Annotated in this window: 111 protein-coding genes and 3 pseudogenes (2 of these 114 cut by a window edge); 72 read left to right on the top strand and 42 right to left on the bottom strand. The window is 40.9% G+C overall.

Annotation, left to right across the window (positions count from 1 at the left end; translation table 11 throughout):
* On the bottom strand, positions 1 to 293 hold the beginning of the coding sequence (locus FNT16_RS06315) for an LPP20 family lipoprotein (RefSeq protein WP_143870742.1). The gene continues 622 nt to the left of window position 1, outside the view; only the first 293 of its 915 coding nucleotides appear in the window; the start codon lies at positions 291 to 293; its stop codon lies off the left edge, out of view.
* Positions 294 to 517: 224 nt separating this feature from the next.
* On the opposite strand from FNT16_RS06315, the gene FNT16_RS06310 reads away from it, so the two are divergent.
* Positions 518 to 1,096 carry an LPP20 family lipoprotein gene (locus FNT16_RS06310; RefSeq protein ID WP_143870741.1) on the top strand — a complete coding sequence of 193 codons (579 nt, stop codon included), beginning with the start codon at positions 518 to 520 and terminating at the stop codon, positions 1,094 to 1,096.
* A 114-nt stretch (positions 1,097 to 1,210) separates the two neighbouring features.
* Here FNT16_RS06310 and FNT16_RS06305 read toward each other — a convergent pair whose 3' ends face one another.
* On the bottom strand, positions 1,211 to 2,827 hold the full coding sequence (locus FNT16_RS06305; protein ID WP_185976709.1) for a BCCT family transporter: 1,617 nt from the start codon (positions 2,825 to 2,827) through the stop codon (positions 1,211 to 1,213).
* Positions 2,828 to 2,960: 133 nt separating this feature from the next.
* Positions 2,961 to 4,040: a porin gene (locus FNT16_RS06300; protein ID WP_143870739.1), complete on the bottom strand. Its 1,080-nt coding sequence runs from the start codon at positions 4,038 to 4,040 to the stop codon at positions 2,961 to 2,963.
* A 233-nt stretch (positions 4,041 to 4,273) separates the two neighbouring features.
* Here FNT16_RS06300 and glmU point away from each other — a divergent pair, with 233 nt between their 5' ends.
* The 3 genes from glmU to FNT16_RS06285 all read left to right on the top strand — a co-directional run bounded on the left by glmU (position 4,274) and on the right by FNT16_RS06285 (position 7,406).
* Positions 4,274 to 5,650 carry a bifunctional UDP-N-acetylglucosamine diphosphorylase/glucosamine-1-phosphate N-acetyltransferase GlmU gene (gene glmU, locus FNT16_RS06295; RefSeq protein ID WP_143870738.1) on the top strand — a complete coding sequence of 459 codons (1,377 nt, stop codon included), beginning with the start codon at positions 4,274 to 4,276 and terminating at the stop codon, positions 5,648 to 5,650.
* 257 nt (positions 5,651 to 5,907) lie between these two features.
* Positions 5,908 to 6,480, top strand: coding sequence for a peroxiredoxin-like family protein (locus tag FNT16_RS06290; RefSeq protein ID WP_143870736.1), 573 nt, complete (start codon positions 5,908 to 5,910; stop codon positions 6,478 to 6,480).
* Positions 6,481 to 6,680: 200 nt separating this feature from the next.
* Complete coding sequence (locus FNT16_RS06285) at positions 6,681 to 7,406, top strand: class I SAM-dependent methyltransferase (protein WP_143870735.1); 726 nt, start codon at positions 6,681 to 6,683, stop codon at positions 7,404 to 7,406.
* 30 nt (positions 7,407 to 7,436) lie between these two features.
* Here the strand turns inward: FNT16_RS06285 and FNT16_RS06280 are convergent, their stop codons facing one another.
* The 5 genes from FNT16_RS06280 to FNT16_RS06260 form a co-directional block, all read right to left on the bottom strand.
* A complete protein-coding gene (locus tag FNT16_RS06280; RefSeq protein WP_143870734.1) occupies positions 7,437 to 8,036 on the bottom strand; it encodes an MlaC/ttg2D family ABC transporter substrate-binding protein in 600 nt (199 codons plus the stop codon).
* A 653-nt stretch (positions 8,037 to 8,689) separates the two neighbouring features.
* A complete protein-coding gene (locus tag FNT16_RS06275; RefSeq protein WP_143870733.1) occupies positions 8,690 to 9,694 on the bottom strand; it encodes a zinc-binding dehydrogenase in 1,005 nt (334 codons plus the stop codon).
* 17 nt (positions 9,695 to 9,711) lie between these two features.
* Positions 9,712 to 11,112, bottom strand: a complete 1,401-nt coding sequence (locus tag FNT16_RS06270) for an efflux transporter outer membrane subunit (RefSeq protein WP_185976708.1) — start codon at positions 11,110 to 11,112, stop codon at positions 9,712 to 9,714.
* On the bottom strand, positions 11,102 to 14,296 hold the full coding sequence (locus tag FNT16_RS06265) for an efflux RND transporter permease subunit (RefSeq protein ID WP_143870730.1): 3,195 nt from the start codon (positions 14,294 to 14,296) through the stop codon (positions 11,102 to 11,104). Before FNT16_RS06265 ends, FNT16_RS06270 begins: the two co-directional genes overlap by 11 nt.
* A 19-nt stretch (positions 14,297 to 14,315) precedes the next feature.
* Entirely contained in the window at positions 14,316 to 15,500 is a 1,185-nt protein-coding gene (locus tag FNT16_RS06260) for an efflux RND transporter periplasmic adaptor subunit (protein WP_143870728.1), read from the bottom strand.
* A gap of 117 nt (positions 15,501 to 15,617) precedes the next feature.
* On the opposite strand from FNT16_RS06260, the gene FNT16_RS06255 reads away from it, so the two are divergent.
* Complete coding sequence (locus FNT16_RS06255; RefSeq protein WP_143870727.1) at positions 15,618 to 16,568, top strand: LysR family transcriptional regulator; 951 nt, start codon at positions 15,618 to 15,620, stop codon at positions 16,566 to 16,568.
* Here FNT16_RS06255 and FNT16_RS06250 read toward each other — a convergent pair.
* Complete coding sequence (locus FNT16_RS06250; protein ID WP_143870725.1) at positions 16,565 to 17,137, bottom strand: ZIP family metal transporter; 573 nt, start codon at positions 17,135 to 17,137, stop codon at positions 16,565 to 16,567. The two genes, FNT16_RS06255 and FNT16_RS06250, sit on opposite strands and share 4 nt — an antisense overlap.
* Positions 17,138 to 17,378: 241 nt before the next feature.
* Here FNT16_RS06250 and FNT16_RS06245 point away from each other — a divergent pair, with 241 nt between their 5' ends.
* Positions 17,379 to 17,570: a hypothetical protein gene (locus FNT16_RS06245; protein ID WP_143870724.1), complete on the top strand. Its 192-nt coding sequence runs from the start codon at positions 17,379 to 17,381 to the stop codon at positions 17,568 to 17,570.
* A gap of 120 nt (positions 17,571 to 17,690) precedes the next feature.
* Here FNT16_RS06245 and FNT16_RS06240 read toward each other — a convergent pair whose 3' ends face one another.
* Positions 17,691 to 18,707 carry a DUF4097 family beta strand repeat-containing protein gene (locus FNT16_RS06240; protein ID WP_143870723.1) on the bottom strand — a complete coding sequence of 339 codons (1,017 nt, stop codon included), beginning with the start codon at positions 18,705 to 18,707 and terminating at the stop codon, positions 17,691 to 17,693.
* Between the two features lie 280 nt (positions 18,708 to 18,987).
* On the opposite strand from FNT16_RS06240, the gene FNT16_RS06235 reads away from it, so the two are divergent.
* The 3 genes from FNT16_RS06235 (at position 18,988) to FNT16_RS06225 (ending at position 21,401) form a co-directional block, all read left to right on the top strand.
* Entirely contained in the window at positions 18,988 to 19,881 is an 894-nt protein-coding gene (locus FNT16_RS06235; protein WP_143870721.1) for a class I SAM-dependent methyltransferase, read from the top strand.
* A gap of 90 nt (positions 19,882 to 19,971) precedes the next feature.
* The gene (locus tag FNT16_RS06230) at positions 19,972 to 20,895 is read left to right on the top strand and encodes a tRNA-dihydrouridine synthase (RefSeq protein WP_143872893.1); all 924 of its coding nucleotides are present in this window, start codon (positions 19,972 to 19,974) and stop codon (positions 20,893 to 20,895) included.
* A 74-nt stretch (positions 20,896 to 20,969) separates the two neighbouring features.
* Positions 20,970 to 21,401 carry a DUF2214 family protein gene (locus tag FNT16_RS06225; RefSeq protein ID WP_143870720.1) on the top strand — a complete coding sequence of 144 codons (432 nt, stop codon included), beginning with the start codon at positions 20,970 to 20,972 and terminating at the stop codon, positions 21,399 to 21,401.
* Here FNT16_RS06225 and FNT16_RS06220 read toward each other — a convergent pair.
* Genes FNT16_RS06220 through FNT16_RS06210 form a run of 3 tightly spaced genes read right to left on the bottom strand, consistent with a single transcriptional unit; the run spans position 21,398 to position 23,711 of the window.
* Positions 21,398 to 22,270: a DMT family transporter gene (locus FNT16_RS06220; protein ID WP_143870718.1), complete on the bottom strand. Its 873-nt coding sequence runs from the start codon at positions 22,268 to 22,270 to the stop codon at positions 21,398 to 21,400. The two genes, FNT16_RS06225 and FNT16_RS06220, sit on opposite strands and share 4 nt — an antisense overlap.
* A gap of 55 nt (positions 22,271 to 22,325) precedes the next feature.
* Entirely contained in the window at positions 22,326 to 23,129 is an 804-nt protein-coding gene (locus tag FNT16_RS06215) for an ion transporter (RefSeq protein WP_143870717.1), read from the bottom strand.
* The gene (locus FNT16_RS06210) at positions 23,130 to 23,711 is read right to left on the bottom strand and encodes a hypothetical protein (RefSeq protein ID WP_143870716.1); all 582 of its coding nucleotides are present in this window, start codon (positions 23,709 to 23,711) and stop codon (positions 23,130 to 23,132) included.
* Between the two features lie 142 nt (positions 23,712 to 23,853).
* Here FNT16_RS06210 and FNT16_RS06205 point away from each other — a divergent pair, with 142 nt between their 5' ends.
* The 5 genes from FNT16_RS06205 to ahpF all read left to right on the top strand — a co-directional run bounded on the left by FNT16_RS06205 (position 23,854) and on the right by ahpF (position 28,574).
* Positions 23,854 to 24,345, top strand: a complete 492-nt coding sequence (locus FNT16_RS06205) for a peroxiredoxin family protein (protein WP_246072398.1) — start codon at positions 23,854 to 23,856, stop codon at positions 24,343 to 24,345.
* Positions 24,346 to 24,412: 67 nt separating this feature from the next.
* Positions 24,413 to 25,306, top strand: coding sequence for an FAD:protein FMN transferase (locus FNT16_RS06200; protein ID WP_143870714.1), 894 nt, complete (start codon positions 24,413 to 24,415; stop codon positions 25,304 to 25,306).
* Positions 25,307 to 25,378: 72 nt separating this feature from the next.
* Complete coding sequence (locus FNT16_RS06195; protein ID WP_185976707.1) at positions 25,379 to 26,236, top strand: substrate-binding periplasmic protein; 858 nt, start codon at positions 25,379 to 25,381, stop codon at positions 26,234 to 26,236.
* A 102-nt stretch (positions 26,237 to 26,338) separates the two neighbouring features.
* Positions 26,339 to 26,908, top strand: coding sequence for an alkyl hydroperoxide reductase subunit C (gene ahpC, locus FNT16_RS06190; RefSeq protein WP_143870711.1), 570 nt, complete (start codon positions 26,339 to 26,341; stop codon positions 26,906 to 26,908).
* A gap of 85 nt (positions 26,909 to 26,993) precedes the next feature.
* Positions 26,994 to 28,574, top strand: coding sequence for an alkyl hydroperoxide reductase subunit F (gene ahpF / locus FNT16_RS06185; RefSeq protein WP_143870710.1), 1,581 nt, complete (start codon positions 26,994 to 26,996; stop codon positions 28,572 to 28,574).
* A gap of 44 nt (positions 28,575 to 28,618) precedes the next feature.
* Here the strand turns inward: ahpF and FNT16_RS06180 are convergent, their stop codons facing one another.
* Both FNT16_RS06180 and FNT16_RS06175 read right to left on the bottom strand, forming a co-directional pair.
* A complete protein-coding gene (locus tag FNT16_RS06180; RefSeq protein WP_143870708.1) occupies positions 28,619 to 29,830 on the bottom strand; it encodes a GAF domain-containing sensor histidine kinase in 1,212 nt (403 codons plus the stop codon).
* A 68-nt stretch (positions 29,831 to 29,898) separates the two neighbouring features.
* Complete coding sequence (locus FNT16_RS06175; RefSeq protein ID WP_143870707.1) at positions 29,899 to 30,801, bottom strand: type 2 periplasmic-binding domain-containing protein; 903 nt, start codon at positions 30,799 to 30,801, stop codon at positions 29,899 to 29,901.
* A gap of 115 nt (positions 30,802 to 30,916) precedes the next feature.
* On the opposite strand from FNT16_RS06175, the gene FNT16_RS06170 reads away from it, so the two are divergent.
* Both FNT16_RS06170 and dsbD read left to right on the top strand, forming a co-directional pair.
* Entirely contained in the window at positions 30,917 to 31,339 is a 423-nt protein-coding gene (locus FNT16_RS06170; protein WP_143870705.1) for a hypothetical protein, read from the top strand.
* 121 nt (positions 31,340 to 31,460) lie between these two features.
* Entirely contained in the window at positions 31,461 to 33,197 is a 1,737-nt protein-coding gene (dsbD, locus tag FNT16_RS06165) for a protein-disulfide reductase DsbD (protein WP_246072396.1), read from the top strand.
* Between the two features lie 283 nt (positions 33,198 to 33,480).
* Here the strand turns inward: dsbD and FNT16_RS06160 are convergent, their stop codons facing one another.
* Positions 33,481 to 33,978 carry a DUF3087 domain-containing protein gene (locus FNT16_RS06160; protein WP_143872890.1) on the bottom strand — a complete coding sequence of 166 codons (498 nt, stop codon included), beginning with the start codon at positions 33,976 to 33,978 and terminating at the stop codon, positions 33,481 to 33,483.
* 76 nt (positions 33,979 to 34,054) lie between these two features.
* Positions 34,055 to 34,876, bottom strand: coding sequence for a peptidylprolyl isomerase (locus tag FNT16_RS06155; protein WP_143870704.1), 822 nt, complete (start codon positions 34,874 to 34,876; stop codon positions 34,055 to 34,057).
* 186 nt (positions 34,877 to 35,062) lie between these two features.
* Between FNT16_RS06155 and ubiE the strand changes: the two genes are divergently transcribed.
* From ubiE to FNT16_RS06105, 10 genes are all read left to right on the top strand, one after another.
* Positions 35,063 to 35,818 carry a bifunctional demethylmenaquinone methyltransferase/2-methoxy-6-polyprenyl-1,4-benzoquinol methylase UbiE gene (ubiE, locus tag FNT16_RS06150; RefSeq protein WP_143870702.1) on the top strand — a complete coding sequence of 252 codons (756 nt, stop codon included), beginning with the start codon at positions 35,063 to 35,065 and terminating at the stop codon, positions 35,816 to 35,818.
* Entirely contained in the window at positions 35,818 to 36,453 is a 636-nt protein-coding gene (locus tag FNT16_RS06145; RefSeq protein ID WP_143870701.1) for a ubiquinone biosynthesis accessory factor UbiJ, read from the top strand. Before ubiE ends, FNT16_RS06145 begins: the two co-directional genes overlap by 1 nt.
* Positions 36,450 to 38,075 carry a ubiquinone biosynthesis regulatory protein kinase UbiB gene (ubiB, locus tag FNT16_RS06140; protein WP_143870700.1) on the top strand — a complete coding sequence of 542 codons (1,626 nt, stop codon included), beginning with the start codon at positions 36,450 to 36,452 and terminating at the stop codon, positions 38,073 to 38,075. Before FNT16_RS06145 ends, ubiB begins: the two co-directional genes overlap by 4 nt.
* 53 nt (positions 38,076 to 38,128) lie before the next feature.
* A complete protein-coding gene (locus tag FNT16_RS06135) occupies positions 38,129 to 38,998 on the top strand; it encodes a YicC/YloC family endoribonuclease (protein WP_143870699.1) in 870 nt (289 codons plus the stop codon).
* A gap of 196 nt (positions 38,999 to 39,194) precedes the next feature.
* A complete protein-coding gene (locus FNT16_RS06130) occupies positions 39,195 to 39,470 on the top strand; it encodes an Arm DNA-binding domain-containing protein (protein WP_143870698.1) in 276 nt (91 codons plus the stop codon).
* Between the two features lie 242 nt (positions 39,471 to 39,712).
* Entirely contained in the window at positions 39,713 to 42,286 is a 2,574-nt protein-coding gene (locus FNT16_RS06125; RefSeq protein ID WP_143870697.1) for a metallophosphoesterase family protein, read from the top strand.
* 62 nt (positions 42,287 to 42,348) lie between these two features.
* Positions 42,349 to 42,657, top strand: coding sequence for an IS66 family insertion sequence element accessory protein TnpA (gene tnpA, locus FNT16_RS06120; RefSeq protein ID WP_143869686.1), 309 nt, complete (start codon positions 42,349 to 42,351; stop codon positions 42,655 to 42,657).
* On the top strand, positions 42,654 to 43,019 hold the full coding sequence (gene tnpB, locus FNT16_RS06115) for an IS66 family insertion sequence element accessory protein TnpB (protein WP_143869685.1): 366 nt from the start codon (positions 42,654 to 42,656) through the stop codon (positions 43,017 to 43,019). The genes tnpA and tnpB overlap by 4 nt, the downstream gene beginning before the upstream one ends.
* Positions 43,020 to 43,054: 35 nt before the next feature.
* Positions 43,055 to 44,626 (top strand): IS66 family transposase, encoded by a 1,572-nt coding sequence (gene tnpC / locus FNT16_RS06110; protein ID WP_143869684.1) that lies wholly within the window; start codon positions 43,055 to 43,057, stop codon positions 44,624 to 44,626.
* A 153-nt stretch (positions 44,627 to 44,779) separates the two neighbouring features.
* On the top strand, positions 44,780 to 45,010 hold the full coding sequence (locus FNT16_RS06105; protein WP_143870696.1) for a hypothetical protein: 231 nt from the start codon (positions 44,780 to 44,782) through the stop codon (positions 45,008 to 45,010).
* Here the strand turns inward: FNT16_RS06105 and FNT16_RS06100 are convergent.
* Positions 44,960 to 46,119 (bottom strand): IS3 family transposase gene (locus FNT16_RS06100; protein ID WP_143870695.1). Its coding sequence is split into 2 segments (ribosomal slippage): positions 44,960 to 45,873 and positions 45,873 to 46,119, totalling 1,161 coding nucleotides; the frame shifts between segments, so codons are not numbered across the junction. The genes FNT16_RS06105 and FNT16_RS06100 overlap by 51 nt on opposite strands.
* A gap of 17 nt (positions 46,120 to 46,136) precedes the next feature.
* Here FNT16_RS06100 and FNT16_RS06095 point away from each other — a divergent pair.
* The 5 genes from FNT16_RS06095 (at position 46,137) to FNT16_RS06075 (ending at position 49,130) form a co-directional block, all read left to right on the top strand.
* A complete protein-coding gene (locus tag FNT16_RS06095; RefSeq protein ID WP_143870694.1) occupies positions 46,137 to 46,445 on the top strand; it encodes a helix-turn-helix transcriptional regulator in 309 nt (102 codons plus the stop codon).
* 73 nt (positions 46,446 to 46,518) lie between these two features.
* The gene (locus FNT16_RS06090) at positions 46,519 to 46,758 is read left to right on the top strand and encodes a hypothetical protein (RefSeq protein ID WP_143870693.1); all 240 of its coding nucleotides are present in this window, start codon (positions 46,519 to 46,521) and stop codon (positions 46,756 to 46,758) included.
* Positions 46,758 to 47,069 (top strand): type II toxin-antitoxin system RelE/ParE family toxin, encoded by a 312-nt coding sequence (locus FNT16_RS06085; protein WP_143870692.1) that lies wholly within the window; start codon positions 46,758 to 46,760, stop codon positions 47,067 to 47,069. The genes FNT16_RS06090 and FNT16_RS06085 overlap by 1 nt, the downstream gene beginning before the upstream one ends.
* A 433-nt stretch (positions 47,070 to 47,502) precedes the next feature.
* Complete coding sequence (locus tag FNT16_RS06080) at positions 47,503 to 47,772, top strand: helix-turn-helix domain-containing protein (RefSeq protein WP_185976706.1); 270 nt, start codon at positions 47,503 to 47,505, stop codon at positions 47,770 to 47,772.
* Positions 47,766 to 49,130, top strand: a complete 1,365-nt coding sequence (locus FNT16_RS06075) for a type II toxin-antitoxin system HipA family toxin (RefSeq protein ID WP_185976705.1) — start codon at positions 47,766 to 47,768, stop codon at positions 49,128 to 49,130. Before FNT16_RS06080 ends, FNT16_RS06075 begins: the two co-directional genes overlap by 7 nt.
* Positions 49,131 to 49,243: 113 nt before the next feature.
* On the opposite strand, the pseudogene FNT16_RS06070 reads toward FNT16_RS06075, so the two are convergent.
* The 8 genes and pseudogenes from FNT16_RS06070 to FNT16_RS06030 form a co-directional block, all read right to left on the bottom strand.
* Positions 49,244 to 50,207, bottom strand: a pseudogene (locus FNT16_RS06070) (hypothetical protein).
* Positions 50,208 to 50,217: 10 nt separating this feature from the next.
* A complete protein-coding gene (locus FNT16_RS06065) occupies positions 50,218 to 51,222 on the bottom strand; it encodes a YecA family protein (protein ID WP_143870690.1) in 1,005 nt (334 codons plus the stop codon).
* Between the two features lie 18 nt (positions 51,223 to 51,240).
* Positions 51,241 to 52,590 carry a type II toxin-antitoxin system HipA family toxin gene (locus tag FNT16_RS06060; RefSeq protein ID WP_143870689.1) on the bottom strand — a complete coding sequence of 450 codons (1,350 nt, stop codon included), beginning with the start codon at positions 52,588 to 52,590 and terminating at the stop codon, positions 51,241 to 51,243.
* Entirely contained in the window at positions 52,580 to 52,870 is a 291-nt protein-coding gene (locus tag FNT16_RS06055; RefSeq protein WP_143870688.1) for a helix-turn-helix domain-containing protein, read from the bottom strand. The genes FNT16_RS06060 and FNT16_RS06055 overlap by 11 nt, the downstream gene beginning before the upstream one ends.
* A 524-nt stretch (positions 52,871 to 53,394) precedes the next feature.
* Positions 53,395 to 54,627: a type II toxin-antitoxin system HipA family toxin gene (locus FNT16_RS06045; protein ID WP_425456693.1), complete on the bottom strand. Its 1,233-nt coding sequence runs from the start codon at positions 54,625 to 54,627 to the stop codon at positions 53,395 to 53,397.
* The gene (locus tag FNT16_RS06040) at positions 54,617 to 54,955 is read right to left on the bottom strand and encodes a helix-turn-helix domain-containing protein (protein ID WP_143870687.1); all 339 of its coding nucleotides are present in this window, start codon (positions 54,953 to 54,955) and stop codon (positions 54,617 to 54,619) included. Before FNT16_RS06040 ends, FNT16_RS06045 begins: the two co-directional genes overlap by 11 nt.
* 359 nt (positions 54,956 to 55,314) lie before the next feature.
* Positions 55,315 to 56,517, bottom strand: a complete 1,203-nt coding sequence (locus FNT16_RS06035) for a type II toxin-antitoxin system HipA family toxin (protein ID WP_143870686.1) — start codon at positions 56,515 to 56,517, stop codon at positions 55,315 to 55,317.
* Positions 56,507 to 56,797 (bottom strand): helix-turn-helix domain-containing protein, encoded by a 291-nt coding sequence (locus tag FNT16_RS06030; RefSeq protein WP_143870685.1) that lies wholly within the window; start codon positions 56,795 to 56,797, stop codon positions 56,507 to 56,509. Before FNT16_RS06030 ends, FNT16_RS06035 begins: the two co-directional genes overlap by 11 nt.
* 116 nt (positions 56,798 to 56,913) lie before the next feature.
* On the opposite strand from FNT16_RS06030, the pseudogene FNT16_RS06025 reads away from it, so the two are divergent.
* Positions 56,914 to 57,228, top strand: a pseudogene (locus FNT16_RS06025) (DUF4143 domain-containing protein); the annotation flags it as partial.
* Between the two features lie 65 nt (positions 57,229 to 57,293).
* Here the strand turns inward: FNT16_RS06025 and FNT16_RS06020 are convergent.
* Both FNT16_RS06020 and FNT16_RS06015 read right to left on the bottom strand, forming a co-directional pair.
* On the bottom strand, positions 57,294 to 57,575 hold the full coding sequence (locus FNT16_RS06020; RefSeq protein WP_246072391.1) for a helix-turn-helix transcriptional regulator: 282 nt from the start codon (positions 57,573 to 57,575) through the stop codon (positions 57,294 to 57,296).
* On the bottom strand, positions 57,565 to 58,902 hold the full coding sequence (locus FNT16_RS06015; protein WP_143870684.1) for a HipA domain-containing protein: 1,338 nt from the start codon (positions 58,900 to 58,902) through the stop codon (positions 57,565 to 57,567). The genes FNT16_RS06020 and FNT16_RS06015 overlap by 11 nt, the downstream gene beginning before the upstream one ends.
* Before the next feature lie 585 nt (positions 58,903 to 59,487).
* Here FNT16_RS06015 and FNT16_RS06010 point away from each other — a divergent pair.
* From FNT16_RS06010 to FNT16_RS06000, 3 genes are all read left to right on the top strand, one after another.
* Complete coding sequence (locus FNT16_RS06010) at positions 59,488 to 60,189, top strand: tetratricopeptide repeat protein (protein WP_143870683.1); 702 nt, start codon at positions 59,488 to 59,490, stop codon at positions 60,187 to 60,189.
* 92 nt (positions 60,190 to 60,281) lie between these two features.
* Positions 60,282 to 61,385, top strand: coding sequence for a sensor histidine kinase (locus FNT16_RS06005; protein ID WP_143870682.1), 1,104 nt, complete (start codon positions 60,282 to 60,284; stop codon positions 61,383 to 61,385).
* Positions 61,382 to 61,984 carry a response regulator transcription factor gene (locus FNT16_RS06000; protein ID WP_143870681.1) on the top strand — a complete coding sequence of 201 codons (603 nt, stop codon included), beginning with the start codon at positions 61,382 to 61,384 and terminating at the stop codon, positions 61,982 to 61,984. Before FNT16_RS06005 ends, FNT16_RS06000 begins: the two co-directional genes overlap by 4 nt.
* 209 nt (positions 61,985 to 62,193) lie before the next feature.
* Here FNT16_RS06000 and FNT16_RS20730 read toward each other — a convergent pair whose 3' ends face one another.
* Positions 62,194 to 66,375 carry a pectate lyase family protein gene (locus tag FNT16_RS20730; protein ID WP_143870680.1) on the bottom strand — a complete coding sequence of 1,394 codons (4,182 nt, stop codon included), beginning with the start codon at positions 66,373 to 66,375 and terminating at the stop codon, positions 62,194 to 62,196.
* A gap of 540 nt (positions 66,376 to 66,915) precedes the next feature.
* On the opposite strand from FNT16_RS20730, the gene FNT16_RS05990 reads away from it, so the two are divergent.
* Entirely contained in the window at positions 66,916 to 68,130 is a 1,215-nt protein-coding gene (locus FNT16_RS05990) for a hypothetical protein (RefSeq protein WP_143870679.1), read from the top strand.
* A gap of 123 nt (positions 68,131 to 68,253) precedes the next feature.
* Here the strand turns inward: FNT16_RS05990 and FNT16_RS05985 are convergent, their stop codons facing one another.
* Positions 68,254 to 69,210 (bottom strand): sugar-binding transcriptional regulator, encoded by a 957-nt coding sequence (locus FNT16_RS05985; RefSeq protein ID WP_143870678.1) that lies wholly within the window; start codon positions 69,208 to 69,210, stop codon positions 68,254 to 68,256.
* Between the two features lie 12 nt (positions 69,211 to 69,222).
* Positions 69,223 to 69,888, bottom strand: a complete 666-nt coding sequence (locus FNT16_RS05980) for an HAD family hydrolase (protein ID WP_143872886.1) — start codon at positions 69,886 to 69,888, stop codon at positions 69,223 to 69,225.
* Between the two features lie 428 nt (positions 69,889 to 70,316).
* Here FNT16_RS05980 and FNT16_RS05975 point away from each other — a divergent pair, with 428 nt between their 5' ends.
* The 13 genes from FNT16_RS05975 to FNT16_RS20350 all read left to right on the top strand — a co-directional run bounded on the left by FNT16_RS05975 (position 70,317) and on the right by FNT16_RS20350 (position 83,173).
* Positions 70,317 to 71,693 carry a hypothetical protein gene (locus tag FNT16_RS05975; RefSeq protein WP_143870677.1) on the top strand — a complete coding sequence of 459 codons (1,377 nt, stop codon included), beginning with the start codon at positions 70,317 to 70,319 and terminating at the stop codon, positions 71,691 to 71,693.
* A 12-nt stretch (positions 71,694 to 71,705) separates the two neighbouring features.
* Positions 71,706 to 73,013: an ABC transporter substrate-binding protein gene (locus tag FNT16_RS05970; RefSeq protein WP_143870676.1), complete on the top strand. Its 1,308-nt coding sequence runs from the start codon at positions 71,706 to 71,708 to the stop codon at positions 73,011 to 73,013.
* 82 nt (positions 73,014 to 73,095) lie between these two features.
* Positions 73,096 to 73,968 carry a carbohydrate ABC transporter permease gene (locus FNT16_RS05965; protein WP_143870675.1) on the top strand — a complete coding sequence of 291 codons (873 nt, stop codon included), beginning with the start codon at positions 73,096 to 73,098 and terminating at the stop codon, positions 73,966 to 73,968.
* Positions 73,969 to 73,973: 5 nt separating this feature from the next.
* Positions 73,974 to 74,798 carry a carbohydrate ABC transporter permease gene (locus tag FNT16_RS05960; protein ID WP_143870674.1) on the top strand — a complete coding sequence of 275 codons (825 nt, stop codon included), beginning with the start codon at positions 73,974 to 73,976 and terminating at the stop codon, positions 74,796 to 74,798.
* Positions 74,799 to 74,809: 11 nt separating this feature from the next.
* Positions 74,810 to 75,850 carry an ABC transporter ATP-binding protein gene (locus FNT16_RS05955; protein WP_143870673.1) on the top strand — a complete coding sequence of 347 codons (1,041 nt, stop codon included), beginning with the start codon at positions 74,810 to 74,812 and terminating at the stop codon, positions 75,848 to 75,850.
* Between the two features lie 135 nt (positions 75,851 to 75,985).
* Positions 75,986 to 77,020 carry a DUF1570 domain-containing protein gene (locus FNT16_RS05950; RefSeq protein WP_143870672.1) on the top strand — a complete coding sequence of 345 codons (1,035 nt, stop codon included), beginning with the start codon at positions 75,986 to 75,988 and terminating at the stop codon, positions 77,018 to 77,020.
* A 176-nt stretch (positions 77,021 to 77,196) separates the two neighbouring features.
* Positions 77,197 to 77,973 carry a DeoR/GlpR family DNA-binding transcription regulator gene (locus FNT16_RS05945; RefSeq protein ID WP_143870671.1) on the top strand — a complete coding sequence of 259 codons (777 nt, stop codon included), beginning with the start codon at positions 77,197 to 77,199 and terminating at the stop codon, positions 77,971 to 77,973.
* An 11-nt stretch (positions 77,974 to 77,984) separates the two neighbouring features.
* Entirely contained in the window at positions 77,985 to 79,814 is a 1,830-nt protein-coding gene (gene glmS, locus FNT16_RS05940; protein WP_143870670.1) for a glutamine--fructose-6-phosphate transaminase (isomerizing), read from the top strand.
* A 254-nt stretch (positions 79,815 to 80,068) separates the two neighbouring features.
* Positions 80,069 to 80,599 (top strand): hypothetical protein, encoded by a 531-nt coding sequence (locus FNT16_RS05935; protein ID WP_143870669.1) that lies wholly within the window; start codon positions 80,069 to 80,071, stop codon positions 80,597 to 80,599.
* Positions 80,600 to 81,535: 936 nt separating this feature from the next.
* Positions 81,536 to 81,868, top strand: coding sequence for a hypothetical protein (locus tag FNT16_RS05925; RefSeq protein ID WP_143870667.1), 333 nt, complete (start codon positions 81,536 to 81,538; stop codon positions 81,866 to 81,868).
* Positions 81,858 to 82,532: a hypothetical protein gene (locus FNT16_RS05920; protein WP_143870666.1), complete on the top strand. Its 675-nt coding sequence runs from the start codon at positions 81,858 to 81,860 to the stop codon at positions 82,530 to 82,532. The genes FNT16_RS05925 and FNT16_RS05920 overlap by 11 nt, the downstream gene beginning before the upstream one ends.
* A 355-nt stretch (positions 82,533 to 82,887) precedes the next feature.
* Complete coding sequence (locus FNT16_RS20355) at positions 82,888 to 83,031, top strand: hypothetical protein (protein ID WP_185976704.1); 144 nt, start codon at positions 82,888 to 82,890, stop codon at positions 83,029 to 83,031.
* 1 nt (position 83,032) lies between these two features.
* Positions 83,033 to 83,173: a hypothetical protein gene (locus FNT16_RS20350; RefSeq protein ID WP_185976703.1), complete on the top strand. Its 141-nt coding sequence runs from the start codon at positions 83,033 to 83,035 to the stop codon at positions 83,171 to 83,173.
* Positions 83,174 to 83,357: 184 nt separating this feature from the next.
* Here FNT16_RS20350 and FNT16_RS05910 read toward each other — a convergent pair.
* Both FNT16_RS05910 and FNT16_RS05905 read right to left on the bottom strand, forming a co-directional pair.
* Positions 83,358 to 83,519, bottom strand: a pseudogene (locus FNT16_RS05910) (endonuclease III); the annotation flags it as partial.
* 132 nt (positions 83,520 to 83,651) lie between these two features.
* On the bottom strand, positions 83,652 to 84,167 hold the full coding sequence (locus FNT16_RS05905) for an outer membrane beta-barrel protein (RefSeq protein WP_143870664.1): 516 nt from the start codon (positions 84,165 to 84,167) through the stop codon (positions 83,652 to 83,654).
* A 259-nt stretch (positions 84,168 to 84,426) separates the two neighbouring features.
* Here FNT16_RS05905 and FNT16_RS05900 point away from each other — a divergent pair, with 259 nt between their 5' ends.
* The 18 genes from FNT16_RS05900 (at position 84,427) to FNT16_RS05815 (ending at position 100,743) form a co-directional block, all read left to right on the top strand.
* Positions 84,427 to 85,263, top strand: coding sequence for a DUF350 domain-containing protein (locus tag FNT16_RS05900; protein ID WP_143870663.1), 837 nt, complete (start codon positions 84,427 to 84,429; stop codon positions 85,261 to 85,263).
* Positions 85,264 to 85,275: 12 nt separating this feature from the next.
* Positions 85,276 to 86,091: a hypothetical protein gene (locus FNT16_RS05895; RefSeq protein WP_143870662.1), complete on the top strand. Its 816-nt coding sequence runs from the start codon at positions 85,276 to 85,278 to the stop codon at positions 86,089 to 86,091.
* The gene (locus FNT16_RS05890) at positions 86,091 to 87,605 is read left to right on the top strand and encodes a polyamine aminopropyltransferase (protein WP_143870661.1); all 1,515 of its coding nucleotides are present in this window, start codon (positions 86,091 to 86,093) and stop codon (positions 87,603 to 87,605) included. Before FNT16_RS05895 ends, FNT16_RS05890 begins: the two co-directional genes overlap by 1 nt.
* A 118-nt stretch (positions 87,606 to 87,723) precedes the next feature.
* Positions 87,724 to 88,134 carry a DUF2721 domain-containing protein gene (locus FNT16_RS05885; RefSeq protein ID WP_143870660.1) on the top strand — a complete coding sequence of 137 codons (411 nt, stop codon included), beginning with the start codon at positions 87,724 to 87,726 and terminating at the stop codon, positions 88,132 to 88,134.
* 218 nt (positions 88,135 to 88,352) lie between these two features.
* Positions 88,353 to 89,297, top strand: coding sequence for an outer membrane beta-barrel protein (locus FNT16_RS05880; protein ID WP_143870659.1), 945 nt, complete (start codon positions 88,353 to 88,355; stop codon positions 89,295 to 89,297).
* Positions 89,298 to 89,326: 29 nt separating this feature from the next.
* A complete protein-coding gene (urtA, locus tag FNT16_RS05875) occupies positions 89,327 to 90,610 on the top strand; it encodes an urea ABC transporter substrate-binding protein (RefSeq protein WP_143870658.1) in 1,284 nt (427 codons plus the stop codon).
* 124 nt (positions 90,611 to 90,734) lie between these two features.
* Positions 90,735 to 92,363, top strand: coding sequence for an urea ABC transporter permease subunit UrtB (urtB, locus tag FNT16_RS05870; RefSeq protein ID WP_143870657.1), 1,629 nt, complete (start codon positions 90,735 to 90,737; stop codon positions 92,361 to 92,363).
* A complete protein-coding gene (gene urtC, locus FNT16_RS05865) occupies positions 92,360 to 93,514 on the top strand; it encodes an urea ABC transporter permease subunit UrtC (protein WP_246072387.1) in 1,155 nt (384 codons plus the stop codon). Before urtB ends, urtC begins: the two co-directional genes overlap by 4 nt.
* Positions 93,511 to 94,323, top strand: coding sequence for an urea ABC transporter ATP-binding protein UrtD (urtD, locus tag FNT16_RS05860; RefSeq protein WP_143870656.1), 813 nt, complete (start codon positions 93,511 to 93,513; stop codon positions 94,321 to 94,323). The genes urtC and urtD overlap by 4 nt, the downstream gene beginning before the upstream one ends.
* A complete protein-coding gene (urtE, locus tag FNT16_RS05855) occupies positions 94,320 to 95,015 on the top strand; it encodes an urea ABC transporter ATP-binding subunit UrtE (protein WP_143870655.1) in 696 nt (231 codons plus the stop codon). The genes urtD and urtE overlap by 4 nt, the downstream gene beginning before the upstream one ends.
* A gap of 1 nt (position 95,016) precedes the next feature.
* The gene (locus tag FNT16_RS05850) at positions 95,017 to 95,964 is read left to right on the top strand and encodes an urease accessory protein UreD (RefSeq protein WP_143870654.1); all 948 of its coding nucleotides are present in this window, start codon (positions 95,017 to 95,019) and stop codon (positions 95,962 to 95,964) included.
* Positions 95,965 to 95,989: 25 nt separating this feature from the next.
* Entirely contained in the window at positions 95,990 to 96,292 is a 303-nt protein-coding gene (locus FNT16_RS05845; RefSeq protein WP_143870653.1) for an urease subunit gamma, read from the top strand.
* A gap of 9 nt (positions 96,293 to 96,301) precedes the next feature.
* Positions 96,302 to 96,610, top strand: coding sequence for an urease subunit beta (locus tag FNT16_RS05840; protein ID WP_143870652.1), 309 nt, complete (start codon positions 96,302 to 96,304; stop codon positions 96,608 to 96,610).
* Entirely contained in the window at positions 96,610 to 98,313 is a 1,704-nt protein-coding gene (gene ureC, locus FNT16_RS05835) for an urease subunit alpha (RefSeq protein ID WP_143870651.1), read from the top strand. Before FNT16_RS05840 ends, ureC begins: the two co-directional genes overlap by 1 nt.
* Positions 98,314 to 98,349: 36 nt before the next feature.
* Positions 98,350 to 98,799 (top strand): urease accessory protein UreE, encoded by a 450-nt coding sequence (gene ureE, locus FNT16_RS05830; RefSeq protein ID WP_143870650.1) that lies wholly within the window; start codon positions 98,350 to 98,352, stop codon positions 98,797 to 98,799.
* A complete protein-coding gene (locus FNT16_RS05825) occupies positions 98,765 to 99,475 on the top strand; it encodes an urease accessory protein UreF (RefSeq protein ID WP_143870649.1) in 711 nt (236 codons plus the stop codon). Before ureE ends, FNT16_RS05825 begins: the two co-directional genes overlap by 35 nt.
* Positions 99,476 to 99,817: 342 nt before the next feature.
* Positions 99,818 to 100,441: an urease accessory protein UreG gene (gene ureG / locus FNT16_RS05820; protein ID WP_143870648.1), complete on the top strand. Its 624-nt coding sequence runs from the start codon at positions 99,818 to 99,820 to the stop codon at positions 100,439 to 100,441.
* A gap of 101 nt (positions 100,442 to 100,542) precedes the next feature.
* The gene (locus FNT16_RS05815; protein WP_143870647.1) at positions 100,543 to 100,743 is read left to right on the top strand and encodes a hypothetical protein; all 201 of its coding nucleotides are present in this window, start codon (positions 100,543 to 100,545) and stop codon (positions 100,741 to 100,743) included.
* Positions 100,744 to 100,817: 74 nt separating this feature from the next.
* Here FNT16_RS05815 and ccoG read toward each other — a convergent pair whose 3' ends face one another.
* Entirely contained in the window at positions 100,818 to 102,248 is a 1,431-nt protein-coding gene (gene ccoG / locus FNT16_RS05810; protein WP_143870646.1) for a cytochrome c oxidase accessory protein CcoG, read from the bottom strand.
* A gap of 121 nt (positions 102,249 to 102,369) precedes the next feature.
* On the opposite strand from ccoG, the gene FNT16_RS05805 reads away from it, so the two are divergent.
* Both FNT16_RS05805 and FNT16_RS05800 read left to right on the top strand, forming a co-directional pair.
* Positions 102,370 to 102,741, top strand: a complete 372-nt coding sequence (locus FNT16_RS05805) for a hypothetical protein (RefSeq protein WP_143870645.1) — start codon at positions 102,370 to 102,372, stop codon at positions 102,739 to 102,741.
* A gap of 77 nt (positions 102,742 to 102,818) precedes the next feature.
* Positions 102,819 to 104,072 (top strand): hypothetical protein, encoded by a 1,254-nt coding sequence (locus tag FNT16_RS05800; RefSeq protein WP_143870644.1) that lies wholly within the window; start codon positions 102,819 to 102,821, stop codon positions 104,070 to 104,072.
* A gap of 43 nt (positions 104,073 to 104,115) precedes the next feature.
* On the opposite strand, the gene FNT16_RS05795 is transcribed toward FNT16_RS05800, so the two are convergent.
* From FNT16_RS05795 to FNT16_RS05770, 6 genes are all read right to left on the bottom strand, one after another.
* Complete coding sequence (locus FNT16_RS05795) at positions 104,116 to 104,727, bottom strand: YjaG family protein (RefSeq protein WP_143870643.1); 612 nt, start codon at positions 104,725 to 104,727, stop codon at positions 104,116 to 104,118.
* A gap of 5 nt (positions 104,728 to 104,732) precedes the next feature.
* The gene (locus FNT16_RS05790; RefSeq protein ID WP_143870642.1) at positions 104,733 to 105,056 is read right to left on the bottom strand and encodes a putative signal transducing protein; all 324 of its coding nucleotides are present in this window, start codon (positions 105,054 to 105,056) and stop codon (positions 104,733 to 104,735) included.
* The gene (locus FNT16_RS05785; protein ID WP_143870641.1) at positions 105,046 to 106,662 is read right to left on the bottom strand and encodes a hypothetical protein; all 1,617 of its coding nucleotides are present in this window, start codon (positions 106,660 to 106,662) and stop codon (positions 105,046 to 105,048) included. Before FNT16_RS05785 ends, FNT16_RS05790 begins: the two co-directional genes overlap by 11 nt.
* 72 nt (positions 106,663 to 106,734) lie before the next feature.
* Positions 106,735 to 107,193 (bottom strand): DUF2489 domain-containing protein, encoded by a 459-nt coding sequence (locus FNT16_RS05780; RefSeq protein WP_143870640.1) that lies wholly within the window; start codon positions 107,191 to 107,193, stop codon positions 106,735 to 106,737.
* 6 nt (positions 107,194 to 107,199) lie between these two features.
* A complete protein-coding gene (gene yihI / locus FNT16_RS05775) occupies positions 107,200 to 107,724 on the bottom strand; it encodes a Der GTPase-activating protein YihI (RefSeq protein ID WP_143870639.1) in 525 nt (174 codons plus the stop codon).
* 753 nt (positions 107,725 to 108,477) lie between these two features.
* Positions 108,478 to 109,110, bottom strand: coding sequence for a c-type cytochrome (locus FNT16_RS05770; protein ID WP_143870638.1), 633 nt, complete (start codon positions 109,108 to 109,110; stop codon positions 108,478 to 108,480).
* Positions 109,111 to 109,317: 207 nt separating this feature from the next.
* Between FNT16_RS05770 and FNT16_RS05765 the strand changes: the two genes are divergently transcribed.
* Positions 109,318 to 112,101 carry a response regulator gene (locus FNT16_RS05765; RefSeq protein ID WP_143870637.1) on the top strand — a complete coding sequence of 928 codons (2,784 nt, stop codon included), beginning with the start codon at positions 109,318 to 109,320 and terminating at the stop codon, positions 112,099 to 112,101.
* Here FNT16_RS05765 and FNT16_RS05760 read toward each other — a convergent pair.
* Both FNT16_RS05760 and FNT16_RS05755 read right to left on the bottom strand, forming a co-directional pair.
* Positions 112,098 to 112,997 carry a cation diffusion facilitator family transporter gene (locus FNT16_RS05760; RefSeq protein ID WP_143870636.1) on the bottom strand — a complete coding sequence of 300 codons (900 nt, stop codon included), beginning with the start codon at positions 112,995 to 112,997 and terminating at the stop codon, positions 112,098 to 112,100. The two genes, FNT16_RS05765 and FNT16_RS05760, sit on opposite strands and share 4 nt — an antisense overlap.
* Before the next feature lie 40 nt (positions 112,998 to 113,037).
* Positions 113,038 to 113,436 (bottom strand): diacylglycerol kinase, encoded by a 399-nt coding sequence (locus FNT16_RS05755; RefSeq protein WP_143870635.1) that lies wholly within the window; start codon positions 113,434 to 113,436, stop codon positions 113,038 to 113,040.
* 104 nt (positions 113,437 to 113,540) lie between these two features.
* Between FNT16_RS05755 and FNT16_RS05750 the strand changes: the two genes are divergently transcribed.
* On the top strand, positions 113,541 to 114,155 hold the full coding sequence (locus FNT16_RS05750) for a YigZ family protein (RefSeq protein ID WP_143870634.1): 615 nt from the start codon (positions 113,541 to 113,543) through the stop codon (positions 114,153 to 114,155).
* A gap of 7 nt (positions 114,156 to 114,162) precedes the next feature.
* Positions 114,163 to 115,343: the 5' portion of a TrkH family potassium uptake protein gene (locus tag FNT16_RS05745; RefSeq protein ID WP_143870633.1), read on the top strand. The gene runs 271 nt beyond the window's last position; 1,181 of the gene's 1,452 nt are visible here — the first part of the coding sequence; its start codon is at positions 114,163 to 114,165; its stop codon lies beyond the right edge, outside the window.

Genomic DNA, 115,343 nt, shown 5'->3' with positions numbered 1-115,343 from the left:
GGCCGGGCGAGTTGATGTGTTTGTTGGTATAACGCACTTTGTGTTTCGCTTTTATATTCATCTCGTTGAGTATTTATCATGCTATGCACACTGGCTTCAATATCTGAGCTTAATCGTAAACTCAAACGAGATAATGCATCTTCCATTGCTGCATTTTTATTGTCACCAATCCCTACTGTGTATAAATAAACTTGTGTATCTGCCGGTGGTTGCCTAAAAAAGGTCGGTAACGTGGCACAGGCCGTTATTGGCATCAGTATACTCAAGCTTATCCACAGCACAAAAAATCGCATCCCGGTTGCCTCATGTTTCAGTTCAAAAGTGAAATATCACCAAAGACTCTATTAAAAATGATAAATGACGCACAGACAAGTGTATATCTGTATATTTATTACTTTACTATAGCGTAATTATTAGACATTCTTGTTGAAGTTGCACTGAATTGTCAATTTTCTGTGTATAATTTAATTTAACGAGGATCTCCTCAATGTTAGCTGGTAATGGTTAAGGACTATATATGAACCCAACTAAATTAATATTAATCAGTGGTGTGGTAAGTGTTTTAGCTGCCTGTGGTTCCACTCAATCTGGCAACTCTTCTCCAGTTGCTTCTAACATTCCTGATTGGGTACTCAACCCGTATGCAGAAGACGGTATTGCTGCAACTGATTGTGTGCGATTTACTGGGAATTTATCAGTCGATTCAAAAATGGCAGCGGCGAATAGTCGTGTTGCATTAGCGCAACAAATTGAAACGCGAGTCGAAGCGTTAGATAAAACGTACAGCAACCGAACTGATTCAAATGATGAGTCTACTGTAGGTACAACGTTTAGCTCAGTCTCTAAACAGGTGAGTAAACAAACGTTAAACGGTGCACGTGTTGTGAAAACCGATATTGTTAATATTGCCGGTAAAGATCACGTTTGCTCAAAAATGGAATTAAATCCGGGCGCGACACAGCAATTACTTGAAACTTTGATTACTAAGAGTGAACGCAAAATTAATCCCCAAGATCAAAAATTCTTATATCAGGAATTTAAAGCGTATAAAGCAGAGCAAGATCTTGCTGCTGAAATTGAGCGTTTAACCAACTAGGCACTAGGATTGACGTCACATCATGATGATGTGACGCTATACACTGATGTTGCCATCTTGCTTATAATAATTCCAAGTCCAAGCTGATCGTTCGCCTAATTAAAGCGCAAGCAATTATGCTTGCTCTTTAATTTTTATCTCTTTTTTGACCTTATTTACAGAAAGTTCATGCTTTAGCCCTTTATATAGGCTCACACACATTAAAAGTAAAATGATGGTAAAAGGTAAACCCGTAGAAATCGCACCAGCTTGAAGTGCACTTAATGCTGCTTTACCACCTCCCCATAATAATGTGATTGCAATTAAACCTTCCAATATTGCCCAAAATATACGTTGTGGAACTGGCGCATCGATTTTTCCGCCTGAGGTAATGCTGTCAATAACCAGTGAACCAGAATCTGATGAGGTTACAAAAAACACTAATATTAAGACAATTGCTAAAAACGAGGTTAAATGAGCAAATGGTAACTGTTCTAACATCTGAAATAAGGTTAAGGATACCGATGAAATGCCAGCACCTAATTCACCAATATTATCCTTTGCTTGTTGTATAGCTGAGCCACCAAATGTACCCATCCAAATGATGGTGATGATCATGGGTACCAGTAACACGGCAATCATAAACTCGCGTATTGTTCTACCTTTAGAAATTCTGGCGATAAACATTCCGACAAAAGGTGACCAAGAAATCCACCATGCCCAGTAGAATACCGTCCAACCGTGCAACCATTCTTGGTCGGCGCGATCTACCCAATTGCTCAGTGGCACTATGTTTTCTATATAACTACCGGTTGTGGTAACCATCCAACCAAACAATTCTAAAGTTGGACCCGCCAGTAAGACAAACAGCAATAACAGCAATGCGAGTAGCATATTGGTATTGCTGAGTACTTTAACACCACCGTCTAATCCTCTTACCACAGATATTACTGCAACCATAGTTACGCCTGTAATTATGGCGATTTGTGTGTTTAAACCAGCGGATATATCAAACAGAAAATTAAAACCGCTGGCCGCTTGTTTGGCGCCTAAACCTAATGAGGTTGCAAGCCCAAATATTGTTGCCAGCACGGCTAATGTATCAATTAAATGTCCAGGCCAGCCCCAAATTTTCTCACCGAGCAACGGATAAAAAGTTGAGCGAATAGTCAGTGGCAGCCCTTTGCTATAGGTAAAAAACGCCAGTGAGAGTGCAACTATGCCGTAGATTGCCCAAGGATGTATCCCCCAATGATACATGGTTGCGCCCATTGCCATTTTTTCAGCAGCGACAGTATTCGCCGTTACATTTAAAGGTGTGCCATACCAGTTTGTGTAGTAGGCCAGTGGTTCTGAGACACTCCAAAACATCAGACCGATACCCATGCCGGCAGCAAACAGCATTGCCAACCAAGATAAGGTGCTAAATTCAGGTTTGGCCTGTTCTCCGCCCAGTTTGATTTTTCCAACAGGTAATATGATTAGTGCCAAGCCAAACAATACAAAAATATTGCCTCCAGCCATAAAGAGCCAATCAAAATGTGTGATGCACCAGTTTTTAGTATCGGTTAAGAGTGTGTTGGCTTGCTCTGGAAACAATAAGGTTGAGCCAATAAAAGTTAAAATCAGCAGGGCGCTGACAAAAAACACAGGGTTGTGAATATCAAGACCCAAGATCTCGATATTATCTTGACCAAGCTCAAAGTCAGTTTCATATTCTTTACGCAGTTCGCGTAAGGTTGCACGGTTCATTAAATTTCTCCGTTTGTTCAAGCGAATATCGCTTGGGTAATGCATAGCGCCTATCGGTATCGGTAAGCGCTTTTTGCTTAGCGAATAAAGCCGCTAATACATATGTGTTTGTTAAATGATGGTGTTGCAATTATTAAAAATAATAATCAACCGACGCATACAGTGCACTAAAATCGCCTTTGCCAATGTCACCATGAGCATCTACATAACCGTTTTGCGAGAGATACTCTAAATAAAACCAACCCGGTCCATAGTTATAGCTGACCCCAGGTGCAAAGGCACTTACTGAGCCGATATCATTGCCAACTGTTTTTGATTTGGCCCAACTTGCATTGAGGTACATAAACCATTTTTTGTAAGTGTAACCCAACTCAAGTGCTGCTCGTTGAGTCTTAGTTTCTGCGGGTATTGACGCGCTCATTTGGTATGCATGAGGCAAAGTTCTTTGTGTCGTAAAGATCTGCATTTTGGCATAGAATTTATCGAAAGTAGCGCGATAGTATAAAGCAATGGCGTTGTGTTTTCCGGTGACTGAATCGTTTGCCTGCACTTGTGCGCTTAAATCTTGTAATTTGCCCGATTGAACGGAAAGTCCAATGGTATGCGGCTTTGACATTTGGTAGCTAATATCACCGACTAAAGTTTTAATTTTGCGATAAGTGGTAGAAGAGCCCCAGTGTCCATTATCGTCCACTGTATCTGTGCTCGTTTCACCCCAGTCGTCTGCATGGTAGTAGGCGAGGTTGTAATTGAATGCAGCTTGTTGTGCGCTGTATTTTATCCCGACATCCATTTGGTCGCCATAACCACCGTGCAGCATATCCCCGGGCCAAAAGTTAACTGTTTTCCAGCCAAATGGTACTTGGCTTTTGCCTAAGTACAAAGCGCCTTTTTCGTTGAACTGATACTTAATCCAAGCTTTGTGTAAGGTGAAGTTATCACCGGTAGAGTTATTTGTTTTATCGGTAAATGATCCCGGACCTATTCGGAGCTCAGCAGAAGCTGACCAAGGTCTGTTTTCTTGTTGGTCATCAACATACAGAATTAGAGCTTCATCGCTTAAGTCGCCTAACGTATCTTTGTCTCGTTCTGTTGCGCTCTCGCTCCCATCGTGAACATAACGGTAATTAAACCAAATGCCTCCGGATAAGCTTGTTGAAGCCAAGGTATTGCCGGATATTAGAAATATCAGTAAAAAATGCCAATGTCGCATTGTGATTTTCCTCTAATTTTTAATTTAGTCCTCTTAGCAAGTACGTTGCTTTAATGAGTCTAGCTCAATTTACGGTTTAATGTTGTTTATAAAAGTAGAGCGGGATGTGTTTTTAAACGTCAGTCGAGGCAAATAATCTCTAGTTTGTACTTCACTCTTAATCTCGCCTTAGTTATGCTAGTCGCAATTAATTATATCTATTTAACTTTAATAAATTTTACAGGGAAGAGCTTATGTCTCAACCATTAACAAGTGTTATTCTCGCGGCAGGTAAAGGCACGCGAATGAAATCTGCATTACCTAAAGTGCTGCATAAAATTGGCGCTAAAGCTATGGTTCAGCATGTTATTGATGCCAGTCGTCAACTAACCGCTTGTCAAAAGATAATTATGATTTATGGTCACGGCGGTGACAAACTACAATCTGCGTTAAATAACGAATCATTAATCTGGGTAGAACAAGCTGAACAACTGGGTACTGGTCATGCTGTACAGCAAGTTACCCCACATATTAATGATGATGAGCAGGTGCTCATTTTATATGGTGATGTACCGCTTATCGGTGCGCAAACCTTAGAGCAGCTTATTGCTGTTGCACCAGCCAAGGGAATTGGTTTGTTGACGGTTAATTTACCAGACCCAAAAGGTTATGGGCGTATTATTCGAGATAGCGAAGGCAATGTAACTGCAATTGTTGAAGAAAAAGATGCAGATACCCAACAAAGATTGATCAATGAAGTGAATACAGGGATCTTAACAGCACCGGCTGGCTTGTTAAAAAACTGGCTATCAGATCTGGATAATAATAATGCGCAAGGTGAGTATTATTTAACAGATATCATTGCCATGTGTTCGCAGCAGGGTTATCCAATAGCGACTGCTCAACCAGCTGAAAGTTATGAAGTCGAAGGTGTTAATAACCGTCTGCAACAAGCTACTTTAGAGCGAATTTACCAGCAAAAACAGGTCGAAGCTTTAATGGTTGAGGGGGTTACGTTTCGCGACCCTGCACGCGTTGATATTCGTGGCACCGTTAGTGTAGGACAAGATGTTGCAATTGATATTAATGCCGTTTTTGAAGGTGAAGTCGAATTAGGCTCAGGTGTACATATTGAGCCAAACTGCATATTGCGTAATTGCCGCATTGGTGACAATACTCTGATCAAAGCCAATACAGTGATTGAAGATGCGGTTATCAAAAATGATTGCTTTATTGGTCCATTTGCGCGGATCCGTCCTGGTTCTGAGTTTTCAGAAGGGGTGCATATTGGTAATTTTGTTGAAACAAAAAATACTAAGATTGCCAGAGGATCTAAAGCGAATCATTTAACTTATTTAGGTGATAGTGAGGTTGGCGCAAACGTTAATATCGGAGCCGGTACGATTACCTGTAACTATGACGGTGCCAATAAGTTTAAAACTATAATCGGAGACAAGGTTTTTGTTGGCTCTAACGCTTCGCTTGTCGCGCCGCTGAATATATCAGCCGGTTCAACTATTGGTGCGGGTTCAACAATCACTAAAGATACAGGGGAAGATGAGTTGGTGATTGCGCGCAGTAAACAGCGTCATATTTCTGGTTGGCAGCGACCGGTAAAAGAGAAAAAATAAACTAACCGACAGGGGTGGCAATTGTCTTAAATAGGGTGGTTGCCATCGATCCAAATCAGCACCTTTCTCTCTCCTTTCTCTCTCCTTTCTCTCTCCTTGGCTTTGTTATCACAGCGCACTCGGAGCATTCGTACATTTCAACAACCATTGTCTGCTTATGTGGTAAGCATAAAATGATGCTAACCTGAAAGAAAAGGCTTCTTTTCACTGTCTAGTGATTTACAGCTAGTTGTTTTAAATAAATAAAGGATTTTAAGATGAAAAATAAATTTTTATGGGCAATGGCGCTTTCTTTTGTTGTCAGTGCTTGCAGTGTAGCCTCTATAGAAGATCGGTATTTAACAAAAGATGTGTACAACGACGTGAACGATTTTACTTTGCAGCAGGGCGACAATATTCCTTCGGTAGCCTTGGCTGACAGTCAAGGCGCAAAGCATAATTTACGTACATTGGCGGGTGAACAAAACTTATTGATAGTTTTTTATCGTGGTGACTGGTGTCCGTTTTGTATTAATCAATTAGAGTCATTTGAAGCGGTTTTGCCAGAGTTAGACAAGCACAACACGCAACTTGTTGCTATTAGCCCAGACTCTGTCGCAACAAACAAAAACACCCAGCGCCAGTTTGGTCAAAATTATTTATTTTTAAGTGACGAAAATCTTGCTGTTATCGATATGTTTGGTCTTAAAAAAGATGAAACTACACCGCACCCAGCGACCTTGTTAGTGAAAAAAGGCGGTGAAGTTGTATGGTTCTATGTGAGCAAAGACTACAAAACCCGCCCGGCCGGAACACAAATGAAGCAGGTATTAACACGTTATCTTAAATAGCAATCTACGGTTTTACCTTTATAGAGCCAGTCCATAATTAATTACCACTGGTATTCGCTGATCATGCTCATCTACTATTGCCCAATTCGTTGGTTAATAGTAGACGTACTCTAGTTCTGGTTGAATCTGCTTTTGTCTTGTTTTTGTAACATTTTACTGTTATTACATATAGTTACAGATAATTTGATGCAGAAGGATTTATGGAAGAAACAGCGCTACGGGAAAGAGTATACGCAACCGTGTATGGCAAAATTAACGTTACAGAATTGTTTGTTACCGCTTTTATTGATGCTGATTTATACCCAACCGTTGAACTTACAGGTTTGGATGTTAACGCGAGAAAACAAGATCCTCACAGGTATGTGTTAATGGCTGCATTAGCTTGCGGTTATGCTCAGCCGGCCACGATGCTTAAAAATAAAAAAGTATTGGATGTGGGTTGCGGTAGTGGTTTAATTTCTGATTGTATGGCAAAACAGGCTAACGCTGTGTGGTTAGTGGACCCAGATTTTCGCAAACCTAATAATCCCGTAGATAATATGATTAGCTCGAGATTTATCATTGACGATAAAATTCAAAATATCGAGTGTAATATGCCTGAACTCATAAATTCTTTTGATTTGGTCACCTCATTTGCGCCACATCCATTTCCGTTATCCGCATCCCGCTTGGGGAAAAATCGATTCAGTGAGTCATTGGCATACTTTAAAAGTATGGTAAATATGACGCGCGCTGGTGGCGATCTACTTATTATGCCTATTTATGAGTATGATTTAGGCTTAGAGAAGGGCATTGAAACTTTATTAGAGCTTTTGTCTGAATCGTTCAATCAGGTTTTTATGCGTAAAGTAACGCTAGATAAGCCGAAAGACTATCCGTATTTCGCGGTATTTGTAATAGGGCGTGGGAAAAAGCAGGGCATTTAATTGTAAACGCCCCGAAGAGGTATGAAAGGGTTATTGGCCTAGTTCTGAGATAACTTTGTCTAAACCTACTTCTGAAATACGACGCGCGATTTCTGTCTGTTTTGCACCTAATAGCGAAATACCTTCAGCAACCATATCGTAAACTTTCCAGTCACCTTGTTTGTCTTGTCGTAATTTAAACTGCAAATCAATCGCCGGTGCTTTGTCGTCGACGATTCGGGTTTTTACCGTGGCGTATTTACCGTCAACTTGTGATGCGCCTTCATCAAAAATGACTTTTTGTCCGTTGTAGTTCATTAATGCATTGGCATAAGTTGTTGTTAAATGATGTTCTACCGCTTTAATAAAAGCGTCAGCCTGTGTTCTATTTATTTTGCGGACATGTTTACCCAATAACTTAAAAGAGACGTATTGTACGTCAATATGTGGCATTAAGTGATTGCTGACAATTTTTTTCATCTGTTGCTTTTTTTCATTTACATCCAGATTGAGCTGACCAATTTGGCTAAATAAGTTATTGCCAACCGTGTTTAGCAGTTTATTAGGATTTTGCTCTGCGTTAGTGGCCGCACTGGTAAACGCGCTAAAAAGCAGAATGATTGGTAATATTAAGTTTTTGAATGTCGTCATGAGTTTAATCTCGTCCGTTTGAATATGACAGTTATTTTACCTCAAGATTGCGGGTTTATTGATATAAAAATTAGCAAATTATTAATGCAAAAATGGCAACAATCATGTTTGAGCTACGAGCTACGAGCTACGAGCTTCGAGCTTCGAGCTTCGAGCTTCGAGCTAATGTAGGTCGCGGCTTTAGCCCGACAAAAGATGCAAATGACAAGTTACAAGTTGCAAGCTATAAGCTTCGAGCTTCGAGCTAATGTAGGTCGCGGCTTTAGCCCGACAAAAGATGCAAATGACAAGTTACAAGTTACAAGCTACAAGCTTCGAGCTAATGTAGGTCGCGGCTTTAGCCCGACAAAAGATGCAAACGACAAGTTGCAACTTGCAAGTTACAAGCTTATAAGTTACAGGCTTCTAGCTATGAGCTGATAAGATAGGTAGGTCGTTCCTTTAGGGCGACATTTTATACTTCAATATTTGTGTATTCTGCTTTGTCGGCGTAAACACCGACCTACATTAGCTCATAGCTCATAGCTCGAAGCTCGAAGCTCGAAGCTCGAAGCTCGAAGCTCGAAGCTCATAGCTCAAAGCTCAAAGCTCAAAGCTCAAAGCTCAAAGCTCAAAGCTCAAAGCTCATAGCTCATAGCTCAAAGCTCAAAGCTTTATCTCGCTACTTTGACAATTTGTTTGCCAAAAATTCCGCCGTCTAATTGTTTATGCAAAGCTTGTGTAACAGCTTGTGCGTCAAATTCTATCGGGATGATTTTCGGGGCTTTTATTACGCCATTATTCACACTGTCCATTAATAGGTTACCCATAAAACTCATGCGCTGTTGCGCGCAGAGGCTGCGGGTTAACCAAGCGCCACCTAAAGATACAATATTAATCACCGGCGCTTTGCGAAATAAAAGTTCATTTGGCAGTTCAGGGATGCCATTTAAGCAAGCAATGCGACCACAAAACCTAAGTAATTCAAGGTTTCGAATGGTGTTCTCGCCGCCAATTGAATCTATAACGGCGTCAAATTGGCCATTGCATAAAGCCACTTTGAATTTTTTTAAAAGGTTTTTGTCGTGATAGTCAAAGGTTTCGTCAGCCCCGATTTTTTTCAAATAGGTATGGTGTTTTTTGCTGGCGGTTGTGACTACGGTTGCACCTCGTTGTTTGGCAAACTGAATGGCAAATTGCCCCACAGCGCCAGCGCCCGCTTCAATCAGCAACATGTCACCTTCTTGAATTTGCAATTTATCAAGAGCAAATAAAGCGGTCATGCCTGCACATGGCAGGCTGGCAGCAGTCGCAGCATCTAAATCTTGTGGCATTTGTGATACCGCAAAATTAGGTACAGCTACATACTCAGATAACATGCCTTGCTGTGACAGGTCAGCATGCCACATCACTCTGTCACCAATGTTAGGGAATACACCAACGGGTGCATCGACAACCGTTCCGACAGCATCTAATCCGGGGATATGTGGGTATTGCCATTCCGGAAAGCCTTTTTTAGCAAGCTTACCGTCAACCGGGTTTAACCCAACATATTCAACACGTATCAATAATTGACATTCTTTACGTTCTGGCACGGCTATTTCATGCATCTTGAATGTAAAGTTATCTTCTGCTTTTTCCAGCATGATAGCTTTCATAGTGCTGGGAAACTGTGTCATGTCATTCACCTTTATATTTACTGAAAGAGTGTACGGCTCCATCCTCCACTAAATGCCTTGTAGGTTGCAATTTTAGCCAGCGTATATGAAATTTTGGCGTCTACAGCATCCTGTTGCGCTATTAAAGCATCTTGTCTGGCGGCTAACAAATCTAAATATGGTACTTGTCCTTCTTCGTACATTGCCTTTGCTTGCATGTTGGCTTGCTGTGCGTGATGTAATCTTTTATCTGCAAATTCAATTAAGGTTTTAGATTTTTGCATGTTAACCAAAGCAAATTGTGATTCGGCAACTGCACTGACAACGGTATTTTCATAGTCAGCTAATGCGGCTTGTGCCAGTGAATCTTGCGCATTTGCCTGTGCTTTTAATGCTGGCAGACTGAGTATTGACCAATTTATTTGTGGGGTCACAGACCATGCATCATTGCTAGTGGATAACGAACTGCCTGTTGGGTTTAACAAGCCGACAAAACCACTGATTGAAATGTCCGGATACAAAGCAGCATCCGCTGCTTCTTTTAACGCTTGCTGTTGTGTCAAACGATGCAATGCAATATGGATATCTGATCGTGCTTGAATTGCCTTTTCCGGTTGTGCGAGCGCGATCGGTTGTAACAAATTTTGGCTAAATATTTGTTGTTCAGTTTGCAGCGTGAAAGTGTCAGCTGTCGTCCCTAATAATACTGCTAAAGTCGTTTTAATCTGATACATTTCACTTTCAATCATAGGCAACAGAGATTTTTGTTGATTAAGCTGGGCATACGTCCGGTTAACATCCAAATTAGATGCAAATCCTTCTTCAACTCTAGCTTCAAGCACTTCAATACTTTCATTCAACGCGGCAATTTGCTGCTGCACAATTTGTAATTTCAGTTGTTTGCCTTGCCATTCGAAATAACTGCGGACAATGCCGGATACAACTTCAGTTAACAGTCGAATTTGCTGCTCTTGAGCCTGTAAATTATTGGCTAATGCTGCATCGGTCAAAGCTGATATTCGGCCAAATAAATCTATTTTCCAGAGTGCTGAAGCGCCAAATTGAGCATTAGTAGATAATTGATCTTGCACTGACTGACGCGTCGCTTGCAATTGCACGCCACCTTGCGGCCAGTGTTGTGCTTCTTCATAGCCTAATTGTTGTAGCGCTGCAGTGTATCTGTTTTGCGCCGCTCGTAAATTATGGTTAGCCGAGATACCTTGAGCAACCAGATTATTAAGTTGTTCACTTTGATAGGCTAACCACCATTTATTTTCTGTTGCTTGTTGTTGGCTTGTTAATTCTGCCGCGTAAGTTTTACCTGAAAAATAATTCATTTGCTCAACGTCCATATTATTTTTTTCCTGTGTCGTGGCGCAGCTGCTAATAGCCAGCGCCACTAAAGTCGTACATAAACTGAGGCGTAATTTATGATGCATGATGATTGTCCTCGATACGGTTCGGCTCTGATCCGATGTTATTGTCAATTTCTTTTTTTGCATCTTGTTTCGCGACCAAGGCGTAAAACACAGGGGTGAATAATAGGCCAAATAAAGTGACACCAATCATGCCCGAGAAAACGGCTATGCCCATTGCCTGACGCATTTCTGAGCCCGCGCCTGAAGCTAACACGAGTGGGACTACACCTGCAGTAAATGCAATAGAAGTCATTAATATTGGACGTAGTCGCATTTTTCCTGATTCAACTATTGCTTGTAGGCGAGTGAGTCCGGCTTCTTGCTGTTCTTTAGCAAACTCGACCATCAAAATGGCGTTTTTACAGGCCAGCGCGACCAATACAATCAGCGCGATTTGGGTAAATATATTGTTGTCACCACCGACCAGCCAAACACCAAATAATGCTGAGAATATCGTCATAGGCACAATCAGGATGATTGCCAGTGGTAAGCGCAAGCTTTCATATTGAGCAGCCAAAACCATAAAGACCAATAGCACGACTAACGGAAAAACATACACCATAGTATTGCCAGCAATTTCCTGCTGGAAAGTCACTTCTGTCCACTCAAACGCCATACCGTCGGTTAAATTATTGGCCAGTACCTCTTCAATTGCCTGCTGCGCTTGATCTGAACTGTAGCCCATCGCCGGACTGCCGTTTAATTCGGCACTTGGATAGCCGTTGTAATGCATCACTCTATCCGGGCCGGTTGTTGGTGTTGCTTTTAATACCGCACCTAAAGGCACCATATCACCCTGACGGTTGCGCACTTTTAAATTCAGTATTTGTTTGGCATCTAATCTAAACTCAGCATCAGCCTGTGCGTTGACCTGATAAGTACGACCAAACATATTGAAGTCGTTCACATATAAAGAGCCTAAATAGATTTGTAATGCATCAAATACTTCACTCAAAGGAATGCCTTGTAACATGGCTTGTTCACGATCAATTTCAATATCCATTTGTGGTACCTGAATTCTAAAGCTTGAATACAAACCCATTAATTCAGGACGTTGCCGCGCTTCACCAATTACCTTTTGTAAGGTGTTAAATAGCGCTTCAAATCCTTGATTGGAGCGATCTTCTATCTGGAGTTTAAAACCACCCGTGGTACCTAAACCTAAAATCGGCGGTGGTGGGAAAACCGCGACAAAAGCTTCATCAATGACGGAATATCTTTTGTTTAATTCGGCGGCAATCGCGCCAGCAGATTGTTCAGCACTCTGGCGTTTTGAAAAATCTTCCAACGGAGTAAATATAACTGCACTATTGGGGCTGTTAGTAAAGCCATTGATAGACAAACCCGGAAAAGCAACAGAGTTCGCCACGCCCGGTACCGCTTTGGCAATTTCAGACATTTCACGGACAACCGCTTCGGTGCGGTCTAAACTTGAGGCATCTGGCAATTGAGCCACAGAAACCAGATATTGTTTGTCTTGTGCTGGGATAAAACCACCCGGTACCGCGTTAAATAATCCGGCAGTACTGCCGATGAGTGCGATATACACAACACCTACAATTACACTGAACCGAACCAGTTTTTTAATGGAGGTTTGATAGGCTATTGAGCCTTTCTCAAATAAACGATTAAATGGTTTAAACAAAATTTTGCCGAATACTTTGTTTAATAACTGGGTTAACCAATCCGGTTTGGCATTGTGCGGCTTGAGCAACAAGGCGGATAATGCCGGCGACAAAGTTAACGAGTTTATTGCCGATATAATGGTAGAAATGGTAATGGTTAACGCAAACTGTTTGTAAAACTGGCCGGTTAAACCTGTGATAAATGCAGTTGGAATAAATACCGCACACAATACCAGAGCAATTGCAATAATAGGGCCGGTAACCTCTGTCATCGCCACGCGGGTGGCTTCGTATGGAGATAACCCTTTTTCAATATTCCGTTCGACGTTTTCGACAACGACAATCGCATCATCTACAACAATACCGATAGCCAATACTAAACCAAACAGCGATAAGGTATTGATGCTGACGCCGAGCCATTGCATGACCGCAAAGGTACCAATTAAAGACACAGGTACGGCAATTAACGGGATGATTGACGCTCGCCAGGTTTGTAAAAATACAATCACCACTATCACAACCAATGCGATAGCTTCTAATAAAGTTTTAATAACGGCTTCAATTGAACCACGCACAAAAACAGTGGGATCGTAGACAATGTCGTAATCCATGCCTGCCGGAAAATCTTTCGCCAGTGTTTTCATCGTGGCTCTAACTTGATCCGACAACTCTATCGCATTCGAACCCGGACGTTGAAATATCGGCATCGCGACCGCTGGTTGGCCATTCAATAATGAACGCAGTGCATAGGTATTCTGGCCAATTTCTACACGCGCGACATCTTTAAGTCGGGTGATCGCGCCTTGTTCGCCCACTTTGATGATGACATTTTCAAATTCTTCAACACTGCCAAGACGGCCTTTTACATTTAATAAAACCTGAAACTGTGCGTCATTTGGCGCAGGTTGAGCGCCCAGTGAGCCCGCGGCTACCTGTTGATTTTGTTCTCTTAGTGCGCTGACAACTTCGCTTGCTGTTAATTGACGAGCCGCTAGTGCATCTGGGTTTAACCAGACACGCATTGAATATTTACCACCGCCAAATAAGCGGACTTCACCGACACCACTAATACGTGCAATCTGATCTTTTACATTTAGATCTGCATAGTTCGACAGGTATTCAGTTTCACGTGTTTTTTCAGGTGAATACAGGTGCACAACCATAGTTAAGTTGGGTGAAGACTTTTGTGCAACGACACCTAATCTTTGTACTTCTTGCGGTAAGCGAGGCAGTGCACTGTTGACTCTGTTTTGCACACGAACTTGCGCTCTATCGAGATCAGTGCCTAGAGCAAAGGTAACGGTTAGGGTCATGCGACCATCACTGGTCGCTTGAGAAAACATGTACAACATATTCTCTACACCGTTAATTTCTTGCTCAAGTGGCGTAGCGACCGTTTCAGCAATTACTTTTGGATTTGCACCCGGATAATTTGCAGTTACGACGACCGTCGGGGGGACAACTTCCGGATATTCGCTGATCGGAAGCTGAAACAAAGATATTGCGCCACCAATCAGTATTATCAGTGATAAAACAGACGCAAAAATGGGTCTTTTAATAAAAAAGTGAGAAAAGTTCATAGCGTTATCTGCTTGTCCATTATTGTTTTGCAGTTAGCAAAGCAGGTTCGGCCTGATCTTTTAAGGTCAGGGCGACACTGGATGCATCTAAATCTGTTTTGCGCGGCGCAACTGGCATGCCCGGGCCTACTTTGGCTGGGCCATTGACAGCTATAATGTCGTTATTTGTCAAACCGGATGTTATCGCTCTGAACTCACCGTATTTGTCACCCAATGAAACAGCTCTGTATTGCAATGTATTGTGCTCATCTAAAACCAATACGAAGCGATTTTTTAAATCAGTTCCTATCGCTTTTTCTGGAATTAAGACTTGTTGTGCTGCTTCTTGGCTGGCTAGGCGAATACGCGCAAAAGCACCAGCCCGCAATATTTCTGCACGTGCAGGAAAAGTTGCTCTGACGCGCAAAGTACCGGTTGATGGGTTGATTTGATTATCAATAAAATCAACATTGCCCTGATGACTATACTTTTTATTACCTAAAAGCTGCATTACAACAGGTAATTGGTCTTCGGCGCTGGCATCAGAAAAGTGTTGATTCCAAGTACGTTCATCTATATCAAAATAGGCATACATTTTTTCGTTAGATACAATACTGGTTAATACACTTTGATTAGCCGTAACAGTATTGCCTTTGGTGATTTCTGCACGTGAAATTGTGCCATTTATCGGTGCCCGAATTTGCGTGAAGTCTAAGTCTAGTTGTGCGGCTGCTAGTTGTGCATTTAAGGCTGCTAATTGAGCTTGCGCCTGTGCCACTGCCGTTGCTCTTGACTCTGCTTCTTCTGCCGAAATAGCATCACGTTTGCGTAATCTTTGCGCTCGCTGAGCTTCACTTTCCGCTTGTTTAAATGCCGCTTTGGCACTTTCTACCTGAGCTTTTAAGCGAGACACTTGCGCTGCATATGGGCGAGGATCAAGACGAAACAATAAATCACCTTCATTGACTTTTTGTCCTTCAGTAAATTCAATCGATTCAATGACACCAGATACCCGTGGTTTTAATGCGACTTGTTGTGGTGCTTGTAGTCGGGTGGTGTAGGTAAACCAAGCTTGTACGGGTTTTGCAATCACTTGTGCTACATCGATCTGAGTTTTAGCTGGTTGCGGTTGAGATTGTGCTTGTGAGTTATCTTCACCACAAGCAGTCAGTAAAATTATAAAAGTTCCAATAGCTGTGAGTTTGTGTAATTTAAATCTTAGCATTGCCAATTCTCCCAAATTAATTGGCACCATAGTAAAGAATAGTTTTTTGGTAAAAAACCATCGATTTACAAATTCATTAATGCCAAAATGGCAACAATCTTGATTGGGAGTAAAACTGTGGATACCACCAGCCGCTTATTAATGTTTTTAGAAATTGTTGAAAGGGGTTCGTTTGCAAAGGTCGCCGAACTCAGAAATATCGACAGATCGGTTGTCTCAAAACAAATGAATAAGTTAGAAGAAGATCTGGGGGTACGTTTATTAAATCGTTCCACGCGCTCATTTTCACTGACGGCAGCGGGCGCCGAAATGGTGAAGAAATCTAAACAAATTAGAGATTTATTAACAGAAACGGTGCAAATCGCAGAGAACTACCACACAGAGCCTCGGGGGTTATTAAGAATAACCAGCTCTGCGATATTGGGCCGTCGTTATCTGCAACCCGTTATTAATGATTTTCAAAAGCGTTTTCCACAAGTAGAAGTCGAGCTGCGCCTAGAAGACAGGTTAGTTGATATTGTCGGTGAGGGTTTTGATTTAGCGTTTCGGGTGGGCGATCCCAAAGACTCAAACTTAATATCACGTCAGATTACCCGTAACCGTTTGTTAATTCTCGCGACACCAGACTTTTTAAAAGCATACGGTGAACCTCAAACAATACATGAATTGGCTAAATTACCCGCAGCTACTTATTCAAGTAACAGTTTGCGGTTTGAACATTTGAATTATATTGATGAAAATGGCCAAGACGCGTCTGTTCAGATTAATAGTTGTTTTCGCTCTAACGATGGTGAGGTTTTGATGTTGAAAGCATTGTCGGGCAGTGCTTATTTTGTTGCGCCGGCTTTTTTGATAGCGGATGAAATTAAACAAGGTTTGTTAAAACCTATATTAACTCAAGTTAAACTGCCTGAGTTCAGGAAAATACATGCCGTTTATCCACACAGAGGCTTACCAGTGCGCACGCAGCTTTTTTTCGACGCTGCGCGCGAGTACATCGGCAAAGAAAAACCAATATGGGAAGATAATATTCCGGGTTTTGACAAAATGTATGGCTTTTCTGATTAACCTAAGGTGGTATCTAAAACCTTCATGATGGCAAAGCCAATCATTAAACCAATAGTCGCCGATGTCTGATGTCCATTTCTGTGTGTTTCGGGTATCACCTCGTGCGAAACAACAAATAGCATAGCGCCTGCTGCTAAACCTAATCCGGCAGGATAGGCCAGCGCCATGCCGCTGGATAAGCCGACACCCGCGCCTAAACCCGCATGATTTGTGATCGCTTCGCCGGCCTCTATACCGGGTAACAACAGAGAAAATGCACTCGCTGCCAACATCATTCCCGCCGCCATGCCAAGCATAATATCTTCCATTTTTCGTGGAATTGAAGACAAAAATAACGCAGGTAAAGCACCTAACGAGGTTGTGATAAAACCTGCCATTCCACCTAATAAAGCGTACGCGATAGCTTGTGTAAATTCACCCGTGCTTACTTTTATACTACTTTGAATCAATAAGGTAACGACTACCAATAACGCAAAGCTTAATCCAGCCGCGGCTAAAGGCTGTTGTTTCGTGTGTGCTTTTATTTCTGCAATTAAACTTGTTTGTAACTTGTCAGATGATGCTTGCATATATCCTCCAGTAAGAATATGTTGATAGTTAGATTGCATGCAAGTTGTGAAAATTGGCTGATAGCTTTTCTATTTGCTTTAATCGTATTTAGCTTTATGACTTATAGTCATATGATTCACGTGAAACACTGCTATTATCCTAACAACAGGCCTAACAACAGGCCTAACAACAGCCTTAATAACAGGCATAACAACAGGCTGGGGTTTAATTTTTCAGTAATTGTCGAACTAGGTGAGCGGTATGTCTGATAAAAAAAAGAATCAGCAAGCAAAAAATAACAGTGCGTTGCACAAGTTATACGCTCGCCAGCAGCCCAAAACGGGTCAGTCTGAACGCGTCGGTGAAGTGCTGAAAACATTTGCCGAAGATGATTATAAACGCATCGCTTTGGTGATTAAAAAATGGTTACGGGACAAAAATACAACTCATTAGAGTGCAAGCATGGCGCTGAGGGATGAGTCTTTATGTAACCATCCCCCAGGTTATCAAAGCGTAATACATGATGCTATTGACGTTTAGGCAACGACATTATTGCTAAAAGATCTTCAGACGCTAAAAGGTTGTCACTTTACTCACACCATGTGAAATATCAAAACTGATACTGTTTTTGCTTAAACCGCTTTCGGCTTGGTTATATTGGGTACCTTTTGGAATTTCTACCACAACATTGCCGTGCGACGCTTTACTTTGAATCGCAAAGTTTTGATTAGATGTCTGTTTTAAATAGGTGGCACCATGCGCGTTTGAACTATAGATATTTTCAGCAGAGCCAATAAATTCAATATGGCCATGTTTATTTTGCAGTTTAACTTTCTGCATTTGTTCTACATGCGTTGCTAAATGACTATGTCTGCCATCTATATTCAGCTTATGACCCGTATGTTGTTTAAATTCGATTTTTGCATGCGCACTGTCAATATCCGTTTTTTCAAATTGACTGCGGTTAAATACTAATGTGCCATGATTCCATTCACTTTCTATATTTTCTCCCTGAATTACACCAATTTCTAATTGGCCATGTCCACCTTCAATTTCAACTTGATTTGCATTCACCGCATTGATTGTGCCTTTACCATGATGAAAATCAAAATCTAATGATTCAGCCAAAAGCATATTTAAATCCACTTGACTGTGATGGAAATTTACCTCTAACGCTTTTGCCTGCAAGCTATCCACTTTAACGACTGCATGATGGTTGCTTAAATTAAGCGATAAAAGGTCTGATTTGCCGATTTTTACCTTGATGGTTTTTTCGACGGAACAATTGTTAAACCAGCTAAAAGATTGTGTATCTGTTGATAGCTTTAAACGGTCAGAAGATTTACTAACTTTTATTTTATGTAAGCACTTTTCTGCTTGGCCGCGCTTTAATGTTTGATTTAGCTCGATGTGTAGCTGATTATCTGTTGAGTTGGTTATTTCGATTTGAGCATGGTTAAAATCTAGTTCTAGATGCTGAATGTCTGTTAGATCAAAGCTTTCCACATCGACTGTATCTTGGCTATACACACTCAATGTTGTGACGGCTAAGCAAGCCGCTGTTAATATGCTCGGGATTAACTTTTTCATTTTCTGTTCCTTTAAAAATTAATTTGAATCACTATCGCTTGGGTTTTGGCTAATGGTGTCTTTGCACAAACTAAACCATTTTTGTTAGGGTATTGATATTGTTAGTTAAATTTAACTTTGCTTGCTTTTAATATGAGATCTTCATTATTTTAGGTGGTCAAAATAACCAACTATTCGTATTTTTTTAACCTAGTTTGTACATCATGCTGTTTACAATAAAGCTGGATGTATAAAGATGCGGTATAATCAATTTTTTTTCTGTTTGTATTAAGGCCTAGCTGTGCTTCAACATATTAAAATTCCTCATAATTTAGAATGTCAGCGTTTATTTCATGGCAGAGGGCATGCTCATCCCGGATATGAACATATCTGTATAGACTGGTTTGCGCCTGTCATTTTGATTACGGCTTACAAATCAATTGAAAGCGACTTGTTGGCGCGCCTAATTGAATTTTTGCACACCCAGATTGACCTTTGTCAGTCAATTCAACTACAACACAGGTATTTGCCTAAAGCGCCAATTGATTGTATTTGGGGAGATGAACTTGACGTTGTCATTGCCGAAGAATCAGGGCTGAAATATCACATCAGTTTAGGGCAGAACCAAAATCATGGGCTGTTTTTAGATATGAAAAATGGCCGCGATTGGGTTAAAGAAAATAGCGCCGGTAAGGTTGTCCTCAACTTATTTGCTTACACCTGTGCTTTTTCTGTTGCTGCGATAGCCGGTGGTGCGGATAAGGTTGTTAATCTCGATATGAGCAAATCGGCTTTACGTAAAGGGCGCGAAAACCATATATTAAATGAGCAGGCGATCGCTGAATATGCAGTTCGGTATGAGGCCGTTGATTTGTTTAAATCATTTGGTCGGGTTAAAAAACACGGCCCGTACGATTTAGTGATTTGCGATCCACCTGCTTTTCAAAAAGGTAGTGTTAATATTGAGCGTGATTACAAAAAAATTATTCGTCGCTTGCCCGAGTTTGTAAACGATCATACGCAAGTTTTATTGTGTTTAAACTCTCCTGATTTAGACGTGGATTTTTTAACCAATACGGTTGCTGAATATTGTCCTCAGTTGACTTATCAAGACACAATATTACCGCCTGCTGTATTTAAAGAGGCTTATGCAGGCAAAGGGCTAAAAGTTCTACGTTTTGAATTTAATGACTAAACAACATCGAATATACGACTGAGTAAATCATAATTGAATGACGAATTAGATAGAGTGGAAAACAAAGTTACATCATTAACCTTAGCGCCAATGGAGGGGGTGGTCGATCATGCAGTGCGCGCGTTAATTACCCAGTTTGGTGGTTTTGATTTATGTGTTACTGAGTTTTTAAGAGTCAGCCAGACGCTGTTACCTGAACGCTCGTTTTACCGTTTGGCGCCCGAACTTAACTGGAATCATGGTAAAACAGCCAGCGGCACGCCAGTACGGGTTCAATTATTGGGTAATGCCGCACCTTGGTTGGCTGAAAATGCACACAGAGCAATTGAACTTGGGTCACATGGGATCGATCTGAATTTTGGTTGCCCAGCAAAAACAGTGAATAACTCAAAAGGGGGGGCTGCTTTATTGCAAGAACCAGAAACCCTTTATTCAATTGTTCGCGCCGTGCGATCGGCGGTTGATTCGCAGCATATTGTCAGCGCAAAAATTCGTTTAGGATTTAACGATATCAGTTTGTTATCTGAAAATATTCAGGCGATTTACGAAGCCGGCGCCAGTGAATTGGCCATTCATGCCAGGAGTAAAAAAGATGGATATAAACCCCCTGCATATTGGCCTAAAATTAAACCCTACATATCGCAGTACGATATGCCCATTATCGCAAATGGCGAAATATGGACACCGCAAGATGCCAGTTTGTGTATCCAGCAAAGTGGCAGTAAGCGCTTGATGTTAGGAAGAGGCGCGTTAGCGATGCCAAATTTAGCCAATATGGTAAAGCATCAACAATCTGCTTTCACATGGCCGCAGGTCATTAAGCTCCTGTTGCAATACTCAGAGTTTGAAATAGAGGGCGATCGTGGCTTGTATTATGGCAATCGAATTAAACAATGGTTGCGCTATCTAAAAATTCATTTTCCGCAAGTTACATCTTTGGCACAAGAAATCAGACAATTGCATAAAAAATCTGAAATCGTCGCTATATTGCAAAGCAAACTTGAGGCTGCTTAAGAAGTTTTTACAAAGCTTTATTTGTCCGCTCAATGTGTTAATTTAACCCTTATTCAAATAATTAGGGAAACATTATGGAAGAAGTCATCGTACGTTATTTTCATTTTATTGGTATTTTATTATTAGCCTCAACTTTGGTGTTAGAACACCTGCTTATAGAAAAAGAAATGAGCAAAAAAGCATTTAAAAAGTTAGTCATTGTGGATGGTATTTATGGGGTGTCGGCGCTCGTTGTGCTTGCGACCGGGTTGTTACTGTTACTCGCAGTGGGTAAGCCTAAAGAGTTTTATACCGAAAACTTTGTTTTTCACATTAAAATGACTGGCTTTGTGTTGATGGCTGTGTTGTCTATTGTGCCAACGGTCTTCTTTATCAAAAATCGTAACTTTTCCGGTGAAAGTATCACTTTACCTAGGCATCTTATTGGCATTGTTAGAGCAGAGAAAGCTGTGCTGCTGATTATGCCTTTGCTTGCGGTGTTTATGTCACGCGGAATAGGTCTCTAGCTTGCATTTTTTTGCAGTAATAGGGTGGCTGTACATGAAATCAGAATGCCCGGTATAATAATCGGGTTTAAACTCACATCGTTTATTAAGTAGCCCAGCCCTGCGACTATCGCTGGGCTTAAATAAACATAAGCCATCACCTTTTTGGGGCCGAGTGCAACTGTTGCCGTTTGATACAGGTAAACAGTCACTATCGTGGTACCAATCACTAAATAAGCCATGTGGTAATAAGCGGGTAAATCAAGTTGTTGCCAATCCAGTGGTTTTCCCATAATCATTAAAGCGACGAACATCCATATGGCACCGCTCAACAAGGTGCAAAAAACCAAAAGCCATTTATTATCGTTTCTATACAATAGTTTCATGGCCATTGAATAGCAGCACATCGAAAGACAGGCTTGTAAAAATAATATGTCTCCGGTATTTAATCGGAAGCTTTTTATCAGTTGTATATCACCTTGAAATACCACCCAGCAGGTTGCTAAAGCGCCCATCAGATAAATGGCCGATACTTGGAGTGTCATTTTTTGTTTGAAAACACAAATACACAACAAACCCGTAATAAAGGGAATTAGAGTGTAAAGCGTACTGACATTCAGCGAGCTGGTGGTTTTTAACGCTTCGAACATCAATATAAAAAATAATGAATAAAACAGGCTTATAATACTGGCACGCGGCAATGTTTTTATAAATTGTGCACGGTCTTCTTTTTTATACAAAGCAAATGGCGCGAGGAGCGCTGCGGCCAAAATAAACCGCAATAAGGTTAAAGCTATTGGATTACTATACGGAGCCAGAAATTCAGCTGATATAAACGATCCGGCAACTAAAACGGTGGCCAATAAAACTTGTAAATGATGCTTTAACATAGTGTGGTGAGTTAAGGTGTATTGGACGAACAAAAAAACTTAAAATGAATATAAGTCATTCGGAGGTTTTTTTGACCGAATCGGTTAATTTTTCAATTTGTTTTTGCAGTTGTGCTATTTGGATTTTCATTACTTCATTTTGTTGTGCTTGGGTTTGCATCATAGCTTTAGCCCAATCCGGAACCGTTTCTTCGATATTTTCCTGTACATTAGAATGTGAAAAACTTGAAGCGATATAACCGGATATCACACCAAATAAGCTGACACCACTGATAATTAATAAACTACTAATGACTCTTCCCATCGTCGTTACAGGGTAATAATCACCATAGCCTACAGTCGAAATGGTGATTAAACCCCACCACAAAGCGTCTTCTGCTGTTTTTATATTAGACTGCGGGACTTCACTTTCTATGATAAAAATCGCGACTGCGCTGCCAGCAACTATCACCACCATAAAAACCAATAAACCCGCCATGGTTGTTTGAATACGTTGTTTCAGCATGGGCAGCAATACACTACGGGCAAGCCGGATCATGCGGATAACACGGAATATTTGTAGAAAACGCAAAAATCGTAAAGGTTCAATTAGTGGAATACTGGCAACCAGCTCTAACCAATGGCGCTGTACATAGCGTTTTTTATTAGATGCGCCGGCTAGATTGAAAAAAAAGTGCAGAATAAAAACAATGCAGATCATGGTATCAATCGACGTTAATAAACGTTTGGTTTCAGCTTCAAGAGGTAAAACCAGAATCGCTAATATGACCAGCATAGCAATGGCCGATAACATCATCATTGCAATATCAAATGGTCCGGGGATTTCCTCGTCTTTTTGATGTAATTGTTCTAACAACATTTAATCACCGAATTGACTTAACATTTTTTCAACTTGCTGAGCGTAAGGCTTAATTGCTTGTATATTTTTATCCTCTGATGGTAGGTTTGAACTATTTGTTACCTGTTCTAACTGTCCCATTATTTGCAGCATTTGCTGTTTCAACATTTGTTTTTGGTCTGCACTGAGTCCGTCTGTAGCGTCAATTTCAGCTAAAGACTGCCGGAGCTTTTGCTGCGCATCATCTGGAATGTTAGCTGCTTGCATTGTCATAGCAATGAAGGATTGCACGACTTGTGTTTGTACTTTGAAAAAAGATTCAACGCCGCTATAACCTTGCTGTTTAACCATGCGATTAAACTCATCATACAGGTTGAGTTTCTTTAGTGCGGTTTGTGCTTGTGATGCAACAACATCAGGGCTGGATTTGGCAAAATCAATATCGCCCGATTGGTGCAATTGTTCATTATGTTGTTTAACCCAAGCGGCTACTGTTGGTGCGGCCTTTAACCATTTTTCGATTTGTTGGCTGCTGAGTTCGTTGGCGTTAGCACAGATACTAAATAACAGGGTCGCCAGAAAAAATAATTTGTTAAAACCCATTGTTCCATCCCTTTTTGGTTACCAGAATGAATAGTTTACCCTTTTATTGGTAAATTAATGTAATTTATCACCCATATTTTAGGTCATAGGTAAACTTATACCTAAATCTTTACGTAGATATTTAAAACATAAAACAGGAATCATGATGCGTCCACTGATAAAACTTATTTGCACTTTATTACTTCTGACGGTTAGCCAATTTACCGCTGCCACCCCATCCTTGCCAGCGCCGGACTTTGAACTAAACGTAGTTGATTTACCTAAAAAATTAAGTGATTTAAAGGGTCAGGTTGTGTATTTAGATTTTTGGGCATCTTGGTGCGCCCCTTGTCGTAAATCATTTCCGTGGATGAATGACATGCAAAATAAGTATCAAGACAAAGGGTTTACTGTTATTGCGGTTACGGTTGATGCAGATAAAACCTTAGCAGAGCAATTTTTACAGGAAGTGCCCGCTAATTTTCCAATTGTATATGATACCGAAAGTCAAATAGCGCAAAGTTACCAGTTAAAGGGGATGCCAAGTAGCTATTTAATAGATAAAAATGGACAGCTAAGATATGTGCATGTTGGCTTTTTAACGGCCAAAAAGAAGCAGTATGAAGACGAAATTAAAGGCTTGTTAAAAGAATAGTTGGTCTAACTGTTTTTTTATAATAACCTGAATAATAACCAGAAAAGAAATCGAGCTTGCAGATATTATGCGTCCAGACTACAAAATTCATTTCTACAATGAACATGCTTGTATTCGTTTTAAAGCTATGGCAGGGCAGTGTGAAGTATTGGTCGATTCTTTAGAGCCTGCAACGGTCGAGCAAATTGCCGCATTGGCATATCATCAAGCTTTGCGTGTTGATAATAAATTTAGTCGTTATCGCAATGATAATATTTGTCATCAAATTAATACTGCGCGTGGTGAAAGCACCCCAATAGACGAAGAAACTTATCGTCTGTTGAGCTTTGCCGATCAATGTTATCAATCTTCTAAAGGTTTGTTTGATCTAACTTCTGGGATATTACGGCGAGCTTGGCCATTTGATGGGAATAATCGACAACCCAATCAGCAGCAAATTGACGCTCTTTTATGTTTGATTGGCTGGGAAAAAGTGTTATTTGATAACAAACAAGTGACCTTGCCGGCAGGTATGGAAATTGATTTAGGCGCCATTGCCAAGGAATATGCCGTGGGTTTGGTTGCGCAGGCGTGCACTCAATTAGCCCCCCGCGCTTCTGTTTTAGTCAATTTTTCAGGTGACATTCAAGTTAGCAAAGCAAGGCGCGATGGGCTTCATTGGAAAGTGAATCTAGACTTACCCGAGCATTATGATGAGCAACATAGTCTGCTTGAAATTAAACAGGGCGCAATGGCCACCTGTAGTCAATATCATCGAGAAGCTGTTGTAAATGGCAAAAGGTTTGGCCACATTTTAAACCCGTCTACAGGTTGGCCGGTAGACGGCGCGCCGGCATCGGTTACTGTTTTTGCAAAAAACTGTGTTCAGGCCGGTAGTTTAGCCACACTAGGGATGTTGCAAGGTGATAACGCCGAAGCTTATCTACAATCTCGTCAGGTAGAGTATAAAATAGTTCGTTAATTTATTTTTTATACCTGACATTTGCCCTGCCAATGACTATGCTTTTTTTATCATCGCAAAATGCTTTGGATTATGGATAAGTCACTTCTATTTTTAGTTTTATGTTGCGTGCTACAATTCAACACCGCACAAGCAGAAAACATATATTACCCACCACCTTTATCTGAATGGGATAAGCGGCAAAATTACCCTATTCGTTTGTTAGGTCGTGCTTTAGCGCTAAGTGATCCATCGTTAAAGTTGACTCAGTTTGCAGAGCAAGTTGGTCAGGATAAAGCCTTAAATATGCTTAACTCCGGACAAATTGACGTTGTTTGGACGATGACCAATAAACAACGAGAAGCCTTGTATCTTCCAATACGTATTCCGATTGTAAAAGGGTTAAGTGGTTGGCGCTTATTATTAATAAAAGATGAGCACCAACGTATTTTTGATACTATCGGTTCGGTCAATCAATTGAGTCTATTTAAAGCTGTGCAGGGTGAAAGTTGGCCTGATACGCAAATTTTAAGAGCCAACCAATTAAGAGTTATTAGCTATGAAGGCTATGATCAATTATTTGAAATTTTAATAAATGGCGAAGCGCAATACTTTCCACGCAGTGTCTTTGAAATTTGGGAGGAAGCATTGACGTACTCAAAGCAAGGTATTGCGATAGAAAAAAATTTAGTTTTGCAGTACCCAACGGCTTTATATTTTTTCGTGAATAGCCGTGAAGATGTATTAGCGAAAAAAATAGAGCAAGGACTCAATATGATGCGAGAGAATGGTGAGTTTGATGATTTGTTTATGCACACCTTTGGGCCTGCCATTCTTAAAGCCAACTTGTTGCAGCGCACCGTAATTCGCCTAGAAAACCCAAGCTTACCAAAGGAAACCCCGCTACAAGACAAAACTTTATGGTACCAGCCAAATATGGATAGATGGTAGATAATCGAAAAAACCGAACGTTACAATCGAAACAGCCCGTTATACGAAAAAGCATTAAATATTTACTATGTTTCCTGTCCAAACAACTAAGGAGACAAGTAAATGACTCAATCAATTATCAACACTAAACTTAAAGAATTTAAAGCAACAGCATTTCACAAAGGTGAATTTGTCGAGGTGTCTGACCAAGACTTAGCGGGTAAATGGTCTGTGGTATTTTTCTACCCAGCTGACTTTACTTTTGTATGTCCAACTGAATTAGGCGATCTGGCTGACTATTACGAGCAACTACAAGGCATGGGTGTTGAAGTGTATTCAGTATCGACAGACACGCACTTCACGCACAAAGCATGGCACGATTCATCAGATACCATTAACAAAATTCAATTCCCCATGATTGGCGATCCAACTGGCCGCATTTCACGCAACTTTGGTGTAATGATTGAAGAAGATGGTTTAGCACTGCGTGGTACTTTTGTGATTAACCCAGAAGGCGAGATTAAAGTTGCTGAAGTACATGATTTAGGTATTGGCCGAAGCGCTAAAGAGCTTGTCCGTAAAATTCAGGCAGCTCAGTATGTTGCAGAGCATGACGGCGAAGTCTGTCCGGCAGCTTGGCAGCCAGGTGAAGAGACCTTAGCACCTTCTTTAGACTTGGTAGGCAAAATCTAAAGTGCTTTTCTTTGCTGGTTTCCCTGAAGCTGCTTAGGCAGCTTCAAACTCAGAGCAATCATAATTTTTTTATCTTGGAGTTGTTATGTTAGACGCCAAAATCAAACAACAATTGAAACAACATTTTTCCGCCATTAAGCAGCCTGTTGAATTGGTTCTGTCGCTGGATGACAGCAACAAGGCAAAAGAATTGAAAGCGTTAAGTGATGATTTAGCATCCGTTAGTGAATTAATCGAAATTCGTCAAGCCAATGACGTAAATGAACGTAAGCCGATGATGTGGGTGCGTGATAAAACGCATGCTACTCAAGCTGGTTTTGCTGGTGTACCCATGGGGCATGAATTTACCTCTTTGATATTGGCTGTTTTGCAGGCGGGTGGTCATCCGGTAAAACAAAGCGCCGATGTGATCGAGCAAATTCGTAACTTGCCCGGCGAATATCATTTTGAAACCTATATTTCATTGAGTTGCCAGAACTGCCCCGAAGTTGTACAGGCATTAAACCTCATGGCATTGATTAATCCAAACATCACGCATGTGATGATAGATGGTGGGGTGTTCAGCGAAGAAGTTGCACAGCGAAAAGTAATGGCAGTCCCCTCTGTTTATCTCAATGGCGAAATATTTTCACAAGGCCGTATTGCCTTGGGTGAGATATTAAAGCGTATTGATACGGGTGCTGCGGCTAAAGAAGTTGAACAACTTCAACAAAAAGACCCATTTGATGTGTTGGTTGTGGGGGGCGGTCCTGCCGGCGCTGCAGCTGCTATTTATGCTGCCAGAAAAGGCTTGCGCACGGGTATTGTCGCAGAGCGTTTTGGCGGACAAGTAATGGATACAGTGGGGATTGAAAATTTTATCTCGGTGAAAAAAACAGAAGGGCCCAAGTTGGTCGCTGGATTAGAGGAGCATGTTAAAGATTATGCGGTTGATATTATGCAACAGCAAAGAGCGAGCTCTATTTCACGCAGTACGCTTGTTGAGGTTGGCTTAGAGAGTGGAGCGACTCTACAGAGTAAATCTGTCATCGTTGCAACCGGTGCGCGCTGGCGTAAAATGAATGTACCCGGTGAGCAAGAATACAGTGGTAAAGGTGTTGCATATTGCCCTCATTGTGACGGACCTTTGTTTAAAGGTAAAAAAGTTGCAGTAATTGGTGGTGGAAACTCAGGTATTGAAGCGGCAATTGATTTAGCCGGTATTGTAGAGCATGTCACTGTATTAGAATTCGACAGTAAATTGCGAGCTGATGAGGTGTTGCAGCGTAAAGCTGAATCAATGGGCAACATAGATATCATCACTCAAGCGCTGACAACTGAGGTCAACGGGGATGGACAAAGCGTAACGGGCTTAACCTATACAGACAGACGTGATAATTCGTCGCACGAAATTGCGCTTGCCGGAATCTTTGTGCAGATTGGTTTAGTGCCTAATAGTGAATTTGTCGATGGTGATATTGATTTGACGAAACGAGGGGAGATAATCATCAATGAGAGAGGTGAAACATCAATGGAAGGCGTTTTTGCTGCAGGCGATGTGACCACTACACCTTATAAACAAATTATTATTGCAATGGGCGGCGGAGCGACCGCATCACTCAGTGCATTTGATTATTTGATTCGTCAGCAACCTGCAAGCCATGCTGAAGCAGAAAGAGCGGCCTGATTTAGCCGCTTCTCTAAACAAGTTGCGTGGCTCTAATTGTTTGGCTAATTATTTGATAGAGGCAGGCTAATGGTTATTTCGGTGCCATTATTAACAGCCGAATGTACTTCAATTTCACCCTGGTGTTCGCGCACATAGTCTCGAATGATTTGTGCGCCTAAACCCGAGCCTTGTTCTCCCGCCGTACCTTTTTTAGCTGTGACGCCGCTGCCAAATAATAACGCACAATCTTCTTTACTCATGCCAATGCCTTGATCAGCCACTGTGATAATGAGTTTACCATCCAATTCATTTGCTAAGAGCCAGATGTCTTTGCCTTCAGGGGAAAATTTAATTGCATTATGTAGAAGGTTTTGAATGACAGAACGAAATAAATTTTCCTGACTATAAAAAATAGCATCTTGTTTAAAATCTGTTTTGACGGTCAGGCTTTTATTTTTCGCATTGGTTGCCAGATAGTTGATTGCTTCCATCATAATCGCACGTACGTTCAACGGCTTTTTGTGAAGTAACTGCTCACTATCAGTAATTAGGCTCCAACTTAGTAGGTTTTCTAACAAGCTTAAACCGAGTTTTGATGAGCGCAGAATCAAGCTCAAAAAGTGTTGGGTATTGTAATTATGCTTTGTTTTTTGTTGTTGTTCTTTTTCAATTAACTGTAGCATATCAGCCAAGTTGATAATGTTACCAAACGCGCTGCGTAAATCATGTGACAGAATTTGCAAAAGTTTATTTTTTTGTTTGTTGGCGATATCTAGTTTGCGGTTATTTAACCTTAATTCGAGTTGGCTTACGGTTTGCCGGGCTAATGCGGACAACGCCTCTTTCTGTGCTGCACTCAGTTTAGCGGGTTTTCTATCAATAACACATAAAGTGCCTAATGCATAACCTTGTTTGGTGATTAGTGGTGCACCAGCATAAAAGCGAATTTTAGGCTCACTTGTAACCAGAGGATTATCAAAAAAACGCTCATCTTCTAGCGTATCTGGGACTTCTAAAATATCATCCTGCAAAATAGCGTGTGAGCAAAAAGCAATATTTTTGCTGGTGTGGGTTGCATCTAAGCCTACCTTAGCTTTAAACCATTGGCGCTTTGCATCAATTAAACTGATGAGTGCGATGGGTTTATCACAAATGTGTGATGCTAGACTTACAAGGTCGTCGTATGCAGATTCGGCTGGCGTATCTAGTACATCGTAACTGAACAGTGTCGCTAAACGCGCATCTTCATTGCCGCAGGGCGGGGCAACTATCATAAATAACTCTGAGATTAATTTGCTAGCTATCTTTTGAGGATAGTTCAAGCTTTGTAACTGGCAAGTTTTTAATCTATGGGTTTGCAGCCAATTGTTTTCCAGTTTTTAACTTTTTGATTGTGCATTCCGTGTTTCTGATATGCTTTTTTTATGATGCCTTGATTGTGAAGCTTTTTTAAACCGTTTTGCAATGCGGCAAACAGGCTTGCGCCCGCTGGGTGTGATTTGCTCACAAAAAAGTGCAAGGAATCGGGAAATTTAATTTTATAGCCCGGTACCGGTATAAGTTTAATACCGTGGTGAACTTGACTGAGATCTTCTGTATTTGAAAAGCTGGTAATAAGATAATCGGCGCGGCCAAGGTTAACCATTTTAAACATTTGCGGAAAACTAGTAACGGATAACTTTTTGCTGCCAATACAGCTTATTTCTGACCAGTCTAAGTGCCAGGTGCGATGACTAACGGCCTTAAAGTTTTTAAGTGCTTCTACCGTTTGTATATTTAACAGCTTGCGATTATCAGTTGTGGTATATAAACCTTTTTCATATGTGTATTTATCTAACAAAGCGATGGATTTGTAATAATGTTGTTTGCTGTATGAATTACTCCAAAATGCAAATCCGGCTGCCAATGCCCGCTCTTTTTTCATTTCTAGCAATAATCTTTCTTGCAATGGGTAGGGGGTAAATCTAATTTTTACTGGGTACCCGCCGGCGACTAGCGCCTGACAAAAGATAATTGCCTCCATCATTATTTGATTGTTGTTTTGATAGTAGTCAGTTATCTCATCACATGAGGCGTTTTGAAAAAGCTTTCTGGCGGCTGCGATATGTTCTTTATACATACCCAACTCAATTTCGGGTAATTGTTTGTTGGCTGAAACGAGCTCACTATCAGCCATTACGTACGAGTTAGACGTAATGGTCAATAAAAAAATACCTATATAACTTAAGATTCGTTTAAACTTCATTAAATGATTGTTGGCCTATATCTTGTGCTTGTATCTCGTGCTTGGTTGAATGGTACATGCATCTATTGTAAATGATAGTTGAGTTTTAACAGAAACGTATAAAAAGGATAAGGATATGAATGAGACAGAATTAAACCATTTAAAAACAGCAGCAGAGCCTTTAATACAGCAGTTACCTGAAGAGCTGGAGTGGCTGCCAGATAACCGCTTTAATGCTCTAATGGCAGAGGTGCCCAAACCGCTGTTTGAATTTATCCTGCCATGGTTAGAAAGTGAATTTGGACACAAGTGGGATCGCTCTGACATTCGCAAAGCGCCCGCTGAGGTTAAAGACGGTGCGGGCATGTTTGCTAAAATGGAAAATCGCCAATATTTATATTCATACCTGCCAGGTAGCAATAACCGATTAATGGTTGCCTGGTGGCCTTGGGGACCCGGCGCGCCGGCTTCACTGCGCATTTTTCTGGCTGCGGAAGTTGATGAGCAACAATCAGGCGGGATCTTTGCTAAAATCCTATCTGTTTTTAAAGGTAAGTGATAAGCATATTATTAATAATAAAAAATTTGAAACCAAATCAGTTGTTTTCGGGTCTTGGTTTACATTGATTGTGTAAAGCTAATTGTTCGCTCAATTTGTTGTTGTGCTTTAGGAGTTTATTTTGCTGCGTTTAACGCTTCGATTACTGGTTTTTCTCTCCGTTTCTTTTTCTGCAATGCTGCATGCATTGGATTTTTCGTCACTGAATTCAGAACCCGATTTTTTGCCTGTCGAACAGGCATTTCAATTTGATTTTCAGCAAATGGGTGATGAATTAAAACTGAGTTGGACGATTGCTGATGGTTATTATTTATATAAAGATAAAACCCGCGCTAAATCCAGTGTAGGCTCAGGTGGTGCAGAAATTCCGCTCACTTTTAAACAATCCGGCAAAGAAAAGCATGACGAGTATTTTGGCTTAGTCACCGTTTTTCGGCAGCAACTAGATGTAACACTTGATGTCGCCCAAGTTAACAAGGATAAGTTGTTGGTGACTTATCAAGGGTGTGCAGACGCCGGGTTATGTTACCCGCCTGTATTAGTTGAAGTGCCCCTGTTAGATAAACCCAATGCAGGCCTAAGCACTGATAGTCAAGTTAATTCAGCTACTTCAGCCATTTCATCTGTTTCGACTGAGTTGTTTGACGATAAAAGTTTTATTTTAACCTTGCTAGGCTTTTTGCTGCTGGGTATTGGTTTGTCTTTGACGCCCTGTGTTTTACCCATGGTGCCTATTTTGAGCACGATAATCAGTTCGCAAAAATCAACTCTGGTGCGCAGCAGTTTATTATTATCTGTTGCTTATGTATTGGGGATGGCAACCTTTTATACGCTCAGTGGTATTTTGGTTGGTTATTTTGGTGCCAGCTTTAATTTACAGCTGTATTTGCAAGAGCCTTGGTTAGTGGTTGTATTTACCGCTATATTTGTTGCTTTAGCATTTGCGATGTTTGGCTTTTACGAATTGCAACTGCCGCAAAAATGGCAAGATAAACTGCAACAAGGTCAGGGTAAAAGTAAAGGCTTGCTTGCAACCTATGTAGCCGGTGGTATATCGGCTTTCGCTTTATCGCCTTGTGTTTCGGCACCGCTTGCGAGCGCTTTGGTGTATATTTCAACCACAGGTGATGCAGTGTTAGGTGGCTCAGCATTATTTGCACTGAGTATCGGGATGGGCTTACCGCTGATTCTAGTGGGGGCCGGTTTAGGGACTGCATTGCCAAAATCAGGCAGTTGGATGATTGTTGTTAAACAATTATTTGGTGTGCTGATGTTAGCAATGGCAGTATGGATGTTTGCCCGTTTATTATCTCCTTTGTATGCCGCCGCTTTATGGAGCACGCTGGCAATCTGGTTAGCCGCACACTTAGGGTTGTTTAACTCAGTTGCGACTGCATTTGATAAAAATAAACAAGCGTTGGCTTGGATATTGTTAATAGGCTCGGTTTTTTGGTTTTACCATCATTACCACATGGCTTATCCATCAGCGACAAGTTCACTTGCGCAAGCTGCAAAACCAGCGCTGGTTAAACGAGTGGATAATGTAGCAGAACTTAATGCATTGATAGCTTCTTCTGGCAAACGCACTGTTGTGGATTTATATGCCGACTGGTGTGCCAGTTGTCAGGTGATAGAGCATGAAGTATTTGCCAAAGTGGATGCGGCGGATTATCCCAATTATCAGTTTTTGCAGTTAGATTTAACCGATATGACAACTGCCAAACAGTCGTTTTTAAGCATGCATAATTTATTTGGACCACCTGCATTATTAATTTTTCCTGCCGGTGAAACGGAACAAGCAGAATTTATTTATCAAGCTGAATTTGGATTAGAACAGTTTTTAGATTGGTTGCAGTAACTTAGCTTCGAGCTTCGAGCTTCGAGCTACGAGTGTAGGTCTGCCCTTTAGGGCGACAAAGCAGCAATAGTTAAAAGCTACAAGCTACAAGCTTCGAGCTTCGAGCAAAAAGCGATGTAGGTCGGTGTTTACGCCGACAAAGTGTAGGTTGGCCTTTAGGCCAACAATGAAGGATACACTATTGCCGCATTCAGATTGTCGCCCTAAAAGAGCGAGCTACACTTGTTGTGAAACTTGAAACTTGAAACTTGAAACTTGAAACTCGTAGCTCGTAGCTCGTAGCTTACAGCTCCCCGCCATCAAACTCATCTTTATTTAATTTAACATTGTATTTGCGGGCGAATCCTTCGAGCTCTTTTTGCCATATACTCAACTCTTCCATTGTGATGGTATTGTCATCCAACTGCCAAAGTTTTCGCAGACCCTGATAATAAAAATGCAATATTTGCATTGACTGACTATTACCTTCCGCCGCTTGTTTTTTTAATGTGCTTTGTTTGCGGTTGATTAGGTTAAGGTGTTGTTTTAAGCGCCAGACATAATAAACCTCATACATAAAAGGTTTATTTTTGATTTTGTTTAGCGTGACGGCGATAACAATGCAGGCAAAAATGACGCCGGATAAATTCCAATGAAAATGGCTACCATCTGAATCGGGAAATAAATAAATCAGCAATTGCGCACTGCCGAGACTGAGCCCGGTTAACACCACAATGGCGGCAATAATGACTTTGTTTAAATGGTTGCGGTAACGGGATTTATCAATCGGCTCAAATTTAATCATAAGGTGCAACAATAGATCTAAAATTAGATATAAAAAGAGCCGAGATAATACAGTGCTAAAGGCTAACTGACAATTAACAAGCGGTTCTACGACGCCCTTTCGCTCTGCGGCTTATCGACAACAAAGATAATAATCCCAATGCAATTGCCGGAAATGACCCCCCAGACGAACCAGAAGTGCCATTGTTATTATCAGGCCTCTCTGGATTGTCAGGCGTTGACGTTTCATCACGCGTGGTTTCTGTCGGGCTAAGGTCGGCAGCCGTATCTACATTTGCATTCACCACCACAATTTCTTCTATATAGACAAAATTATCATTCGTGACGGTCACTTGATTTTCTGCATCTGTGGTCGTGTAATCACGCAGCGGCACTTGACTGAAAGAGCTACTGAAATAATATACGGGCAATGCACCAATGGCTTCTAATATTTCCATACCATTGCCGGTGACTTCACCAAAAACAGTAAACCCCCCGTTTTGACTATCCAAGTTACCGGTATTGTCCGCCATATTAAAAAACCACTGGCTGGTTGCTGAGTTTTCATCGCCACCTAATTTTGCCATTGCTATCGTGCCTTTTATATTGGCATAAACAGGTTCATTAATGACAGGATCCGATGTCTCAACGCCTTCTAATTGGTCATTTTCATTAATAAAAAAACCGCCGCCCTGTATCACAAAGTTGGTTGGTGCTCTGTGAATAAGTGTATTGGTGTAAGTTCCGTTTGTTACGTAAGACAAGAAATTTTCGACCGTTTTGGGGGTGGTTTCATCGTATAAGTTGACTTCAAAGTCACCTAGGCTGGTTTTAAACAACACAATAGTTGCAAATGAAGGTGAACTAAATACGCATAAAACACATATTAAAAGCTGAGATAAATTAATTTTTGGCATTATATTTCAATCATTATTACGAATTTATCCAGTGTACTGATTATCAGGCGAAATTAAACACTTTGATTACAATTAACAACAAAATACTAAATAGCGCCAGATCGCAAAAACTTCGTTCAAAAACTTGCGTAAAATCAGGTACACTAAGCGCATTAATTTTTACCACTATTTACCTGCGGAATCGGCATGACAGAAAATAAGGACAACACCACCCATTTTGGTTTTCAAACAGTAGATAAAACCGAAAAAGTCCATAAAGTTGCTGAAGTATTTCATTCAGTAGCAGCTAAATACGATGTAATGAACGACCTGATGTCAATGGGGATTCATCGCATATGGAAGCGCCACACTATTGCTTGCAGTGGGGTTAGAAGTGGGCAAAAAATATTAGATTTAGCAGGTGGTACCGGTGATTTAACCGCTAAATTTTCACGTATTGTAGGCCCTGAAGGGCAAGTTGTACTGGCCGATATTAACGAATCTATGTTGAACGTAGGGCGCAGCAAATTACGAGATATCGGCATTGTTGGTAACGTTGAGTATGTGCAGGCTAATGCGGAGTGTTTGCCTTTTGCTGATAACCAATTTGATGTAGTTACCATCGCTTTTGGCTTACGCAATGTGACAGATAAAGACGCAGCCCTTGCTTCTATTTTTCGCGTGTTAAAACCCGGTGGTAGATTATTGGTATTGGAATTTTCTAAACCCGAGCAAGAAGCCTTATCGAAAGTCTACGACTGGTACTCGTTTAACATTTTGCCGCAAATGGGCAAAATGATTACCAATGATGCAGAGAGTTATCAGTATTTAGCTGAGTCAATTCGTATGCACCCAGATCAAGAAACATTAAAAGACATGATGCACACCGCTGGTTTTGAAGAAGTCAGTTATCAAAACCTAACGGGTGGCATTGTCGCGCTGCACAAAGGATTTAAATTTTAATGCCAACGGCCAGTTTAGTCTCAGGTTTAATTGAACATAGTATCAACTACTGGTTGCAACAAAGTGGTTGTGATAAACAAGTGCCGGGTAAACTCGCCGGTAAACAGTTTGTTTTGCAGATAACGGACTTGTCGATAGCTTTGCAAATGCATATTCAGCACAACGGAAAAGTGAGTGTTTGGTCGCCGGTGAGTGAAGATGCAGACTGTTCAATTATCACCAGTTTATCGGGTTTAATAAAGCTGCAGCAGCCGGAACAAATTACCCGCCTGATAAAAGCCGGTGAGGTAGACATTGAAGGTGATGTGCAGCTTGCTCAAGCTTATGCGGATTGGTTAAAAGGCAGTTTAATCTATTGGCAGGATGTGTTGGCGAGTCTAACAAGTGGGCCTGTTGCACATAAACTGACTGACATCACGCAGAATTTAAATGCTCAAGGGCAGTTGTTTAAAAAAAATAGTGAACGGGCTTTTTGTAATATTGTTTGGGATGAGAAAAAATTAGCGCCGCATCCACTAGAGATGGCTGAATTTAATCAGGCTGTTAAAACGCTCAGGCAAGATTGCGATCGTGCACAAGCCCGTATTCAGCAACTTAATTTGCACTTTAAACCACAGGTAGAAAACAAGCAGTGAGTATCTGGCGCTTTTATATCATTTTAAAAACCTTATTAACTTATGGTTTAGACGATTTAATTCCAGAACGTTTTCAGCGCTGGCATTTTAAACTGGCGCGCAGTTGCGCTTTTTGGCTGAAGAACAAACACCCAAATGAACCTGTCGAAGTGCGCCTGAGACTTGCATTGCAATCGCTCGGCCCGGTTTTTGTTAAATTTGGCCAAATGTTATCGACCCGCCGTGACTTATTATCCCCTGAATTTGCCAATGAACTAAAACTGCTACAAGATCAGGTGAGCCCATTTGATGGCGAACAAGCTAAAAAGTTGATTGAACAAGCGTGGAAAATTGAATCGCTGGACACCTACTTAGCAACCTTTGAAACCGAACCTTTAGCCTCAGCTTCTATTGCGCAGGTACATGCTGCTACTTTGCACGAAGATTGCCCCTTTCCGCATACCGATATCGTGATTAAAGTAATTCGTCCAGGTATTGCCGAAACGATGCGAGCCGATGTCGAGCTCATGAAAGCAATGGCTGGCATACTGGCTAAAATATTACCGGACGGTCGGCGCTTGCGCCCGGTAGAAGTGGTTAAAGAATACGAAAAAACCCTGTTTGATGAATTAGATTTAATGCGTGAAGCTGCAAACAGCATTCAACTAAAACGAAATTTTGCCGATTCAAATACCTTATATATTCCGACTGTTTATTCTGATCTATGCCGCACTAACATCATGGTTATGGAACGTATTTACGGCATACCGGTTGGTGACATTGCTGCATTACAAGCGCAAGGCACAGATATGAAGTTACTGGCCGAACGAGGTGTTGAGATATTTTTCACGCAAGTATTTCGCGATAGTTTTTTTCATGCAGATATGCACCCCGGTAATATCTTTGTCTCTCGTGAACACCCAGATAACCCAATGTACATCGGTATAGACTGTGGCATTGTCGGCACGCTCAATAAAAACGACAAACGCTATTTAGCAGATAACTTTATCGCATTTTTTAACCGTGATTATCGCAAGGTGGCTGAGTTGCACGTAGATTCAGGCTGGGTACCTAGAGATACCAATGTTGAAGATTTTGAATTTGCAATTCGCACAGTCTGTGAGCCTATTTTTGAAAAACCATTGGCCGAAATTTCTTTTGGTAATGTGTTGTTAAACCTGTTTAATACGGCGCGACGTTTTCAAATGGAAGTTCAGCCGCAGTTGGTATTGTTGCAAAAAACCTTGCTATATATTGAAGGTTTAGGCCGCCAGCTTTATCCACAATTAGACTTGTGGAAAACGGCAAAACCTTTTCTAGAAAATTGGGTGCGCCAGCAAGTAGGCGTGGGTGCAATTTTACGCTCGGTTAAAGAAAATGCGCCATACTGGGGTGAAAAGCTTCCCGAATTACCCGATTTAGTTTATGACGCTTTGCATAGCCACAGAGAAATGCAGCACCAGCAAGAATTAATAATCAAAGCATTAGAAACCAACAATCATAAGCCCAGTTTATTACCCCAAATAGGCCATGTAGCAGCGATTTCAGCGGTTATGGTCTATTGTTTTAAAGAACAAGTTTGGCTGGCCGGTGGTTTGATATTTGCCGCAGTTATTTGTTGGCTGGTGAGTCGGCGAGATTAAAACAGGTTTTATATCGTTACATAACAAACAGAATTTGAACAACAAGGCAAACAATGGCAATTCATAGCATGACGGCGTTTGCACGCCGCGAAAAAAAATCAGAGTGGGGCACTTTTGCCTGGGAAATTCGTTCTGTAAACCAAAGGTATTTAGAAACTTATTTTAGATTGCCCGAGCAGTTTCGCGGTTTAGAGCCCGTGCTGCGCGATAAAACGCGTAAATCAATGCAGCGCGGTAAGGTTGAAATAAACCTGCGCATTAGTGATACAGATAAAGCCGTTGGCAACCTGACGTTGAATCAAAACTTGGTTGAGCAGTTATGCCAGCATGCGCAGCAAATTCAGCAAAAATTACCCGAATCTAATATAAACCCGCTCGACATTATGCGCTGGCCCGGTGCGATGCAAGCTGAAGAACAAGATGTTGATGCCCAACAAGCTGAATTGTTAGCCGAATTTGAATTGACCATCAAAGACTTTTTAGCCGCTCGTGCCGGTGAAGGTGAAAACTTAAAAACTCTAATCGAACAACGTTTAGCCAGTATTCAACAAAATGTAGATGTTGTGCGCAGCGAAATGCCAAAAGTTTTAGAGTGGCAACGTGAACGTTTGCAAACACGTTTAGCAGAGCTCATAGAGCAGGTAGATGAAAGCCGGGTAGAGCAAGAACTGGTGATGTTGGCTCAGCGTGTAGATGTGGCAGAAGAGCTAGATCGCTTAGAATCTCATATTAAAGAAACCCGTGATAAAATTTTGAAAAAAGGTGGAGCATGCGGCCGCCGTTTAGATTTTATGATGCAAGAATTCAACCGTGAAGCAAACACCTTAGCTTCTAAATCAATTAATACCACAGTGACCAATGCAGCGGTCGATGTGAAGGTGTTGATAGAGCAGATGCGTGAACAAATTCAGAATATTGAGTGATGTTTCAGGGCGTTTCAGGAAGTTTTAATTTTAAAATAAATCATAGAGTTATAAAAAATCACTGTTTCACGATCATCCATCAAACACCATAGTATTTGAACAAATTGATGGCAGAAATGATGGCAGATTTAGGCTATATTTTAGTCAACTGCCATTTTTTAAAAATCTGCCATCATTTTTAATGTAAGGTTTTGATATGAAAGTCAAAATCAGTGACTCTTCTTTGAAGAAAATTATTCGTGAAGGAAAAGTGGGTTATCACGCTATTGGTAACAACCTATATATCCGAATCAGTAAAGAACGTTCGGGTTTCTGGGTTTTTCGCTACACGTTCAACGAAAAAAGAAAAGAAATTAGTTTCGGCTCTTATCCTGAAATACCTTTAGCAGAAGCCAGACTGCGCGCGTCTAAATTTAAAATTGATGTGCAGAATGGAATTAATTTGGAGGCAGAAAAAAAGCCGTCAAAATAAGCAAGTCTTTGTAACTATTGAAGATTTGGCTCAAGATTGGCTTTCCGAAGTAGAAAGACGTATTCAGAATTCACACATTCAGCTAATGGTGACTTGTCACCAATTGAGTTTGAAAATTCTAAACAAAATGTGTCCGATATTGCTTGACCAGTACATGGTTGAGTCTAAATATAACATGTAATATCAAAATTAATTGATTTCACAATCTAATTTACTAAAGCTCAAGTAATGGAGTACCAATAATGAAAAAAATATTGCATATTTCTGATTTGCATCTATCCGATGTAAACAACGGCTATCCCGTCGCTGATAGCGCAAATTTAATCGAAATGTTATTGCTTGATGTGCTCAATGTGACTACAAAAATAGACAGCATATTTTTCACTGGAGACATTACTTTTAATGGGAGTTCAGAACAATTTAGCGCTTTCAATGAATGTATTTTAATCCCATTATTAAAACATTTTGAGTTAACGTTTGATGATTTCTTTTTTGTGCCTGGTAACCATGATATACAAAGAAGTGAAGTTAGTTTTGTTGAGAAATCTGTTAGAAAAACGATAAGTTTTGATGAAGTTAATAAGCTGTCTAATGACGTCAACAATGGAATAGAAAAATGGAATCGCATCGCTAATTTTAATCAGTTTAAAAGTTCAATTTTAAGTGAAGTCAACAACTTAATATATGATAAAGAATTGATAACAATTCGAAATTTAACAGAACATGTAGTTGTGATCTGTTTGAATTCAGCTTGGTTTGCTCAAGATGAAGAAGATTTTCAGAATTTACGAATATTTAAACAATTTAAAATAGCGCTGGAAACGGTGTCTTCCAAGAAAAAAGTATTCTGTTTAATGCATCATCCTTTGGGGTGGTTTCACCCTGATGAAATTAAAGAGATTTCTAGTCTTATTGAAAAAAGAGTCGATGCTTTATTTTTTGGGCATATGCATGAATTCAACCAATCGTTAGAAGTGACCTTCGGTGAAGACATTACACTAAGGCTTCAGGCTGGAACTTTGGATACCCGAAATAGTCGTTCTGGGTTTTCAATAATTGAATTTGACAGTTCCTCAGATCTTACTGATGGACGAATTCATTTTAGAAAATATTGTAATGAATCGCAGGGATTTAAGCCTTGGAGTGAAAGATGTAGCGAAGGTACTTCTTCGTTTTCTCTCAGTAACGCGTATACGTTTGATAGTGTTGGCTTTATGAACATATCAGAGCAAGTGAAAGAGCAAGTTGAACTTAATCATATTTCAAACGTTGGTAGACTTGATTCTGATAAAATAAAGCTTAGTGATATTTTTGTACCACCATCTTTTACAAAAACAAGCGCCTCGGATGATATTATTAAGGTAAAAAATTTATCGAATATGGATGCTTTATTTAGTTCTACTGGAATAAATATAATCACAGGGAGTGAAAGAGAAGGAAAATCATTTTTATTAAAATTTATTTACTTAAATTATCTTAAAAAGCAAGCTATCGGTGATTTCACGAATATTGTGCTGTATGCAAATGCTAGAGCACAGGAATTCAATAATGATAATCAGTTACTTCGCTGTTTAATGGATGATTATTGCTCAAAAGATCAGATGACATCTTTTGAAGCTAAAATTAAACGCGCTGTTATAAATGGTAATGCCATAATTATTTTAGATAACATTGATTTTGCGAATGCCAAGTCTCAAAAAGTTATTTCGATTTTTATTAATAAATATCAAAACAATACATATTACTTTTCTTCAGATGAAAGTAATTTTTGTGATTTACCTTCAATGTATAGTAATTTTTGCGACATTTCTTTAGCTAAGGCCACTCTAGGTGCTGTAGGACGAAGTGACATACGGAGATACATTGCTCTTCGTCCAAGTTTAGAGAAGTATGGATCTCAACAGGAAATTTTCAATAACATCATTGGAGTAGTGAATAATTCACAACTGCCACATAATCACTTTATTTATACTATATTGTTAGTGATTTATGAAAACCGAAAAGAAGTAATTGGTATATTGAATGAAGCTGACATTATTGAGAATTATATTGAAATTCTTTTGCACAAACACAAATTCGATCCAAACCCAAATAAGCCCCAGTATAAAAATTTGATTCATTTTTTAGGCCATTTGGCGCACGAAATGCTCAAGAGAAAGACTTTAAAAATTAATGTCAACGACGCATATAAAGTAGCTATTCAATATGATGACGAATTGGTAAATGGGTTTAAGGTTGAAACGTATTTTACGCCATTAGTTTCTAGTGGGATCTTGATCGAATGTAACGGAGCGTATGAATTCTCTTATGATTGTTTTTGGTCTTATTTTCTTGCTTATTACATGACGGTTAATTCAACATTAAAAGGTAAAATTCTAACTAGCCAGTCATTCTTAAAATTTGATAAGGTAATAGAGTATTACAGTTCTATGGAATCATCTAGTGATGAAGTTATTAAATTTCTAATCAAGGAAGTTAAAAACACAAGAAATCTAATTAATGATAAAGTATTGAAATCCCAAAATGTAGATGTTGAAGAAATTGAATTGGGTCAAAACAATAATATATCCGTTCTTGATTTGGCCAGCCAACAAAAAGAATTTGAACAAAAAATAAAGGCATTTACTTTAGATCTTGAAAAAAGAGATCGAGAATTAGATGAAGTAGAACCTTTAAATAATCGGCCAACTAGATCAATTGATATAGCTGATGATCGAGAAGATGATGATATTGATGAAAACGACAATTCTAGTCTGATACCAGATTCGATTAGTTATAAAAGGCAGCTTACATTATGTAAGCGCCTAATGAACTAACGTTCTTACTTTCGAGATCTCAGAGCCGCATAATTTCCTCATCATTCACGCGAGGAAATAACATGCTCACCGCTAAACAAGAATACTGGCAAACACATATCGAACAATGGCAAGCATCAGGGCTTACTCAAGCGGCTTATTGTCGTCAGCATAATTTATGTCAAAACGGCTTAAGCTATCATAAGCATAAATTGGCTAACTTACCCAGCCATGTTAATTCCGTGACCAACGGATTTGCTCGTGTCCAAGTCATGGAAAGCTATACAACCAGTCAACCACTGAGCGTTCATCTGAATAACGGCCTCAAGGTCAGTGGTATTACACACCAAAACCTTGAGCTGGTTAAACAGTTGGCCCAGGTGTTGTCATGAACCAAGTGATGCGCCCCAACATCTCACTGACACAAGTCTACCTTTATTGTCAGCCCGTTGATTTTAGAAAATCCTTTCGCGGGTTATCTGCCATTATTGAATGTGAGCTTGGCCACAATCCATTTGAAGGTCACTTATACGCCTTCACCAATCGCCAGCGTAATAAAATAAAGTGCCTCTTTTGGGAAAACAACGGTTTCGTGCTCTATTACAAGAGTTTAGCCGAAGAAAAATTCCAGTGGCCACGCAACAATGAAGAGATGATAACTTTAACCGGACAGCAGATAAATTGGTTACTCGATGGCTATGATATTAGTGCTATGCAAGGCCATAAAAAACTTCATTATGAGGCTGTTTTTTAGGGCTTTTTGACGCTCACTTTGCTATAATACCCGCCATGAAAATGTCGCCCAAAGCTCAATCAAATCAAGCTTCTACATCTGTCGAAACTACGACTGAGATGGCAGCCTTGCTGTCTGAAAAAGACGACATTATCGACAAAAAATCAGAAGTGATTGCTTGGCAACAACAGCGTATCGCTTTGTTAGAAGAATACCTCAACCTTGCTAACCAAAAACGTTTTGGGTCTAGCAGTGAACAAACCACAGCTGAGCAAGGTAACTTGTTTAACGAAGCTGAAATCACCGCAGAGCCAGAGCAAGAAGAACTGCTTTTACCTGATACCGCTTCAAAAACCAAAACAGGGCGTAAACCTTTCTCTGATAAATTACCACGCGAACAAGTATTCGCTTATTTATCTGAAAAAGACAAAGCCGGTGCCATTGATACCTTCTTTGTAAAAGTCCGAGAAGAGCTAGACATCATCCCTGCTCAAGTGCGTGTGCTGGAATACATGCAAGAAAAAGCCGTGTTTAAAGATGAACAAGACAAGCGCATTATCAAAGCCGCTGAAGTCACATTACACCCTGTAGCCAAAGCGATGGGCAGTGTGAACTTAATGACCTACGTGATTGTGTCGAAATACGCGGATGGTATGCCACTGTATCGTTTAGAAAATATCATCCGCCGTTATGGTGGTGATATCTCAAGGGCGACCTTAGCGAATTGGGTTATCGCGTTGGCAAGGCAAGTTCAACCACTTATTCATTTACTCCGTGAGTATCAACATAACGGCCCACTGATAATGGCGGATGAAACTCGCATTCAGGTACTCAAAGAACCAGGCGCTTCCCCAACGGGTGATAAATACATGTGGGTCACTCTAGGCGGAGAGCCTAATCGACAATCAGTGCTGTTTGAATATGATCCTTCGCGTAGTCAGGAGGTACCCTTGCGCCTGCTGGATGGATTCACGGGAGGTTACCTGCAATCTGATGGATATGCTGGATATAATGCGGTCTGCAAAGAATATAAACTGACCTCATTAGGGTGTTGGGATCATGCAAGGCGTAAATTTAAAGAAGCTCAGATCGTGCAACCGAAAAGTAAAAAGACCAAAGTCAGTAAAGCGGATATGGCACTCAGCTATATCAACAAGTTGTATGTGATAGAGCGTAATATAAAATCATTGAGTGCTGATGGGAAATACCAAGCGCGTCAAGCGCAAAGCGTGCCTGTTCTGAACAAGTTGAAAAAGTGGTTAGACGTGCAGCGCCCCAAAGTAGTCAAAGACAGTTTAACGGGCACAGCAATGACTTACTTACACAACCAATGGGACAAATTAACGGTTTACTGTAAAGATGGCCGATTAAATATCAGCAATATCCTAGCAGAAAATGCGATCCGCCCGTTTGCTGTTGGCAGAAAAGCTTGGTTATTTGCAGATAGTCCCGCTGGTGCGCATGCGAGTGGAATACACTATAGCTTGATAGAAACGGCTAAGCTTAATGGACTTGAGCCGTATCACTATTTAAATGCGGTATTCAAAGCCTTACCATACGCAGATACGGTTGAAAAGTTAGAAAGGCTCCTGCCATGGAATTTTAAAGCCGAAAATAAAGAAAGCTAGCCCCGTAGGTTCATTGAGCGCTTACCTTTGATCCACGGAATCTAATTTTTCGATAATTTTAGGGTACAAAATTAGCACCATTGGTGACTTGCTGTTATTTTTAATAATGATAACAACTGGCAAATAAATCAAGTAAAGAGATACGAAGAATTCATGGAACAACCTTTTAGTGATGACGTTGCTAAAATTGCTGATGGTATGGGGGTTAACTTATACCAACAATTTAGCGTTGCTGAGGCGGCTTTGTTTTTACGAATTCCAATATCCGATTTAGAAACTTTGCAAAGAAAGCGTAAAATAAGCTATATCCAGTTAACCAAATCAATGTACTGGTCAAGCAATATCGGACACATTTTGTTTAGAATTTTCAAACTCAATTGGTGACAAGTCACCGTTAGCTGAATGCAGCCTTTCTAAGTTGTAATATTTAATGTAAACAGTAACATCCTGCTTTATAAACGCCCTTGTCGGTTGGTTGATCTTTAATATCCAATCATGCTTCAAACTACCGAAGAATCGCTCAACCACTGCATTATCCCAACACGCACCCACATCTCCCATGCTGGCCCGCATCCCATAACGCCTCAACAATTTTTGATAGTCGTTGCTCGTGTATTGCGAGCCTCTATCACTATGAAAAATCACTCCTTTGGGTGGTTGACGTAAGTTATGCGCTTTCTTCAAGGCTTTAGACACTAGATCAACGGTCATACGTTTGTCTATGTGCCAGCCGACAATTCGTCGTGAATATAAGTCCATAACGACAGCTAAATACATCCAGCCTTCACCGGTTTTTAAATAGCTCACATCTCCAGCCCACACCTGGTTCGCAGCTGTTGGATTGAAATTCATGTTCAAAAGGTTATCAGCGACTGTATCAGTATGTTTGCGTTTGGTTGTAACCTTATAAGCAACTCTCTGGGTCACCTTAAGGCGCAAACGGTGCATAATTTTTCGCACAAAATACCGACCAACTTTATAGCCTTCTTTACGTAATCGCTTTACCGTTTCCCGGTTGCCTAAGCTTCCTCGGCTTTTTTTAAACAAGTCCCGGACACGCCGGTAAAGCTTCAATGTGTTGATATCTATCAGCTTTGCAGGCCGATTCAGCCAGTCGTAATAACCGGATTTACTTACTTCCATAACACGGCAAAGTAAAACCACAGGGTACTGACCAGCTTGTTTCTTAATGAAACGATATCTTACTTCATTTCTTTTGCAAAGAAGGCGCTGGCCTTTTTTAAGATCTCCTTCTCCATACGTAAGGTCTTGTTTTCTTTACGCAAACGTTTTAATTCTTCACGCTCTGATTCTTCTAATGAGATACCTTGTTGTTGCGCATCATACTTATCTTTCCATTTGTACAAAAGGCTTGTACCTATACCTAGCGATTTTGCAGCCTCTGAAACACTATAGCCTTGCTCAGTAACCATTAGGACCGCTTCATCTTTAAATTCCTGCGGGTAACTTTTATGTGATTTTTTTAAGCTCATAACGACCTCTTAATTTTATGATTGTATTATCTCAAATTAAGTGTCCGTTATCATTAGACCAGAACACAAATACTTCATTTTTTGGTTATCAGTTAGTTGAATATCTAGTTGAGCAGGTGCAAGCCATAGAAGCGCCAAACAAAGCTTATGAATCTAACCCTGAAAGGATTATAGATACTAACATGGTGCAAGAGCTAACAGGGTTATCACGTTCAACGCTCTGGCGTTTAGAAACTCGTGGCGAGTTTCCCCGCAGGGTGGCACTTTCTACAGCCCGCGTAGGCTGGCGATATCATGAAGTTATTGATTGGTTAAACAGTCGATGATTGTTCAAGTTTTAATCTATTGACTTTTAGGATAAACTAATAGAATAGAAGTGTTAATTTTTAAGGTTTTATTATGAGTGCATTAACACAGTCATTAAACACATTTATTGATGATCAAATTAAAACAGGATCTGTTTCTTCTGAAGTAGAAGCAGAGCAGTTAATTCAAACGGCTGTTTTTGAAAGGGTACTTGATCGTAAATTAGCACGTGCTGAAGAACAAGTTAAACAAGGTCAATATTTTGAAGCTGATGAAAATTTTATTAGTGATGTTTTAACTGAAGCTAAAACACGTATTAAAACAAATAATTAATGTCAAAATATAAAATTATTTTTGCACTTGAAGCAAAACAAGATTTAATTGAGATACAAAATTATATTTATGAAGATAGCCAAAGCTTGGCAATTGCTGATAATTTTGTATTAGATTTATTTCAAACCTTAACGGGTTCATTGCCCAGCTTCCCTTTCAAGCACCCTGTTTACAAAAGAAATATCAGAAAATTTGTTTTTCCAGAACATACGCACTATTGCGCGTATTTTAAAGTTGATGAAGTACAAAGTCAGATTATTGTGCTTGCAATCACTAACACTAGCCAATATACACGTTATCGTGATTTGTAGCCTTTAGTTTTAGCTAGAGCTATAAACAGTAAAGTTTGTTGTGTTGTTATGAGTGCAACCTCAAATGATGTCATTTAGGTGAAAATTTAAAGTGATGGCAGATTTGATGGCAGATTGTGATTTTGGTTTTGTATATAGCCTATTAGTTTATTGTTTTATCAGTAAAAATTAATTCTATTCTATGAACAGATCCAGAATATTGAGTGATGTTTCAACCTGTTTCACACCGTTAAAACTTATAATAAAAACCGCTATTTAGGCGGTTTTGTTTTTTCAGACTGTTAGTGGTTATACGCTATTGTTTTAAAATAGTGGTGACTAAATGGTGGCATAAGCTTAAAAACGTAATAACAACCTATAAGTTGTTATTTTGAAATACAGCTTATATACTGTTTTTAGATAAAACAGCCTATACATTGTTTTGGTGGTTAGCGTGAATTACACAATTAATACTCTTGATCAAATTAAACCGATTCTTGTTGGGTTTAGAAAAACTAATGGGCTTTCGCAAAAAGCGTTAGCCGAAAAACTGGGTATTAGCCAACAAAGTTATCAAGCACTTGAAAGCGCACCACAAAAGGTAACGATAGAACGCATGTTTAAGGTGCTTTCTATTTTGGATATAAAGCTACAATTTGTAGAAAAAAATAAACCGCTAGAGAGTAGCCTATCCAGTAGCGAACTCGCGCAGGATGAATGGTAATAGCAAAACGTAAAGTAAGCGCATTAGCTATTTGGATGAACGCAGAGTTTGTTGGTACTTGGCGAATAAAATCAGGTGTTGATGAATTGCAATACGCGGATGAATGGCTAGCAAGCGCACGAGGTCGCCCTTTATCTTTATCACTACCATTTACTCCAGGAAACCAACCAATTAAAGGCGATGTGGTTTCATTTTACTTTGATAATTTACTGCCTGATAGTAGAGATATACGTGAACGATTAGCAAGGCGGTTTATTACGGCAAGCACCAAGGTATTTGATTTACTCGTTGAGCTAGGTCGTGATTGTGTGGGGGCAATTCAATTGCTACCAGAAGGCGATAAGCCGCAGAATATTAAACAAATTCAGTATAAACCGCTAAATGAACAGCAAGTTGCGGGAATACTAAATAAAGCTGTTGATACCTATCCACTAGGTCGTTTAGACGACGATGATTCCTTAAGAATTTCACTTGCTGGTGCTCAAGAAAAGACTGCGCATCTGTGGTACAATAACCAATGGTGTGAACCTTTAGGGGAAACGCCAACTACACACATATTTAAGCTGCCAATGGGGTTAGTTGGCAATATGAAAGTAGACATGGAAGCCTCTGTTGAAAATGAATGGTTATGCTCGAAGATAATCGCCGAATTTGATATTCCGATTGCGCATTGTGACATGGGATCTTTTGCGGGTAAAAAAGCACTTATTGTTGAGCGCTTTGATCGTAAATTATCAAGTGATGGCTCATGGATTATTCGATTGCCTCAAGAAGATTTTTGTCAAGCAACTGGTTTGTCATCATTACTCAAATATCAAAGCGATGGCGGTTTGAGCGTCGAAGATTGTATGAAGCTACTTTCCAGTAGTGAAAATGCAGCTGTTGATAAACAAAACTTTTTTAAAGCGCAAATAGCTTTCTATTTACTTGCAGCAACCGATGGCCATGCAAAAAACTTTAGCATTACTCATTTGCCAGACAATAAATACAAACTCACACCGCTATATGATGTACTTTCTATTCACCCGCTTATTGGTAATAAGGCGAATCAAATTGCTAAACAGAAAGTAAAAATGGCAATGGCTCTGCGTTGTACAAAAAAGACTGGTAGCAAAAATTACTATCAATTACAGAAAATACAATATCGTCATTTCATTCAACAAGGCAAAGAAGTGGGGTTTACCGAGGCAGAAGTATCTGAGCTTATTAACTCAGTGGTTAACGTTGTTGATACTGTTATCGAAAATGTCAGTACAATCCTCCCTAAAGACTTTCCAGCAGATATATCGGATAAGATCTTTGCAGGAATGAAAGCGCAAGCAAACAAGCTAAGCGTGCATACTTACACCAAGTGGTGACATAAAGCTTACCCCCTGCGTAAACGATGAGTTCTGAGTGGGTAATTATCTAGATGGATTGGTTTCAATCAGTTTTTTGCGAACGTTATTAGGCTGGCTCATAGCCTCATCAATTAAAGCAAATCATGCAATCGTTTTAACAGCGCTTTACGGCTAGTATTCGCCACAACAAAGCGCTTAAAGCGTTGTTCAAACGCCGCTTCATCCGCTTTGAACTGATAGGCCTCAAACAGCTGATGCAGATAGCGTGATGCCGCATTGTAACCACTGGCGCAAGTTCGATCCGCTTGCTCTTGTGATTGCTGCCAGTAGTGCTCACGCCGATTGTAAACATCCGTCAACGCTTTTTCTTTTTCCGCTTTTTCTAGGGCTATTTTTTTTGCGAGCGCTGCGGCTTGCTCTTGCTGTAATTGGCTTTGCGCTTGCTCGATGAAAGGGGAAATTACCTCGGGGGTTAACGAGTATTGAAAGATTTTGTCTGGGTTGTTCGTTCAGCACCATGGCGAGTGCCTTAACCAATGCTAAAGGAATATCATAAAGTGTCGCGAAAGCCTGCACCTCTTCACTGAGGTGCTCAAAATCGAATTGAATTAATGGCACTCGTTCAACTTCATCATTAAAATCGCACTCTTTGAGCCACATAAAGTACACAAGGCGCCAATCCCCTTGCATTAACCCGCTGCGTAAAGCAGCTAAATGCTGGAAAAAATCGTCAGCATGTTCATCGTCAAAATACTCGTCATACTCCTCAAGGGAAAAAATCAGCAACTGCCACTCATCGCTTTGATGCACATAAAGCCCATCGCTTGAAAAGCCGAGTAACGGATCGGGAAGCGTTCCGGCTGGTAGCTTGATGTAAGCATCAATTGAGCCCCAATCGGCATAGTAAAAACCGATATCGAAGTATTTTAACATCAGCTCAGAAGGCTCTGCTTTTAGATCACTGTAGGAGTAATACACCTGAAAGGACGTAGCGCTGATCTCGGCACGGCTTGAAATGGCTCTCAGCGCTTGACGTGCTTTAGCATCTAAATACCCATCCAGACGCTCAAATTTATAGTATTGATATTCGCTCACGATGACCTTGCTATGTATTTATTGTGAATTGAAAAGTTTGTTTTAATAAAGACTGTACCTGAACCACTCTGGCGACGGGTTCAGCGTCTATATAACGCCTTGGGTCAATGGTCACAAATCCCCAAAACTGCAAAAATCGCTCAATAAATCGTGACTCGATGAGCATGCTTAAGTTTCTTTCTGGCGACAAGTAATCATCCGCAGGGAATGCCAGCAATAGATCAGGAAACGCTGTCATCACTTCTTCAACCAGTTGATCCACCCTGTTGTGGCTTTGAATACGCCACAACATAAACAACCAAAAAGTGCGCAAGTCGACATCGTATTCAAAACCGTCCAAATAGCTCCAGTTATATTTGCTGATGGCGGCCTCTAACATAGGTTTGAAAAAGGTCTGTATGCCTAGCGCTTGATACTGTTTTTGCGCTGATTTTTTTACATGGTAGCGACCACTGCGCCGATAAATAATGCCACTAATTTCGGCTAGCACTCGGGTGTAGTGCAAGGCATTGAATTTGTCTTCGTTGCTGCCCGCAAACTCACTGATACTTATATCACGTTCGAATTGAGCAACGGCAAACTCAGGCAATAACTCACTGGCCTGTTTGACTAATTTAGCCGGTAAGTTACCTTTACTGGTGGCTTTGAATGAGCCTTCTTGGGCCATGGCCTCATCAAGAATGAGCGCTAAATAGCGCATCACTGGGCTGGCTGAGAGAGTGTTGGGTGTGCTGATTGTCACCCACTGTAATTCAGCAAAAGGCGCATATAGCCAATTGGCCATTTGCGTTGGCGTCACACCACAAAAATCGGGATGAGGTTGATTATTGCGATCCTGAACTTTGTGTTGTAAAGCAGCGTTAAGTTCATCAAGGCTCAAATTTGGGTTCATTGCCAGCATGGTTTCAACATCATCGAAGACTTGGGCATGTTGCTTGGAAACGCTGCTCATACAACAACGTTTAAATTTTTTACCACTGCCACAATGGCAAGGATCGTTTCGGCCGAGCTTCATTGCTGTCCCTCCTTATTGTTATAGAAAAAGCGCTGCATTTTCTTGTTTGCGCTGATCCAATGTCTTAGCAATCGCAGACACTGTCGTTTTACTGATCCCTTGCTGCCGTGCAAGGTGAGTAAATTGGCTGATGGCTTCTGCAACTTCTTCAATGACTTGCCTTGCCTCATGCCAATTCGCAAAGCCAGCACTGGTAGCAAGTTTTTGCATCACCTTAAGCGGTGGCGCTTTGCCATAACCTCCGAACACAGTGGCGTGTTCGTTAAATGGATGTGGGCTGTAAGTAACATCGTAAAAAGGTGCAGGATCCCATTGACCGTCATCCGCTTGCAAAAACGCCCAGTTTTTACTGTGGTCGTCTTGATTAGACGACAGCAGGTTAAATACGGCACGGCGAAATTGCAGCTGTCCAGCCGCTGGCGATTTGCACAACTGACGGCTGGCTTTAATTAAATCAATGTAATCTAAACTTGGCGTTCTAAAGTCTGCATCCAGCAGCCCGCAAGCGCTGTGCATATGCAAGCGCCCCGCATTACGCTTGCTGCCCAAACCGGCCTGTTGAGTGACATAATCAAAACGCTTGAGCGCTAACCAGGCAGACGCACCGCTTGTACTGGGTGCTTCAATGAGTTGCCATAGCGGTGGTTGACACTTAGCTTGCTCAGCCATTTGTAAATAGACCGCTTCGCACAAACCTTCTTCATGCCCGAGCGCGAGATTTTTCGAGGTAAACTTAACTAACCATGCTTCATCCCCTGGCTGAGCAAAGATTCGACAATGCTGAGTTTCCCCAGCAGGCATATAAATCTGCGCCTTGGGCCTTGCTCCACCCGAACTACCACCGGCGACTAAGGCGGCCAACACCTGTTGAGTATGCCCATCTGACTCTTCGTGATTATCATCCATATAATCTGACATTGATGCATCGAACAGCATTTGCGCTTCCAAACCCAAGGTGGCTAATTCAATATCCACGTGCGTTGTGGTTGAAAACTCCGACACCGGAGAAAAAGACAATGCTCCCATGCCTTTACCACCAACAAAGGCCAGCCTATCCATTGCCGTTAATTGATTAGGCAGGATGCCCTTTTGCCTGAAAATACGATCTTGTAACAGCATTCCCCAACCATCGGGCAAACAATCTCCAAATACGCCATGTACACCTTGATGTGGCGCTTTAGGTGCGGCTTGAACTTGTGTGCTCGCTTGCAAGGTAAAAGGTGATAAATTGCCAAACTGCTGCAAATAGCTGTCTGCATACTGGAAAAAAACGCCTTGCCGATTCTGCGCCAAGACCCCGGCAGCGAGCTGCTCGCCTGAGCTTAACGTACGAGTTACCATGAGTTTTTGAATGGGTTTAAAACTCATCTTTTAGCACCTCATCAATACTCGTGGGTATAGCAGAGCGTTCTTTGCTAGGTTGTGTGAGCTCGTACAAACGCCCAAGCGAATCGAGGGTCTGCCAAAGCAACAATAATTGGCGAAATGAAATTTGCCCAGTTAGCTCAAACTTCTTAATGGTGGCCGCAGGTACGCAGCTTCGCTCAGCCAACGCAGCGCGTGACAACTTTGCCTGCTTTCGTAACTCACGTAAATAAGCCGCATAAGCTTGGCTTACATCGGTATCATCAAGTAAGGTAAAATTCATCCGCAACATTCAAATGGATACAGTTATATCCATTGTAGCGAAATAAAGCAGGAAGTGAATACTATTGTATCCACAAACAAGTAGGGTGTTGAAAAATCACTCGATAAAGCCCTTCAAAACAGCTATTTTTAAATCCTAGCAGCAGCAAAAAAACGGCACTGTTTTTCCGTAGTCATAGCCAAGAAGCACCACTAAGATTTAGTAAAAGCCATAGGCAAGTGGTGAGCAATTTGGTGGGCAGCCATTGTTGCCCCCTCCATTATTTCAGCAACTATGGAGTAAACATGGGAAACTCACAGCAAAACAGGTTATTGCATATAGCAAAGCCGACCCCAAAAAATATTCAGATGGTGAAAGGCTATACTTTTGCGTCCGCAAACAGGGCTCGCCTGACTGGATGATCCGCTACACCACGGCCAAAGGATGACGAGAAGCAACCTTGGGACAATTTCCTTTAATGTCGTTGGCAGACGCTAGAATTGCCGCTGCTTATTTTCGAAAAGAAGTACGCGATGCTTCGTATTTTAGCGTAGCGATATGCTTCGTAAGTGTGTTTCAATTGCTTTAATCATCGACTTGGTAAGCGGTAAATGCGTCTTTTCTTTCGCCCAGATTTCATGAAAGCCTGCCACGGTTTGCTTGGCGGTATCTAACACCAATTTTTCTGGCAACATGGCTTTAGCCGCTAAGTGTGACAGCTCATCCAGCGTGAAATCACTGAATTTCTTGCTACGGCTAACCTTTAACGATGCACTATCATCGGGGATATATGGAATGGTCGAAACAAAGTCATAAGCCGGCGCAATGGATGCAGTGCGCTTGTCTTTGTAGATCACAGACCAATTTTTCAAATGCATATCTGCATTGCCAATTAGGGTATTGAACACCAATCTGCGAGTAAATTCTGCGATGTCTTCATCTTGGCCTTCGATGCCGATAACCTGAGCAATATTGCGCATACTGGCTTTTTTGTACTTATCTTGAGGATAGACACCAAACACTTGCGCAAAATCTTCAATGTGTACGGCTTGATCACCTGCACGATCAAAGCGCTTGATCACAAAGGCCTGAGCGTTTTCAAATGAGTCACCAAACTTTCCAATCCCTTGTGGGATATTAGCAATCTGACTAATGGGAAGTAGCTGAGTCTCCGGCACATCCATTCCCAACATGCGAGCCAGTTCCATCATCGAATATTCATTCTCTGGCACAGCGTCAAATCGAGACGACGGCAATTTCACAATCCAAGAGCCACCTTTACCGGTTGCTGGAATAGTCAAACCGCCGTTAGCCTGTTGCACCGCTGAAAACTTCAACTGCACACCCGCTAATGAAAAACGCATTGGCGCTTCAATTTTCGTCTCATCGTCAATGTCTTGATGCACGTTAGGCGGCAGCGCTTCGCCATCAGCCGGTTCGACCGTGATCGCACCGGCTAAATCCTGTCCTAACACCCACAATAGAAAAAATTCCCGCGCTGGGTTCACTCCGGCACGCTCTGCCAAGTAATGACGCATCGTTTCTTCTGGCAAAAGGTTAGAGAAAAACGGGATTAACTTAGTTTGGGTCGGTTTGAAGTTGGTCAGTAAACCTCCCAGTGCATCTTTAAAACCCAGCCCTAACACAGGCCGTGATTCGTCATTAATGTACGAATCCATAAAGGCAAAAAGCGTTCTGTCATTGCCCACGTGGGTGATCGTTGCGATGGGTTCACCGTAGAGCAACACGTTGAGCGTAGAGACATTGTTAGTCATCATCGTCTTCCTCTAACTGATATGCGGGTGACATTTGCTCAGCTTCATCGTTGATGCCATTATTGCTAGGGCTGTTGAGAGCACCTTGGCCACTTCGAATAATCGACTTGATGGCAGGCACGGACTTTTTAGGCGCAACCAATAGCTCTAGGTCAAGTACACGGGCAAGTGCAATTAAACTGGATATTCTTAAATCTACGCCGCCAGACTCGATTTTCGAAATATGGCTTTGAGGCACCCCCGAACGCGCGCTCAGCTCTCTTTGGCTAAACCCCTTACGTACTCGAGCTTCTCGAAGACTTTCTAGTATCTGCTCTGTTACATAGCTCATTTCGATATGCCTTAATGCATCAATTAAGAATAATTATATACAAAAACATATCACCCTAATCCCGCAAACACAAGAATGATTAGCTATTATGTATCACCATGCGCTTTTGATGTGTAATTATAGATAAACCGTAACACGCGCGCTCACTGATCTGATCCAATACTTTTGGACACCACGCTAAGTGAGTAAAATGACTTAACGAGGTGAATATGACAACTAAAAAGATCCGCAAGACTTACACCGCTCTGGGATCTGTCAAAAATAGTATAACGAGGTTAAAGAACGAAATGGCTAGTGGCTACAGCTAGTCTTAAACTTTCATTAACCTGTGCTTAGATGGTTTGCTTTTATTCCGGTATTTATTCCGGTATTACGGCTTTCAATATTTCGATATCCGCATCTGAAACACCGCTACTGCTAAAATAGGCTGGCCATTGTGACGTTAGTTCGATAACGGTTTTTGCAATTGTTTCTGCCTTTCTGCTATTCAGACCAAATCGCTTTGCCTGCGACATGGCATTTTCAATACTACCTAATCTACCTTGTTGACCAATGCCAATACCATGTTGCCTAGTATTATTAATTGGTAACACGTCATACGCTTTGGATAAGCGCCAATGCCTATTCTTGAAAGAGTATAAAAATGCATGGTTTCGTGAATGGTCGTCAGTATTGCCCATACAAATATTAAAAACCATGCGAGCAAACAGCTCATGAGCGTCTAACGGCTCGGCACCATACTTCATGTTAAATTCAGCTAGCGCGCCGTAGCTATAAGTTGTTGTAGTCGATTGCTCTGTGACCTTCATTTTATTAATGAGTGAATTTGCACTTAAAAAATGATGAGACGGTTGGTAGTTTGCACAGTCAAAACGCTCTACGAGCAAAATATCTTCATCGTGATTTTCAAGCAGCTTAGTATTGGCGACTCGCACATGCAGCTCTTTTAACTCTGACAGCATATTCATACAAGCATGTTCAACACGACAGACGTTAAAGAGGTCGTCATTACGGTTAAACTTAGCTAGGTAACTAATGCCGCCGTCTTCAACAATGGTTTTGGGTCTCGCCCCGCCCATACTAGATCCGAATTGAAATGCCTTCTTTACCGCATTGGATATGGCTTGGTCGGCCAATATCGCTTGTTTACCTTTCAATAACATTGGGATATCGCCAATGGTATTTTTGTTGCGCTTAGGTTTGCTGGCCGTTCTCGATAAACTAAACGTGAGTGCTCCTACCCCCATGCCAGAACCAGCCAACACCAGCTCTAAGTCGTCTTTGGGTTTTGTAGTATGTAACGAATATATTAACTTTTTACCCCAACTGTCGGCTCCTGCATCTAAAATAGTGCCAAACATACCGTTGTTTACCCGAGTAACAAGCTGTTCGCTAACAAGGGGTAAATGTAAAGGATCCAGTGGGAAGGCATCATCACGCTGCAAATAAGATTTACCGTAACGAAACTTGCCTACTTTGGCGGCTGGGTCTAGCTCGACAATGGCACAAATGACTGGCGAATCTTCTAGCCCTTCAATAAATACATACGCACTAGAAGTCATTCGGCAACTCCTTTGCAACTTTAGAGGTACTGCGTTGCGGATTATTTTTAACTAACTCGTATTGCTGTTCGACGGTTTCTAAAATTGGATCAAGCAAATCTAAATGATCTAAAACCAAGAACAAGGTATCAACATTGACCCCTTTGCCAAGCTCTAAACGGCTAATGGTATTTTTACTCGCCCCCGTTCTAAGCGCCAATTCATGCTGATCCATGCTCATAGCTCGGGTTTGTTTAATGAGTTGCCCAAGTAATACTTTTGTATGCTCTACCTTGTTCATAAAACACCATTAATGAGTAATTAACATCTAATAACTAAATTATAGTGAATTAACTTAAAACTGAAAGTAAAAAACCATATTTTATTAATTAATGCCTAAATACCAAAATTGGATGGTTTAATTTTAAAGGATATGTGGCAGAAAACTTTGTGCAACAAGAGCTCACCGCTATTGGTGTTGACCCAAGTTATTCATGGAATGATGCCCGCGCCGAAATCGAATTTATTTTGGCAACCGATGAAGGCGATATCGTTCCTGTTGAAGTCAAAAGTGGTAAACGTACAAGAGCAAAATCATTGGCATCCTACGTTGAAAAATGTGCACTAATTACAACCTTTAAGCTAACTGGCACACAAGGCTCTTCAGCGTTAGAACAAACTAATATCGTGATGCCTTTGTATTTCACGCAGTATTTACCTCAGAGGTGGTAAACACGCCCTAGGTCTACAAAAAGTGAAGTAAGATTTAGTGGCTAGAGCCTGAACTACGCGAGAAATTAAATATCGCGCCGAACCGCGCGCGCTGACAGCTGAAAGCCCCCTGGCGCTAAAATTTTATTCAGTACTGAGACTCTAGGGTCTGTATTGCCTTTTTCAATATCTCTTAGGGTTTTGTCAGACACCTTAATAAATTTTGCGTATTGAGTTTGCGTCATGCCGTACAGCTGCGTACGAACCTGTTTGACTAACTCACCAATGGTAATAACATTATTGGCCAGATCGCTTTCTAGCTTCGCAAGAATTTCTTTTCGTTGTTCACCAGACAAGCTAGCCATCATAAACCCCCATCTCTACTAATTTATTTTTTACATTGCTAAAACCAATCGCGGGAAAATTTAATATTTCATCTGGGCAATTTAATCTTGCCAGTCGTTCAGGCAAGTCGATTAATTTCTCTGCCAGATGATTCAAAAATAAAATCAGTTCGTCCGGCTCACAAAAATCGGAAAGCTGTTTAGCGACGTTTGAAAAATTAACTTGCCCCCCCGCTTCACAACTTCGTCCCCATTTGAATAAACGGGTTATACCTTCTTCATCTGCTTTCATCGGAGCAAAATCATAAATGGGTGCAAAACCAATATCGCCATCATATTTTAAAAACGAAATATTTCGGCCGTGATTATCTGAATTGCCAAAAACAATGTTTAAAAAATCTCTAACAACATATTGCTTTGCAAATTCCTTTTGTGTCATTTGAGTTGCAGAGTTTATTCTGCGCCAAACAGTCTCCATCACATAAAAATGATCTTGATAACTGCCTGGCTCTGCATTTATGATTGAATAGATACTCTCCAAACCAATTCTTGTGGCTGCGCCGTTTTCAAACCCGACGTCAAAGCGTGGCAACCACAAACTGACTTGACCGCTCTGTTCATCTTCTAATATTTTTAGCTTGTTCACATTGATGGTTTGAACGTTGGTATCTTTGAGAATCTCAGCAAGAGCCTGATAATAAACACCTTCAGCTTTGAGGATATTATTGTCTCGAGCTGTACGTTTATTTCGCGCGAACTTTGTTAAATACGGTGTGGCCGTCAATGGTTTGCCAGCAAAGTCACCGTCAATAAAAACTTTGTCATCTTCAAGCATCAGCAAAAGCTTTGGTGCAACACCACCAGCCCCTGTTGCACCTCCTACTGCAGCCCCTTGTTCATTGGCATACTCTAAGAAGTCATACTGCAATGAAATCACGTCTTTAATTGGAAAGCGACGTGTGTCGATATTAGCTGTCGCTGGCACAGACTCTTTTATTCGTAAGTTGCCAACGGGTGACATACAAGCATGTGTCAGCAACGCGTAGTTTTGCTGAAACTCGTTAGCGCGACTGACATTAAGGTACTTGAGCCACCAATCTCGAGATTTACCGGCTGGCAAAATATCATCTAGTAGCGCAGGCCAATTGGGGTAGTCTTGCGGAACAGCACTAATGGGCGCATTAACCGTGCATGCCCAACAATCCTTGACCTCGTAATTGGCTACCATTGCAATATACTCAGGTTCATAATAAAGCAAACAACTGGCACTTAGCCGCTCATCGGAGAAACTCAACGTAGCGGCGTCCCACCATTGGCCTTGATTAAATAATTGTAGCGTGACGGCTTGCATTACCCACCCAGTAGTTTGTTACCGTTTCATTGTCGATATTAACAGCTTTTCGGTAGAAGTCTACCTCTGTAATAACGGATAGAAAAGTATTGCGGGAATAAACTACCGACTCAAAGTCGGTAAATAACTTGGTCCAGAACTTTGTTACCGTTTGTGAATTGAATGTCCTAAATTTTTATAAGAGATTTAGCCATAGAACTGAAAGGGCGTAGTGCTCATCTTGAATTGAATAAATTGATTTAACTTCATTGGAAAAGCACTATATTTTTTCGCGGTAAACTTAATCAGCTAGGCTTCATCTCCGGGCTACTTTGAGTTTCTGAATAGCTTTAAAATTAACATGTTCAATAGATCTCTCCTGTATTTATTACAGCAGCCGCAAGCGGCGGCTTAACACTCAAATAATGCAAAACTCGCCTAGATAACCGTGACGAACGAGCGCGATTGGCGCCGATCATACGCATGACATTTGTCATATTAATTGATGACAAACCGCTCTAATAAAAAAAATACGCTTTGGCATACTTAATTCTGTCGGGAGCGCTGCTCTCAAATTTAAACAAAACACTTGTTAAGGATATTAAGATGAAAAAAGTTATTTTTGCAGTTGCACTTTCAATAAGCTTAAATGTTTTTGCAGAACAGAGCACGATAGACAATATTACGCTCGCGGCAAACAATATGCAGGTTGAAAACCTTACGGAATTGGCCGCGCACACCAGTGGCTATGATCAGGCTTTTGCTCACTACAAATTAGGCGCGGCTTATCTGGTACAGCAAAATTTCGCAAAATTGACTCAACATTTAACCTTGTCAGCTGATATTTTAAATCAACAACTTAAGCACAATCCTAAAGACGTTGAAAGCATGATTTTATTGGCACAAGTACTTGGATTGCACTCAGGTTTTGCACCCGAAAAAGCGAAAGAGTTTGGCCCCAAAACGTATGAATTGTTAAACAAGGCAGGCCAATTAGCGCCGAAAAACCCACGGCTAAAACTGGTACATGGCATTATTAAATACCATACACCAGCTGCATATGGTGGTAATAAACAAGTAGCCGTTGCTATGTTTAATCAGGCAATAAATAACTATCCGGATGATGTCCATTCAGGTTATCACTGGGGATATGACGAAGCCTATATCTGGCACGGTTTAGCTAAAGTAGAGCAAGGCGATACCAAAGGTGCATTGCTCGATTTTAACCAAGCGGTTGAGATAAATCCAAATAGCAACTGGGCTAAGGGTCTTATTGCACAAAATGAGCAAAACATCAGCTCGCTATAAATCGCAATAAAATTAAACTAAAAACATAAATGGTGTGGTCAAATGTCTGCACCATTTTCTTGAAATCAGCGACAAAATAAACTGAGCAAGTTATGAATCAAAGTTACCAAGCTGCACCTCTGTTTAGCGGATACAAAAACTTCTTTTTGTGGGTTCCCTTATTATTCACCGGGTTTTATTTTTTCCCGCTTAGTATGATTTGGCATCAATTAACTGAGCTTGAAATTGTCGTCAGTTTTATCGCCTATTTTGCATTTATTGCCGGTTATATTCAGGCGCAAAAATGTACCCAGCACAATATCCATTATTATTTATTTGGCTTAACGGTAATCAGTGTGGCGGCTACCACCTTAAACCCGGGTACTTGTGCCTTGTTCCCCTATATTGCATTTTTAGTCGGCTATTATTATTCGTATAAACGAGGGGCGCCTTGGCTTTTGTTTATATTAGTCGCTATCGGTTTTAGTGCTTGGGCGTTTAATTTAATTGAGCTGTATTTTTTATTACCTGCCTACATTGCAACTATACCTAATTACTTTTTTGGCACGATGACGCGTTCTACATTGCAGCAAGAGCACGCCAAAGAACAAAGCCAGCAACACAACAAACAACTCGCGACGATTGCCGAACGAGAGCGCATCGCTCGCGACTTACATGATTTGCTTGGGCATACTTTGTCATCTATTGTGTTAAAAGCTGAATTGGCAAATAAATTAGGTAAAGCTGGACAAATCGACGCCGCATTAGATGAAATAGAGCAAGTTGCCGATATTACACGCACGACATTGTCTGAAGTTCGCGCTGCCGTATCAGGGTACAAAACCAAAGACATAAATGCAGAGTTACTTAAAATGCATAATTTGCTTATCGATAAAGGTTTTAATGTTGAAGGCGCATTAACATTTAAAGGATTAACAGCCAAAGCAGAATCAACCATATTGCTGATAATAAAAGAAGCCACAACCAACATTATCAGGCATAGCCAAGGTAAAAATGTGCAGCTTTATGTTGCGCAGCAAGCTGATAAATTAACCCTTAAAATAGCGAATGACGGACCGCTATCAAAAGCAACTTCCGGTAATGGATTAACCGGTATAGAAGAGCGTGTCAGTGAATTGGGTGGTCAGTTTCAACTGCAGCGAGAACAGGGTTTTGCGCTAGAATTAGAATTTGATAAAAGGATATTTCAGTTATGATAAAAGTGCTTATTGCTGAAGACCAAGCTCTCGTACGGGGTGCATTAGTTGCATTACTCAACTTAGAATTTGATGTTGAAGTTGTTGCACAAGCAGCAAATGGACGTGAGGCAATCGATTTAGTTAAAACGCACGAGATAGACGTATTATTAACCGACATAGAAATGCCTATGATGACGGGCTTAGAATTAATCGAAGAAGCAAAAAAACATAAGCCTGATGTTAAAACGGTTGTTATCACCACTTTTGCGCGTGCAGGTTATATAAAACGGGCATTAGTCGCGGGTGTTCGGGGGTTTTTATTAAAAGATTGCCCGTCAGAACAATTAGCCGCTGCGCTAAGGCAAATCATGCAGGGCAAAAAAGTGATTGATCCAGAACTTGCCATTCAAGCATTAGATGATGCTGACCCTTTATCAGATAAAGAGCGTAAGTCGTTACGCCTAGCAGGCGAAGGTAAAAAAACAGCGGAAATAGCCACCGAATTGTTTTTATCTGAAGGTACAGTGCGTAATTATTTATCAGAAGCTATCGCAAAACTAAACGCCACTAACCGCATTGATGCCGCACGAATCGCCCGACAAAAAGGTTGGTTGTAGTGACTGTTGGTTGTGCAAAGTTAAGCTGACCGTTAATTTATAGGCCATAGACTAGAAGCCTTCCGAGAAGGGCAATCAAAGCATTGATAAAAAATCCCTCAATTTTCATCGAGGGATTTGTGTTAGAAAAACAACCTAGTAGGAAGTCTTTGTTAGCGAATGTGCAAGTTAACAGCTAAACGCAGTTAATGCACGGTCGAGTTTGGTATCTATTGGCAACTTGCAGCAGCAGATGCTACCAATGCATTTACACCTTCAGAATAACTCGATACCCAAGGTGCTTTACCACCTTTACCGGCAGAAGCCATAACATAGTTGCGTAACTCCGCATTCGCAGACATACGGTTGGCGTTAATCGTATCCTGTGAAATACCGTTGTAGTCAGCAAACATGTTTGGTGTTGAGCCATCTTGCACGTCTAGTGATGCAGATGCGCCAGAGGTGGTACAATTTGCGTCAGATTCGTATACATAGCTGTTACTTACTTCTAAGTTGCCGTCACGTACCGCACCGTCAAACAAGTTTAGCGTCCAATCGGCTAAGTCATCACCTTTTGAGTTATCAGCCGGGTTCATAAATAAGTTATCTTCAACTAATGCACTACCGCCAACACGAATACTCATAATGTCTTTTCTATAACCATAAAATACATTATTGAACATATGCGTTTGACCTCGGCGCAACAATGGAACTCGGCGCATTGTGTTATATGAGCTAGCGCCAAAATTATCATCTGTCGTCACAAACAAGTTATTGTGAATGGTAGTCGTAATTTGCGAGTTAATGCTTCGACTGTCACTTGAACCATGTAACGCGGCTCGTTTAACGTTAACTAATTTATTGAAAGAGACAGTGATATTATACGCGCCCACTTTTACGTCAAATGCTGAATCACCCGTTGTATCAAAGGTATTTTGATGGATCCAGATATCGTGTGATTCACCTGTTGAGCGGATCATATCTGGGTCTAAGTTATGGTCTTCGGTATGACCTACACCGACAAATTTATTGTTGGTGATAATCACATTTTCAGACATATGCGTAGAAGCTCCACTGCTATCAGCGCCAATTTTAAAACCATTGAAAGTAAAGGTTGCTTTAGCACCACGACCGTCAATGGTTGTATTGCTATCAATTAGATAGTTGCGGATAGGTAAACTTTTATCATTCAATTCGTCATTGAAGAAAGTTAGCAGACAATTCGAGCTTGATACGCCTTTTGCTGAACACCAGGCATATGGGTCACGGCAGGTTGCCTCGTCTACACCTAATGCTGATTGTAAAGCTGGATCAGCACAATATGGGCGGTACATCATTAACGCTGTTTCGTTAGCAAAATCATTTTTATCAAATACAATCCAGTTGTGCTCAGGTGAAGAGATAGCGGCTAATATTTGATCTTCAGGACGGTCACTAGTAATAACAACTAACTTACTACTGCCTGCTGGATCATAACCCCCAGTTGCGTTTTCACCGTAACCAACTGGTTTACCTAATGAAGCAGATAAACATTCAATAATTTCTTGGTCACTTTGTAGTGAAGATTCACGCCAGTTAATATTGTCGTTGTTGATTAATTCAGCACAATTTGCATCGGGGTAAACCACTTCAGTGCCACCACCGGATGTTGGTGGGGTAGATGGATCGGTAGGCTCTTCGGGATCTGTCGGCTCTACGGGGTCGGTTGGTTGTTCACTTTCACCACCATTGTTCTCTAGGCTGATGTAGTAAAGGTTCATAGTGTCAATTTTAGAAATTGAGTGGCTTCCTGCGACTAGTTGTAAAGTAAGGACACCATTAGACACATCGTAACTGGTGCCATCGATGCGAATGCGGCCGTTTTCGCCTCCATTGAACACAAGGATTAATTCGCCATCGGCAACCGAAGTAAAAGTAATAGCAGTACTAGACTCAATTTTTAGCGCTTGAGTTAAGGTTAAACCATTGTAATTTACAGTGCCTTTTGAAGAAGACAAGTTGCCAGAGATGTTGTAGAAGTCACTTGAGATACCCGATTCGGTAATGTTTAACACTTCACTTTGTGTTTCTGGCGTCGGCTCAGGATCAGGGGTTGGTTCTGGATCTGGCGTCGGTTCAGGATCAGGGGTTGGCTCAGGATCTGTTGTCGGCGCACCATCACCAACTTGGCCATTACAGTCACCAGGCTCAGGGTTTGCACCTGATAGCGTTAAGCTGTCAATATTGGCTAAACCAGCTGAGCCAGTTGCATGTAGACGAACAAAATTTAATCCAGCTGTTAAGTTAACCGGCATTTGGCTTGATAGCGCATAGTTACCCCAGGCACCAGTACTTGGTAATGCCAAGTTGCCTTGTAAAATGTCGTTTACTATGACTGCCGCTGGACGATCGGTTGAGCCATTTGCATAACGTGCACTCAGTTGGTACTCGCCAGAGGCTGGTACTGAAATTGCGTAGTCTATACCCGTGCCAGTCGCATTATCTGTATTGGCAAATCCGACACCTGTATAGCCGCTGTGGTTGCTATCAATACTGCCTTCAACAGCGCAGAAACCGTTTGAGTTTTCTTCAATGGTTAAGTCTGTTGCTGCAGTCTGTACATCTGCTCTAACTGCTTCAGAATTGTATGTTTGGCCGTCGTTTCCGATAATTTTTACTGAATAATAATAGCGACCATCAGCAACATTTGTATCGGTATAACTATTGCCAGAAATACCAGAAACGATACGAACTCGGCCTTCAAGTGTGGCGTCGGTGTCTCGATAAATCTGTTGGCCTGTAATATTGTTAATATTGGCTGTTGACCATGTTAACGTCACATTATTTGCATCGACAGATGTAGCAGCTGATACACTACCAGTGTCTGGCGTTGGCTCAGGCTCTGTTGGTTGCTCTGGTTCTTCAGCATTGTTACCTAGGCTGATGTAGTACAAGTTCATTGTGTCTACTTTCGAAATAGCGTGATTGCCGGCTGCTAATGGTATAGTAAGCACACCATTGCTAACCGTATGTGTATTTCCATCTACACTAATGCGTCCACTTTCTCCCTCATTGAACACTAATACCAATTCACCGTCTGCGTTAGACGTGAAGTTTATAGCAGTACTTGATTCAATTTTAAGTGCTTGAGTTAAGGTTAAACCGTTGTAATTTACCGTACCTTTAGAGGAAGATAGATTGCCTGAAATATCAAAGAAATCACTTGATATACCCGATTCAGTAATATTTAAAACTTGACTACCTGTTCCGGGTGTTGGTGTTGGATCTTCCGGGTTCGGGTCAGTTGGAGTAGGCGTTGGCGTCGGGGTTGGTGTAGGTGTAGGAGAAGGGGTGACTGTACAGCTACCGTCTGATACAGCTAAACCCGTACTTGCACCTGCTGTGGCTAATACTATATTTGGTACGCAGTTTGCGCTATCTAAATCGTAATCGTAAGGGATTGAAATATAAGTGGTTGAGGTTGGGTTTGGCCCAGCAGGATGAATTTTATCTTCTGCTGCTGACCAAGTAATATTGTCCCAGATATTGCCACTGACTTCCCAATAACCCATGTCGTTGGTGTAAAACGTACCTAACGGATCTTTAGAGTCCGCGAAGTAGTTGTTCTCTGCTTTCATTTCACCGCCAATACGCGGATTCATACCTGACGATTGCAGACCTGTGTAATAGTTGTTGTATGCATGGGCCGTTGCATGGCGTAATAATGGTGTACGCGAAGTGATATTTTCGTACATATTATGGTGGAATGTAACCGGACCATTTTGGTCGTCACTATCGCTTGAACCAACTAACCCTCCACGGCCTGAGTTGCGTAAAATACTGTAAGATAAAGTCACGTATTTGGTGTTTGCTTTCATATCAAATAAAGCATCGTAGCCTTCACTTTCGCCACCGCTTGCTTCTAACGTGACATGGTCAACCCAAACATTAGATACATCACTTTCCATGCCAATCGCATCCCCACCATTAGAAATCGGAGAGCCTGATTTTTTAACGTTACGTACATGCACGTTTTGAATGATGATGTTGGACGCTTTACGAATATGTATACCTAATTCATCAAACAATGCACCACTGCCAACGCCAATCAAAGACACGTTGCTAATTTCTTTGAGTTCTATAACGCCATCTGCTGTATTACAGCTGTCTCCTGAAACTTTAAATGTATTGCTGTGGTTAATAGTGCCTTCAACATGAATGATGATAGGCGTATCGCTGGAAGGGCGATTACAAAGCGCCTCATGAATTTGTGTGCCTGTGGTTGCATAAACTACGTTACCACCTTGCCCCCCGGTTGTACCGCCGTTTTCCTCAGCGAAACCGCCAATTGCGGCATAGCTCTGGCTAGCCGAGATTGCTGATATTACAAAGGCAACGGCTTTACTCAATTGCCTAATAGTATTATTTTTCATATAATCCACCATGTGATTGATAGTTCATCATCGCCTGGCAGGGGGCTACAGGTACCAGCTGTAGCCATTAGTACCTGCCAGTATTAAACTTCAACAGCGATTCAACATTGAATAACCTTTGTCGTTTAATGTGCGAGTTGTGTGTTGCTTTGCCACTGTTATTTGGGTAAAGCTAAGTCACTGATTTAAAGTATTGTATCTATCAATGGCTTCATTATCCGTAATGCTACCGGTGGCAAAGCAAGGTTATAATAATCACCTTATTTTTACTTGTAAACTAAATGTTTAAATGTTGTTTTAAACTTAAAGCATTAAGGCGGCATAAACACTAGTGATCATTTTTTTTATTAATTTTAATGAGTTGAGTTCAGTTATTTTACGAATGCTATTTTGACATTGAGTTAGATTTTGCGCTTTTTACTCCATTATTCCACCCGGCATTTTTATAAAGCTATAACATATATATTTTTCGTGTTTTCATCTTTTAAAAATTAGGTAGCATAGGCACTTTAACAAGGTTAATTTTGACTCAGGTTTATTATGATACTCGCCAACACTAATATTCAGACTAATGAGAGCAATCACTCACACGAAGCGTTTAATAAGTTGAATAAAGTGTGGCGCAGGGTTGAAAAGAAACAGGCCCGTAACGCAAAACTAAAAAGCGAAATAGAAGATTTTTATAACGATTTTTCAAAAGTCGCGGGTGAAAAAGAAGCCCGTTTTACGCAAGCTTCAGCACAGTTAGTTGAGCATTTAACGCAATTTATTAGCCGCAAGTCTTTATCTGAAGCCCGCAGAATGTGTTTGATAGGCTGGATTGAATCAGAAATCGAAGATATCGAGTCAAACCCCTTTAGTGGCGATATTAATACCCACGAGCTGCGTTTAAATGTGCATGATCAAATAGCAGCCCTCGTAAATAATGATGAGATAGACAGCGACGAAGTAATTTACCCTGAGGGTGTTCGTGACTTGTTAGAGAACATGCTAGAAATGGAGATTGATTTATCTGACGACGAACTGGTCGAAATGGCATCAAACCCAGGTGCAATGCAAGATTATATCGAGAGCAAGCTGTCAGATATCGAACAAGAAGCTTTCGCAGAAGAAGATCTATTTGATGACGAAGATATATTTGGCTCAGATGATCCATTCACTGGCAGCCAATATCAACAGCATAATTTCGAAAGCGAATCTACATTAGGTAATCATTACAACAATCTGTTTAAACGTAGCCAAACCAATAAAATGTATAAAAAGCTTGCGCAAATTTTACATCCAGACAAAGAGCAAGACGAAGACAAAAAACTTGAAAAACAAACGTTAATGCAGCAGCTTTCAACAGCAAAAAAACAAAATGACGTCTTTACTATTTTTACTTTGTATAGTCAGTTTGTGCCGGATGCTGAGATAAATTTAGATGATGAATCAATCTCTGCATTAACTCTATTGTTATATCGAAAATTGGATGACCTAGACGACGAACGCGAAGACATGACGTATGAAGACACGCCGCAAAATTTAGTTTGGCGGCGTTTTGCAAACGGCTCGAAAAAACAAATTAAAGCGACCATAAAATCTCACGTTGAAATGTTAACAGTGGGGCAAATTCAAATGCTTGAAATCATCAACGAATGTACAAACCTAAAAGTATTAAATCGCTTATTAGCAGAAAGACAAGCGCAGCAAAAAATTGAAGAGCAGAAAATGTTAGACGAATTAGCTGAAGAGTATTTTTTTGAAGATTATTAAATCAAAAAACTCAATTCTATTTGTCTTATATTTATCTTATATTTGTCTTATCGCTGAGTTTGGCTATCACTTGGATAGCCAAAAAAAGCTTAACCGAAGCAAAATTCTCACGGCTTTTTTATATTAATCCGCCAATAATTGCTTTGCAGTATATTCGTTGGTGATCAGTGAATTGATTAAACGACCGTTTAATGCAGCGCGAATGGCGGATACTTTATGCGAGCCGGCGGCAATACCATAAACAGGTTTGTCAGTTTCGGGATGCAGCGGCGCGCTGACTACGCGTTCAATAATGGCGTTATCTAATATTTGGCCATTTTGATTGTATATCCAGCTGATTATTTCGCCCGCCGCGCCGTCTTGTTTGGCTTGTTGTAACTCTTCTTCCTGAATAAAACCATCCACCAATAAGGGCGGATTATCGGTAATATGGCCGACACCTACAAAAGTCGCATCAGCCTGTTCAATTAACTTAAAGATACTTTTAACCGAAAATAAGCTGTGCAAAATCAACTTTTCTTGTTCTGAGCTGGCGATCACTGGCAGTGGCATCGGGTAATGTTTTGCATTGATTCGATTCGCCATACTCACCACAATATCAAACGCAGAAGCCGAGCCATCTTTCATCATATTGCCGACAAGTGAAACAATTTTATGCTGTGCACATTGCATTGTTGGCAGCTCATCAACCATCGCTTTTAATGCGCGGCCGGTACCAAATGCCAAAGTACGAGGTTGGTCTGATCTTAAATAACGCTCAAGAATATGTGCTGAAGCTTGTGCCAAACCGGTATTATCATCGGGTGCACTTGGGTCGGTTGGGACAATTTCACATTCTATTAAATTGTATTTTTTTTTCAGTTGTGCGGCTAAATCCATACATGCGCAGATGGGATGATCAAGGCGAACCTTGATCAAACCTTCGTTAACCGCCAGCGCAACTAAACGCTGGGCTGATTGGCGAGATACGTCTAATTTTTGTGCAATTTCATCTTGGGTATTTTTTGCAACATAATATAGCCAAGCGGCTCTTGCTGCGTCTTCTAGGCGTTTTAGCTCTGAGGACGATTTACTTGTCATAATACTTTCCAATTATTTAAATAAATGTGGATATAAACTGATTAATTCTTTCCAGTGACTGATTACTTGTACACTTGGCTCAAGCTTTGTCGGCGATGATTTAGCTAAATGCGCGCCGCCCCGGTAATGAATCACTGTCATATTGGCGGCTAATCCGGCTTGTATCCCAGGTGGGCTATCTTCAATAACCAAGCAATTTTCCGGGCTAGTGCCCATTGTTTTTGCTGCGTGTAAAAACAAATCGGGGGCCGGTTTACCTTGTTTTACTTCACTTGCTGTAAACACATTTTGGCCAAAATCATCCGTTAAATTCAGTTGACTTAATGAACCGGAAACCCGTTTTGGGCTGCTGCTGGTGGCAATACATTTTTTAATTTTAAGTGCCGACAACATAGCCGAAAAACCGTTGGTTTCGTGCAGCTCCGTTTGAAAGCGTGCCAATAATGTATTTCGGTAGTCTGCTTCAAAACCATCACTTAGGCGAATTGAGAAAGTATCTTCAATTAGTTTACGAACGGTTGGAAAACTGCGCCCTAAAAAATGAGACAGTACATAATTTAAATCAACTTTTACGTCACAGGCGTTCAGTTTTTCAACAAGCACGCTGGCACTGATGATTTCGCTGTCAATTACCACGCCGTCACAATCAAAAATAATGAGCTCATAGTTTCTTTGCACTGGATACCTCTGGCGGTCATTCGATACATGCCGAGCATACGCTCTATAATTGAGCATGTTCCTATTATGTTGTCTTTTTGTCAATTATACATCGGCCTAGATTTGGGGGTTTTGCGTGTTTTGCTTCGACTATAAAGTGAATTTTGGGTGTGTAAATAATCTTTTTGTGGGCATTAGCTCTGGTGTGTTGTTTTTTGTTTAAAAAATGTAATTTAATTTTACGTGCTTAACTTATTGTATTTAATGGTTTTTGTTGTTTTTATGTAAATAAATGATATTTATTTTATTTAAACTTTGTTGACATTGATTTTGTTATTTGGTCATATAATCATAACGTGGGCATATGATCGATAGGTGTGGTGCGATAATATGCTCAGCTTAGTTTTAACAAAATACAAAAAACCGTCGATTAACGAAGAGGATTTCCCATGCTAAATACAGTAACTGGCAAATTAAAAAACACGCGTTCTAACCCATGGCAGTCAAAATTAAGCTTGCTGGCATCTGCGATTATTGCAGCATCAGCTTCAGCATATGCACAGGCTGCAGAAGCCAATGAATTTTTAGATGGGCGAGTGCATGTAAATTTTTTGGCAATGCAAAACTATCAATCGATACAAGCAAAAGAAGGTGCTTTTCGGCCAGAAGATGAAGAACAAGCCGGTGGGTTTGGTCGTCTTCGCGTTAATTTACAGTTTAAATTTAAGATCACCGAACACATCACCGCCGATGTAGATATTGCAGAAGAACCGAATGACTTTGGCAATAATGGCGATCGTGACTTTTCGTTCCACCAGGATTTTGCCGGCATTGAGTTTGACCTTTTAGGGTTAAGTGAAACCACGAAAAACAATAACGACTTAACGCTTCGTATCGGCAATATTGGTGCTGCACCATTTCAGTTTAAAGGTTTTCAAGATGGGGCAGACAACCAAGGTAATGCACTGATCGGTAATGGCATTACAGATTACGCAACAGCCGAAAACGGAATTCAGTTAAGCTATAGCCAGTCGTATGACAACGGTTTTATTCGCGCGTACAACGTGGCAGGGCATATGACCACCTCAAGCTTTGGAGAAGCGTTTCAACAAGATCGTGGTTACAACTATCGACTGCAAGGGACGTTAGAATTTGCAGGCGGATTTAAAGCTGGCCTAAACTTATTTAAAGCGAATCAAGGCGACCAACTGACTTTTGAAAATGGCATGGCAAGCCTGAGCGGTGTCACAACCACCAACTATCGTTTTGGTGACGGCGAAAACTACAACTTCTCAGCGTCTGCATCCAGTGAGCGTGACACGCATGTTGGTGCATTGCCGGGCCTTAATCAATCCATTGTACAACTGAACTTAGCGTATCAACCTACTGAGCAAACCAGTGTGATCTTTATGCTCGGAAAATCTGCCGACGACTATACTTTTGCAGATACAGCAGGTAATGCCGTTGCAGGTATTACTTATTTTGGCAGCAATGGTGTTGCTGATCCAGAAGGTACTACTTTTGATTCAAACAACGTGATCAAAGGGGATAGTTCTGTTGATTATTGGGTGCTGGAAGCGCAGCAGTATTTGCTTCCCAACAAATTTTATTTAGCGGCGCGTTACTCTGCAGCTGAAAACTCATCTGATTTAATTGAACAATCAGATAACGAAGTCACTCGTTTACAGGTTGGCGCGGGTTATTGGTTAAACGAGCGCACATTGTGGAAGTTTGAATATGTTGACCAGGATGAAGGTGTTAACTCTGGTGGTCAAATTGGCCAAGGTTTTAGCGGCGTTACATCTGAACTATCAGTTAAATTTTAGTGGGGTTCCAAAATGTTTAAAAAACTATCTATGATGTTGTGCGGTGCGCTTGCTTTAAGCACGACCGTCAATGCAGAAACCATCACCATTGCGACCGTTAATAATGGTGACATGATCACCATGAAAGAACTCAGCAGTGATTTTGAAAAGAAACACCCGAATATCAACTTAAAGTGGGTAACACTGGAAGAAAATATTCTGCGTCAGCGCGTTACAACCGATGTTGCGACCCGAGGTGGTCAATATGATGTTATGACAATTGGCACATATGAAGTGCCGATTTGGGGAAAACAAGGTTGGCTAAAATCGTTGGATAATCTAGGTCCGTCATATGATTTGGACGATCTGTTACCTGCGATCAGAAGTGGATTAACAGCAGAAGGCAAACTATACGCAGCTCCATTTTACGGTGAAAGTTCAATGGTGATGTACCGCACTGATCTAATGGAAAAAGCCGGATTAGAAATGCCAAAAGCGCCAAGCTGGGATTTTATCCGCAAAGCAGCGGCCGCGATGACAGATAAAGAGGCAGGCGTTTATGGTATTTGCCTGCGCGGTAAAGCTGGGTGGGGTGAAAATATTGCTTTGATTACCTCTATGTCTAACTCATTTGGCGCTCGTTGGTTTGATGAAAACTGGCGACCCCAATTCAACACACCAGAGTGGAAAAATACCCTCAATTACTATGTTGATTTAATGAAAAAGTATGGACCGCCCGGTTCGTCCGCAAATGGCTTTAATGAAAATCTTGCTTTATTCCAAACCGGAAAATGTGGGATCTGGATTGATGCAACCGTCGCAGGCGCATTTGTAACAAATGAAAAAGACTCGCAAGTTGCTAACCAAGTCGGTTTTGCATTGGCGCCCGATAATGGCCTTGGCAAGCGAGGTAACTGGTTGTGGGCTTGGTCTTTGGCGATCCCTTCAAGCAGTAAAAAATCAGACGCAGCAATGAAATTTATCAGCTGGGCGACGTCAAAAGAGTACTTAGCATTAGTAGCCAGCCAAAAAGGCTGGGCTAAGGTGCCGCCGGGTACGCGTATCTCTTTATACAATAATCCTGACTATTTAAAAGCTGCGCCTTTTGCGCAAATTACACTGGACTCAATACAATCGGCCGATCCGGTTAACCCAACCGTTAAGCCCGTACCGTATGTCGGTATGCAATTTGTCGCAATCCCCGAATTTCAGGGCATGGGCACAGCAGTGGGCCAGCAATTTAGTGCTGCACTGACTGGCCAAATGAGCGTTGAACAGGCTTTGCAAAACTCACAACGCCTAGTTGAAAGAACCATGCGTAGAGCACGGTATATCAAGTAGTCATTCCGGGTAAGTCAGCTGCAGTTAGCGGCTGATTTACCTCTAATTTTTTTAGTAAGAGTTTTAGTAAGAGGGCTGGACCATGGCGACAACTCACTCTCGTACCTTAGCCAAATTGATGCTGCTCCCATCCGTTAGTTTGTTACTGATATGGATGATAGTGCCACTTTGCATGACGTTATATTTCTCATTTTTAGATTATAACTTGCTGATGCCAGGCGACAATGCATTCATAGGCTTGATGAATTACGAGTTCTTTTTAACCGATCCTGCATTTATTGAATCATTTTTTAATACCTTATTGCTGGTATTGGGTGTGTTATTTATCACAATTGGCGGTGGAATTGGTTTAGCTATATTGCTCGATCAAGCCATTTGGGGACGAAACTATGTACGCATTATGGTTTTAGCTCCGTTTTTTGTAATGCCGACCGTATCCGCGTTGGTTTGGAAAAATATGTTTATGAACCCAGTAAATGGTTTATTTGCCCATTTTGCTGAGTTTATCGGTGTCACACCGGTTGATTTTTTTGCCGAAATGCCGTTGTTATCCATCATTATTATTGTGTCTTGGCAGTGGCTACCATTTGCCGCATTAATTTTACTGACAGCCATTCAGTCGCTTGATCGCGAACAACTTGAAGCAGCCGAATTAGACGGTGCAGGCCCATTCAGTAAGTTTATTTATATTGTCGTGCCGCATCTGTCGCGCGCGGTAACAGCGGTTATCTTAATAGAAACCATCTTTTTATTGTCAATATTTGCCGAAATATTAGTGACAACCAGCGGTGGTCCGGGTTACGCATCTACCAATATTACTTACCTAATTTACACCCAGTCGTTATTGCAGTTTGACGTCGGTGGCGGTTCTGCCGGCGGTATCGTCGCAGTCATTATTGCCAATATAGTGGCCATTTTCTTAATGCGTTTAATTGGTAAAAACCTAGAGGGTTAAAAGCGATGAATACAAATAATCAAACCAAAGCGATTTATACCATTCTGGCGTGGACCATTAGCGGATTAATCTTTTTCCCTATTTTATGGACTGCGATCACCAGCTTTAAAACCGAAGCAGAAGCCATATCCAGTTCGCCAAGCCTGTTTATGTTTGAATGGACACTTGAAAACTACTCAGATGTATTGGCGCGTTCGCCCTACTTTGAGCATTTTTGGAACTCTATCGTGATATCGGTTGGCTCTAGTTTAGTGGGGTTGTTAATCGCGATCCCGGCGGCTTGGTCTATGGCATTTGTGCAAACCAAGCGCACTAAAAATTTATTAATGTGGATGTTATCAACCAAAATGTTGCCACCTGTCGGTGTGCTTATCCCGATTTATTTACTGTTTCGCGACACCGGATTATTAGATACCAAACTGGGTTTAGTGATTGTGATGACACTCATTAACTTACCGATTATGGTTTGGATGTTATACACCTACTTTAAAGAAATACCGCATGAAATTCTTGAAGCGGCGCGTATGGATGGTGCCAGTATTAAAGACGAAATATTTCATGTATTGCTGCCAATTGCGTTACCGGGTATTGCATCGACTATGTTACTTAACGTGATACTGGCGTGGAATGAAGCCTTTTGGACACTCATTCTAACCGCGGCAAATGCCGCACCTTTAACGGCATTTATTGCCAGTTATTCAAGCCCCGAAGGTTTGTTTTATGCAAAGTTATCGGCAGCTTCAGTGATGGCCATCGTGCCAATTCTTATCCTTGGTTGGTTCAGCCAGAAACAATTAGTGCGCGGGCTTAGCTTCGGCGCTGTTAAATAGAGGGCATTGAAATGGGAAGTATTACATTAAAACAAGTGACTAAAAGCTTCGGCGACGTAAACGTGATTAAACCGTTAGACTTACAGATACGAGATGGTGAATTTATCGTATTTGTTGGCCCCTCTGGTTGTGGTAAATCTACTTTACTACGGATGATCGCCGGTTTAGAAGACACCACCAGCGGCACAATTGAAATTGGCGGGCAAGACGCCACCCACATGCCACCTGCTAAACGTGGATTGGCGATGGTGTTTCAATCATATGCACTTTATCCGCATATGTCGGTGAGAAATAACATCGCGTTTCCGCTGAAACGTGCAAAGGTCGAGCCTGAGGTTATTGAAGAGAAAATTACCACAGCCGCCAAAATGCTGAATTTAACAGATTATCTAGACCGCAAACCTGGACAATTATCGGGTGGCCAGCGTCAACGGGTTGCGATTGGCCGTGCAATCGTACGCCAGCCGTCAGCATTTTTGTTCGATGAGCCTTTATCGAACCTCGATGCCTCGTTACGGGTGAACATGCGTCTTGAAATTTCTGAGCTGCATAAAAGTCTGAATACCACCATGATTTATGTCACCCATGATCAGGTTGAAGCAATGACAATGGCCGATCGTATCGCCGTATTTAATGGTGGTGTGATTGAACAAGTCGGCACACCGCTTGAGTTATATCAAAAACCGGTAAACCGCTTTGTTGCCGGGTTTATTGGCTCGCCAAAAATGAATTTTATAGATGTTCAACCCAGTGCAGGTGATGCAACACACTGTATCGGGGTGCGTCCTGAACATTTGCAAGTGACGCAAGACAATGGCTTATGGACAGGTAAAGTAGGCGTAATAGAACATTTAGGCTCTGAGACGTTTTTGCATGTTCATGTTGAAAATACCGGTACATTAACCGTTAAAACCGATGGAGAATGCCCGTTAAAATATGGTGATGTGATTAATTTAACGGCACCACAAAATAAGATCCTGCGTTTTGACAAAGCCGGCAACACAATTACCACCGACACAGCCGACAAGCCAGCAATCTCATCTGCTAGTTAAGTTCTACTGATTCACTATTCCCAAAGTGTTAAAGGCAAGGATGCCTTCTTTTTATTGAAACAATTCAAAATTAAAAATACTATTTTCCATTGTTTAATTTTATCAGCTCAGCAAAACATCATTCAGGGAGAGAATATGTCATCTAACGTTAGAAATTTTTTATACTTTGTTATTTGCGCGGTTTTTGCTATTGCCCTGACAGTTTATTTTTTAGATAAGCAATTTTGGATTAATCAAACGCAATCTAGCCAAGTCGCACAAAATACAACAGCAATAACAGAAGAAACCCCTTCAGCAAAATTAGTTTCAAAAGTTAAATACGCCCATCGGCATGTTGCAAGGTTCGATCAGTACCGGTGTACGGATAATTCAATCGGTGAAATTCAATATAAACAAACACACGGTTTGTATACCTGGGTTGACGAGCGCGGCGTTACGCACATCAGTGATCAAAAACCAAAACAACATCGAGCATTAAAATACCAGGTCGCCAACCAACAAGCGCTTGACTATTTTGCCTTGAATTTACAAACACTGGGATTGCCAGCTGCTTTTAAAAATGAGCTGGAAAGCAAATTAAATGCAGTTTTTAAAATTTACGCGCATTTACTGGGTATAGGCAGCTTGAAAAAAATTGAACTGAATTTAAAAGTGCTCGCTAACAAACAACAGTATTTACAAGAATTAGCAAAGCTAGGTTGGACAGGCGGTCAGTCTGTCGGGGTATATTCATACGCGGCAAACTCAGCTGTTATTCAATACACTGACTACCAACAAACTATGCAAACGGCAATTCATGAAGCAGTACATGCGATAAACGCAGGCTTGTTTGGAATTACAAACGACTGGATGAATGAAGGTTTAGCAGAGTATTTCGAAAAAATTGAAACTCAGTTACAACAGCGAATAGTAAAAACAAATGGTAGTTGGTTAAATAAAATGCACCAAGTTGCACACCAATTTATACCATTAGAAGATTTGCTAACGGCTAACATAGGGCTGGTAGCAGACAATAAAAAACATGCGTTGTATGCCAACAGCTGGGCTTCTATGTATTTTTTAATGAGTTCAACACAAGGGCGCGTGTTACTGAAAGCCCTGATGAAAGCAGAGCAAGAATCACCTTGTATAAAATTAAATAAAAAACAGATACAACAGTTAGCCAAGTAATATATGGCAAATTTATCTCAGCGTTATGCCAATTGGTATGCCGACTTAAATAAACAAGGGGTAACCGCTTCACATAATTTTTAACGGCAAACATTTTAACTTGCCCCTTTCGATTTTCTTTGTTTAAATACCGCGTATCTTTCGAAACGAAACTTAAAAACAAGAAAAACGAAATTTTGTCGAAACGAAATACTCAACAAAGACGCCATAAAATCGTTCAGCAACTCAGTGAAACGGGTGAAGTTACGGTTGATGCATTAGCCGAGCAATTTGCCACTTCAGTTGTGACGATCCGCAAAGATTTAGCCGAGCTTGAAAAAAGTGGTTTGTTGCTGCGCCGCTATGGTGGCGCGGTTCCTTTACCGCAAGAAGTGATTTCCGATGCTGAAAAAACAGTATCAGCAGCCAAACAAGCGATTGGTGAACAAGCCGCCCAGTTAATACGCGATCATAATCGCATCATCATCGACAGTGGCCGCACTACAGCGAGTTTAATCGCGCATTTAAACCAAAAAAATGGTTTAGTTGTGATGACAAATGCCCTGCAAGTCGCCAACCAATTACGCGAACTCGAACATGAACCCACCATATTAATGACAGGCGGCACCTGGGATCCGCATTCAGAATCTTTTCAAGGACAAGTTGCCGAGCAAGTGTTACGTTCATATGACTTTGACCAACTATATATAGGTGCAGATGGCATTGATTTAGCCCGCGGAACAACTACCTTTAATGAATTGATTGGTTTAAGCCGCGTGATGGCAGAGCAAGCACGCGAAGTGATCGTGATGATAGAGTCAGACAAAATTGGCCGGCGAATTCCTAATTTAGAATTAACTTGGCAACAAATTACAACCTTAGTAACGGACAATGGTATTCAAAAAGAAGCCATTCAACAAATTGAAAAAATGGGTGTCAACGTCGTTGTGGCACAGCAAACAACAGATAAATAGGAAATAAGATAATGTGTGGAATAGTAGGTGCAGTTGCACAACGTGATGTAGCCGAAATTTTATTAGAAGGTTTGCGCCGTTTAGAATACCGCGGATACGATTCAGCGGGTTTAGCGGTTATTCAAAATGGTGAATTACAACGCATACGTCGAGTCGGTAAAGTTAAAAACTTAGCGGACAGTGTTGCAGAAAACTTTATCGGTGGCGGAACCGGTATCGCACACACGCGCTGGGCAACGCATGGTGAACCAACCGAACGCAACGCGCACCCGCATTTATCCAACGAGCGCATTGCAGTTGTACACAATGGCATTATCGAAAACTACAAAGAACTAAAAGCAGATCTGCAAGCATCTGGTTACGGATTTCAGTCAGATACAGATACAGAAGTATTAACCCACCTAATTCATCAATTTATCGACCAAGGTTTAAGCTTATTAGAAGCGGTGCAAAAAGCGGCTAAAACCGTAACAGGCGCTTACGGCACCGCCATTATCGACAAACAAAATCAAGATGAAATGGTTGTTGCACGCTCTGGTAGCCCGTTGGTTATTGGTTTAGGGATTGGCGAAAATTTTGTAGCATCTGATCAATTGGCGTTATTGCCGGTTACCAGTCGTTTTATTTATCTTGAAGAAGGTGACGTGGCACGCATCAGTCGTAAAGAAATTGAAATTTTTGATAAAACCGGCGCAAAAGTCGAGCGCAAAGTGAACTTGGTTGATGCAAAAGCCGATTCAGCAGACAAAGGCGAATATCGCCATTACATGATGAAAGAAATCTACGAGCAACCTACATGCGTGCGCCAAACGTTAGAAGGCCGTTTGACATCTACAGGCGTCGAAAAAGGCATTTTTGGTAACGGCTTTGAAGAGATGGTGCCACAAATTAAACACGTCACTATAGTTGCCTGTGGTACCAGTTATCATGCTGGTATGGTGGCTAAATACTGGTTTGAACAATACGCAGGTGTTAGCTGTAGTGTCGAAATTGCTTCAGAATTCAGATACCGCAAATTTTACGTACACGAAGGGAGTTTGTTTGTTTCTATTTCGCAATCGGGTGAAACCGCAGACACCTTAGCCGCACTTCGGTTAGCACAAGAGCAGGGTTATTTATCTTCATTAACCATCTGTAATGTAATGGGTTCTTCACTGGTTCGTGAGTCAGACTTTAACTTTATGACCCGTGCCGGCACTGAGATTGGGGTTGCTTCAACTAAAGCCTTTACCACTCAGTTAGTGTCGTTATTAATATTGGTATTAACCTTAGGTAAACACAAAGCGTTAGCCAGCGAAGCAGAACAAGCAATCTGCGCTGCGCTTATGCAATTGCCGGGCAAAATAGAACAAGCACTATTAGCAAACTCTGAAATTGAAGATTTAGCCGAAGAATTTGCAGACAAACACCATGCCTTGTTCTTGGGCCGAGGTGACCAATACCCAATCGCAATGGAAGGTGCATTAAAGCTAAAAGAAATCTCGTACATTCACGCAGAAGCGTATGCTGCAGGTGAGCTAAAACACGGCCCAATCGCCTTGATTGATGCAGAAATGCCGGTAATTGTAGTGGCACCTAATAATGAATTATTAGAAAAGCTACACTCAAACGTGGAAGAAGTACGCGCACGAGGCAGTATCTTATATGTATTTGCAGATAAAGATGCCAAATTCCAAAGTGACGAAACGCAGCGCGTGATTAATGTTGTACCAACCGAAGATATTGTCGCGCCGATTGTTTACACCATACCGCTGCAATTGTTGTCTTACCACGTTGCCGTGATTAAAGGGACAGACGTAGACCAACCTAGAAACTTAGCAAAATCAGTGACGGTTGAGTAACAAGAGTTGCTGATTTAATAGGACTGTGGATAAGCCATAAAGAGTCATATCAGTGCGGTGATTTATGAGCTGACTTATTGTCAGCTCAGTGTTAATTGCGGAGTGTGGTGCTAACTCGTTTATGCCCCATTCAAAGTTACACTTGATAGGCTTCTCTGTTCATCGAACCATCATTTGATATACTTTTTCTCATGCAAGTAATGTGTATATAAAATTGGGATAACATCAATTGATGTTATTGCTAGGTGGGGAAAATGGAACTAAGTAATCCGAACAACGTATTGGATCTTTTCAAAGACTTGATGATGAACGTTGTTGAAGAAACCAAAAAACCTATGAAAGATTTTGATCTAAATGAGCGCTACTATAAACGAAATATGGAAAAAATTGCTCAAATAGACGTATCTGTTCTTTACATACGCTTGTGTTCTATCCTTGAAAAGCTCAACGAGTTGAAAGTAAATGTCGCCTTAGAAAATGGTTTCTACACCAGTGAGTCTGATTATCAAGTTGTCCTACGGCAATTTTGTGACGATTATCAAAATATTGTCAATGTTGCTACATCGATAAAGGAGAGTTTAGATCAACGATCTGGGTTGCTTGGCTTTTTTAAAGGCTACAATAATTCTATTGAAACTATATTGAGTGGCAAAACCAAACAACTGAACTACCATCAATTACGCAATGAATTTTCTTATCATGCTGTTGTACTCCAACAGTCCGAAAAGAAAATGTTAGATGTCATCGCAAGAGATCTAGACGGCTTTATGGTTAACTTTAATTAGTCGGATAAGAGTTCATTCCTTTCTCAATAATATTATGAAGCTGCAACAACTATTAGGCGCACTCAACTGTTTTTGCCCCAAAACGAGTGGCAATGGGTTGTTTGGAATTTCAACGAAGCATTATCTGGCTTCATTAAAAAAGTAATACCACCATAGTAGAAACGCACTCAGATAATTCCTCCAACAAAATAGTCAATTTAAGCAACCTCTACAGTGTAACGGTCAGAACTTTCTGGAAGTAAAAAAAAGCTGTTACATTTATCCGATGAGCTTGTTAAACTAATGAAATATTGCAATTATTTATTTCACTCTGAATCATGGATAGATCAAACGTAGAACAGCAAGTAGGAATCAACGGGCCTGAAAAATCGGTAGCCTCTCTCCATTTGTTATTTGAATTGGATTGGACAATAGGGCGAGTAGTGGCAAGACTACTCAACGTATGTTTGTTCATAACTCTAGTGGTAATGGCTCTGACATCCTTATGGTTGGAGCTTATCAATATTTTCGAACACCAAGAGGGCTTGTCCGACATATCGACTATCGAGGCTGTATTCGCCATCTTAGCTCTAGTACTTTTAAAACGATATATTTTCTACACATGTCAAACTAATGAGCGTTGGTGGAATATTCTATCCATGCCTTTAATCTGGTATGGCAGATTGGTACTATTTGTTTGGTTGACTGCCAGCGTTGTAGCTTTCTCTGATTTGCTAGAGGGGACTAAATATCTAAACGGAGCAATGCTTCATGGTGAGAACTACAGGCAGATGTTTGCGTTTGCTTGTATTCTTTTAAGCCTATACATAGCAGTGCCTAGCAAGAACAAAAGGACGACGGTTATTGATTCTCAAGCTCTAGATCGAGCTAACAGTAATGACAAGATCAGTGCTACTTCGCATGAGCACCCCCCAAAAACAACATCGGATATTTAGAATGCTACGTAAAAATGCCTTTATCATTGCAATTGGTTTTTTGCCAGTGTCAGCAATTATTTCAGCTAAACCCCTTTCATTGACAGATAGTTGTGCTGAGTTAATTAACATATACGCTTCCAAAAATGAAAAGCATCTGTTAGCTGCCCAAACTACTTCGTTATCCGAAAGCTTAAGGGCAGGTTACTGTTTAGGGGTGATAGATCAGTACGCAAAAAGTGAGGATCACTGTCGATCAGATTGGTTTAAGCGAGCGGAATTTATTGCGAAGTATGCTCTAGAGGAAAACTCACCATCTGAAAAAAAATTGTTAAGGTTGTCTTGTGAAATATGATGGGTTATCACCTCCTGATGCGATAAGAAAGTTGTTCTCTGTTGAACTGTCTGAGCACAAATCATTTAAAGATCTTGTTTACCCGCTTGTACGAAGTAAAGGTTTTCTTATCGTCAACAAAGTACAGATGGGGATTGGTTCAGAGAAAAACCATTTACTTATAGCACGCAAAAGCCTAAATAAGTTTCACAATGCAGTGTTGCTGCAAGGTTTTTTTGCCGATAGCAAACGTGTTAAGGCCATCTTTGGCGATAGTGGTAAACGCATGGAAGCTGCCGAATTCTTAAACGTTATGTTAGCGGGTCGACAATCCATTATTGGTGTAGGTATCCAATCTGAAGCGCTGGATCAGTTTATTAGCATAATGAAATCTAAAGTTTCGTTGTCGAAAAATCGCCTACCAAATCCATTCTATGAACTCCCACAATTATCGATTGGGAATATCACCAGTGTTATGCAAACTCTGCTAGCTCAAAGTGCTGTATTGAGTGATGGTGAAACCATGATGCTATATTACTTAAATGGCGAACTTGAAAAGGCTTATGAAGCAGCATCTTTACTTCAAACTGAACATCCTGTTCTATCCAAGTACCAGTCAATGATAACCCAGCAATACATCGAAGCGAACGAGTTCGATAATTTATTGGACGATTTATTTAATTAGTTGTTGCGAGTGCAGTGCACTCAATCATTCTGTTCCCAGTTCATCAAGGAGAGCAAGAATGACATCGACAAAACAACTCATTGATACATTCCAATCTCATATTCCACTGTGCCAGATTAAGCGTGCTTTCGAAATTGAAAGGTCACTTAAATCGGGAGTTTATTATCTTAGTCTAGGGGGAAAGACGATTCGCAGTTCCCCGACCTTTATTAGGTTCAGATTAGGAAGAGGGTTTCGATTTGTTTGGCAGGATAACTCTGATGGGCTCCACCCTAAAGTGATAACAACTAGGCAAGGATTTGAGCGAACTATTAAGCAAATTCATAAGTCTAGTTTTAATTAAGGAAATCAGAATATGACTAAAAAAATAACTCCTGCTGACAATGCGTCAAATACCTCAAACGCAAATAAAGGCTCTAAGGGAACCAACCGTCAGTACGATCAGAATCAGGGTAATCGCGGTAAGCAGATAAACCCTAATCAGAGAGGGAAGAAATAATATGCCAGATCCAAGTGAAATGTCTCAAGATGAGCTTGATACCTGGTCAGATATCAATAACCCAAATAACGATGCCGATATGGATGATTGGGCGGATGTTCATAACCCAAATAATGATGATTACTTGGGTGATGATGAATAATTAGAAAGCGGCCATATTCAGTTTGACTGTGGCAAAGTTTGTGACAGTTTTAATGCAGTCTGTGACAATCTAGATAGTAGAACACTAAAAAGGCGAACCATTTGGTTCGCCTTTTCACAAACTCATTTTTGTCCAAAAATGAGTTAGATCGACCGTCTGCTCCTCGCTCAAAGCAGATATTCAACTACTCAGTTTTCGCTTTAAACTCACAAAAATCCTTAATAATACAAGACCCACAGCGCGGCTTGCGTGCTATGCAGGTGTATCGACCATGTAATATCAGCCAATGATGTATATCTACTTTAAATTCTGTCGGTACAACTTTCAGTAATTTTTGTTCGATTTCATTTGTGAGTAGGCAACATGAGAGTTACCTTTTTGAATTTTGATTCAAGATTTGACACCTTTATCAAAACGGGTAACTCTCAATTTTTTAAGTTGATGTTTATAACTTCCGTAATTTCAGTGCTATTTGCGTTTAGAAATCAACTTTAATTCCAACACTTAACGCATCTGTGCCATCGTAATGCTCGTAAGAGAACTCTGCTGATGTTGACTCATTAACGTCAAAACCAATACCACCGCCGATACCGAATTCCCACTCGTCTTCTGATGCGCTTTCGCCATAACCAGATACCTTCACGTCAAGGTTAGCGTAAGAAGGTGCGGCAAAAAGGTAAGCGCCGTTTTCTAAATCATATTGCCCACGGACAGTTAATGCGGTAAAGCTATTCATTTCAACTTTAAAATCACCACCAAAAAAACGAACTGTATCATCACCAATCCCAGTGCCAATACGTAGTTCTGGCATAATAAAAAAGTTGCTATCAGACTCAATTTTATAACCTAATGAAGCAACGATGCCGGAAAGGCTCAGTTCCATTTGGCCATCGTCGTCTGATAAGTTTATGTAGCTAACACCACCCACCCAATTAGCAAATGAAGAGAATGAAGCGCTTGCTAACGCGATGGCTAATACTGATTTTTTTAACATTCCATTTCCTTAATTGATCTGTTCAAATATCTTATGTATGCCTGATACTGGCACCATTTGTAATAAAAAATATAACTACAACCCTGAGTGGTTAATTTATCGCACCAAGGGGGAGTATTTAACGATAAGCTCAGAAAAATGGCAACCGCCGCTTGGCACTTTTATCCTGGCAAGCTCTTTGAATTCAACTATTCCGTAAAGATAAGCTAATGTGGTAGCATCGCACTTCTTTATAAACTTTTAACAAAAAACATAAAATATGGACATTATCATTACGCAGTATTTAGAAAACTCGGCATTTTTGGCCTTGTTTTTAGTTGTTGTATGCATCGCTAAGTGGTTGTACAACTTGCTCACCTCTTACAATACCTTTGAACAAATCATTGAGAAGCGAAATACCGCGCTGGCTGTTTCAATTGCCGGTTTTATTATCGCCGTCACTATGATTTATATTGCTGTATTAAAAGGGCCAAGCAGGGGATTAATAAACGATCTAATCAATGTTGGTTTATATTCAGCAATGGGTTTGGGAATGTTGTTTTTAGCCAGATTGATTAACGATAAACTCCTGTTATCTAAATTTTGTAATCATCAACAGATTATCGAGCACCAACGTTTGTCTGTCGGTATTGTGCAAAGTGCCAGTTATATTGCCGCAGGTTTGGTGATTGCCGGTTCGTTAACCGGTGAAGGTTCGCTCATATCCGCTGTGGTTTTTTATGTTTTGGGGCAAATCACCTTACTGATATTCAGTAAAGTATATGATCTGATTACTCGTTTTGAATTTCAGCACGAAATTGAAAAAGGCAATGTTGCCGCAGCGGTTAGTTTTGCGGCGACTAAAATCGCGCTCGGAATTATTTTATTACATGCTTTAGTGGGCGGTTTTAACTCTTGGTTTGAAAGTATTAGTTTATTTTTTATCGATGCGATTATCGCGCTGATTTTACTTCCGCTTGTGCGCATTGTTGTTGATATCGTTTTACTGCCTAAGATTAAGATTGACGATGCCATTGAAGCACAAAATACAGCGGTGGCGATTATCGAGGGTTTTGTCGCGATTTCGGTTGCCGCTGTTATTTTTTACACACTTTAGCGGGTAGAAAAAATGAGTGTGTATAAGTTATTTTTTATTTCGCTGACTATTTTTGTGCTTAGTTTTTGTAGTGCGCAGTATATGGAGTCTGAAGACGCCGCTGTGGTGATGCAAAAAAGTAAAAACTTCGCCAATACAGAGAGCGCATATCCGTTTGAAGTACCCCATGATGGGCAAATGATGCGATTTGAATTCAGAGGCCGGATGCCGATGAATACTTGGAAGTCTTTTGATATGGAAATTTACTCAGCAAGCGGTGAGTATTTATTTAGTTATCAAGACGAACTGTGGTCAGAATCGGGTGTCGACTCGGATGGTAAGTGGACTGAACGAAAGCAACACGCCTATTTTGATATTCGTTTTCCGAAACAAGGTCAGTATATTCTTTATTTGTCTGATTCTGCTGCTTCCAACCGCAGTACAGCTAAAACCCAGTATTCATTTAGAGTGGTGCCGATAAAAGGTGACCGCAGTTGGTTTAGCCATTTGTATTATATTTTTGGCGCCATTGCGCTTGTTTGTCTGGTGGTGATTTTTAATAAAATGGAGAATGCAGGTAAAAACTCAGGTGCTTTTATCCAACCTAAATCGAACCATCGGTTATCTAAAAAATCAGCTAACAGTTCAAAAGTCTATTGGTATATTTTTTCCGGTTCGCTTGCTTGGTTTGGGGTTGTGTATTGTCTGGCGGTTAGCCATGATGATAGTGATATCAATTACATCCACTACGCACATCGGCATTACAATATGCATGTTGATCGCAGTATTCGTCAGCAAAGTTTATCCGGTGCTAATTTTAGAGCGGGTTCTTCTAAAGGCGGCAAGTAGTGTTACGAGAAAGCCATATACTGTTATTTAGTATTTTTATAGCAGGTTTGTGCTCGATCATATACGAGCTGTTAATTGCCACAACCGGCTCGTATTTTCTCGGCGATAGTATTACTCAGTTTTCGCTGACCATTGGTGTATATATGGCAACTATGGGGATCGGATCGTACTTATCCAGGTGGGTCAGCGAACAAACTTTATTGGCCCAGTTTATTGCTTATGAGCTTGTTTTAGCTTTGGTAGGGGGCAGTTGTGTACCTGTGTTGTATTTTAGTTATGCGCAGGACTTACCGTTTCAGTTTATCTCTATTTTATTAACGGCTGTTATTGGGGTTTTAGTCGGCTTGGAAATTCCACTGCTCAGTCGGTTAATGGAAAAGCACTATAGCTTAAAAGCGAATTTATCTAATGTATTATCAATTGATTATTTTGGCGCTTTAATTGCGACCTTGGTCTTTCCATTGGCTCTTTTGCCTTGGTTAGGCGTATTTAAAACTTCTTTATTATTTGGCCTGCTTAATTTATCCATTGCTTTGACTTTGTTGTGGTATTTTTTTCAGCAAATAGACCGCCGGTTAAGATTTTATTTGCGCACTGCATTGGTTTTTGCTTTTCTCACTTTGCTGGGGTTGATGCTGTTTAGTAATCATTTAAACGATAAATGGAACGAGTCAGTGTTTGACGAGCGCATCGTGCATAGCCAACAAACGCCTTACCAGCAGTTAATCATGACGAAAAATAAAAACGATATTCGGCTTTATTTAAATGGGGGGTTGCAGTTTTCTTCAATAGATGAGTACCGTTATCACGAATCATTAATTCATCCGGCAATGCAGCGTCATCACAATGTAAAATCCGTGTTGTTATTGGGTGGAGGGGATGGATTGGCAACGCGCGAATTGTTGAATTATCCCCAAGTTCAATCAATCACTGTGGTTGATTTAGATCCAGCCGTCGCCAATTTGGCCAAACATAATGTTTATTTAAGCCAGCTAAATAAACAATCGTTTTTAAATGACAAAGTCGAGATATTGCATTTAGATGCTTTTGTGTATTTAAGTGATGCTCAGCAATATTTTGATTTGATTGTGATTGATTTACCCGATCCCAAAACCATCAGTTTAGCGCGTTTGTATAGTAAACAGTTTTATCAGATGGTCAAAAGCCGGCTTACGGCAAATGGTATTATGGTGACGCAAGCGACCAGCCCGTTTTTTGCGACCAAGGCATTTTGGTCGATTCACAATACAATTGCTGATAGCGGTTTTAAACAAGTGGTTCCATATCATGTTGATATACCATCTTTTGGTGACTGGGGGTTTGTTATTGCTTGCAAAGCCCGTTGTACACAAGCGACGCAGCATTTGCCCGGTACCCGGTTTTATACGCCAGAGCTAGAACCTGCCCTGATGATTTTTCCTGCCGATATCAATACTCGTGACAGCAAAGTAAGCAGTTTAGATAAACCGCATGTACTTTATTATTATTTAGAAGGGTGGAAGTATTGGAGCTAATGGTTAGTTTATTGGTTAAATAACGGCCGCTTTATAACAACTATCGAACACATAAATAGTGCAAGAGCACCCGAGTCTGTTAGTTTATAAAACAGACAAGCCAATCAGGACACGACATATGACAGATATAGGTATCACGACACCCGGTTTGCTGTTTCCTGCCATTTCACTTTTGTTGTTAGCTTACACCAATCGTTTTTTAGTGATTGCGGGTTTAACCCGTTCTTTATATGAGCAATACAAAGAAACCGAAGATGGCACAATGCGAGTGCAAATTGTTCATTTGCGTAAACGTATTAAATTAATTCGTCACATGCAATTGTGGGGTGTGGTTTCGTTTATCGCTTGTACGTTGGCGATGCTGTTTTCGTTATTTGATTATCCCACCGTTGGCTCTATTGGTTTTACTTTTAGTTTATTAGCTTTGCTGGTTTCATTGATTACCTGTTTTCGTGAAATTTACATCAGCGGTTATGCACTTAATATGCAGCTGGAAAGCTTGGGTAAATTTCACGACGAGCAAAAATAACCACTTCTAAAATTCCAAAAAACGCAAAACTACGTCAAATGACGTATATCGATGCGCACTTTGACGAATACCCCCTCTGGCCTAATCGCGCGATACTGATTGCAGTCGTAAACAGAACAGCATTCTAAGCCAATTTCCCAATTGAGAATGTTGTTTTGTTTACCGGCCCGAACACTGCTAATAACACGCGAATTCGAAAATACACAGGGGTAACAATAATGAATAAATTCAAACGCACTGCTTTAGGTATGGCTGTTGCTTTAGCGACAGCAACCGCTTCACCCATTGTTCATGCAGATGACGGTTTTATGTTGTCTGAAAAATTAAGCGTATCCGGCTTTATCGATATGTCTTATGTTTACACCGACAAAGATGGTGCAAGTTCTGAATCGGCTTCTGGTTTAGACCAGTTTGAAATCGATTTGTTATACAGCTTTGACGACAAGTTAAAAGCACAGGTCGATTTAGAATACAAAGATTCTTATGGCGCAGTTGATTTAGAACAAGCATTTTTCACTTACGCCGTTACCGACGAATTCACGTTAAAAGCAGGTCGCTTCTTAAGCTACTCAGGTTGGGAAACAGAAGAGCCGACTGGCTTATTCCAATACTCAGGTACAGGTTATGCACCTTACTTTTACGGTTATTACCAACAAGGTGTTTCTGGTTTATATAGCACAGATGCTTTTGCGGTTGCCCTTTCAGTTATCAATAGCCCGTATAGCCCAGAAGATACTAACTCTGAAAAACCGGGTTACGAGGCGATGCTTGCAATTACGCCAACTGATTCAATCACGGTTAAAGCTTTCTACTTATCAGATGAAGACACCAACACAACGAACGTTTGGGCTGCTTATTCGGCAGGTGATTTAACCTTAGCGGCTGAATATAACTTAGGCGACTATGCAAACGGCAACGACGGTTCGGGTTATTTATTAATGGCGAACTATGCCATGGGTTCTGCTGGTATCACGCTACGTTATCACGATTTCGAAATCGAAAATTCAGCAGGTGCGCTAGTCGATGATGGCAGTGCTATCACTATCTCACCTAGCTATGCAGTCAGCGATAACCTATTAATGGTTTTTGAATATCGTATGGATGAAAGTGATATCAGAGGCGACAGCGATTCTATTGCAGTAGAAGCACTTATCTCATTCTAAGCGTCACACAACACTGAGGAATTATAATTATGAAACTTAAAAAACTGATCGCGGCTAGCTCAATTATTGCCACCAGCATGGTTGCACAAATGGCTTATGCGGCTGAAACAATTAAAGTCGGTGTTTTACATTCGTTATCTGGCACCATGGCGATTTCTGAAACCACATTAAAAGATACTGTTTTAATGATGATTGAAGAGCAAAACAAAAAAGGTGGCTTGTTGGGTAAAAAACTCGAGCCAGTGGTCGTTGACCCTGCTTCAAACTGGCCATTGTTTGCTGAAAAAACACGAGAGCTTTTATCAAAAGAAAAAGTGGACGTTATCTTTGGTTGCTGGACTTCGGTTTCACGTAAATCGGTTCTTCCGGTGATTGAAGAATTAAACGGCTTGTTGTTCTATCCAGTTCAGTACGAAGGTGAAGAATCATCTAAAAACGTATTCTACACAGGTGCTGCGCCAAACCAGCAGGCGATACCAGCAGTTGACTATTTAATGAATGATATTGGTGCTGAGCGTTGGGTTTTATTGGGAACTGACTATGTTTACCCGCGTACAACCAATAAAATTTTAGAAGCTTACTTAAAAGCAAAAGGCGTACAAGATAAAGACATCATGATCAACTACACGCCGTTTGGTCATTCAGATTGGCAGAGTATTGTTGCTGAAGTTAAAAAGTTTGGTTCTGCCGGTAAGAAAACTGCGGTTGTTTCTACGGTTAACGGTGATGCTAACGTACCATTTTATAAAGAGTTAGGTAACCAGGGTATTTCAGCTGAAGATATTCCAGTCGTTGCTTTCTCGGTAGGTGAAGAAGAGTTATCCGGTTTTGATACCTCTCCGTTAGTGGGTCACTTAGCTGCTTGGAACTATTTCCAAAGTGTTGAAAGTGAAGAAAACGAGAAGTTTATCGCCCAGTGGAAAAAATTCATCGGTGATGACAAACGTGTAACGAATGACCCAATGGAAGCCACTTATATTGGTTTCAAAATGTGGGCAAAAGCGGTAGAAAAAGCAGGCACCACTGAGGTAGATGCAGTCGAGCAGGCAATGATTGGTATAACTGTACCTAACTTAACCGGCGGTACTGCGGTTATGAATGCTAACCACCATTTATCTAAGCCAGTACTGATTGGTGAAATTCAGGAAAATGGTCAGTTAGAAGTTGTTTGGGAAACGCCGGATACCGTGATTGGGGATGCTTGGTCTGACTTCTTACCAAGTTCTAAAAACTTAATTGCTGACTGGACTAAGCCAGTGAATTGCGGCAACTTCGATATAACGTCGGCTAAATGTTCAGGTCAGAACTTCTAATTAGCATTAAAAATAAAAACAAGTTTTTACAACCTTAATAAAAACTCCCAACTGGTGTTGCTGCTTGCAAGTGAGCAGCAGCGCCAACCCCAAAAGTAACACCCAAACATGAAGGAATACCGCAATGCTGCGAACATTCTGCCTTATCTTCACTATGTTGATATCGGCATTAAGTGCAACGGCCTCCGCCGCCGAAGACTTTGATGCTTTGATTAATCAACTTCCCCATAAAAATTTACGCAACATTACGCCTTTATTAGAAAAAATTGCCGCGCAAGATGATGAGCGTGTGCGTTTTGTTTTAACCGAAATTGTAAATGGCGATTTATATTATCTAAAAAGTAACAAGCAGGTGGTTAGTATTCGTAAAACCCCGGATGGTGACTATCAGTTAACCGCGATTATTGGTGAACAAGCATTAGAGAATCAATCAAAAAGTGCGATGAAAAAAATTCGTACCAGCAACCGTATTCGCAGTGATATCCGTGGATTACTTGCGCAGTTAGATTTAACACATAAAAAAGAAGCGGTCCGGTTGGCTGCGGTTAAACAGATTTTGGATGACCCCAATAGCGAATCAATTGCATTAATTAAAAAGCATTTAAAGACAGAAAAATCAGAAGACGTCGTGCAGTTAATGGAAACTGCCATGGCGGTGAATCAGTTTAAAACCGGCTCGGTACAAGAAAAAACCAGCGCGACAAAAGCGCTGAAAAATAGTTTAGAGCCGTCTGTTCGTAACGCCATGGTGCAAGAGCTAAATCGTTTGTCTGAATACAAAAACAGCGAGCTGAGCGAAGACGATAAAGCACTGAAAGCAGCTTTAACCAAGGCAATTGATAGCATTAAACAAAAACGATCGATTTATGAATTTATCGAAAACTTATTTTTCGGTTTAAGTTTAGGTTCGGTTTTACTCCTAGCTGCTATTGGTCTGGCCATTACCTTTGGTGTGATGGGTGTAATTAACATGGCGCATGGTGAAATGATTATGCTGGGTGCCTATACCACCTATGTGGTTCAGCAACTATTTCCTCAATGGATAGATTATTCGCTGTTTATTGCGATCCCTGCGGCCTTTATTGTTTCCGGCTCGGTTGGTATTTTGATTGAACGCGGTGTTATTCGCTTTTTAAAAGGTCGCCCGTTAGAAACCTTGTTAGCGACTTTTGGTATTAGTTTGATATTACAGCAATTGGTCAGAACGATATTCTCGCCATTAAACCGAACGGTGGCAGCGCCGGAATGGATGAGTGGTTCATGGCAGATTAATCCTATTTTCTCGATAACTTACAATCGCTTATATATTGTTATATTTGCTCTGGCTGTGTTTTTTGCACTCTTAGCCTTTATGAAACGTTCTTCATTGGGGTTACATGTACGCGCTGTTGCGCAAAACCGTGAAATGGCGCGAGCATTAAGTGTGCGTAGTGACAGAGTCGATGCCATTACTTTTGGTTTAGGTTCAGGTATCGCCGGTATTGCAGGTGTTGTGTTGAGTCAGCTAACCAATGTTGGGCCTAACTTAGGTCAGTCTTACATTATTGATTCTTTCCTTGTTGTTGTATTTGGTGGTGTTGGTAATTTATGGGGTACTTTAGTGGCTGCTATGTCATTGGGTTCATTTAATAAATTCTTAGAGCCGCTTACCGGTTCAGTACTGGCCAATATTATTGTTCTGGTTGGTCTGGTGTTGTTTATCCAAAAACGACCTAAAGGTCTGTTTCCACAAAAAGGGAGAGCAGCAGAATGATCCCACAATCTATCCAAGATTTATTTAAAAAATTTGGCAGTTTACCGGTTGTGGTCGGTTGCCTGTTTATCACGACTTTATATGTTTCTGTATGTAATTTGGCTTTCTCTGAAGGATCTGCGTTGCATGTAAGTACTTACACCGTGACTTTGTTCGGTAAATATTTATGTTACGCATTGTTAGCGTTAGCGGTTGATCTTGTCTGGGGTTACTGCGGGATTTTAAGTTTAGGTCATGGCGCCTTTTTCGCTTTGGGCGGTTATGCCATGGGGATGTATTTAATGCGCCAGATTGGTGATCGGGGCGTATATGGTAACCCTGAATTACCTGATTTTATGGTGTTTTTAAACTGGGAATCTCTGCCTTGGTACTGGGCGGGCTCTGACAGTTTTATCTGGATGATCTTTATGGTGTTGGCTGGTCCGGGTTTGCTGGCTTATATTTTCGGTAGCATGGCGTTTCGCTCGCGGGTCAGTGGGGTCTATCTATCTATTATGACGCAAGCGATGACTTATGCTCTGATGCTGGCGTTTTTCCGCAACGAGATGGGCTTTGGTGGCAACAATGGTTTAACTGATTTTAAAGATATTTTAGGTTTCAGTTTGCAATCTGACACCACCCGAATTGTCTTGTTTGCGTTAACCGCTTTGTTTTTAGCCTTAGGTTTTGCTTTATGCCACTTTATTGTTAATTCAAAAATGGGCCGCGTGGTTACCGCCATTCGTGATTCAGAAAGCCGGGTACGATTTATCGGTTATAAGCCCGAGCATTATAAAGTTTGGATATTTGTTGTTTCGGCAATGCTGGCGGGGATCGCCGGTGCGATGTATGTGCCTCAAGTGGGGATTATTAATCCGGGTGAGTTTTCGCCGCTTAATTCGATTGAGATGGTGATCTGGGTTGCGATCGGTGGGCGTGGTTCGCTATATGGCGCAATTATCGGTGCTTTGGTTGTGAGTTACGCAAAAACTCGCTTTACCGCAATTATGCCTGAAGCTTGGTTGTATGCCTTGGGTGGCTTATTTGTCCTCGTCACTTTGTTACTGCCTAAAGGTATTGCCGGTTTTGTGCCGAGTGTATTGGACAAGTTTAAACAAGCGAAAAAAGATAAATCAATCGCAGAAAAAAGAGCCGCGGAGGTGAAGTCATGATTAATAAAGCAGGTTCGCCTTTATTAGAGGAAGAAAACATTCAACCCGATACGCGCCATGGTGTCATTTTATATGTTGAAGATGTCAGTGTTAGTTTTGATGGTTTTAAAGCACTGAATGATTTGAGTTTATACATTAACGATGGCGAGTTACGTTGTTTGATAGGTGCGAACGGTGCCGGTAAAACAACCTTAATGGATGTGATCACCGGTAAAACCCGGCCAGATGTTGGCAAGGTCAGTTTTGGCCAGCAAGTTAATTTGTTAGATATGGATGAAGCGCAAATTGCGCGTGCAGGTATTGGCCGTAAGTTTCAAAAACCAACTGTTTTTGAAATGTTGACGGTATTTGAAAACCTAGAATTGAGTTTGGCCGGGGATAAAGGTATCTGGACCAATTTATTTCATAAGTTATCCGGTGAACAAAAAGACGAAATCGATAAAATTTTGCAGACCATAGGGCTACAAAAAGAACGCTTTATGCTGGCAGGTGCGCTATCGCACGGACAAAAGCAGTGGTTAGAAATTGGTATGTTGTTGGCTGCTAAACCTAGGTTGTTGTTGGTCGACGAGCCCGTAGCCGGGATGACAGCCCAAGAGACTGAACGAACCGCTGAATTGTTAACCTCGTTAGCGGGTGAGCATTCTGTGGTTGTGGTTGAGCATGATATGGCTTTTGTTCGCTCTATTGCGCGCAAAGTCACGGTTTTGCATCAGGGCAGTGTCTTGGCTGAAGGTTCTATGTCTGAGATTCAAACGAATCCAGAAGTGGTTCGGGTTTATTTAGGTGAAGATCAGGGGGCGGCATGATAGAGCTTAAAGCAGTGAATCAAAAATATGGTGGCACGCAAATTTTGTGGGATCTGGATATGCAAATTAAAGCCGGTTCTCGTACCTGTATTATGGGGCGCAACGGGGTCGGCAAAACCACATTATTAAAATGCATTATGGGCATGTTGCCATTAAGTACGGGTAGTTTGACTATTAATGGTCAGGATATGGGCAAGCAATCGGTCGAAAAACGCCCTGAAATCGGTGTCGGATATGTGCCACAAGGGCGACATATTTTTGGCCAGTTAACAGTTGAAGAAAACTTAAAAGTCAGCCTGAATTGCAAACGACAAAGTAGCAAAGAAATACCCGAACATGTATTTGATTTATTTCCTGTACTAAAAGAAATGTTACAGCGTCGAGGCGGTGATTTATCAGGTGGCCAACAGCAGCAATTGGCGATTGCCAGAGCGTTGGTGTTGAATCCAGATATCTTGATATTAGATGAGCCAAACGAAGGGATCCAGCCCAATATTGTTCAGTTAATTCGTGACGTTTTATTAAAACTAAACAAAGAACAGGGCATGACAATTGTTTTAGTTGAGCAAAAGTTGCCTTTTGCCCGAGCAGTTGGTGAATATTTTCACTTGATGGAAAAAGGGGAAGTGGTAGCATCTGGCAATATGGAAGCGCTGGACGACAAGTTGGTCGCCCAATATTTGGCTGTTTAACATGAATCAAACTGCAGTAGCAATCAATCCAACTGAGTTAACAACTGAGTCAACAAGTGAGTCAACAAGTGAGTCTCAACGCAGTTGGATTGCCAATCTAAATCTAACTTTTAGCTCAACAGAACAAGGCAGCCGCTTAAGTTCGGTTGAGCGAAACGGGCCGCTTTCGGTACAAAAAGCTTTTTATCCCGAAGGTCCCGATTGTGCTCATGTATATTTGTTGCACCCGCCGGCCGGTATTGTGTCGGGGGATGAATTACATTTATCGGCTAGATTAAATGCAGCTAGTCATGCATTGTTGACCACACCCGGTGCAAACCGTTTTTATCGTGCACGTGAAGATGCCAGCTTGGGGACTTCTTTGCAGCTGCAAAAAACACATTACCAGCTGGCTGAGCATGCAATCTTAGAACATCTGCCGCAAGAAACCTTAATTTACAGCGGTGCAGATGCGATTAATCAACTAATGGTTGAGATGTCCGCTGATAGCATGTATTTCGGCTGGGATATTATTTCATTGGGCTTACCAGCAGTTGATAAACCTTTTATACAAGGTGCATTTACACAGAAAACGCAATTGTTGATAGATGGCAAATTAGCTTTTCATGATGTGCTTAAAGTGAATCAACAAAATGGATTATTGCATCATGTTGCAGGGCTGCGCGGACATTCTATTGTTGGGACGTTTTTAATTGCAGCGCCCGCCCAATTAAGCTCAGATAAAAATCAGCAAAAGTGCAGTGAGCTACTGGATATCTTCAGGCAAAAAGTAGAACAATTAAATGCCTGTCGTGAAATCAGTATTAGCGCATTGGATGGGGTTTTTGTGATTCGGTATTTAGGGCAACGCAGTTCACGTTGTAAGTTTTTATTTGCCGCAATTTGGCAATTGGCGCGTTTGCATCTTTGCCAACTGGCCGCTCATCAACCGAGAATCTGGTTGACTTAGTAACACAGATCTAAGAGAGAAATGTATGGATTTATTACCCAGAGAAAAAGACAAATTATTAATTTTTACCGCAGCATTGCTTGCTGAGCGTCGGTTAAATCGTGGTCTTAGATTAAATTACCCAGAAGCAATGGCGTATATCACAATGGAAATCATGGAAGGTGCGCGTGATGGAAAAACCGTTGCTGAATTAATGGATTATGGTCGTACCCTGCTAACCCGCGAGCAAGTCATGGAAGGGATCGCAGAGTTAATACCAGAAGTGCAGGTTGAAGCTACTTTCCCCGATGGCACTAAACTTGTCACTGTTCACAACCCAATAGTCTAGGAGCCCGCCATGATCCCAGGTGAAATTAAAACAGCAGAAGGTGAACACGAACTTAACGTCGGACGCGAAAAAATAACCATTGAAGTGGTTAACAGCGGAGACAGACCGGTGCAAGTGGGCTCTCACTATCATTTTTACGAAGCAAACCCAGCGCTTAAATTTGAACGCGAAAAAGCACTTGGGTTTCGGTTAGATATAACGGCCGGTACTGCTGTTCGTTTTGAACCCGGCCAAATTAGAGAAGTGACCTTGGTCGCCTATGCCGGTCGCAGAAAAGTATATGGCTTTCGCGGTGAAATAATGGGAGATCTTAAATAATGGCATCGATAGATAAACACGCTTATGCACATATGTTTGGCCCAACCGTGGGTGACAAAGTGCGTTTAGGCGACACTGAACTTTGGATCGAAGTCGAAAAAGATTTCACTACATACGGCGAAGAAGTGAAATTTGGTGGCGGTAAAGTGATCCGTGATGGCATGGGGCAAAGTCAGGCATCGTGCACCGCGACAGCGGATTTGGTGATAACCAATGCGTTGATAATGGATCACTGGGGCATTATCAAAGCCGATATCGGCATCAAAGATGGTCGGATTGCGAAAATTGGTAAAGCGGGTAACCCAGATATACAAGATAATATAGATATTGAAGTGGGGCCGGGTACCGAAGTTATTGCCGGTGAAGGGCAAATTATTACGGCCGGTGGTATTGATGCACATATTCATTTTATTTGCCCGCAACAGGTTGAAGAAGCGCTGATGTCGGGCGTGACCACCATGATTGGTGGTGGTACCGGGCCAGCAACCGGCAGCAATGCAACAACCTGTACGTCAGGCACCTGGTATATCCACAAAATGTTAGAAGCAACCCATGATATGCCGATGAACTTTGGCTTTTTGGGTAAAGGTAACGCCAGTTTGCCGCAAGCCTTGGAAGAGCAAATCGAAGCCGGTGTATGTGGTTTAAAATTGCATGAAGACTGGGGCACCACACCACAGGCAATTGATACCTGCTTGTCAGTGGCTGAAAAATACGATGTACAAATTGCAATCCATACAGATACTTTAAATGAATCTGGTTTTGTTGAAGATACAATCGGTGCATTTAAAGGCCGTACCATTCATACCTATCATACAGAAGGCGCGGGTGGTGGCCATTCGCCGGATATTATTCGCGCATGTGGCGAAGAAAATGTATTGCCTTCATCAACCAACCCGACGCGTCCGTATACGATTAATACGATAGACGAGCATTTAGATATGTTGATGGTGTGCCACCATTTAGATCCGTCTATTCCAGAAGATATTGCCTTTGCTGATTCGCGCATACGTAAAGAAAGTATTGCCGCCGAAGATATTATGCATGATATCGGCGCCATCAGTATGATCGCATCAGATTCACAAGCGATGGGAAGGGTCGGTGAAATGATATGCCGGACATGGCAAACCGCGCATAAAATGAAAACGCAGCGAGGCCCGCTAGCGCCAGATACTCAAGCAAACGATAACTTCCGCGCTAAACGTTATATTGCCAAATATACAATTAATCCGGCGATAAGCCATGGGATTGCACATGAGGTTGGCTCTATTGAAGAAGGTAAATTGGCCGATTTAGTTTTGTGGAAACCTGCGTTTTTTGGCATTAAACCGGCCATGATTTTAAAGTCAGGCATGATAGCTGCCGCCCCGATGGGCGATGCAAACGCATCTATTCCAACGCCACAGCCAGTGTACTATCGACCCATGTTTGGGGCGTTAGGTAAAGCGGCTTCACAGACTTCAATGACATTTTTGTCGCAGGCCGCAGTTGAAAATAAAGTGCCCGAACAATTGGGGTTAACGCGTTTGATTGGGGTGTGTAAAAACACTCGTAATATTGGCAAAAAAGATATGATCCACAACAGCGAAACGCCTAAGGTTGAGGTTGATCCTGAAACCTATGAAGTACGCGCCGATGGGGTTTTGTTAACCTGTGAGCCCGCCAGTGAGTTACCATTGGCACAGCGTTATTGTTTATTTTAGAAAACTTTTTCACCCGTTTTAAGGCAGAGGTAGTAAATGTTACAAGTGTATCAAAGGCTGTCACATGTACATCAAGCAGTGCAGGATAGCATTACTTTGGATCACGATACGCGACAAAAAGCGCGTATTAAAACAAAAACAGATAACGGACAGGATGTCGGTATTTTTGTTGAACGTGGGCATCCGTTAAAAGTGGGTGAAGTGTTAAAAACAGAATGTGGTCAGCTGATTGAAGTTAAAGGCGCGGATGAACCTGTTATTACGGCAAGCACTGACGATTGGTTAACGTTTAGCAAAATTTGTTATCACTTGGGTAATCGCCATACCGTATTGCAAGTAGGTGAGCGCTGGGTGCGTTTTAAACCCGATCATGTATTAAAAGAGTTGGTTGAAATGTATGGTTTAACCACCTCGGATAAAGCCGCAGTTTTTGAACCAGAAAGTGGAGCTTATGGCGGACATTCAGCCCATTCACACAGCCACTAACAGCCTTAAGTTAACCCGTTTATTGCAGTTATGTAGTGCGGGTTTACCTGTTGGCGGTTATTCTTTTTCGCAAGGTTTGGAGTATGCCGTTGAACTGGCATGGGTAAAAAATGTAGAAAGCGCCAAAGACTGGATTCAGCTTAATTTGCTGCATGCTCTAGCGCAAACAGATTTACCCGTGTTGCATGCTCAGATTGCGTGTTTAGCAGCAGATGACTTTGTTGAATTAAAGCGTTTAAACCAACTGATTATTGCGTGCCGTGAAAGTGCAGAGCTGCGAATGGCTGATTTGGCGATGGGTAAGGCACTTATCCGATTATTAAAACAGCAAAATATCGAGTTTGGCGAGGCATTGGCTGAGGTTGATAACTGGTCTGAAATTAGTTTTGTATCTGCTTTTGCGCTTGCCGCTTATTGCTGGCAAATTGATGCAGAATCCGCCGCTACAGGGTTTTGTTGGGCGTTTATTGAAAATCAGGTTGCAGCCGGGACTAAATTGATACCGCTTGGGCAAACACAGGCGCAAAATTTAATGTTTGAATTAAGCGAATGGGTTGAACAAGCCACATTAATTGCGAAACAAACAGATATCGATGAGGTTGGTGCGAGTTTACCCGCACTCGCGATGGCAAGCGCTTGGCACGAAACGCAATACAGCCGATTGTTTCGATCATAAAACGCAGGTTGTCGCCCTAAAGGACGACCTACACAGCTCGCAGCTTGAAATGTAGGTCGTGGCTTCAGCCCGACAATCGGTTCGAAACTCGAAATGTAGGTCGCGGCTTTAGCCCGACAATCGGCTCAAAGCTCGAAATGTAGGTCGCGGCTTTAGCCCGACAAAAGATTTTAGATCGGGTCAGTTTAGCGCTACTTTAGGCGTTAACGCAGGTTGTCGCCCTAAAGGACGACCTACACAGCTCGTAGCTCAAAGCTCGTAGCTCGAAATGTAGGTCGTGGCTTTAGCCCGACAAAGGTTTTAGCTCGACGCTAAAAAATTACAGTAAAATTTGGAGACACTATGAAAAAACAAACATTAAGAATAGGCGTTGGTGGTCCGGTTGGTTCTGGTAAAACAGCCTTATTACGTGAATTATGCTCAGCGCTACGTGATAAATACAATATGGCGGTTGTCACCAATGATATTTACACCAAAGAAGATGCTGAATTTTTAACACGCAATAATGCATTAGACTCAGACCGCATACTGGGCGTAGAAACAGGCGGTTGTCCGCATACTGCCATTCGTGAAGATGCATCAATGAATTTAGCGGCAATTGATGAATTGCAAAAGCGCCATGGTGAGTTAGATTTTGTTTTGGTTGAAAGCGGTGGGGATAACCTTAGCGCAACCTTTAGCCCTGAGTTATCTGATTTGACCATCTATGTAATCGATGTATCAGCAGGCGATAAAATTCCACGTAAAGGTGGGCCGGGTATTACTAAATCTGATTTATTGATAATTAATAAAATAGATATTGCTGAATACGTAGGTGCATCGTTAGAAGTCATGGATCGCGATGCGAAAAAAATGCGTGGTGAAAAACCTTTTATCTTTAGTAATTTAAAAGCGCAAAAAGGCTTGGATGAGATCATTCGCTTTATTGAAACAGAAGGCATGTTAAATATTGCTAAGTCAGCTTAATCGTTACATCGTCAAGGCGTTTATCTGTCGTATAATATCGTTTTAAGTTACCCTAATTGCGTGCAGAATAGGGTAACAAATCAATTTTTAGGGGAAATATTATGTTTCGTTCAGTATTAGTTGTTTTAATGGCGCTCTTTAGTACTCAGCTTTTGGCGCACCCTGATCACGCTATGGAAGGGACGGCGCATGCTGTTTACCATGCTGTATTTTGGTTGCTTTTTGCTGCTGTCGTGGTGAAGGGGATTAGTTTTTGGCGCAGTCGCCGTGTAAAAAACGAAAGCAATAAAAAGCAAGGTTAAGCCTTAAGCAGTTTAATGCTCAATTAACCCAATGATATCAATGTTCAATCCGATATCATTGGGTATGGCGTGACTTACAAGCGATTGAAAAATCGACTTTCTTCATACAAGGTTATCGGTTTTTCACCGACCGGTTTCATTGTAATCTTGAAATAAAAGTCAGTTACCGGCTCACTTAATAATGCTGGGTCAACGACCAAGCTAACCGGCAGGTTTGCAACATCACCGGCAGCAACTTCTATTTGTTGTGCACCAATCCATTGTGTTTTGTCTGCTAATTCAGTTGTAGTGAGATCATAAACCGCTGCGCTTTGCGATTTGTTCATTATTTTTAAAGTATATGTGTTTTCAATATGGCCGTTAAAGTTCTCGCGAAACAATTGATTGCGGTCTCTAATAATGTCCAAATCAAAAGGTTTTCTGCTATATAAAGCGTTAGCAAAAAGTGTCGTCATGACGGCTAATACAATAGCGTATGCAATCAGCTTAAATCTTAAAACCTGTGTTTTACCGCCGTTTAATTGCCGCTCTGTGGTATAGCTGATCAGGCCTTTTTGGTAGCCCATTTTATCCATAACACCGTCACAAGCATCAATACATGCTCCGCAGTTAATACATTCGTATTGCAGGCCGTTACGAATATCAATACCGGTAGGGCACACTTGTACACATAAGTTGCAATCAATACAGTCACCCAATCCTAATTTGGCAGGATCGGCTTTACGAGAGCGGGGGCCGCGTTTTTCGCCTCGTTCAGCATTGTAAGATACGGTGAAAGTGTCTTTATCAAACATGGCAGACTGAAATCTGGCATATGGACAAATGTGAGTACACATTATTTCGCGCATCCAGCCCGCGTTACCATAGGTACAGAATGTGAAAAAAAGCACCCACAAGGTAACCGCAAAACTGGCAGAAAAAGTGAAAAAATCGATATAAAGCTGACTAATATCGGTAAAATAACCGATAAACGTTAAGCTGGTATGCAAGCTGAATAGGATCCAGCAAAAATGTTTCAGTGCTTTTTTGGAAAACTTTTGTGCACTCATCGCTTGTTCATCTAATTTCATGCGCTGGTGGCGCGTACCTTCTATTTTTTCTTCAAACCAGATGAAAATAAACGTCCAGACCGTTTGTGGACACATATAGCCGCACCAAACTCGACCTAAAAACGCAGTAACAAAAAAGAGTGCAAATGCCGCTATAATTAATATCCAAACTAAGAACATTAAATCTTGCGGCCATAAGGTGACGGCAAATATGTTGAATTCTTGATTGGTGACGTCTAGCAATATAGCTTGCTTACCTTGATATTGTATCCAAGGTAGCAACATAAACGCGGCCATAAAAAATATCCCCATACGCCTTCGCACTGTTTGGTAAACACCTTGTACAGCTCGCATATATATTCTTTTGCCTGACGGAGATGTTTGGTTGCGGGAAGATTTTGCCGGTTGGATCTTAACTGGAGAGGTGTCTGATTTTATTTTAATTTCATCAGTCATATAAAATTGATTTATCCGCTGAACTAATTTTGTATTCAAGGACTTATAGTATAGCCTTAAGTAAAGCCATCAGGCTAAGCTAATTGTAAGTAATTTTATATTAATATGAGTTGGATCAATTATGTTGAAGAAACTACTTTTCTGGACTGTAGTGTTGGCGACTGTTTTTTACATTTGGCAACAGCCTGAGTTTCATTCATATAAACAAAGAATCATAAATGAAATTATGGGGATCGCCACTGAAACGACCAGTCAATCGAAAAAACCTGCTGCTCGAGATTTAGTCAATCGTTTTTCTCACAAGATGAAAGACTGGCCCAGTGAAGAGCAATATCACCTTAAATTTATTACCAGAAGTACCGACGCATTGGTTCACTTTGAGAATAAGTATTGTCGTGAAAGAATCTTATATCATCCTGTTTTTCCTGACGATAAATTAATTGAAATATGCTCAGAAGCTAAAAAAATAATAAAATTGTTAATTTTAAATTAATTTTTTGTTCTTTTTTTATTCTGTTTTTTCGGTTAGATTAAGGAAATGTGACGGATTATTGATATTGAGTAGTAACTATGTCGTTTTTGCAGGACCTTCCATTTGAAGGAGATTTATCAACACCACTAGGTGAGCTTGAACTGAAACGTAAATTACATGTGCGGTTAAGCTATAAGCAAAGAGACCAGATAGCGCCTTTTTGTATGTCTGCAGAAAAGATATTTTATCAGGTATTAGCAGAAGGCAATGCACAAGAACGATTGCATGAAGAGCAAAGGCGATTTGAAGAAGAGCTTAATCGAGTTCTATTGGAAGTTGAAAAAGATGCATTGATAAAACGACAATTCGCCAAAGACTCTATTCGAGACAAAAAACAAGCTGTCTTCAAAAGTGTTGATCTGCTGTTAGAGAAGCAGTTAGAAAATGCACTGACTCAACCTCTCAAATATTTTTGCAGTAGCCAAGACATGGGGCATTTAAAGCGGATATTTTCCGTTGTTGGAGACGACCGTATGTCTGTCACTGGTTTAACATCTGTTATTGAGCCTTGTCGCTGGCTCTCTAGTGCGATTATCAAATTTGTCAATGAAGCTGAATTCAGAGCAACGTTTAAAACCCCGGAAGCAAACGATTTAAAAAAAGCAATCAACCTGCTTAATGTCGAAGGCACTTGTTTATTATTGCCTGAGCTGTTGACTCAGTACCTTGCACAAAGCCATAAAGGGTATATGCAGTCACAGTGGCAACGGTTTATGCGCTATCAGCAAACGGTCAATATGTGTGCTTATTTGCTCGCACGCAAAAGCAAAAGAGCAGATGCTTATAAGGTGGCATGGTTAGCCAGTGTCAGTACATTTTCAGAATTAATGTTTATGAATATGCTCGCCGTTTTAGGGAAAGAAGCTTTAACTGCCAGTATGCAAATCGCTAATCAGCGACAAAGTGACTTTCGCAGCCAAACGATAGATGAGTATTTGCCAAGCACGGATGTATTTATTAATTTAATGCAATTAGCCAACATCGCTTTGCCCAAAACGATTGATGCGTTTAATTTTTCCCATTTACCCGCAGCACTCATACTTGATGTTTTTTCTGAAGCGGAGATGGATCCCAAAAACACCTCAGATGCAGCCTGCACTGCCATTATCATGCGTGCTAGAGCATTTGCTCAGTATCGTTATATCAGTACTGTTAAATTAGACAATAACGAGCATGTTGTCGATTTTCTTAAGAAATATCGAATGGATAATAGCAGTTTACAATTTTTAAGAGCGCAAGATTTCAGAGCCATGTCTGTCTATACGCTCTTGGGGTGGTGTCGCAGAAATTAGAGCTATCTACAAAAAGCAAGTATTCGTGCTTTTATGCATACAGTTATTCAGCGGTTATGTTAGAAGGTTCAATTTCAATCCCTAGATTTGTCACACCTTCCTGTTTAGCAAGTTTTCTAAGCTGCTGACATTTTGCTTTATCAAACTTGTTAATTTTTTCAACTTCGTCTAAAAACTCGTTTTGCGTTTCGATTTCCCACATCATATGCGGATGATGCAAAGCTTCTTGGCTATGTTCAACTTCTGCCGTGGTGATCAATAAACGTTCAATTGTCGCTTGTGATAATAAAGAGGGTAAAGTGACTTCTTTATTTTTAAATTCATTATCTTTTGCCAATAATGATAAGTTTGCAACCAGCGCCATGCCCGCATCTATCGCGGCATAGAGGCCAATACTGTCTGATTCTGCTTGTTGCGGAATTTGTTGTTCCACTTTTTCTTGTTGTAAGTTGATATCAATTTTAAATTTACTGTTGTAGACCCGCTGCCAAATCAATTCATTGGCATGATGTAAAACTTTGTAATCGCCTTGTTCACTAATTTCACTAAATAACTGGTAGTTCGGTAGCATTCTTTCGATGAGCATTTGGTTAAATACAATTTGTTGAAGGCTCGTTAAGGCTCTGATGCGCGCAAAAGTAGAAGGTTTTTTCATTATCTCTAATTATCTGTTGGGTTATGTTCTGTACTGCAGTGCCAGCATATTTCAAAACTAGCAGCGTTTATTTCATGACAGTTTTTACACTGCCAGTCAGGCTCTGAATTGAGTTCAAATCCTTGAATGGCTTTGGATGCTCGATAAAATTGCGTATGGTACACATAAATTTCTGTATTGATATCGACAGGTAACTCGCCCAAAGCGCCTGATAAAACTTCGTTGTTTAGTACGGCTTCAATTCCGATTTGCGCTAGCATGCCTTTAATGCAATGTGCCTGCAAATTATTTTGTGCCTGATATACCAATTTATGCTCTTTAGGTGGCATCTTCAGCCTCGGTTATTTGCTTAAGTTTTTTCTCGGCATATTCAAATTTCAGTTTGTATTCGGTGAGTTGTTCTTGGCTGTCATGTTGCAGTTGTAAATACATTTCTTTGTATTGATGCAATTCTTCACGCAGTGCCTTAATTATTTCTCGGGCTTTATCGTCGTCTTTTTTATATTTGTTTTGTTGTTGCAATATTTTACTATTGGCGGCGGCTATTTCAGCTTGTTTATTTTGTAGATCTAAATCTAGCTTTTGTTTTTGTTGTTTATATTCTTTATTTTGCGCTTCTAGATGTTTTAACGATTCTTTAATTGCCGCATATTCAGTTTGCTGGGTATTTTGGTATTCTTGATAGTGCTCTGCTTGTTTTTCGAGCTCGAAATTAAGCTCATCTACTTTTTTCTGAGAACGGAGCAGTTGTTTTTCTTGTTCTTGTAGTTGGTAGCTAAGTTGTTCTAGTTTACGCTCATTTTGCTGCTGAGTTTGTTCTAGTTGACGTCTGTATTCGCTATGTAGTTGCTGAATTTGAGCTTCACTTTCTAATAGTAGGCTAGATTTATAGTTTAGCTCTTGTTGGATGTCAGCTAGCTTATCATTCAGTTGTGTGACTTTGGCAACGAGTTGTTTGTTGTGATTTTCTAGTCTGTGTTGTTCTTGTTGCGCGCTGTGTTGTTCACGCTCTAGTTTGCCAGTGAGTTGTATCACTTTGGTTTTATATTGATTAAGTTCATTATCATAGTGTTCTTGTTGCACAATATGTTTTTGTTGAGACTGTTCGAGATCTTTTTCTAGTGCCTGTTGTGTTGCTTGTAACTCTTCATTTAAAGCTCTAAGCTTTTCTAATTCTTTGTTATTTTTAGTTGTTTGTTCAACCGCCGAAGATTGCAAAGTCGTAATGGTTTCATTTAACAGTCTAATCTGTGACTGCGCCGTTCTAACTTGCTGATATTGCTCATTTAGCAGTTCACTTTTTCTGTTAAGTTGTTCGACCAACTCGTTTTCATGTTGTAAGTGTTGGCGGGTTAACCCTTCTTTGTTTTGTGCTTGCTCGGCTAATATTTCACTGAGTTGTGATTTAAGCTCATCTACTTCAGTGGTTTGATCTTTTAAACGTCGCCATAAAGTCCGATTTTCTTCTTCTTTTTGATCTAATAAGTGGCGGCTTTGTTCTGCCTGTGAGTAAAGCAGATCATAATCTTGTTGTTTTTCATTCTGTTGCGTTTTGAGGTGTTTTAGTTGTTGTTTTAGCTCGTGAATTTGTTGTGTTAAATCGCTCTGTTGAGCAAATGATTCGCTTTTATATTCATTTAAAGCTAGGTTTAATGCTTCAAGTCTTTGTTCTGCTTGTTTTTGTGAGAGTAGCGTATGCTGCTCTACCTGTTGGATGATATCGCTAAAGGCAGAGTTTAAACTATCGGTTAATCGGCAGTTTAGTTGCGTTTGCTGGTTTTCAGGTGGTTGGCTAACAAAATCCTGCCAAATTCTGATACATTCTGATAGTTTGTCTGGCGGTGCTAGATCACTGAAGGATGCGCGCTCTACTAGCTTGCCTTCCATGCGCAATCTAACGCCTAGCTCTATAATTTGATGTGCAAGTGTAGTCATAGTTTTATTCCTTGTTCACTCAATTGAGTGTAGTCCCTTTTTAACTAAATGTTAACACTTTGCACCAAGATTTTACGCCCTTGGTGCTACAAAATTGGACAGTTTTTTGGCTTCAGCTAAGACTAAATCTTTGTACTCTGCTTCGGCTTTCATGCGCTCAAAATCTTGTCGCATGCGCTCTTTTTTCGGCAGTTTTTTACGCTCTTCAAGAATCGCTAAATGTTTTATCTTGTCATTCAAAGCGTGAATCGATGGATATTTTTTAGGGTATTGAGCTTGCGTTGCGTCAGAAACATGATCTAACAGAACTGAGATACGCAGTGCACCTTCACCGACTTCACATTGTTCTTCTTGCATCGCTTGACTGATTGTTCTGATACTTTCTTCCAATCGACTGTTACGTTGGTTTAATTTATTTTTGATTTCAGTTTGCTGTACTTTTAGTTGTAGTAGTAACTTCCCAGCGTAAAAAGCAAGTCCGCCCAATATTGCAGCTGCTAAGATAAGTAAGGTAATGATGGTGGTTGACATATTTGGTTATAAATCTCTTTTTAAATCACTATTTTCGAAGGCATCTAATAGAGCTTCGTCTTCATCTATCTCTTCTATACCTAATTTTTCAGCTAACCATGCATGACGCGCCATTTTTTTATTAAAAAATGCGAGCTCATGTGCCGTTAGGTCTTCACCTTGATCTAAACGATTTAAAAGCGCTTGTAGTTCATCATTTTGTTCAATTTCTTCTAATTCAGTCCACCAGTTGTCGCTTTGATCTTCTTGCGGCTTGTTTTTCGTTATCTTAATCTGAGGGCTAACATCTTTGATTTCTGTTTTAGGTTTGTCTGTGGCAGATAAGTCAATTGGCTTTTTACTGCCGAGACGTGGATCTTTTTGTGTCGTGCTTTGTTCTGCTGTGTTGTACTCAGAGACAGAATGGCGACTGCCTGGCTTTTGACCTTTTCGTTTATGTTTTGCGCTCGCTTGGGGTTTAATGCTTCTACTGGTTTCTGATTTACTTTTGGCTAATGGGCCAATCTTTCTTGATTTTTTGATGCGTGTCATGATGAAGGTTTTTCTGCGTTGCTTGCAATGGCGTGAATTTTAACATGCTAGATCGAAATCTAAAAAGAGAATCTGGTGCCATAAAAAACAAAAGCGGCATAAGCCGCTTATATAATCAAAAACTTTCTCGCGAAAGTATTGTTTAATTCTAAGTTCAGAATCCTTTTGAATGACTGACCTCCCGGTCACATTTATCCATTCGTTATTTTTATATCCGTTAGATTATTGTTCTTTGTGATCCATTCACTTTATGGCTTTCCTTAAGTAGTGCGGTTTACGTGTCACCCGTGACCTTTATCCAACCATCCGTATTCAACCAAAGTTTTCCTATAATGTTATTAAGCCTTTCCTTGGAAGTTTCCGTACCCATATTATCCACTTTTAAGCTGTTGACTCTACTTCATGTAGACGGCAATACTTTACTTAACTTGTGTTTCTTTACAAGTCATTAACCTTATTTTACTTCTTTATTTTTATTTTTTGTTTAAAAACATAATAAAAACAGCGTTTTATGTTTTATGCTAAGTCTCAGCTAGAGTTTATATACTACAGTGCTGTGAGATATTTCTTACAAGCTTATACTAGCAATCAATTGTTGCAGTCATATGAAGTTATTTAAGTGGAGTTATTTAAGATCGTTAAATGGGATTTACGACTATTCGTATTGGGTTGTTAAAGGAAGTAGTGGCTATCAACAACGTTGCGCGGTAAAGGTGAAAAGCAAGCGATATTAGCTTGCTTTTCAAAGTCATATCAGTGAAGGCCACTGACATACTGTGATAAAATGTCGATGTCTTTGTCTGATAATTTTTCAGCAATGGCACCCATCATATTATTTAAGTCGTTGTTTCTGGAACCGTTACGAAATGCTTTCAATTGCGCTGCGATATAATCTGGATGTTGGCCTGATAATTTTGGGAAACCCGCTAACGGGACGCCTTCACCTTGCGGACCGTGGCAGGCTGTACAAGCAGTTACACCGCGTGATGCGTCGCCTGCGCGGTATAATTTTTCACCTTGTGCAATGACTTCTTCCGGCGTGGCGCCCGGTTTTGTTTCTTGTTGAGCGTAAAAAACGGCTAAATCTTTCATGTCTTGCTCTGATAACGCTGCAACCATGCCACCCATAATAGCGTTTGCGCGACCTTCTGAACCGCCGCTCATTGCTCCGGCTTTAAAATCTTGCAGTTGCTTGAATAAGTATTCTGCATTTTGGCCTGCTATTTTTGGGTTGGCTGTAATAACACTATTTCCATCTGCACCGTGACATGCTGCACAGGTCGCTGATTTGGCTTTACCTGCTTCGGGGTCACCATCAATAGTTGTGGCCTGACTGTTTGCACTAAGGCCAATTAACATTGCTAAGGCAATTGCACTTTTTTTCATGGCTTGCGTCTCATTTATCGTTAAATTGAAGATATTTAGCGTATTTTAACCCACTACGCATTTTGTTTGCGCTATTTTACACATTTCACCGCAAGGCGAAACCATGTATTCAGCTTAGTTTTCGCATTATTTAGATAAATTATGTTTTTATAGAATGGTGCTAAACTTAGGAGGCGTTGTTAAATTAGCACAGGATAGTTTGTCTACATGAAATCTAACAAGAACATTTCTGTTCTTTCATGGCCTTTTGCCTTGTTATTGATAATCTGTTCTATCGGTATTATTTTTGTGTCAGAGTTGATTGCTGACAAGGCCTATCAACAACGTTTAGCTGCGCAAAAAAAAGAGCTCACTGAATCTGTATCTGTGTATCGAGCTCAGTTAGAACAAGCGCTGGCACGAGATTTATCCGTTACGTCTGCAGTGCGCTCTTATATCGCGGTTAATCCTGATTTAACACAAGCCGAATTTGCACTGTATGTTGAGCAGCTCTTGTCTGGTAGTAACCAAATCAAGAATTTAGGTGCGGCAAAAGATTTAGTGATAAATCTAATTTATCCATTTAAAGGCAATGAAGCTGCACTTGGTTTAGATTTCCGTAAAAACAAGGCTCAGAAAGATGCCGCTTTGTTAGCGGTTAATACAAAAAATATTGTTATCGCAGGCCCATTAAACTTAGTACAAGGTGGAGTTGGCTTAATAGCAAGAGAACCTGTTTTTAGGGCCGATAGTGGCGATTTGTGGGGGTTGGTTTCTGTTGTCATTGATGTTGATCTGTTATTAGGAAACGCCGGCATATCAAATAATGCGTTATTTGATATTGCCTTACGGGGTAAAAACTCAACCGGAGAGGCGGGCGATGTTTTTTATGGTCAAGCTGAATTATTTTCCCAAACAGAGGATGCGGTTACACTTAATGTAAGACTGCCTTACGGAAGTTGGTTGTTAGCTGCTAAACCGATAAAAGGTTGGCTCCCGGCTAAATATGAACCTTATCATCTTTGGACGACGGCAACCGTTTTTGTGCTCTGCTTTACTTTGCTAACGTTATATAGAATTGCGCAGCACAGAAAGTCTCAATTTCAACGGCAGATTGCCAGATCAGAGCGCAGATTCAGAACACTATTTGAGCAGAATCAAGTTGTCATGTTGTTAATAGATAAGGTGAATGGAGATATTATTGCTGCGAATTCAGGTGCTAAAGCTTTTTATGGATATTCTGATCAAGATTTTGTGCAACAGTCTATTCAGTGTTTAAGTGTGGATACGCATTTTGATGTTCAGCAACTATCACCGGTAAACGGTGCATCACATGACAATATGCTACAGAGTCAAAAAGTCACCGCCAAGCATATGCTGGCAAATGGCGAGAATCGTGTGGTTGAGCTTTTCCCGACACAAATCGAGCTGCAAGACAAAGATATTTTATTTGTTGTGATTCATGATGTGACTAAACAGCTGGAAAATGAAGAGCATTTAAGAGATGCAAAACACAAGGCAGAGTTAGCGAGTCAGAGTAAATCTCGCTTTTTGGCAAATATGTCGCATGAGATCCGTACCCCGATGAATGGCATCATTGGGTTAGCAGAGCTTGTCATGGATACAGAGTTGTCTGCACAGCAACACCAATACTTAAGCAAACTAAGATTATCAGCCGGCAATTTACTCCACATCATTAACGATGTGCTGGATTATTCTAAAGTAGAAGCTGGAAAATTAGAGTTGCAACCTGTTGATTTCAGTTTTTTTGAATTGATGAGTGGGCTCTCTGCTGCGGTTTCGCATTTAGCTTATCAAAAAAGGGTACTGCTTTTATTTGATGTCGGTGAAAATAACTTGCCGCAAGTTCGTGGAGATAAACTGAGATTACATCAGGTTTTATTAAACCTTTTATCCAATGCAATAAAGTTTACCGAGGACGGCAAGGTTAAGTTATCTATTTGCGCTGAACCGTTAGATCCCGAGCAAATTCAAGTTTCATTCAACGTTTCTGATACGGGTATTGGAATTGACTCGCGGCATCAGCAGTCTTTGTTTCAACCATTTAGTCAAGCTGATGAATCCAGTACTCGAAAATATGGGGGTACAGGATTAGGATTGGCCATTAGTCAGGATTTGGCTAAACTAATGGGCGCTGAGATTCAGCTGGAAAGTGAAGTGGGTAAAGGCAGTTCTTTTTATTTCAATTTAAATTTTCCGGTTGTCAAAGCGCCGCTAAATTATCATTTGCATAATCAAAGTTGCATTGCGTGGGTACAAGACTCCGATGAAGTTAAAATATTGTCAGCGTACGCTAAGTTGTTGCACCTTAAAGTAAAACATCAGCCTATAGCAAACCTTGGGCAAGCGAATGAGTTACTCAAGCACGCTGATTATTGTTTGTTTGATTGTGATTTAGGTTTTGAGGTTTTGAGTCCAATGCTTGCAGCAGCGGGTCCCCTAAAATCGCGATATATTGCAATTGTCGGTTCAGGTAACACGCCTTTGATTCGTGCGTTAACCAATGCAGGTGTCGATAAAATTCTGCTCAAGCCCTATGTCGCCGAAGATTTATATGCGGTGCTCAATCACCAGAATAAAGACCCCAAAAATACTCTTGTTCTAGAAGACACACCTTTACTTGATATTAGAATACTTCTCGCAGAAGACAATGAAATTAACAGAGAAGTTGCGGTTTCTGTGCTTGAGCTCTTAGGCGCGTCGGTTAGCTGTGCGGAGAATGGCCTCAATGCCGTGAAAATGGTCAATAAGCAGCCATATGATGTGGTGCTAATGGATATTCAAATGCCTGAACTAGATGGTATTTCAGCAACTGAAATTATTCGTCAGAATCATTCTGAGTTACCTATTATTGCAATGACAGCACATGTTATGCAATCTGAGGTAGAGCGCTGTCTCGCCGCTGGAATGAACGATCATTTGGGCAAGCCCTTTGAACGCTCGATCTTAGTTGAAAAAGTTTTACAGCACGCTAAAAAAAATCCTGACTAATGCTGATGTGCGTCGCGGCACTCCTCTTTTGGAAATTCAAACTCTATTGTGGTGTGCGCTAAATTAAAAGGTGCCATTGTTTTATTGAGTTGCGTCTTAAGCTCGGTTTGTTGCTGAGCTTGAATGGCTGCGTTTAATTCCAGATGCGCTGTTAGAACATGTTTTTCCCCATCTAGAGACCATAAATGTAAGTGGTGTAAGTCGGCAACATGCGGCAGGTTTTTGAGGCTTGCTTCTATTTCAGAGTATAAGGTTTCACTGGGTACGGATTGTAAAAACAAATACACAGTTTGTTTTAAATTTTTAAAAACGTTCAGTAAAATAAATAAAGTAAATCCTATCGATAACAATGGATCGAGGATAGCTAAAGGATAAATCAGCAATACCAAACTGACAATGAGTACGGCAACCCAGCCTAAAACGTCTTCTAATAAGTGCCAGTTAAGCACTTTCTCGTTCATGCTTTGTCCGTGTTGCAAACGCCAAGCTGCAAAGCCATTAACGAATATGCCCAAAATCGCTAAACCTATCATACCTTCAGCTACGGGCATTTGCGGCTCAAATAGTCTGGGAATAGCTTCGCTTAATATCCAGACCGAGCCTATTAATAAAATGCTGGCGTTGATAAAGGCGGCTAACAAGGACAATCGTCGGTAACCGTATGAGAAGCGTGTCGATGCCTGTTTTTTTGAGACTCGCTGTAATACCCAGCTTAAAGCAATGGCAAGAGTATCACCTAAATCGTGAACTGCGTCTGCCAGAATCGCTGTACTATTTGTCAGTAAACCACCAACAATTTCAATAATGGTAAAGGCAAAATTTAGAAAAAAAGCGATCGCAATATTACGCTCGCTTTGGTTTTGTAGATCATGTGTGTGGTTGTGGTGATGACCCATAGTGACCGATATTAGACAGTGATGCCTTTAGTTTAACGCATTATTCAAAAATTATGAGATAGATATGTCCACCCCAGACAATTAACATCGTGAGTAAGCTTAAGGCAACCGCTGCTGACGCCATATCTTTAGCTCGGCCGGCAAGCTTATGATGTTCTAGGCCAATACGATCGACGGTTGCTTCTATTGCCGAGTTTAACAATTCAACGATCAACACTAATATTAATACAGAGACTAACGCAACAAAACGAGTTAATGAATCACTGGTAAAAAAGGCGACTGGTATTAACAACAGAACAAGTAATAGTTCTTGTCTGAATGCTGCTTCATGTTTAAATGCGGCTTTTAAGCCTTTAAATGAACAACTAGCTGCTTTTAGAACTCGACTCAAGCCAGCTCCATTGGGTTTTAATGTATCACTATTTTCTGATATCGGCATAATCGCTTAGTGTTTGGTTTAATAACTGACTCAGTTTCGATTATTTGAGAATAGGTTACAATAGCATTTTAATGAATTTGTCGTGACAATTTGAGTGGATAATTTTGAAGAGAAACAGTTATCACGCACCCAGTGGTTTTTATCAGGTTGAAGAGGTTATTAAAAATAGCCGTTTTATCACGCAAATATTTAGGGTTGATAGTGCGCAACAGGCGAAACAATTAATTCAAAAACAGAAAGATGCTTATCCTGATGCCCGGCATCATTGCAGTGCGTTTATAGCAGGTCATCCAGATGATTCCAATCAATATGGCTTTTCTGATGACGGAGAGCCAAGTGGCACCGCTGGGAAACCCATGTTGGCTGTATTGTTAGGATCTGGACTGGGAAATGTTCTGGCACTTTCTATTCGCTATTTTGGTGGTGTTAAGTTGGGAACGGGCGGGTTGGTTAAAGCGTACGCTGGCGGTGTAAAACTCGCTTTACAAACCTTAGAAACAGAAATGGTGGTGCCACGAACTTTCTTTCGATTGGAATGCGAGTATCACCAGTTTGATCAAATTCAGTATTGGATTAAACAGCATCAAGTTATAATAGAAAAAGTGGACTATACCGACAATATTAACATGTTACTTGCGTTGGACGATCTGAACAGCGACAATTTCAAGAAACAGCTCAAAGATTTTCAATTAGAGCTTCAATCATTGGGAACGCGATAAAAATAATATGAAATACCGCGCGATAATAAGAATATTAGGCATCCTAGTGGGTATCTTTAGTTTCACTATGCTACCACCAGCGCTCGTATCTCTAATTTATAAAGATGGTGGTGGTTTAGCGTTTGTTTTAGCTTTTGTTGTGAGTCTTTTTTGGGGAGCTGTTTTATGGTACCCCAACCGAAAAGAAATCAGTGAGTTAAAGGCGCGCGAAGGATTTTTGATTGTTGTACTTTTCTGGATAGTGCTAGGCATGGCTGGATCGTTGCCTTTTGCTTTTATGGATTCGCCTTCAATTAGTATGTCTGATGCGATATTTGAAAGCTTTTCGGGTTTAACCACAACTGGTGCAACTGTTTTAACCGGGTTAGATTTTTATCCGAAGGCTGTTTTGTTTTATCGCCAGCAGTTGCAGTGGTTAGGGGGGATGGGGATCATTGTATTAGCAGTTGCCATTTTGCCTATGTTAGGGGTTGGTGGCTTACAGTTATATCGTGCTGAAACACCTGGCCCGGTCAAAGACTCTAAAATGACCCCGCGGATCGCAGATACTGCCAAGCACCTTTGGTTTATCTATCTTGCCCTGACGGTTACTTGTGCGCTTGCTTATTGGGCTGCAGGCATGACATTTTTTGACGCGATATGTCATTCATTTTCAACCATTGCTATTGGTGGTTTTTCGACGCATGACGCGAGTATGGGCTATTTCAACAGTCCGCTGATTAATTGGATTTGTGTTTGTTTCTTATTGATCTCGGGCGTTAACTTTGCACTTCATTACGGTGTGGTCAAAAGCCGTTCAATTATTAATTATCTGCGAGATCCTGAGTTTAAGGTATTTTTAGCTATTCAGCTGATTTTAACCTTATGCTGTTTTTTCGTTTTGTGGGATGCTGATGTTTATGCTACGCCTGAAGAAAACTTTAATCAGGCTGCTTTTCAGGCTGTTTCAATCAGCACAACCGCCGGCTTTGCAACCGACGCTTTTTCAGAATGGCCTTTGTATTTGCCCATTCTATTGCTCTTCGCCAGCTTTATTGGTGGTTGCGCCGGATCAACTGGCGGGGGATTAAAGGTGGTGCGGGTTGTGCTTTTGTATTTGCAGGGGGTGCGCGAGTTAAACCGTTTGGTGCATCCTAAAGCGGTATTTTCAATCAAACTTGGACGTCGTGCCTTGCCAGATAGGGTGGT

The organism is Catenovulum sediminis, assembly GCF_007289895.1.
GTDB classification, from domain to species: domain Bacteria; phylum Pseudomonadota; class Gammaproteobacteria; order Enterobacterales; family Alteromonadaceae; genus Catenovulum; species Catenovulum sediminis.
The sequence above is the reverse complement of the archived record's forward strand: the minus strand, read 5'-3'. Positions and strand labels throughout refer to the sequence as shown.

Bases quoted from the DNA above. Each gene is read 5' to 3' on its own strand.
- FNT16_RS06310 (WP_143870741.1), top strand. From the start codon at position 518: ATGAACCCAACTAAATTAATATTAATCAGTGGTGTGGTAAGTGTTTTA.
- FNT16_RS06305 (WP_185976709.1), bottom strand. From the start codon at position 2,827: ATGAACCGTGCAACCTTACGCGAACTGCGTAAAGAATATGAAACTGAC.
- FNT16_RS06300 (WP_143870739.1), bottom strand. From the start codon at position 4,040: ATGCGACATTGGCATTTTTTACTGATATTTCTAATATCCGGCAATACC.
- glmU (WP_143870738.1), top strand. From the start codon at position 4,274: ATGTCTCAACCATTAACAAGTGTTATTCTCGCGGCAGGTAAAGGCACG.
- FNT16_RS06290 (WP_143870736.1), top strand. From the start codon at position 5,908: ATGAAAAATAAATTTTTATGGGCAATGGCGCTTTCTTTTGTTGTCAGT.
- FNT16_RS06285 (WP_143870735.1), top strand. From the start codon at position 6,681: ATGGAAGAAACAGCGCTACGGGAAAGAGTATACGCAACCGTGTATGGC.
- FNT16_RS06280 (WP_143870734.1), bottom strand. From the start codon at position 8,036: ATGACGACATTCAAAAACTTAATATTACCAATCATTCTGCTTTTTAGC.
- FNT16_RS06275 (WP_143870733.1), bottom strand. From the start codon at position 9,694: ATGACACAGTTTCCCAGCACTATGAAAGCTATCATGCTGGAAAAAGCA.
- FNT16_RS06270 (WP_185976708.1), bottom strand. From the start codon at position 11,112: ATGCATCATAAATTACGCCTCAGTTTATGTACGACTTTAGTGGCGCTG.
- FNT16_RS06265 (WP_143870730.1), bottom strand. From the start codon at position 14,296: ATGAACTTTTCTCACTTTTTTATTAAAAGACCCATTTTTGCGTCTGTT.
- FNT16_RS06260 (WP_143870728.1), bottom strand. From the start codon at position 15,500: ATGCTAAGATTTAAATTACACAAACTCACAGCTATTGGAACTTTTATA.
- FNT16_RS06250 (WP_143870725.1), bottom strand. From the start codon at position 17,137: ATGCAAGCATCATCTGACAAGTTACAAACAAGTTTAATTGCAGAAATA.
- FNT16_RS06245 (WP_143870724.1), top strand. From the start codon at position 17,379: ATGTCTGATAAAAAAAAGAATCAGCAAGCAAAAAATAACAGTGCGTTG.
- FNT16_RS06240 (WP_143870723.1), bottom strand. From the start codon at position 18,707: ATGAAAAAGTTAATCCCGAGCATATTAACAGCGGCTTGCTTAGCCGTC.
- FNT16_RS06230 (WP_143872893.1), top strand. From the start codon at position 19,972: ATGGAGGGGGTGGTCGATCATGCAGTGCGCGCGTTAATTACCCAGTTT.
- FNT16_RS06225 (WP_143870720.1), top strand. From the start codon at position 20,970: ATGGAAGAAGTCATCGTACGTTATTTTCATTTTATTGGTATTTTATTA.
- FNT16_RS06220 (WP_143870718.1), bottom strand. From the start codon at position 22,270: ATGTTAAAGCATCATTTACAAGTTTTATTGGCCACCGTTTTAGTTGCC.
- FNT16_RS06215 (WP_143870717.1), bottom strand. From the start codon at position 23,129: ATGTTGTTAGAACAATTACATCAAAAAGACGAGGAAATCCCCGGACCA.
- FNT16_RS06210 (WP_143870716.1), bottom strand. From the start codon at position 23,711: ATGGGTTTTAACAAATTATTTTTTCTGGCGACCCTGTTATTTAGTATC.
- FNT16_RS06205 (WP_246072398.1), top strand. From the start codon at position 23,854: ATGATGCGTCCACTGATAAAACTTATTTGCACTTTATTACTTCTGACG.
- FNT16_RS06200 (WP_143870714.1), top strand. From the start codon at position 24,413: ATGCGTCCAGACTACAAAATTCATTTCTACAATGAACATGCTTGTATT.
- FNT16_RS06195 (WP_185976707.1), top strand. From the start codon at position 25,379: ATGGATAAGTCACTTCTATTTTTAGTTTTATGTTGCGTGCTACAATTC.
- ahpC (WP_143870711.1), top strand. From the start codon at position 26,339: ATGACTCAATCAATTATCAACACTAAACTTAAAGAATTTAAAGCAACA.
- ahpF (WP_143870710.1), top strand. From the start codon at position 26,994: ATGTTAGACGCCAAAATCAAACAACAATTGAAACAACATTTTTCCGCC.
- FNT16_RS06180 (WP_143870708.1), bottom strand. From the start codon at position 29,830: ATGATAGTTGCCCCGCCCTGCGGCAATGAAGATGCGCGTTTAGCGACA.
- FNT16_RS06175 (WP_143870707.1), bottom strand. From the start codon at position 30,801: ATGAAGTTTAAACGAATCTTAAGTTATATAGGTATTTTTTTATTGACC.
- FNT16_RS06170 (WP_143870705.1), top strand. From the start codon at position 30,917: ATGAATGAGACAGAATTAAACCATTTAAAAACAGCAGCAGAGCCTTTA.
- FNT16_RS06155 (WP_143870704.1), bottom strand. From the start codon at position 34,876: ATGCCAAAAATTAATTTATCTCAGCTTTTAATATGTGTTTTATGCGTA.
- ubiE (WP_143870702.1), top strand. From the start codon at position 35,063: ATGACAGAAAATAAGGACAACACCACCCATTTTGGTTTTCAAACAGTA.
- FNT16_RS06145 (WP_143870701.1), top strand. From the start codon at position 35,818: ATGCCAACGGCCAGTTTAGTCTCAGGTTTAATTGAACATAGTATCAAC.
- FNT16_RS06135 (WP_143870699.1), top strand. From the start codon at position 38,129: ATGGCAATTCATAGCATGACGGCGTTTGCACGCCGCGAAAAAAAATCA.
- FNT16_RS06130 (WP_143870698.1), top strand. From the start codon at position 39,195: ATGAAAGTCAAAATCAGTGACTCTTCTTTGAAGAAAATTATTCGTGAA.
- FNT16_RS06125 (WP_143870697.1), top strand. From the start codon at position 39,713: ATGAAAAAAATATTGCATATTTCTGATTTGCATCTATCCGATGTAAAC.
- tnpA (WP_143869686.1), top strand. From the start codon at position 42,349: ATGCTCACCGCTAAACAAGAATACTGGCAAACACATATCGAACAATGG.
- tnpB (WP_143869685.1), top strand. From the start codon at position 42,654: ATGAACCAAGTGATGCGCCCCAACATCTCACTGACACAAGTCTACCTT.
- tnpC (WP_143869684.1), top strand. From the start codon at position 43,055: ATGAAAATGTCGCCCAAAGCTCAATCAAATCAAGCTTCTACATCTGTC.
- FNT16_RS06105 (WP_143870696.1), top strand. From the start codon at position 44,780: ATGGAACAACCTTTTAGTGATGACGTTGCTAAAATTGCTGATGGTATG.
- FNT16_RS06095 (WP_143870694.1), top strand. From the start codon at position 46,137: ATGATTGTATTATCTCAAATTAAGTGTCCGTTATCATTAGACCAGAAC.
- FNT16_RS06090 (WP_143870693.1), top strand. From the start codon at position 46,519: ATGAGTGCATTAACACAGTCATTAAACACATTTATTGATGATCAAATT.
- FNT16_RS06085 (WP_143870692.1), top strand. From the start codon at position 46,758: ATGTCAAAATATAAAATTATTTTTGCACTTGAAGCAAAACAAGATTTA.
- FNT16_RS06075 (WP_185976705.1), top strand. From the start codon at position 47,766: ATGGTAATAGCAAAACGTAAAGTAAGCGCATTAGCTATTTGGATGAAC.
- FNT16_RS06065 (WP_143870690.1), bottom strand. From the start codon at position 51,222: ATGAAGCTCGGCCGAAACGATCCTTGCCATTGTGGCAGTGGTAAAAAA.
- FNT16_RS06060 (WP_143870689.1), bottom strand. From the start codon at position 52,590: ATGAGTTTTAAACCCATTCAAAAACTCATGGTAACTCGTACGTTAAGC.
- FNT16_RS06055 (WP_143870688.1), bottom strand. From the start codon at position 52,870: ATGAATTTTACCTTACTTGATGATACCGATGTAAGCCAAGCTTATGCG.
- FNT16_RS06045 (WP_425456693.1), bottom strand. From the start codon at position 54,627: ATGATGACTAACAATGTCTCTACGCTCAACGTGTTGCTCTACGGTGAA.
- FNT16_RS06040 (WP_143870687.1), bottom strand. From the start codon at position 54,955: ATGAGCTATGTAACAGAGCAGATACTAGAAAGTCTTCGAGAAGCTCGA.
- FNT16_RS06035 (WP_143870686.1), bottom strand. From the start codon at position 56,517: ATGACTTCTAGTGCGTATGTATTTATTGAAGGGCTAGAAGATTCGCCA.
- FNT16_RS06030 (WP_143870685.1), bottom strand. From the start codon at position 56,797: ATGAACAAGGTAGAGCATACAAAAGTATTACTTGGGCAACTCATTAAA.
- FNT16_RS06020 (WP_246072391.1), bottom strand. From the start codon at position 57,575: ATGATGGCTAGCTTGTCTGGTGAACAACGAAAAGAAATTCTTGCGAAG.
- FNT16_RS06015 (WP_143870684.1), bottom strand. From the start codon at position 58,902: ATGCAAGCCGTCACGCTACAATTATTTAATCAAGGCCAATGGTGGGAC.
- FNT16_RS06010 (WP_143870683.1), top strand. From the start codon at position 59,488: ATGAAAAAAGTTATTTTTGCAGTTGCACTTTCAATAAGCTTAAATGTT.
- FNT16_RS06005 (WP_143870682.1), top strand. From the start codon at position 60,282: ATGAATCAAAGTTACCAAGCTGCACCTCTGTTTAGCGGATACAAAAAC.
- FNT16_RS06000 (WP_143870681.1), top strand. From the start codon at position 61,382: ATGATAAAAGTGCTTATTGCTGAAGACCAAGCTCTCGTACGGGGTGCA.
- FNT16_RS20730 (WP_143870680.1), bottom strand. From the start codon at position 66,375: ATGAAAAATAATACTATTAGGCAATTGAGTAAAGCCGTTGCCTTTGTA.
- FNT16_RS05990 (WP_143870679.1), top strand. From the start codon at position 66,916: ATGATACTCGCCAACACTAATATTCAGACTAATGAGAGCAATCACTCA.
- FNT16_RS05985 (WP_143870678.1), bottom strand. From the start codon at position 69,210: ATGACAAGTAAATCGTCCTCAGAGCTAAAACGCCTAGAAGACGCAGCA.
- FNT16_RS05975 (WP_143870677.1), top strand. From the start codon at position 70,317: ATGCTAAATACAGTAACTGGCAAATTAAAAAACACGCGTTCTAACCCA.
- FNT16_RS05970 (WP_143870676.1), top strand. From the start codon at position 71,706: ATGTTTAAAAAACTATCTATGATGTTGTGCGGTGCGCTTGCTTTAAGC.
- FNT16_RS05965 (WP_143870675.1), top strand. From the start codon at position 73,096: ATGGCGACAACTCACTCTCGTACCTTAGCCAAATTGATGCTGCTCCCA.
- FNT16_RS05960 (WP_143870674.1), top strand. From the start codon at position 73,974: ATGAATACAAATAATCAAACCAAAGCGATTTATACCATTCTGGCGTGG.
- FNT16_RS05955 (WP_143870673.1), top strand. From the start codon at position 74,810: ATGGGAAGTATTACATTAAAACAAGTGACTAAAAGCTTCGGCGACGTA.
- FNT16_RS05950 (WP_143870672.1), top strand. From the start codon at position 75,986: ATGTCATCTAACGTTAGAAATTTTTTATACTTTGTTATTTGCGCGGTT.
- glmS (WP_143870670.1), top strand. From the start codon at position 77,985: ATGTGTGGAATAGTAGGTGCAGTTGCACAACGTGATGTAGCCGAAATT.
- FNT16_RS05935 (WP_143870669.1), top strand. From the start codon at position 80,069: ATGGAACTAAGTAATCCGAACAACGTATTGGATCTTTTCAAAGACTTG.
- FNT16_RS05925 (WP_143870667.1), top strand. From the start codon at position 81,536: ATGCTACGTAAAAATGCCTTTATCATTGCAATTGGTTTTTTGCCAGTG.
- FNT16_RS20355 (WP_185976704.1), top strand. From the start codon at position 82,888: ATGACTAAAAAAATAACTCCTGCTGACAATGCGTCAAATACCTCAAAC.
- FNT16_RS20350 (WP_185976703.1), top strand. From the start codon at position 83,033: ATGCCAGATCCAAGTGAAATGTCTCAAGATGAGCTTGATACCTGGTCA.
- FNT16_RS05905 (WP_143870664.1), bottom strand. From the start codon at position 84,167: ATGTTAAAAAAATCAGTATTAGCCATCGCGTTAGCAAGCGCTTCATTC.
- FNT16_RS05900 (WP_143870663.1), top strand. From the start codon at position 84,427: ATGGACATTATCATTACGCAGTATTTAGAAAACTCGGCATTTTTGGCC.
- FNT16_RS05895 (WP_143870662.1), top strand. From the start codon at position 85,276: ATGAGTGTGTATAAGTTATTTTTTATTTCGCTGACTATTTTTGTGCTT.
- FNT16_RS05885 (WP_143870660.1), top strand. From the start codon at position 87,724: ATGACAGATATAGGTATCACGACACCCGGTTTGCTGTTTCCTGCCATT.
- FNT16_RS05880 (WP_143870659.1), top strand. From the start codon at position 88,353: ATGAATAAATTCAAACGCACTGCTTTAGGTATGGCTGTTGCTTTAGCG.
- urtA (WP_143870658.1), top strand. From the start codon at position 89,327: ATGAAACTTAAAAAACTGATCGCGGCTAGCTCAATTATTGCCACCAGC.
- urtB (WP_143870657.1), top strand. From the start codon at position 90,735: ATGCTGCGAACATTCTGCCTTATCTTCACTATGTTGATATCGGCATTA.
- urtC (WP_246072387.1), top strand. From the start codon at position 92,360: ATGATCCCACAATCTATCCAAGATTTATTTAAAAAATTTGGCAGTTTA.
- urtD (WP_143870656.1), top strand. From the start codon at position 93,511: ATGATTAATAAAGCAGGTTCGCCTTTATTAGAGGAAGAAAACATTCAA.
- urtE (WP_143870655.1), top strand. From the start codon at position 94,320: ATGATAGAGCTTAAAGCAGTGAATCAAAAATATGGTGGCACGCAAATT.
- FNT16_RS05850 (WP_143870654.1), top strand. From the start codon at position 95,017: ATGAATCAAACTGCAGTAGCAATCAATCCAACTGAGTTAACAACTGAG.
- FNT16_RS05845 (WP_143870653.1), top strand. From the start codon at position 95,990: ATGGATTTATTACCCAGAGAAAAAGACAAATTATTAATTTTTACCGCA.
- FNT16_RS05840 (WP_143870652.1), top strand. From the start codon at position 96,302: ATGATCCCAGGTGAAATTAAAACAGCAGAAGGTGAACACGAACTTAAC.
- ureC (WP_143870651.1), top strand. From the start codon at position 96,610: ATGGCATCGATAGATAAACACGCTTATGCACATATGTTTGGCCCAACC.
- ureE (WP_143870650.1), top strand. From the start codon at position 98,350: ATGTTACAAGTGTATCAAAGGCTGTCACATGTACATCAAGCAGTGCAG.
- FNT16_RS05825 (WP_143870649.1), top strand. From the start codon at position 98,765: ATGGCGGACATTCAGCCCATTCACACAGCCACTAACAGCCTTAAGTTA.
- ureG (WP_143870648.1), top strand. From the start codon at position 99,818: ATGAAAAAACAAACATTAAGAATAGGCGTTGGTGGTCCGGTTGGTTCT.
- FNT16_RS05815 (WP_143870647.1), top strand. From the start codon at position 100,543: ATGTTTCGTTCAGTATTAGTTGTTTTAATGGCGCTCTTTAGTACTCAG.
- ccoG (WP_143870646.1), bottom strand. From the start codon at position 102,248: ATGACTGATGAAATTAAAATAAAATCAGACACCTCTCCAGTTAAGATC.
- FNT16_RS05805 (WP_143870645.1), top strand. From the start codon at position 102,370: ATGTTGAAGAAACTACTTTTCTGGACTGTAGTGTTGGCGACTGTTTTT.
- FNT16_RS05800 (WP_143870644.1), top strand. From the start codon at position 102,819: ATGTCGTTTTTGCAGGACCTTCCATTTGAAGGAGATTTATCAACACCA.
- FNT16_RS05795 (WP_143870643.1), bottom strand. From the start codon at position 104,727: ATGAAAAAACCTTCTACTTTTGCGCGCATCAGAGCCTTAACGAGCCTT.
- FNT16_RS05790 (WP_143870642.1), bottom strand. From the start codon at position 105,056: ATGCCACCTAAAGAGCATAAATTGGTATATCAGGCACAAAATAATTTG.
- FNT16_RS05785 (WP_143870641.1), bottom strand. From the start codon at position 106,662: ATGACTACACTTGCACATCAAATTATAGAGCTAGGCGTTAGATTGCGC.
- FNT16_RS05780 (WP_143870640.1), bottom strand. From the start codon at position 107,193: ATGTCAACCACCATCATTACCTTACTTATCTTAGCAGCTGCAATATTG.
- yihI (WP_143870639.1), bottom strand. From the start codon at position 107,724: ATGACACGCATCAAAAAATCAAGAAAGATTGGCCCATTAGCCAAAAGT.
- FNT16_RS05770 (WP_143870638.1), bottom strand. From the start codon at position 109,110: ATGAAAAAAAGTGCAATTGCCTTAGCAATGTTAATTGGCCTTAGTGCA.
- FNT16_RS05765 (WP_143870637.1), top strand. From the start codon at position 109,318: ATGAAATCTAACAAGAACATTTCTGTTCTTTCATGGCCTTTTGCCTTG.
- FNT16_RS05760 (WP_143870636.1), bottom strand. From the start codon at position 112,997: ATGGGTCATCACCACAACCACACACATGATCTACAAAACCAAAGCGAG.
- FNT16_RS05755 (WP_143870635.1), bottom strand. From the start codon at position 113,436: ATGCCGATATCAGAAAATAGTGATACATTAAAACCCAATGGAGCTGGC.